Here is a 109313-nt window from a genome sequence, read left to right on the forward strand (position 1 = left end):
GCCTCTCGTATTCTTCATTTGTCTTGATGGTCGCTCCTACCGGCCCAAGCGAAGGATGCTTCGGCCGGCATAGTCCGCCTGGCTGCCGAGCTCTTCCTCGATGCGCAAGAGCTGATTGTACTTGGCGACCCGATCGGACCGGGCGAGCGAGCCGGTCTTGATCTGTCCGCAATTCGTCGCGACGGCGAGGTCGGCGATGGTGGAGTCCTCCGTCTCACCCGAGCGGTGCGACATGACGGCGGTGTAACCGGCCCGATGGGCGACGGAAACTGCATCGAGTGTCTCGGACAACGAGCCGATCTGGTTGACCTTGACGAGGATCGAGTTGGCAGCGCCCATCTCGATGCCCTTCTTCAAACGCCTGGAGTTCGTGACGAAGAGATCGTCGCCAACGAGCTGCACCTTTGATCCGATCGTTTTGGTGAGCTTCGTCCATCCATCCCAGTCGTCCTCATCGAGGCCGTCCTCGATCGAGATGATCGGATAGGCATCGGAGAGCTCCTTTAGGTAGCCTCCCATGTCGTCCGAGGAGAGCTTGCGGCCTTCGCCGGCCAGATCGTAGGTGCCGTCCTTGAAAAATTCGGTCGCGGCACAATCGAGCGCGATGAACATGTCATCACCGGCCTTGTAGCCGGCCTTCTCGACCGCCTTCATGATGAAATCGAGCGCTTCCTTCGGCGAGCCGAGGCTCGGAGCGAAACCGCCTTCGTCACCGACATTGGTGTTGTGGCCGGCGTCCTTCAGCATTTTCTTCAGGACGTGAAAGGTCTCGGCCCCCATTCGCAGTGCGTCAGAGAAACGCTCCGCGCCGACCGGCATGATCATAAATTCCTGGAAGTCGATCGGATTGTCCGCGTGGGCCCCGCCATTGATGATGTTCATCATTGGAACGGGAAGAACATGCGCCGAGGGACCGCCGACATAGCGATAAAGCGGCAGGCCGGCAGATTCGGCCGCGGCCTTGGCGATGGCGAGCGAGACGCCGAGAATGGCATTCGCGCCGATCCGGCTCTTGTTGTCGGTGCCGTCGAGATCGGAGAGCGCGGCGTCGACCATCAGCTGGTCCTCGGCCTCCATGCCTACGATCTCCTCGGCGATCTCGTTGTTGACCGCATAGACCGCCTTCTGGACACCCTTGCCCATGTAGCGCTCGTCGGCATCGCGCAGCTCAACCGCCTCGTAAGCCCCGGTCGACGCGCCGGACGGAACGGCCGCGCGGCCCATGGAGCCGTCTTCGAGAACCACGTCCACCTCGACGGTCGGGTTGCCCCGGCTATCGAGGATTTCACGGCCGATGATGTCGATGATGGCAGTCATGGGGATGCGTCCTCCCGAGTGGTGGCGACTTTCGTTAGTCGGCTTTTATGACAGGCGGTTGCGGCTGAACAGTCGGAACCGGCAAATTCAAAGGTCCGATTGGGTGGAAATCAAAACCCTTTAACCAGATCATCCAGTGCCTTGAGCCGTCCCAGCAGGTCCGGCATCCGGTCGAGCGGCACCATGTTCGGGCCGTCCGAAGGCGCGTGGTCCGGGTCATCATGTGTCTCTATGAAAAGTCCGGCGACTCCGACGGCAACCGCGGCCCGCGCCAGAGTTTCAACAAAGCGCCGCTCGCCACCAGAGGATCCGCCCTGGCCGCCCGGCTGCTGCACCGAATGGGTGGCGTCGAAGACGACCGGCGCACCGGTCTCGGCCATGATCGGCAACGCGCGGAAGTCCGAGACCAAGGTATTGTAGCCGAAGGAGACGCCCCGCTCGGTAAGGAGCACGTTCGGATTTCCGCTCTCGGTCACCTTGGCGAGGACGTTCTTCATGTCCCAGGGCGCGAGGAACTGGCCCTTCTTGATGTTGACGACGCAGCCGGTTTTCGCGGCAGCAATCAGCAGGTCGGTCTGTCGGCAGAGAAAGGCCGGTATCTGCAAGATGTCGCAGACCTTGCCGGCTTCCGCGGCCTGCTCTTCGGTGTGAATGTCGGTGAGCACCGGCAGCCGGAGCTGGTCGCGGATTTCCGCGAAGACGGGAAGCGCATCGGAGAGGCCTATGCCGCGACGGCCCTTGAGGCTCGTGCGGTTCGCCTTGTCGAAGCTCGCCTTGAAGACATAGCCGATCCCTAGATCCTCGGTGATCCGCTTCATCCGCTCGGCAATCATCATGGCATGGTCGCGACTCTCCATCTGGCAGGGGCCAGCGATCAGCGCAAAAGGCGAGGTGTTGGCAAAGTTCACCGTGGCGGCGGCGACCTGGTTGTGGATGAGATGCATGAGCTCGTTCAGCCGGTAAAGACGATGCGACCCGCCCCGTTCGGACAGGCGACGGCAAGATGCCCGTCTTCGTCCTCGAAGTCGATGGCGTGGCCGGCGAGCCGTGTGCGAAGCGCGTTGAGGTCCGATATCGTGATTGTCATCGCGCTGAGGGAAAACGAAGGCGCGTCTCCGCCACCGAACTCGACGAGGGTGACAGTGCTGTTCGGCAGATCGAAGCGGATTGTGCCGTCCTCGGTCTCCGCGCCCTCACCGCCGAAGACGGCGCAAAGATACGCCTCTGCGGCTTCGATATCGGTCGATGCGAACTCGAAGCCAGCGATGCTCTTCGCGCCGTTGGCATGGCGCATCAGACTTGCGCGATCGATCGCCAGCTGATGGCGCTGTTCGCAGAGGAACAGGCTGGGCGCACGCGGCCCGAAGTCCTTCACGAAAGCAAGGCGAAAGGCGAGCGTACCGGAGCTTGCGTCAGAAAGAGTTAGCGTGCGTTCGAAATCGACGGTCGCCTCTTCGGCAAGCCCGATGACGGCGAGACTTTCGCGGTCCGCCAGCGCATCTTCGGATTTGAGGGCAAGGGCGGAAAAGGCGGCCGGGTGCTTATCGCGGAAAGCTGCATCCCGGCGAACGAAGAGATTGCCGTCCCGATCCGCCGCCTCGCAGGCTTCCTCATCGAGACGCGCGAGCGGCTCGATGAAGAGACCATCCGCCAAATAGATACAAGCGTTGCCGGTGCCGAAGGGATGCTGCGCATCCGCAGCGACGGTGAAGCCGAGGCTCTCGAAAAACGCCCGTGCTTCTGAGAGCGCTGCGAACGGCATGACGACGTGATCGAGTTGGCGCATGGAAATCCCCTCCAGGTCTCCGGCGTCGAGATCAAACCAGCCGGCTTCGTTCGACCGCCGCCTGGATGAAGCTCGTGAAGAGAGGATGTGGCTCAAAGGGCCGCGACTTCAATTCCGGGTGGTACTGCACACCGATGAACCAAGGATGGTCCGGCAGTTCGATCGTCTCCGGTAGCAGCCCGTCGGGCGACATGCCGGCGAAGATCATTCCAGCGTCTTCGAGGCGTTCACGGTAGGCTCGGTTGACCTCGTAGCGGTGGCGATGGCGTTCGCTGATCTCGACGTCGCCGTAGATTTCGGCGATGCGCGAGCCTTGCCTTAGCTCCGCCTTGTAGGCGCCAAGGCGCATGGTTCCACCGAGATCGCCCTCCGCCGCGCGCTGTTCGAGCTCGTTGCCCTTCAGCCATTCGGTCATCAGACCGACAATGGGTTCGTCCGTTTCGCCGAACTCAGTAGACGAGGCCTTGGCAATGCCGGCCAGCGAACGAGCCGCCTCGATGACCGCCATCTGCATACCGAAGCAGATGCCGAAATAGGGAACATCGCGCTCACGCGCGAACTTAGCGGCCAGGATCTTGCCTTCAGAACCGCGCTCGCCGAAGCCCCCGGGGACGAGAATGCCGTTGACCCGTTCGAGATAGGGAGCCGGATCCTCCTTCTCGAAAACTTCGGAGGGAAGCCAATCGAGCTTGACGCGCACACGGTTGGCTATACCGCCATGCTGAAGCGCCTCGATGAGCGATTTGTAGGCGTCCTTCAGGTCGGTGTACTTGCCGACGATGGCGATCGTCACCTCGCCTTCAGGATTACGTATATTGTCGACGACCTGATGCCAGAGCTGAAGCTGCGGCTTGGGGGCAGGATCGATGCCAAAGGCAGCGAGAACTTCGCCGTCGAGGCCTTCGTTGTGATAGGCGATCGGCACGTCATAGATCGTCGCGACGTCAAGCGCCTGGATCACCGCCGTTGGACGGACATTGCAGAAGAGGCTCATCTTGCGGCGCTCTTCTGCCGGGATCGGACGGTCGGCGCGCACGAGAAGGATGTCCGGCTGGATGCCGATGGCGCGCAGTTCGCGCACGGAATGTTGGGTCGGCTTGGTCTTCAGTTCGCCGGCCGCCGGAATGAACGGCATCAGGGTGAGGTGGACATAGATCGCACCACCCCGCGGCAGATCGTTGCCGAGTTGGCGGATCGCCTCCATGAACGGCATCGCCTCAATGTCGCCGACGGTTCCGCCGATCTCGCAGAGGACGAAATCGTAGTCTTCGTTGCCCTCGAGCACGAACTCCTTGATCGCGTCGGTGACGTGCGGGATCACCTGTACCGTACCGCCGAGGTAATCGCCGCGTCGTTCCTTGGCGATGATGTCCTGGTAGATGCGCCCCGTGGTGACGTTGTCGGCCCTGTTCGCCGACCGGCCGGTAAAGCGCTCGTAATGGCCGAGGTCGAGATCGGTCTCGGCCCCATCATCGGTGACGAAGACCTCGCCGTGCTGGGTTGGGCTCATCGTGCCCGGATCGACATTGAGATAAGGGTCGAGCTTTCTGAGGCGCACGCGGTAGCCGCGCGCCTGAAGAAGTGCGCCGAGGGCTGCAGAAGCAATGCCCTTGCCGAGTGAGGAGACCACGCCGCCGGTGATGAAGATATATCGCGCCATGGGCCTTCCCGTTATCGCGAGACGCCTGACGATGCCAGACAAAAAACTGGACGATGCGCTTATTCACAAAGAAAGCGGGGCACCGTGGGCACCCCGCTCGATATTAACGGCTACAGCAGAACGCTTGTCGATCAGCCGATTGCTGGGAAGTCGAACTTCAGTTCTGCGGCTCTTCGTTCGAGAGCGGTTCCTCAGGCACCTGTTCGACGGCAGACTGGTCTTCGACCGGCGGAACGAAAGCTGGATCAGCAGCATTGGGCGCGGTTTCGCCCGGATTGGCCGGGATCTCGCCAGCCTCGGTGTCTGACGCCTCACCTTCAGGCTTGTCGCTCGCAGGCTCGCCCTCGCCTGACTGTTCAGGCTGGTCTAGCAGCAGACTGTTGTCTGCACCGGTCGCTGCCGCCGGCGACTCGTTTGTCGGCGCCTGCGTTTCGGGGGCAGCTGGAGCCGGCGTTGCTGTCTCAGAGGCATTGCCGCTAGAGGCATCGGGGATAAGCGATGGCGAGTCGGTCGCCCCGGTCTCGGCGGCATCAGAGCCCTCCCCGCCAGCGGCATTGTCAGCCGGCGCGGCTGTGCCTGCATCTCCAGTGGCGGCGCCGCTTGCGCCCTCGTCTTCACTCGGCAGTCCGCCAAGCTGGTCGAGAAGGCTGCCGCCATCCGTGGACTGACCCTGGTTCGATGGAAGCTGGTCGAGAATGTCTGTCGGCTGCGACCCATAGCGCGCAAGGATGCCGAGCGAGAGCGAGGTGATGAAGAAGCCTGCTGCGAGGATGCCCGTCGTTTTGGTCAGCGCGTTTGCCGCGCCGCGCGCCGACATCATACCACCGCCACCGCCACCGATGCCGAGGGCACCGCCTTCGGAGCGCTGGAGAAGCACCACCACGACGAGCGCGATGACGATCATCAGATGGATGACGATAAGGATGGTTTCCATGAATGATCCAGGACGCGCGAGACGATCTTACGTTGATTGCGCGCCTTCTAAAGACAATGGCTTGCTATTCCAAGCCCATTTCAAGGTCCGAGAAGTCGGGTTCGAAGGGATCGCGGCCATTGGGCCGCGCCGCGGCCTCGCATATCGCAATAAAATCTTCCGCCTTCAAGCTCGCCCCACCTACGAGCGCTCCATCGACGTTCTCAGTATGCAAGAGGTCGAAGGCGTTGTCGGGCTTCACCGACCCGCCGTAGAGGATGCGAATGGCCGAACCGGTGTCGCCACCGAAGCGCTCGGAGAGGGTCTTGCGAATAAAGCCGTGCGCCTCCGCGACGTCGTCCGAGGTTGCTGTGCGACCGGTACCGATCGCCCAGATCGGCTCGTAGGCCACGACAAGATTGTCCGCCGTGGCACCATCGGGGAGCGATCCGGCCAACTGCTCGCCGAGCCGATCGAGCGTCCGACCCTCGTCACGTTCTTCCTGGCTCTCGCCGATGCAGACGATTGCGGTCAGCTTGGCCCGCCAGGCCGCTTCCACCTTGGCGCGGACCATTTCGTCGCTCTCGCCATGGTCGGCACGGCGCTCGGAATGTCCGACGATCACATAGGTCGCACCAACATCCTTGAGCATTTCCGCAGCGACATCGCCAGTATGCGCGCCGCTCGCCTCGGCATGGCAGTCCTGGCCGCCGACCTTGGCCGCGTTGTGCAGGATGCCACGGCTCGCCGAGAGCATCGTCGCGGGCGGACAGACCACGACGTCTGTGCCTTCGGTACGACCGTCCTTGATGGCGTCGGCAATCCCCTTCAATTCGGTCAGGGATCGCAGCGTGCCGTTCATCTTCCAATTGCCGGCAATGAGTGGCGTCGTCATATTGAGCCCTTCCGGGAACGCTGAAGCACTTGTTTCGGCCTTGGAACTACCGCCTCGAAAGTCCGAAATCAATCGGCAGGCGGCGTCTTGCACCGGTCGCGCCTTGTTTCCTAATAAGAACGCAAGTACGCCGCCCGAAAGAATAGCGGCCGGATATTCAGGGGAGTGACATGCTCAATTCGCTGCGCAAAGCGACGACAGGCTGGACCGCCAAGATCCTGCTCGGTCTTTTGGTGATCAGTTTCGCCGTCTGGGGGATTGGCGACGTCTTTCGCTCGGGCAACCAGAACGCAGTCCTGAGCGTCGGTGAGACCGACGTGCCGCTCGCCGAATACGCTCTCACCTACAATCAGGCGAGTTCCGGCATCGCAAGGCAGCTCGGCCGACCGCTAACGCCGGAAGAAGCGGCGACCTTCGGGATCGACCAGGCGGTGCTATCGCAGCTGGTGTCGGGCGCTGTACTGACGGAACAGGCCCGGAATATCGGCCTCGGCATCTCCGACGAGCGCTTGGCGCGGCTCATCGCCGACGATCCGAGCTTCCAAGACGCTTCCGGCAATTTCTCGCGCGCCCAGTTCCGCAATCTCCTGAACCAGGCCCGTTTGCGCGAGTCCGACTATATTGAATTCCAGGAAGACGCGGCGATGCGCACTCAAATCGTCGACGCCGTCAGCAATGGGATCACACTTCCGAAGGCTTACGAGGAAGCGCTCGGACTGTTCAACGGCGAGCGGCGGAATGTCAGCTATATCTCCGTCGGACCGGGCGCGCTTGAAAGCGAGCCGGAGCCAAGTGACGAAGCGCTGCAGGCCTATTTCGAGGAGAACAAGCAGGATTACGCCGCGCCTGAATATCGCGGGCTTGCGGTCGCAAGGCTGACGCGTGAAACGATCGCCGACGAAAGCGCGATCACCGACGAACAGGTAGCGGCCGATTACGAGCAGTATCAAAGCCGTTATGGCGAGGCGGAGCGGCGCCAGGTCAGCCAAATCGTATTCGGCGACGAAGCGGCCGCCACCGAAGCCGCAGAGAAACTCGCTAACGGCGCGACCTTCGAGAACGTCGCCCGGGCCGCCGGCAAAAATCCGGCGGACACGGCGATCGGTCTCGTCACGCGCGAAGACATCCCGGATCCGAGCATCAGAGACGCAGCTTTCGCGCTCGAAAGCGGCCAGACCTCGGATGTGATCGACGGCCGGTTCGGACCGACGATCGTCCGGGTCTCGGAAATCCAGGAGGCGAGCGTCACACCGCTCGAGGAGGTCGCGGGCGATATCCGCCGCGACCTTGCTCTCAACAATGCGAGCGATACCCTGAACGCGGCCTATCAGACCTACGAGGACGCCCGCGCCAGCGGCGCGACATTCGAGGAGGCGACGCAAGAGGCAGGTCTGAAGGTCGAGACCTATGAGGCGGTCGACAGCCAGGGGCGCAATCCCAGTGGTGAGGCGATCGAGGGCATCTCCGGAAACGGCGATCTTCTCGAGGAAGCGTTTCAGACCGAACCCGGCTTCGACAACATTCCGATCACGACCGAGGACAACGGCTATCTGTTCTTCGACGTGACCGACATCCAGCCGGCGCGCGACCGCACGCTCGACGAAGTGCGTCAGCAGGTGGTTGACGACTGGACCCGCGACGAAACCCTGCGGCTCGTGGAAGAGCGGGCCGCGGCGCTCGCCGAGGAAGCGCGCGGCGGCAAATCTCTCGAAAACATTGCCGAGGAAAACGGTCTCGAAGTCGCGAGCGCGGTCGGGATCACGCGCCAGAGCGGCGCCGGTGAGATCGGAGCACAGGCGAGTCAGGCGGCCTTCGCGAGCGGCCAGGGATCGGTCGCCGCGGCGAAGGGGCGGGGCGAGTTGGAGCAGGTCGTTCTCAAGATAGACGAGGTGGCTCCGCCGGCCGCGCCGCTCGACAACGTGAACCGAACGCAGATCGGCCAGGTCCAGACCGGGCTCACCAACGATCTCGTGCAGAGCTACGTGACCCGGGTTCAGGGCGAATACCCGCTGCAGATCTATCCGAACGGGATCGAGAACGCCAAGAGCCTGATGCGATGAGCGAGCGGATCAAACCCTATCTCGCCAAGGTCGCCGGCGGGAAGGCACTGACGCGGTCCGAAGCGGAAGCCGCGTTCTCAATACTGATGTCCGGAGAGGCGACGCCCGCGCAGATCGGCGGCCTGCTGATGGCGCTTCGCGTGCGCGGCGAGAGCGTCGACGAGATCGCCGGCGCCGTCTCGGCGATGCGGGCGAATATGACGCGCGTCGAGGCGCCGGAGGGCACCGTCGACATCGTCGGCACGGGCGGTGACAATTCCGGCACGGTGAACATCTCGACAGCCTCGGCCTTCGTCATTGCAGGCTGCGGGGTGCCTGTGGCCAAGCACGGCAACCGGGCGCTCTCGTCCCGTTCCGGCGCGGCGGATGTGCTGACGGCACTCGGCGTCGACATCGACCTCAAGCCGGATCAGCTCTCGAAAGTCATCAAGGAAGCTGGCCTCGCTTTCCTCTTCGCACCGAACCACCATGCCGCGATGCGCCACGTTGGTCCGTCCCGCAAGGAGCTTGGGACGCGGACGATGTTCAACATTCTCGGGCCCATGACCAATCCAGCCGGAGTCACGCGCCTGCTTATCGGTGTCTTCGGTCCCGAATGGATCGAGCCAATGGCTAAGACCTTAAGGGAACTGGGAACCGAGGCGGCCTGGGTGGTCCATGGCGACGGCCTCGACGAGATGACGACGACTGGGGAGACGAAAGTTGCGGAGCTGAAGAACGGCGAAATCCAAACCTTTTCCGTCAACCCCGAGGATGTCGGGCTGAAGGTCGCGCATCTCTCCGACATCCGCGGTGGGGAAGCGGCCGACAACGCGCTGCGCCTCTCGGCCCTCCTCGATGGCAAAGCCGGTGCCTATCGCGATATCGTGTGCCTCAATTCCGGCGGCGCGCTGGTCGTCGCAGGTAAGGCGAGCGACCTCGGCGAAGGTGTGCGAATGGCGCAAGACGCGATCGACGGCGGCAGCGCGAAGGCCGCGCTCGACCGGCTGGTCAGCGTCACCCAGCGCCTCGGAAAGAACGCGGCATGAGCGACACCGAGACCGCCGTCGACATCCTGAACCGTATCGAAGCTTACAAGCGCGAGGAGATCGCGGCCGCGAAATCGCGCAAGAGTCTCGACGATCTAGAAAGCGAGATCGCGCAAGCAGAACCGCCGCGCGGCTTCGTCGAAGCGATCCGCAACCGGACCGAGAGCGGCGGATTGGCGCTGATCGCCGAGGTGAAGAAGGCGAGCCCATCCAAGGGCGTGATCCGCGATGATTTCGACCCGGTTGCGATTGCCGAGGCCTACGAGCGCGGTGGGGCGGCCTGTCTCTCGGTCCTCACCGACGAGCCGAGCTTCATGGGAAGCCCGGACTACCTGACGGCAGCGCGGGCCGCCACCCAGCTCCCGGCGCTGCGCAAGGACTTCATGTACGACACCTATCAGGTTGCCGAAGCGCGGGCTTGGGGCGCCGATGCGATCCTCGTCATCATGGCGGCGGTCGACGACGCGACCGCGCTTGCCCTTGAGGACGCCGCGATCGCCTACGGCATGGACGTGCTGGTGGAAGTGCACGACGAGGCCGAGACAGAACGTGCGCTCAAGCTGCGCTCGCCGCTGATCGGGATCAACAATCGCAATCTCCGCACGTTCGAGACCTCTCTCGCAACAGCCGAGACACTGGCGGCGATGGTTCCCGAGGATCGGACCATCGTCGGCGAAAGCGGTATCTTCACCCACGCCGACTGCCTGAGGCTGAGCGATCGCGGCATTCGCAGCTTCCTCGTCGGCGAAAGCCTTATGCGTCAGGCGGATGTCGAGGCGGCAACTCGCGTTCTTCTCGGCGGACAGCGCCCGGACATGCCCCATTGAGCGACGCAAACCGAAAGGCGGGGGACCGGCTGACCCATCTCGATGAGACCGGCTCGGCCTCGATGGTCGACGTCGGTGACAAGTCCGAAACCGTGCGTGTCGCGACGGCGGAAGGCTTCGTGCGCATGAAGCCGGAGACGCTAGCGCTGATCCGCGACGGGCAGGCGAAGAAGGGCGACGTCGTCGGGATCGCGCGGATAGCGGGCATCATGGCTGCCAAGCGGACGCACGAACTGATCCCGCTCTGCCATCCGCTGCTTCTGAACAAGATCGGCGTTGAGATCGAGATGGACAATGCGCTGCCCGGCTTGCGCCTGACGGCCATCGCCCGTGTCTCCGGCAAGACGGGCGTCGAGATGGAAGCGCTCACAGCCGTTTCGGTGGCCTGCCTCACCGTCTACGACATGGCGAAAGCGGTGGACCGTGAAATGGAGATCGGCGGCATCCGGCTTCTCACCAAATCCGGCGGCAAGTCGGGCGACTTCCAGGCCGGGGCTCGGGACGCATGAGCCTGCTTCCGGTCGAGGACGCCCATGCCCGCGTCCTCGCGGGCGCCGAACCGATCGCGCGGACGGAGACGGTTTCCTTGCGCGCCGCGCGGGGGCGCGTTCTGGCCGAAGACATTCTCGCTCGGCGGACCCAACCCGGCTTCGCCGCCTCGGCGATGGACGGATACGCCGTAAGGGCCGACGACGCGGCCCGTGGCGCGGTGCTTCAGGTCGTCGGGGAGGCCGCCGCCGGCCATGGCTGGACCGGATCGATCGCAACCGGCGAAGCACTGCGGATCTTCACCGGCGCGCCGCTCCCCGAAGGCGCCGACAGCGTCCTCATTCAAGAAGATGCGGAGCCGGCGGGAGACGACCGCATCCGCGTGAGTGAGGCACCCTCGCGTGGCGATCACATCCGGCGGGCGGGCGTCGACTTCTCTGAAGGCGACCGGCTCCTTTCTGCCGGAACGGTGCTTTCCGCCGGTGCCATCGCTTTGGCGGCAAGCGGCGGACATCCCGCATTAACGGTGCGTGCTCGGCCGAGGATCGCGATCCTCGCGACCGGCGACGAACTCGTGATGCCGGGCGAGACCGTCGGCCCACACCAGATCGTCGCCTCGAACACCTTCGGCATCGCGGCACTGGCCGAGGAAGCCGGCGGCGAGGCGATCCAATGCGGCATCGCTGGCGACGACGTTGCGGAAATCGCGGCGCGCTTCGACGAGGCGGTCGCTGAGGGGGCCGACGTCTTCGTGACGATCGGCGGGGCCTCCGTCGGCAAGCACGATCTCGTCGGCAAGGTGTTCGCCTCGCGGGATGTCGATCTCGATTTCTGGAAGGTGGCGATGCGGCCCGGCAAGCCGTTCATGGCCGGACGGAAGGGTTCGCTCCGGATCGCCGGCCTGCCCGGCAATCCCGCTTCCTCGCTCGTCGCGGCGACGCTCTTTCTCGCCCCGCTCATCCGCCGGCTTGCGGGGTTCCCCGACCGCCCGCTCTATCACGACGGCGTTTTTGCCGAGGCGATGCCGGAGAACGGCGCGCGGGCCAATTTCGTGCGAGCGGTCTTCGAGGGTTTTGAGGGAACACGGCCAAGGCTGAGGCCGCTCGGAAAGCAGGATTCCTCACTGCTTTCCGTATATGCGCGGGCCGACGCGCTTCTCATGCGGCCGGTCGATGCGCCGCCGGCGAAAGTCGGCGATCCGTGCCGTTACGTGGCGCTCGACTGAGCCTATTCCTCAGGCTCCGTCGAGAAGAGCAACGGATAGCCGTGCTCCTTGGCAAGGTCCGTCGCCTCGCTCGCTTTCGTCTCGGCGACATCCCGCGGATAGACGGAGACGACGCAAGAACCCTTTTGATGCGCCGTCATCATCACAGTCTCCGCCTGACTGTCGCTCAAGCGGAAGACCGCGCGCAGCACCATGACGACGAATTCGCGCGGCGTGTAGTCGTCGTTGAGGAGCAGGACCTTGTAGAGTTTCGGCCGTTCGACCTTCGGCTTCACCCGGGTCTTGCGTTCGACGGTGGTGTCGGCCATGGCAGGCTCCAGGAATTGCTCGTGCAGGCTTGCCGCTCCCCTACTGGTTCTCGGCCTTGCTTACAACGCTGCGTTCGGTCTTCTGCTCTCGCTTGAACTCGCAAACCGGGTATCTAGCTTGCGTACGCGCGCCTAAGCGCCATCGCATCGCCTCCCTATCCGGAAGGATCCTCCCCATGAAGAAACGCCCGCTCGGCCGCACCGGCCTCTCCGTGTCCGAAATCTGCCTGGGCACGATGACCTTCGGCAGCCAAAACACGGAAGCGGAGGCCCATGCCCAGCTCGACAGGGCCGTCGAATGCGGCGTCGACTTCGTCGATACGGCCGAGATGTATCCGACAACGCCGATGGCGAAGGAGACGATCGGCCGGACGGAAGAATATCTCGGCAGTTGGTTTTCCAAGCCGGGCAATCGGGAAAAGGTGATCCTCGCGACAAAGATCACCGGCGAAGGCAATATGAAGGTCCGCGACGGTGCGCGCATCAATCGCGAGACGATGACGGAGGCGGTCGAGGGCAGCCTAAAGCGGCTGAAGACCGATGTGATTGATCTCTACCAGCTGCACTGGCCGAACCGGGGCTCCTACCACTTCCGCAAGTCCTGGACCTTCGACCCGAGCCATCAGGACGGCGACCAAGCCAAGGACGAGATGGTGGAAATTCTTCAGACGTTCGCCGATTTCCAAAAGGCCGGCAAGCTGAAGCATTTCGGCCTGTCGAACGACACGGCCTGGGGCACGACGCGCTTCTGCACCCTTGCCGAGGCGCACGATCTGCCCCGCCCGGTCTCGATCCAGAACGAATACAGCCTGATGTGCCGCTATTTCGATCTCGATCTGGCGGAGACCTCGATCCACGAGGATGTCGGGCTCATGTGCTACACGCCGCTGGCGGCGGGGCTGTTGACGGGGAAGTATTCAGGCGGCTCCATCCCCGAGGGCTCGCGCGGCGCGATCAACACCGGGCTCGGCGGGCGGCTGACTTCGACGGGCTATGCGATCGAGGCCGCAGACGAATACGTCGCCGTCGCGAAGAAACACGGGCTCGATCCGGCGCAAATGGCCATCGCCTTCTGTCTGACGCGACCGTTCATGGCCTCGGTCATCATCGGCGCGACGACGATGAAGCAGCTCGACACGGCATTGGGGGCAGCGGATATCACCCTCAACGACGACGTGATGGATGACATCGCCGCCGTCTACAAGCGCTGGCCGATCCCGATGTGAGGGCGGGGAGCCTTCGGCCCCTCACCCGTTCTTCAGGACTTTGGCCAGTTCCCGTTGTTCCTCGTCGGACAGCGTCGGCGTCTTTGGCTGGTCCTTGCGGCGCCGGCGCATCGCGACGAACGCGTAACCTGCACCGGCGAAGAGCACGACGATCGGGGTGACCCAAAGGGCAACTGTGCCGGCCGAGACACGGGGCTGAAGCAGGACGAACTCGCCGTAGCGCGAAACGAGATAGTCGATGACCTCCTTGTTCGTATCGCCGGCAACGAGGCGCTCGCGCACGAGGACGCGCAGGTCCTTGGCAAGGCCGGCATTGGAATCGTCGATCGACTGGTTCTGGCAGACCATGCAGCGCAGGCCCGCGGAGAGTTGCCGTGCCCGTGCTTCTAGCGCGGGATCGTCGAGGACTTCGTCCGGTTCGACAGCATAGGCCGGCGACGGAGCGAAACCATCACCGGGGGCACTCATCAAGAGGGCGGTTGCCAGAGCGATCGCTACGACCAGTTTCGATTGCATCCTCACGCCTTCGCTCCCGATGCGTGCAGGCTCTTACGCGCAGCTGGCGCGCCGACGCGCAGCCGCCGGTCGGCCAGCGAAACCATGCCGCCGAACGCCATGAAGAGCGTGCCGATCCAGATGAGCGTCACCCAGGGTTTGTACCAGATGCGAACCACGGTCGCCCCGCCGTTCGCCGCGGAGTCCCCGAGTGAGATGTAGAGCTGGGAGAACCAGTTCGTGCGGATGCCGGCTTCCGTGGTCGGCATCTGCCGCGCCGTATAGAGGCGGCGGGCGCTCTCCATAGTGCCGAGGGCCCGGCCGGCGTCGAGCACGGTGAACGTGCCGACCTCCTCGGAAAAATTCGGCCCTTGTCGCTTACTCATGCCGTCGAAGCGGATTTCGTAGCCGCCGGCTTCGCGCGTTCCGCCGGGCTCCATCGACGTCACGATTTCGGTCTCGAAAGCCGAGACGCAGACGATGCCGATGACCGTGACGCCGAGACCGAAATGGGCGAGCGTCGTTCCGAAAGCTGAGCGCGGCAGCCCCTTCAGGCGGGCGAACCCTTTCGAAAGACCGGCTTTCCGGAAATTGGCCCGCTCGGCGAGATCGGTCAGGCTGCCGATCAGTAGCCACACGCCGAGACCCAGACCGAGCGACGCCAGCACTTCGGTGCCCTGCGTCAGGGCGATGGCGATGATCGCGGTCAGCAGCGCGGCGCCGACGGCCCAGTAAAGCCGTTGGGTCGCGCCCGCGATATCGCCGCGCTTCCAGGCGAGCAGCGGTCCGAAGGGCACAGCGAGCAGCAGCGGCACCATCAATGGCCCGAAGGTGAGATTGAAGAACGGAGCACCCACGGAGATCTTCTCGCCGGTCACCATCTCCAGCAGCAGCGGATAGAGCGTGCCGATCAGCACCGTCGCCGCCGCCGTGGTCAGGAATAGATTGTTGAGAACGAGCGCCCCTTCCCGGCTAACCGGCTGGAACAGGCCCCCGCTTTCGAGTGTGGAAGCCCGGAAGGCGAAAAGCGCCAGCGATCCGCCGATGAAGATGCAGAGGATCATCAGGATGAAGACGCCGCGTGACGGGTCGGTCGCGAAGGCGTGGACTGAGGTGAGGACGCCGGAGCGGACCAGGAAGGTGCCCAGCAGCGAGAGCGAGAAGGTGAGGATCGCAAGAAGGATAGTCCAGACCTTTAGCGCCGAGCGCTTCTCCATGACGACGGCCGAATGGAGAAGCGCCGTGCCCGATAGCCACGGCATGAAGCTCGCATTCTCGACCGGGTCCCAGAACCACCAGCCGCCCCAACCGAGCTCGTAGTAGGCCCAGTAGGAGCCCATCGAGATGCCGAGGGTCAGGAAGATCCAGGCCGTCAGCGTCCAGGGCCGCACCCAACGCGCCCAGGCGGCGTCGATCTTGCCGTCCATAAGGGCGGCGACGGCGAAGGAAAAGGCGATCGAAAAGCCGACATAGCCGAGATAGAGGAGCGGCGGATGGATCGCGAGGCCGACATCCTGCAGGATCGGATTGAGGTCCTGCCCCTCGAACGGCGCCGGGAAGAGCCGGGCGAACGGGTTCGAGGTGAAGAGGATGAAGGCGAGGAACGCCGTCAGGATCCAGGCCTGAACGGACAGGACGTTGGCCCTGAGGCTCGGCGGCAGGTCGCGACCGAAGCTCGCCACAAGAGCGCCGAAGAAGGCGAGGATCAGCACCCAAAGGAGCATCGAGCCCTCGTGGTTCCCCCAGACACCGGTGATCTTGTAGAGCATCGGCTTGGCCGAATGTGAGTTCTCGTAGACGTTGAGGACCGAGAAGTCCGAAGTCACGTAGGCGACCGTCAGCGCCGAGAAGGCGAAGGCGAGCAACAGGAAGACGCCGAGGCTGGAGGACTGGCCCACCTCCATCATCCGCGCGTCGCCGCGATAGGCGCCGAGCGCGGGAATGACGGACTGGATCAGCGAGGCCGCAAGCGCCAGAATGAGCGCGTAATGTCCAAGTTCGACGATCATGTTCCGGCTCCCTCGGTGGCCATGGGACGCGAACTCTCGTCATCCCACAGGCCGCGGGCCTTCAGATCGTCGACGACTTCCTTCGGCATGTAGTTCTCGTCATGCTTGGCAAGCACGGTGTCGGCGAGGAAGAGCCGGTCCGGCCCGAGCGTGCCTTCGGCGACAACGCCCTGGCCCTCGCGAAAGAGATTCGGCAGGATGCCGGTATAGGTCACCGGTACACTTTGGACGGTATCGGTAACGCGGAAGGTGACGGTCTCGCCCTGATCGCGCACGACGCTGCCGGTTTCGACCATGCCTCCAAGGCGGATACGCTGACCGGGTCCTGGCGTATTCTCCATAATGTCCGTTGGCGAATTGAAGTAGGCGACGGAGTCCGACATCGCGGTCAGCACGAGGCCGGCGGCGAGCGCGACCACTGCAAACATGCCGCCAATCGAGAGCAGGCGCTTACCTTTGCGGGTCATTTGTTTCCTCACTCACTCTCTTCGATCCCGAGCGAGCGGCCAAGCGCCGCGATCTGATCGCGCGCCTCCACGTCGTCCGAAAAGACGCCGAGCGCGGTATTCAGCGCCCGCGCCGCGTTCTCGTCCTGCCCGAGGACGGAATAGGACCGGATAAGTCTCTGCCAACCTTGCGCGTCATTCGGTTCGGCTTCAAGTCGATCGGCCAGTTGCGACACCATGCCTTCGATCATTTCCCGGCGCTCGCCGGCGTTCATTTCGGAAGCGGCGGCGATCTGTTCCGGGGCGGGTGACGGTCCCGATCCGTCTTCCGGTGGCAAGTTACGTGCCGGTTTTGGTTGCGGAATTTCCGCAAGCTCAGGCAAATTCGCCTTCTGGCGCGCATCGGTCAGCGCTTGGGTTGCAATCGCCAGCCATGGCGCGTCGGCCGGACTTTTCTCGATAAGCGAAGCCCAGGCTTCCGCCGCCTCGGAATTCTTGCCCTCTTGGCTTAGATCGAGCGCCACGAAGAAGCGGGCCGGCAGATAGTCCGGTTGCTCCTCGAGCGCCCGGTCGAAGTATTGTCGGGCTTCGTCGGTCACCTCGCCGTCCGCGGCCTGCGCCAGAGCCTCGCCGAGCCCGGCATTGCGCGAAACGCTCGGTCCGAGCAGGCGATTGGCGTTCCGAAAGGCTTCGACTGCATCGTCAGAGCGGCCCATCCTGAGATAAATCGGAGCGAGGACGTTCCAGCCTTGGCCGTCCTCGGGGTTGGTCTTCAGCCGCTCCTCAGCGCCGGCCACCAGCCGCATGATCTCGTTCGGCGCCCCGTTGTCGTTTCGCGGGGCGGGTTCCGAACGGCCCGCCAAGGGCAGATCAGGCAGGCCCGAGGCGCCGAAATACCGATAGGCCGAAAGCGATATGGCCGGCACGAGGAGAACGATCGCGAGACCTGCCGCAAGGCTCTTTCGACCGGCACCAGGAAGGCCGGCGCGCTTTGTCCGGCCGGCTTCGGCGGCGGCATTCGCCCTGAGCAGGCGACGCCCGATCTCGGCGCGCGCGGTTTCGGCCTCTTCGGCGGAAAGCGTGCCGCGCTCGACATCGCCGTCGAGCTCTTTCAGCTGCGAGCGATAGACTTCGACGTCGTGGGACGCGCGATCGGATGCGGGATCGATCGAGGCGGCAAAGACCGGATAGACGAGAATCACGACGACGCCGAGCGTCATGGCCGCTACGATGAACCAGAAGACCATTGAACCGACTTGAACCCGTCTTTCCTCTTGCGAGCGCGCCGCACGGACCGGCCGCGGCCCCAAACTTCAGAACCTCTCTAACAGATGGGTCCGGCCGCCCCAAGCAGAACCGGGTTTAAGAATTCGTCATGAATAGAGCGAAGACGGCATTTGGTCTCAGACCAAGATCCAGCTGCCGTCTTCGGCCCTGCAGGCGGTCCCAGTCAGCCCTTGGGTAATGCCACCATCAAGATACTGGGTGTAGCCACGGCAATCCTGCGAACCGACGCGATAGACCTGCGTCGGCACCACACGCCCCGAAGCACCGCTTGCGGACCAGGTAATCGCCTGCCCTGCTGGCGCGAATTGAAGCGCCTGATACTCGGCCTCGACCGCGCGCGCTTTAGCGCCGGTAGAGAGCTGCGCCGCGTAGGAACTGCGCCCGATGATGCCACCGTCGAGAGAAGCGGCCCCAGGCGAGGAAGGGCCGAGGCCAGAGCCCGTGCTCAGGCAGCCACCGAACGTAGAGGCAAGACAAGTGAACAAGAGAAAGGACAGGCTTCGATGGTGCATCGGTCAACAACTTCGAATTCGGCCGAGGAGGCGGAGCGCCACCCTTATCGCAGCGCGCGCCTTGGTTCTTTCGTCTTGCCTATCATGTCAAGCCGGCAGAGGCGCGCAAGTGCGGCAACACCACGATCACCGCCAAGCCGCCGAGTTTGGAATCTTCAAGGCGCACGCTGCCCTGATATTCCTTCGCCGTATCCGAAACGATGGCGAGGCCGAGGCCGCTTCCCGGCGTCGTCTCGTCGAAGCGCTGCCCGCGTTTGACGGCGCGCTTTCGTTCGCCCTCCGACAGCCCCGGTCCGTCGTCCTCGACGATCGTCTCGAAGGCACCCTCGCCCGCGATACGGCAGGCCAGCGACACGCGACCTTTCGCCCATTTCGACGCGTTTTCGAGAAGATTGCCGACGATTTCCTCGTAATCCTGCCGCTCGCCGGCGAAGACGAGGTCTGCCGCGCTCTTTCTGTCGAAGACGATGTCGAGCCCTGGATTGAGCTTGTCGATAACCCGTGCGAGCCGTTCCAGCACCGGCAAGACCGGCGTCCGATAGACGACGCTCTCGCTCTGGGCCGCGACACGGGCGCGATCGAGATAATGCTGCACCTGCTCGCGCATCCGCGCGCCCTGGTCCTTGACGATCCGGCCGCTCGAACCGCCGATCCGATCCGCTTCGTTCACCAGAACGGCGATCGGTGTCTTGAGGGAATGGGCCAGATTGCCGACCTGCGTGCGCGCACGTTCGACGATGCGCCGATTGTTCGCGACAAGGGCGTTCATCTCGTCGGCGAGCGGCGCGATCTCAACCGGGAACGTACCCTCCAGCTTCTCCGCATGACCGGCGCGCACCTTGGCGAGAGCTTGGCGTACGGTTCGCAGCGGCCTGAGGGCCAGAAGGATGACGCCGGCATTGATGATCACACTGCCGAGCCCGACGATTGCGAGATAGAGCGCCAGCCGGCGGTCGAAGGCCGAAATTTCCTGCTTGAGCTCGCTCTTGTTGCCCATCACGCGGAACCGGGCGGCCCGGTTCGAATCGTCTAGCACAACCTCCGTCTCGAGAATCTGCAATTCTTCGTCGTTGAGGCCGGGCTTCGAATAGGTCCGCTGGTAGTCGAATTCGAACGGTACCTGTTGCACCGGCTCGGACGGGATAGAAGAATAGCCAAGCGAAGACGAACTGAGCCGGCCCCGGAGGTCCTGGCTGACCGGCACGATCTCCCAATACCAGCCCGACTGGGGCTGGACATATTTCAGATCGCCGAGATTGGGGCTGCCGGAGAGATAGCCGGCATCGTTTATGCTGACGCTGTTGATGAGATTGAAGAGCTGCGCTTCCAGAAGCGCGGAAAATCCGTCTTCCGCCGCCTGCCGATAAAGCGCCGAGATCAGAATACCGACCGCCAGAAGAGCGGCGATCGTCCAAAGGCTCGACATTCCGACGACCCGGACGGCGAGCGAGCGCCCGAGGATCCGACCGAGCCGTCTTAGTCTGAGTTGTGCGGCACCCGGAGGCCGCGCCACTGCGCGCGAAGTGAGGGGGTTCTCTCGATCGTCTTCGCTGTCGGTGGCTGCGTCATTCATGCCTGAGGCGATATCCCTGGCCCCTGATCGTCTCGATCAGGTCGATGCCGATCTTCTTGCGCAGGCGACCGACGAACACCTCGATCGTATTCGAATCCCGATCGAAATCCTGATCGTAGAGGTGCTCGATCAGTTCGCTGCGCGAAACCACACTGTCCTGATGGTGCATCAGGTAATCGAGCAGCCGGTATTCGTGCGATGTCAGCTTCAGGGGCGTCCCGTCGACGCTGACACGCGCCGTCCGCGTGTCGAGGCGCAGCGGACCGCATTCGAGTTCGGACGTCGCATGCCCCGCCGCCCGGCGGATCAGAGCGCGCACCCGGGCCAGCACCTCTTCGATGTGGAACGGCTTCGTCACGTAGTCGTCGGCTCCCGCATCGATACCGGCGACCTTGTCGCTCCAGCGATCGCGGGCCGTCAGGATCAGGACCGGTACCTTCTTCTGGTCGCGGCGCCAGCGTTCCAGCACGCTGATCCCGTCCATCACCGGAAGCCCGACGTCAAGCACGATCGCGTCATAGGGCTCGGTATCGCCGAGGAAATGACCTTCCTCGCCATCGGCTGCCTCGTCGACGACATAGCCTCCTGCTTCGAGCGCCTCCCGCAACTGGCGGCGCAGATTGTCGTCATCCTCGACAACGAGAACCCGCATCTCAACTCCCTTTCAATTCGCTTCGCCTCTACGGGCGCACGGTCACAACGGTGCGGCGCGGCTTGCCGTCGCCCTGGGATGGAACAAGGACGGTGATGCGGCAGACGGTCGATCCCCCTTCGGAAGATTGACTGACGGACATCATGCGGCCACCGCTCCGCTGCTCCGCTTCGCGAACCTCGGCCTGGGAGCAGCTTTTTCTGTCACCGCCCCCCTGGCCTTGGCCGCCGTTGCCCTGACCACGCCCCTGGCCCTGCGCAAATGCGGTCCCATCCGCCGCGAACGCAAGCACGACGACAGCAATTAGCAGACGAGAGAGAAGGTTCGTTGCAGTCATCTTGTTAGCCGCTCGTTTCAGCCGGCCGCACCCGGCCGGACCGCATATCTATAGCTCACTCGGTGAACCCCGTCTGAATGATCGGCCGAAAGGATAAATTAACCATAAGTGATTGATTTCCATAACCTCGTCGGGTGCGAGAAATGGAGCATAACACGCTGATATTCCATCTGTCAGCGTAGCGTTTTTTCAGCCGCCAGACGTCCGTAGATCGCCACCAGCGCGCCGATCGCCGTCGCCGTGTCAAGAATGGCCGTCGTCAGCGCTTCCTGGGCGGGACCAGGGATCTGAAGTCCTGCAAGTCCGGCCATTGCCGCCGCCAGCGCGACCAGACCGCCCCAAACCGTGCGCGACTCGTACCACTTCTTTTCGTTCTGCATGGCATTCTCCTTTCGTTGTGAGGCAGGTCAGGCTTGTGGGCGCTGGAAGGTCCGGCTCGTGGCCTTGCCCGGGCCCCAGACCGGCGAGACCTGAGCAACACTTGCGGTGAGCCGCGCCGGCAATTCACCGAAGGTCTCCGTCTGAAGGTCCGCGCTAAGCTGGAAGTCAGGATCGGCGACGTCCAGTGTCAGAGAAGGCGATGGCGAACCGGTGACCGAGATCGTCAGGCGATAGAGTTCCCGCTCCTCCCCGAGCGGGACCTCTTCGGCCTCCCAGCTGTCGCCACCGATCCGGGTGCGGCGGATCCAGCCGAGCCGGCAGTCGCCGTTCGCCTCGAAGCCGGCACGAAGATGGACGGGCGCATAGGGCTCGACGGCTCTGAGGCCCATAACCGCTGTCGTCTCGATCACCGCCGGATCGTCGAGCGGGCGTCCCACCGGCGCGAACCTGATCTTCAGGCTCCGGCCGATCTCGCTTTCGTCGAGATCGAGCCTCCGCAACGCGTCGTTCAGCAGAACGAAACGCGTGCCTTCGAAGAACGGCACGGACGCGTCAGCCTCCGTACCCGCCTGGCCGCGCAGGAAGACGGCGAGATGGAAGGTGCCAGGCGCGATTTCCTCCGCGTCCTGGAACTGGAAGACTTCGACTCGGCCGTCCTCGGCGATCAGCGCGGCCGCATTCTCGCCGGCGAGCAGCCCGTCGCGGGTGACGTTCGAAAGCGTTCCGCGCGCGAGCCGTACGGTCATACTCGCGGTATGGTCGATCACGCCGAAGACGCCTGGGCGGAAATTCTCCGTAAGGCGTCCAAGGGTCGCCGGGATATCGACGACGGTGCGGTGCGTTAGGCGCCCCTCGCCGCTGCCGGCGAAGACGACGAACGGCATCCACGGCCTTGCGTGAAGCGCTACCGCCGCGCCGCCGGTCGCGCGGCCCGGCAAAACCGGCAGATCGACGAGAGCATGGAAAGGCCGTGACGCGACGACCGGTTTTGCCGGAACGACGACGCCTTCGGCGCTTCGTCCGACACCCGAGCCCACCGCCTCGCTCGGCACGAGCCGCCGCGCCTCGATCCGGCGCTCGTCGCCACTTTCGATGCGCACCGCGAGCCAGCGTCCCTCCCGGTCATCGAAGGTCAGCACATCGCCGGCCTCAATCGCCGCCTCGCTCGGCGCGAGCGCAAACCGCATCTCTTCGCGCGCCGGGCCATTCTCACCCATCAAGCGTGCCGCGTACCGCTCCGCGAGCTCGGAATTGAGCACCGCCGGAAAGGTCGAGACTCCTGTCCGCGGAATCAGAATTCCGTCCCGTGCGGCCGAGGAGGTTCCGGGCTGATAGGCTCGGTCCGGGTCGAGATAACGGATGGCGATCTCATCGGGCCGTTCGCCGGCCTCGCTGCGCCGCAGCTCGACAATCGGCCCCTCGCCATCCACGAGCGCCTTGATCCCGTGCTCGCCGCTTCTGCGGGACAGGGACGCAAACTTGAGGATGCCGTCCGAGCAGACGGCGACGCCGCCGATCAGCGAGAGGATGGTTTCGATCTCCTCGCGCGCCGTGCGCGGGCCGTCGACGATATAGCCGTCGAGCACCGCCTCGACGCCGGAGACATCGTATCCGGTAATGCCATGGTCCTCCAGGATCGCCTTGATCAGGGCGTCGGCCGGCGCATTGGCAAGGCGCCCGTTCAGCCAGTGGCCGAGGCGCCAATTGGTGCCGTCAGTCCAGAGATCGGTGCGCTGAGGAAACGCCGGGTAGGGCCGTGCGTCCCAGGTCCAGACATGGATCGCGCCCGGATCGACCATCGGCCCACCATAGAGCGGGGAGATCGGGTTCAGCGCAGCGCCGAGCGGTCCGATCTTCTCTTTCCAACCTAAGAGCGAGGCCTCCAGAAACCGTCGCTGGGCGAGGTCGTCGCGAAAGCCGCTGCTATGATAGGGCGTGAAGCTTTCGGACGATTTCGGATCGACGAATACGTTCGGCTGGTTGCCACCCCGATCGATCGCCGGGCAGCCGAGTTCGGTGAACCAGATCGGCTTCGACATCGGCACCCAGGACGTTGGCAACCCGGTCTCCACGCCACCGATCCGGTTTCGATGAGATTGCGACCACCAGCCGGCAATGTCCTTGTCCCGGTAGACGAACGGCTTGCCGGCAGCGCCGTCAGTGATCGGCGTCCTGATCCCGGCGCGCCGGTCCGAAGGTGTCGCATAGGACCAGTCGAACCATTCCCCGCTGTCGAGGTCCCCGGCGAGCGCGTCACGATCATACTGCGACGGCGTCTCTTCGCCCGGCTCTCCATCGCTGCGCCAGTCCGACAAAGGCAGGTAATTGTCGATCCCGACGACATCGATCGCATCCGAAGCCCAGAGCGGATCGAGATTGAAATGGACTTCGCCCGTTCCGTCCGCCGGCCTGTAGCAGGCATATTCGCTCCAGTCCGCCGCATAGGTCACGATGGCGCCGGGCATCATCGCCTTGATCTCGGCGGCGATCGCGATGAGCGCCTCGACGAACGGAAACCGGCCTTGATGATCTCGAATTCGCGTGAGCCCACGCATCTCCGAACCGATCACGAAAGCCGAGGCCCCGCCCCGCTCGGCGAGATGCGCCTGATGGAAGATCATCCGGCGATAGGACCACTCCTCCGGCCCGTGATAGCGCAGCCGGTCGTTTTCCCAGACGAAATCGTGACGCGAGGCCGTGCCGACGAAGCGCTCGATATCGGCCCGCGCCGTCGCCGTCCGGTCCGCGCTGCCCGAGACGATCTCGGCCCGATCGAGCGTCATCCGGCCGCGCCATGGAAACGCCGCCTGCCGCGAACCCCCATAGGGATCGGGAAGGTCGTTGTCCGGCGGCACGTCCATCAGCAGGAACGGATAGTATGTGACCGCAAGCCCCCTGTCCCGCAGATCCTCGATCGCGCGCACGACACCCTTGTCGCTCGGCGTCCCGCCATAGGCCGGCGCGCCGTCGATGCGCGAGACGAGCCGCGCCTCCGCACGATCGGTCTCGCCGACCCGCCAGGCCTCGTCTTCCTTGCGTTCGCGAATCTCGACACCGGGCCGGATTTCGCAATGACCGGCCCTGAGATCGTCGCCGAACCAGGCAACGACGAGGGCCGCGCGCGAAAGCTTCGGCAACAGCCGGTCCATCTCGTCGATCGAAGCGGTCCAGTCGCTCTCGCCGAAGGTCACGTTCCGGTTGAGAATGCGGTCTTCGCCCTCGCCGATCTCCTCGCGAACCGGTTCGGGGTCGAACCCGTGCTCCGTCGCGCCTGGAATGATCGTGATCGCCTCGATCCGGTTTTCCAGGTCGCCGACGGGCCGCATCACCTCACAGGAGATCTGCGGGATGCGATTGCCCCAACGCTCCAGAGGCAGCCTTTGGAAGACGAGATAGGCAAGGCCCCGATAGGCCGGCGCGTTGCCGGAGCCCTGCTTTGCCTCGATCAGCGGATCGCCGTCCTGGGTCTCCCGGCCACGATAGACTCGGATGTCGTATCGGGTCTGGTCGAGTTCCTCGCCGTCGGCCCAGATCCGGCGAATACCGGCGATCGGCCCTTCGCAAAGCCCCACCGCGAAATTGCCGAAATAGCTGTAGGTCGTCACCTCGACGCTCGGCGGACCGCCTTTGCCGCCCTGGCGTTCGGTCTCGATCTGCTCTTCGAATCGCGTAGCCCAGATCACCTGACCCGCCACACGCGCAGTTCCGTAGATGCGCGGAATTCCGCCGCCTTCGTCGGCCTGCATGAAGCGGACGGCGTCGAGGCGCGGGCCTTCCCGCTTCTCGGTCGTGCCGAACAGGCCGTTGTCGATCGCGGCGCCCGCGAGCCTGCCCGCCGCGCGGCCCAGGATCGCTCCGATCGGCCCACCGATCCCCCCGCCGATGAAGGAACCCGCCGTCTGCAGAAGAAGCGTCGCCATTGGCCGCTCACCTCACGTCTTCAGGAAACTGGAAAATGCCTGCGATGCGTCGCATCCAGGGCTCCGGCATCGCCGACCGCACGACCGCGCTGCCGTCATAGGCATGGATCAGCCGCCCGCCGCCGTCGACGATCCCGCAATGGCTCGCCGGCAACCGATTGCGCCAGCGAAAGAGCACCACCGAACCCGGTTCGGGCCGCCGGCATTCACTCGCGACCAGATGCCGCCCGGCGGCCTCGAGCAGCCGCTCGCCCGATCGATCGAGCACCCAGTCGACCGCATAGGGCGCCGGTCGCTCCGGCTCCTCACCGTAAAGATCGCGCCAAACGCCCCGAACCAGACCGAGACAATCGCAGCCCACGCTCTTTCGGCTTCCCTGATGTCGGTAGGGCGTTCCAAGCCAGGCCTCCGCCAAACGGACCACCCGCGCCGCGGGCGCCCCGTCCGCCGCGGTCGAAATCTCCGTCATGGCACCAGCGGCCGCCCGTCGTGACCGCCGACCTCCTTGGCAACTCCGAGCGCGGCATCGCCGCCCGGCAGATGCGGAAAGCCTCTAAAGCTCTCGGCATTCGCGAACCGGTCGCGGCAGGTCGCGAACCGCTTGTCGCAACCCTCGGCCACCTCGACGGCATCCCCAACGACAGGCAGAGTCTGCAACGGCTGCGTCAGCGCGAAGAGCACCTCGCCGCTTCCGGCCTCTTCGCCATAGGCGATCTCGGCCTTGAGACCTAAAGCCGGACCGCTTTGGAAAAGCAGATGGCCATGCCGATAGCGATCGAGCGGCATCGCAGCCGACAGCGCGACCGTCACCGACCGCTCCCCAAGCCCGGTAACGGTGCCGCTCCGCTTCAATCCCGCGTCCTCGAGATCGATTCCGCAGCGATGGTCGCCGAGCGAGGCGTCGCATTGCCGTCGGTAGAGCCGGCCGCGGACGCGGTCGAGATCGGCCATTCGCGAGCGCAGTTCCACCGTGAAGGCGAGATCGCCTCGCTTGATCTCGCCGATCGAAAGGACCTCCGTGCGCGCATGAGCGGCGACCGGATCGGTCCAGTCCACCAGGAACGTCTCCACGCGAGCGCCGTCATAGCGTCCCGCCGCGATGTCCGCCTCCTCGATGCGCGCCGAACTCAAGGCGCCCGCGACCTCCCGCGTCTCGCTCGCGAGCCCGAGCTCACTCTCCGCCTCGCTCGCGGTCAGCCCGGTCCGCGCCTCGAAGCGCGTACCGTCGAATTCGAGATCCGCGTCATGGTCCGAAAAACCGAGGACCACACCGTCCTCGCGCGTGATGCGCCAGCATTCGGCAAGTGTGGTCACCGGCCCCTTCAAGGCGGCTCTCAGAGCTGAAGGAAACTGCTTCATGGTCTGATCTCCACGAGCGGAATGGAGGGAATCTCGCCGGCCTCGAAGGCCGTCACGTTCGCCGAGAGCTGATCCATGTCGAACCGCACCGGCACGTCGAAGGCGAAACCGACCTGAACCAGCACGCCCGCAGCGGGCGCCGCATCGAAGACGACCGCGTCTCCGCCCTCGGACAGCTGGAAGCCGCTTGCGACCTCGTTTCCACCGAGGGCAACCAGCAGGCTTCCCGCGACCGCCTTGTCGATCGGTCGCCAATAGGTGTCCGCGCCATTCCCATAGGGCTTCAGAAGCGGAAATTTTCGCCGGCTCCCGTCACCCGAGCCCAACGCCGCATCGAAGGCGCTCGGCGTTTTGCCGAACGCACCCGAATGCCAGTCGAATGGATCGCGGAAGCGGAAGCCGACGAGCTTTCCGCGCCGCGCCTCGAAAAACGCGACCACCTCGGCCAGATCGGCCAGACTTCTGACCCCCGACCCCGCATCGTACCGGCGCACCGCATGAGCCGTACGCTGGTTGCGGTGCTCGAAACCCGTCGAGAGCCGAACGATCTCCACGCGCCGCTCCGGCCCGCCGCTGGCACCGAAAGCGACGCGGAGCGGAAAGCGCTCTTCGCTGAAGGCCGGGGCCGTCATCGCTCAAAGCCCCCGCTGGCCGCGGCCGGCCGCACGCGCCAGCATCGCGTGGATCTGCATCTCGGATTTCCGAAAGCTCTGGGCATCGGGTGTCGAGACGTTGAAGACGATCGTCCGTCCGCTCCCCGGGCCACCCGGCGCCGCCACCCCGAGCCGTCCGTCCGCGCCCCTTTGCAGCGGCAGGATCGCCTCCGCACCCGCCTCGCCCATGACGCCAAGCCCGCCGCCGCTCGAAAAGAACTGCGGGGCCGCGACGACGCCGCCCTTGGCGAACGGCGTGATCGATCCCGCGCCACCACCGCCAAGCACGCCGCCGATCGCGCTCGAAAACAGGTTCTCCAACGGTTTCAACGCCGCCTCGAGCGCGATGTCGGAAATTCGCTGCGCCAATCCCCGCATCACCTGGTCGAGCGACTTGCCACCGCTGACGGCTCCCTTCAACGCTCCGGTCAGCGCGGAGCCAAACTGGCTCGCCCGCCGGGAGAGATCGTCGAGCGCAGCCGTCAGCTCCGCCGTATCCGCGCTCATGTGAACGCGGATGGTTTCATCCTCTTCCATCGCCTGAATGTCCTAAAATTGGTCGGGAAAGCGCCGCATCAGTGCGTCGAGGTCGCCCGGCGTGGGCGCAAAGCCCCCGAGCTTCGGCTCGAAGGCGGAAAAGGCCGCCGCCAGTTCACGCGGCGTCAGTGCCCAGAATCGCTCGGCGCCGAGTTTCAGGACGCCGAAGCCGAAGCGGAGGGCGTCGTCCCAGGGAAAGGCCGCGACGGCCGGGCGGTCTCCCGTCGCGGCGTCCGGGGGTTTGAGCCGGCCTCCAACGCCCCCTCGCCCGATTCCCTGCCGCCGAACGCCGCCGTCAGCAGCTCGACCGCAATTCGCGCGGCGCCGGCAACGCCATCCTCGAACCGCATCGCCGAGACCTCGTCGGCAGAGACTGGCTCGCCGCTCCCTCGCAGCCCCGCCGCGATGATGATGGTCAGGTCGCGCGCGGAAAGGCGCCCCGTGTCGAACCGCGCCGCAAGCGCCGCAAGGTTGTCCGCCTCAAACGCCGCCTCCAGCTCGGCCAGCGCCCCCAGCGTCAGACAAAGGCGTCGTTCCGTCCCGTCGATGACCGCCGGAACCTCGCCGCGGCGGCGGTTCGCGAACATCGGATCAGAGGGCCGCAAAGCTGAGCACTCCGGCCGATTCCATCGCGATCTCGAACGTCACTTCGCCATTGTGCTCGCCGGAATATTCGAGGGCCGTCACTTGGAACGGCCCGGTCACGCGGCCGAAATTCGGGATCACCGCCTGGAATGCCTCGATCCGGCCTTCGAAGAACGCCGAGCGGAGCGCCGCGTCTGACCCCGCATCCTTGAAGATGCCGCTTCCCGAAAGCGACGCCCGCTGCACGCCCGCCCCGGCCAGGAGTTCGCGCCAACGACCGGCACTCTCGGTATCGGTCACGTCGACGCTCTCGGCGTTGAAGGCGAGTTTCCGCGCCCTCAGGCCGGCAATGGTGGCAAAACTCCCCTCGCCGGTCTCGTCCATCTTCAGAAGCAGATCCTTGCCCTTCTGCGCTGCCATGAGCGAAGTCCTTTCGAGCCGTTCGGACAACAAAAAAGCGGCCCTCACGAGCCGCTTTCGATTGATGTCGGATATTGGTTGGTAATGCGGGGCCGTCAGGCCAGCGGTTCGGTCACTGCACGGAACCGCAGGATCCCATGATAGGTGGTGCTGTCCGGTTCCTGACGCGCTTCGGCGAACTGGAGCCGCAGGTTCACCAGCTGGTGGCCCTCCAGCGGCAGGTTCGCATCATCGAGCTTCTTCGAAACCCGGTCCATGATCTCGTAGGTTTCCTGCTTGCCGCCGCCCTTGGCCCAGACATGCAGGGTGAGGATGTGTTCCGATCCGTCCTCGGTCCCGGTCGACCAGTCCATCACGGTGGTCCGTCCGAGTGTCAGATACGGAAACGCCGCCCGCTCCGGCCGACGATCGAAAACTTTCGGCCCGCCGAGCAGCCCCGTCAGCGCCGGGTCGCCGGTGAGCGCGTTGAAAATCGATCGCTGCAGTTCAGAACTTGGATGCGCCAAGGCTCTTACCTCCTTCGAGCAGTTCTCGCCGTGTCACACATTTTCATATGTTGTGATAATGGCGCACTTTCATCGCGCATGCGCGAAAAATTGCGATCATTTTTTTCACACTTTAGTAAGTCCATCACGATCCGGCCCTTCGCCGGACGGCCGCAACGCGAAATCCTTGGCCCGAAATCCCGATGTCGTTGGCAGGCCGAGTATCCAGTTCGAACCGAAAGCTTCGGCGTTGTCGCTCTTCCGACCATCTCTGCGCGAGGTTCGAGCCAATACTTTCGAAAGACGAGACCGCAGGCTCGCCACGTTGGTTCGGCATTCGAACTTCATTGCGCCTCCTCCCGGCACAGACAGAGCAGATAGCGCCCGCTTTCATCGGGATCGTAGACCGCCTCGATGAAGAGCCGCCGCTCGCCGATGCGAAACCGGCGTCCGCGCACAATGGTTTCGGCCGTGCGGCAAAGCACCCGAAGTCGGGTCTCCCCCTGCGCCTGGTCGAACCGCTCGAAGCGCCGTGCCGAGACGGGTTCGATATGAATTGAGACCGACCCGACCGCGACCCACTCGATCAGTGCGCCGCCCATCCCGTCCGGCGTCTCAGAAGGCCTCTCGAGCACCGCAAGTTCGCGCAGAAGGCCGGGATCGATGAACAACCGTTTTGCCGTCATCAGATCCGCACCGTCTTCAGCGACCGGACGAGACGCAACTCCGCGTTCGGCAGCACCGGGCGCGCCCCGCTGTCCACGGCGGTCCGCGTCTCCAACCAGCTCGCCGCCGCGACGAGGATCGCGTGTCTCGCACCAGCCGGCACCTCGTCCGGCAGAAGCCCCGCCGTCACGGTTGCCTGAACCCCGTTTGGGCTCGCCGCCCAGACGGAGGAGGACAGCTTGATAGCGCTTCCATCCGCCGATATCTCGGCATCGACGGCAGGATCGAAGTCGATCTCCGCCCCATCGAACCCGGTGCCGACCACGGCATCCACGCTCACCACCGGCCGCTTCGCCGCTCCGATCACGCCGTCCCTCGGTCGCTTCTCGACCACCAGGCGAAATTGCCGCCGCGACAGCGCCAGCCCGGTCGCCGCTTCGACGGCAGATGTCGCCGCCGCGACCAGGAGCCCGATCGTTTGGTCCTCGTCGTCACGCGCGATCCGGGCCCACTCCTTCAATTCGCTGACACTGACCGGCGCGGTTCCGCTGCCAAGATCAACCACGAGCACGGCTTGATCCTTTCGCTGTGAGAAAATCAATCGGTGCCGGCGGGGGAGGAACGCCGGCACCGCTTCGATGAGTCCTGAGGCGCGATCAGACCGAGAAGGTCAGCACCTTGCCCGCATCGAAGTCCTGAACTCCACCGCCCACGCGCTTCGTCGTGTAGAAGAGGACGTAGGGTTTGGCGGAATAGGGATCGCGCAGCACCCGCACGCCCTGGCGGTCAACTACGAGATAGAACCGCTTGAAGTCGGCGAAGACGATCGCGTTCGCCCCGGCCTCCGCGTCCGGCATGTCCTCCGCCTCGATCAGCGGGAAGCCCATCAGTGAGGCGCGGGCGCCGGCCGCCGAGGGCGGCTGCCAAAGATAGTTGCCGTCCGCGTCCTTCAGCTTGCGCACCATTGCCTGGGTCCGTCGGTTCATCATGAAGCTGGCGTTCTGGCGGTAGCCCGCCTTCAGTGCATAGACGAGGTCGATCAGCTTGTCGGCCGCCTCTCCGGCTGCGAACGCCCCGTCTGCTCCAGTGTTCAGGCTACCCACATTGCCCCAGCTCCAGGCATGTTCCGCCACCGTCGGATAGGTCATGAAGCCGCGAGGCTTGTTCACGCCGTCGCCGTTGACGAAAGCCTGGCTTTCCTGCGCGGCGAAGGCCTGCTCCACCTCCTCGCCGATCCAGCGGTCGAGATCGACTGCCGCATCGTCGAGCAGCGCGTTGGTCGCCGCCGGCATGGCGTAGAGTTCCATGGTCGGGAAGCTCAGTTCCGCCAGTTGCGGCGCGCTAGTCTCGGGACGGATTTCCGTCTCGCCCACCCATCCGGTCTGGGCGCCGGAAATCGCGAACGGCTTCTTCAGCACAGCCGCCGACACGGTCCGCACGGTCGCAGCCGCGCGCACCGGCGAGATCGCCGCCAGCCGGCGACCGATCTCCGTCTCCGTCTCGTCCGGCACCAGGAAGCCACCATCGCCCCCCGTCAGCTGCGACATCGCTTTCGCCTCGAGTTGCCGCAGACCGCTCTCGTCGCCGCCGCGGGCATAGGCCTCAAAGGCCTGTCTATGTTCGCTCGGAGCAGCATCCGCCTGCTTCTCGTCGAGGCCGATGCGCGGCCGCGTGCTCTTCAGCGTCAGCCGCTCCATGCGCCGCTGCTGCTCGTCGAGCGCCTTGGTCAGGCGATCGACCTTCTCCTCGGTCACAACGTCGGCGCTCATCCGCTTTTCGAGCTGCGCAAGACGCTCATCGTTCGCCTCGCGGAAATTCTCGAAAACGCTCATGAAGCGCTCGTGCGAGGCGTCCATCTCGCTGCCATGCGCTTTGATTTCAGGCGCGCTGATGCTCTCGTTCATTCTCACGAACTCCTCTTGCTTGTTCGATTGTTCAGGCTGAAACCGCGGCGCGGTCAGTTCGGCAGGGCCCGGGCAGACCCCACGGTCCCGAGCCGCCCGTTCGTTAGGGCGCCCGAGCGTCCTCCCTCGCCCGGCGCCCTCAGGCGCGCGCCCTCCTGCATCGGGAAGGAGACGAGCGAGATTTCCCATAGATCAATCGTCACCAGCCGCCTTCGATGCGGCGGACTCGCCCGGCGCGCGAGCTTGGTGCGGAAGCCGATCGATAGGCCGTCGAGGGCCCCCGCCGCGATCAGCGCCGCCGCCTCGCGGCCGGCCAATGCACCCGAGGCGATTTCCCCCTCGGCATAGAGCCCGTTTCGGTCCTCGCGGATCACGTTCCAGCGCCCCACCGGGCGCGCCGGATCATGGTGCCAGAGCATGCGGATGTTCCGCGCGCCTCTCGTCATGAGCGACGCCGCGAATGCGCCCGGCTCGATGATGTCGCCCGACAGGTCCGGCCGTCCGAAAAGGGCCGCATAGCCCATGATGACGACCCTCTGGTCCGCGGCGAACGCCGATGTCGACGGGCCCGCCATGGTCAAGTTCCCGACCACTCAGATTCTGTCTTGACAATTTGAACGATCTGTTGCACCTTTGCACCTGTCCTGAAATCTTGATGTCGTGGCAGTCGTTTGACAGCACCCTCTTCTCGAGCGGTGCTGTCTTTTTGTGTGCCGCAGGCCCTGAATCGGGTTGGAAGCTTGATTTCAGTCGTCGCGACCATAACCGACCGCTTGGCGCTTCTCGTCTCGGCCTAGAAAATCCGCTGCGCTCACGCGGGCCCAGAGCGCCTCCCGCTCGGCGGAGAGCCCCTCCACCGCATCGAGATCGATCCCGAGCTTCACCTCGGCGTCTCCGAGATGGCCGCCGAGCCAGGCGCCGATCGCGCCCGTCATCCGCTGGATCAGCGGCAGCACCGTCAGCCGGTAGAAGGCCCGGTTCGCCTCGGCATAATTCGCATAGGTCAAATCGCCGGGAATCCCGAGCAGCATCGGCGGCACGCCGAAGGCGAGCGCGATATCCCGCGCCGCTCCGTGCCTTGCCTCCATGAAGTCCATGTCCTTCGGTGTCAGGGCCATCGCCTTCCAATCGAGCCCGCCCTCCAGCAGCATTGGCCGGCCAGCAGTGCCGGCGCCTGAATAGCCGCTTTCCAGCTCCGCCTTCAGCCGATCGAACTGCTCGACCGACAGGTTGGACCCGTCGGCCGGCTGATAGACGAGCGCCCCGGATGGCCGCTGTAGCGCGCAAAAACGAATGGCGGGCCGCGCAAGATCGAATGGCAACAGTTTTGCGGCTGTTTTGACGCGCTTGTAAGCTGTCGGCAAATCGTGAAAGAGGCGCCGATGCGCAGCTGGCTCAAACAACCCCTCTCTTCGCTGACAGACTTCATCGCAGGCCATCGGAAGGTCCGGGTCGCCAGACGCCGCGCCGTCCGGATGGCGGCAGACGTTCTTCTCCTCGCCACGCAACCGCGGGGAGCGTGGTCGGAAGCCAAATGGCGACGGAACAAGGCCTACAAGGAGAACGACAAAGAGACCGCGCAGCACTGGGCCGCTGTCATGGACCGGATCGTCGAACTACACGGTCCGCAGGAAAGGGCCGACACGGCCACGCGGTATCTGGAGCCTTGAAAGACTATCCCGCCGACAGCCTCGGCCATCTGCGGGAGCTCGGCATGGGATTGAAGGCCTTCTGCCAGAACCGCGACTGCATCCACTCCATGCCGATCCTCGACGAGCTGATCGCGGCATTCGGGCCGAATGCGGCCTATATCAACCGGCGCTTCCCGCTTCGCTGCCGCAAGTGCGGCTCCCGCGATGTGATCACCATGGTCCAGTCGAACACGGCGACCGGAGCCAAGATGGTGCGTTGAGACCGGTTCGAATGCCGCTCGAAGCTCCTTCGAACATTCTTTAAAGACCAGCGGTCAGCCGCCGTAAGCACCCCCCGAATAGCGCGGCCAGTCGCGAGCGAAGCCGTGGCGGACGAGGTCGCCGGCAAGGTCGAGGTCGCCGACGAAGCACTGGGCGACGATGCGGTCGTAGCTCGTCGGTCGCGAGAGGCCGTCGCAGACCGAGCCTTCCCCCACTGGCAAACAGCGCACGGTTCTTCCTTCGACGAGCGCGCGCAGATGAGCCGTCGCCTCAAATCCTCCGGGTCGCGTCGCCTCCGGCGCGTCGATACCGCAGAGCCTGATCTCAGTGCCAGCGACGACGAGGCCGTCGCCGTCAATAACGGCATTGACCCTGCCCTCGATCGGGTCGGCGAAAGCAGGCGATACCAGCACGGACAGAACGAGGGCCAGGGCGATCAGGCCTCGTCGGCCCCATCCGCAGGTGCTTCTCGCCTGCCGTCGAACAGCATCTCGATCAATCATCGCGGACGTCTCCATGCGGCTGCATCATGATGGTCGGGAGCCTCCCGCTATCACGCTCTGCCAGTTCCCGAAACGATCAGTTCCCCGAAGGCCCGGCGTTTCTCGCGGGCCAGGGAATAGCTCGCCTCGACCGCCTCCATCGCGAAGTCGCTGAAGATCTCACGGACCTCGGGCCGGTCATTGATCGAGAGGATGAAGCGGCCCTTCAGGTCGCGCAGCTGCTCGGCCATCTCGGCGAAGTCTTCGCGGCCGAAGACGCCGACACCGTAGTCGTCTTCGCCGTCCCAGTAGGGCGGATCGAGATAGAACAGCATGCCCGGTCGGTCGTAGCGGCGGATGAAGTCGGCCCAGTCCAGTTCCTCGATGACGACACCGGCGAGGCGTTCGTGGATTGCCTGCAGCTGTGGCGCCAGCGTGAGCGGATTGAAGCTGGACGTCCGCGTCGGCGTGTAGCCGAAACTCCGTCCGACGATCTTGCCGCCGAAGGCGAGCCGCTGGAGGTAGAGGAAGCGCGCTGCGCGTTCGAGGTCGGTCAGCGTTTCCGGCCGTTCAGCCTTCAGCCGCTCGAACTCCCGGCGCGAGGCAACCTGATAGCGCAGCATCTCGATGAACGGGGTGTGGTGCCGCTGCAGGATCCGAAAGAAGTTGGCGACATCGCCACTCCGGTCGTTGATCGTCTCGGCCTTCGGCACTCGACGCCGGCGCAGGAAGATCCCGCCCATGCCGACGAAAACCTCGGCGTAAGCGATGTGCGGCACCGCCTCGATCCGTTGAATCAAACGCTTGGCAAGATTCCGCTTTCCTCCGCGATAGCCGGCAGCCGGCTGAACGGGTTCGACTTCCAGGAAGTCGGTCATAACAATTTCCTAAGACATTTCGTCCACCCTCCCCCGACCGGCTTCGGCCGGCGACGGCGGTGGCGTTGTCTTCTGTGGCGCCAGCGGGGACGACGTCGCAAACCACGCCCCCGCGCCGGGTTTGCCCGGCCCGTCGTCCTCAACTCACGTCTCGACCACCCTTTCGCCTCTCACCAAGCCAGCTCCGTCTCGATCGTCGTCGTCCAGCCCATGTCCGGGCCGGCCTCGTGGTAGACGGCCCTGATCTCCCAGTTCACCGCGTCGACGTCCGGCCCGTAGCCCTCCGCGACGGCCCGCGCGCCGGCGACGGCCGTCGCGTCTCCGGCAAACTGGAAGAAGCCCGTCGCGGTCTCCGCTTCAAGACGACGTGCGGTGCCTTCGGCCGCGGCCTTCGCGAAGTCGATCGACGGCGCGATGTGCGGCATCGCAAAACGCGCAATCCCGTTTCCAAGCGCCTTCAAAGTCTCTTCCGGCCGACCCTTGCCTGCGTCGAACCAGCCAGCTGCCACCTCGAACTGGCCAAAGCGCGGCTCCAGGTCGACCTGCCAGGCATAGTTCGGGTCGAACGGGATCCTCACATCCGGCAGGTCCGATCCGCTTGGAGAGGCAAAGGAGCCCTTGCGCCGTGCGGTCAAACGGCCGGCCTGCGGCTTGACGATCGCACCAAGCTCCTCGGCGATATCGGAGGCAAAGCCGATCGCAGACTGCTTCCAGCGCAGGAGATAGCCGCCAGCGAGCGGAATTGCCCTCAGCTCGTCGTCGATCGCCGTCGACAGCCCGGCGCGCCGGGCGAGCTCGTCGAGGACGTCGCCATAGGTCCGGTGTCCGGTCTCCGCGTCGAAATGCTCGGTATCGACCCGCTTCAGGGCATCGGTGAAGTCGGCCGATCGGCAGACGAGGTTCATCTCCTGCCCGCCTTCCGGATCGCCGGAATACTGTGTGCGCTGGTACTTGTAGGTGCCCGTGACAAGGGCGCCCCGAGGGTCCCAGCCGAGGGCGGCGGTGAACTCGGTGTCGACCGGCGGCGGCTGCAGATAGGGCTTCCGGCGCCGGAAACGGATCACCAGCTCGTCGGCCTCGCCGCCGTCGAGATCGGTGATCCTCACGCCCACGAACTCGTCCCCGAAGCGCTCGGCGAGATTGACGCCGGACGGGCCTTTGACGTCGATGAAGGGGACGCGGATCGTCATTGATCAGTCCCAGGGCCGGGTGACCGCCGGCGCCGCCCGTTCGACCACCTCGGGCAGGACGACATCCGCCCCGGCTGGGATGACGCCGGTCGGAAAGATCAGGGCGGCAAGGCCGACGTTCGCGTCGAGGATCGCCTCGACCGTCCCGCCGCGCTCGGTGCCGTAGACGCGCTTGGCCAGCCGGTCGATCCGGATGTCCTCGATCATGATCATGTCCGGTTCCCGAACATCACGAGATCGATCTCGACGTCGAGGATCCGGCCGACGCCGTCGTGCGGATGCAGCTTCGTCTCGTCGTAGGACAGGAACCGCACACCGATCTGGCCCATGTTCCGGCCGGCATAGTTCGCGCCAAGCCGGATGAAGTTGACCGGCCGGTTTTCCTTCAGGTGGATCTTCAGCCAGGCCAGCGCGTCGAGCCCGCCGACGAGATGGGGCGCCGTGCGGGCCCGGATGACGGCGCGCTCCTCGCCGACGCCGGTCGCCTGGTAGTCCATGCCGGTCCAGGTCGCAGCGCCCGGCCAGCGGCCTTCGGCTTCGGTCGAGAAGGATTCCGGGTTGAGGCCGATCACCTTCAGCGTCGCCTTGCCGATCCTGCAGTTCGGACGGACCGCCATCAGGCCACCCTCGCTTCGGTGTCGTGCATGGCGCGAGCCTGGGCTGCGGCGATGTCGCGGCGCTGCCGGCGGGCGGCCTTGGCGGCCATCACCTGCGGATCGACGCCATGATAGTGGTGGTTCGTCACCACTGGCTGGCCGTTGCCGCCAGTTCTCGCATCGACCGTGCCGCCACTGGCCTCTTCGGCGGCCGCGGGTTTCGGCATGGAGCTCTTCGCCTTCGGCGCCGGGCGCTTCGCATCGTCCTCGGGCCAGCCATCCTTCGCGAAGGTCTCGCGATCCGCCCCATGGGCCGCCGCGGCATCCATTTTCGCTGCAGCGTCGGGCTGGACGCCGCTGAGGCCCTGGCGGACCGCCTCGGCCTGCTTGCGGGTGAGCCGGCCATAGTCCCAGTGCAGCGACTCGCCGGACTTCAGCTGGTCCTTCGTGATCTCGTCAAGATGGATGCCGCCGCCGCTCATCTCGAGGCCGACAGAGCCCTTCCTGTTGGCGAGCCACCACTGCGCCAGCGGCGCCAGATCGTCACCCTCCAGGCGCTTGCCGTCCGGCCCGTAGATATAGGTGTCGGAAGCCCGGCCGCCGTGGCCGTGATCGTCGTGCCGGCGCGAGCCGGTCCGCCGCCTGCCGGCCTGACCGCCGGAATAGATCTCTCCGCGATAGCCGGGGCCGTAGACGGCGGCGATGCCCTCCTGGATCGACTGGTAGAGATTGTCTGTGATCGGCCGGTTCCGGGTCGCCCCCTGGTTGGCATAGTCGAGCTGGACTCCACCGAAGGCGGCTGCGCCAGCCGTCGCTCCAGCGCCGAACTCGCCCGCCGCCCTCCGGGCATTCGCGAGGCGCTGACCGCCCGAGCCGTCGCCGAAGCGGACATAGTCTTCGAGCGCGGCCGAGGCCTCCTCGACCGTGTTTGCCTCGCGGAACCGCTTCGACCGACGCCGTTCGTAAGGATCGTTCTGCATCTCATACGCGACGAAGGCGGCTTGCACCTTCCGGTCTCGCCAGTCCATGCCGCGCGATGACGCGAACTGCTGGAGGTTCGCGAGCCGGTTCCCGCGCCATTGAAGGAGGCCACCAGCCTGCTCACCGGCGTTCCAGGCATTCGGGTCGAAACCGCTTTCCTGCTCCATGTGACCCAGAAGCGCGAAGGCCTGCGGATCGGAGAAGTCGGCCGAAAGGACGTCGAAGATCTCACCCTTCGCCCCGCCAGGATTAGTCAAGGCGCCGCTCGAGGCCCCGAAGCGGGCATTGTCGTTCGCCGAAGGGCCTCTCCCTGGCGAGCCCATGCCGGCGAACCCGTCCATCTGCGGCGCGCCGGCATAGGCGCTGCGATAGGGCGCGCCGGACCCGCCGCGCCCTCCGCCGCCGAGCGACGCGTTGATGATCCGCCCGCCGCCGAAACCGTCGCTGCCGAAGGAGATCGGGGAGACGGTCTCGTCCTTGAGGCTCGAGAAACCCTCCTCGAGGGTCTTGTTGATCTCCTGGAGCCGCTCTTCGACCCCTTGCACCTGCCGGCGCAGGGCGTCGGCTTCGGCGCTTTCGCCTTCGGCCTCGCTCAGTTGCTCCCTCAGAACGCCAAGGCGCGCCTCGGCATCGTCGCGGTTGCGGCGAAGCAGGTCGCGTTCGGCCGGTTCCCGTACGGCCGCATCGGGCCCGACTTCCTCTCCGGATCCGTCTCCCTCACCTTTCAGGAAGTACCGGCCCACGAGCCCGAAGTCGCCACCGAAGAGCGGATTGAACTTGCGAAGGAGATCCCAAGCCCCGCTTGCTGGGCCCTCCTCCATCGTCTTGTCGGCCGACCCAGCGAGATCCTTCATCAGCGCCGTGTAAGCCTCAGACGCTCTCGCCCGGCCTGGCGAGACCGCCTCGCCGATCGTGAGCTGCGAGGCCTCGCGGTCCGCCTGGCGAGCCTCTTCCATCCCCTGCGGCATGGTCCGGTAGTATTCGTAGTCCCGTTCGACGGTTCCCGCCGACTCGGTGCGGATCTCGCGCTCGTACTTCGTTAGGAGATCGCGGTTCTGCATCAGGGGCCGCAGCGCTGCCATCACCTGCTGGTCACCGAACAGCTCGCCCATCCGGAAGGGATCGCCCCCGGTGACCTCGGTGGCAAGATCGAGCACGGTCAGCGCCGGATGCTCGCCCCGTTGCCGCCCAGCCTCGATCTCGCGGGGGAGATTCACGCGCCGCTTCTTGAAGTTGCCAACTGTTTCCGGTGAGAAGAGCTTCGCCAGGTAGTTCTGGAGATTGTTGGCCGCCTCGTCCTCGCTGCCGGCGCCCTTCGCGGCGATCTCGGCGAGCGCGACCAGTTCGGACAGTCCCTTCAGGCCCGTTCCTCCCGCCGCCGCATATTGGGAACCGAGGGACGGCAGGTTCTTCGCAAGGGCCTCCAGCTCGAACGAGCCGAGCTTCCCGCCCTTCGCCATGATGTCGTAGGCGGCGGGGAGCTCCTCGGCCTTGCCGCCCATGGTCCCGAGATAGGCCCGTCCGGCCCGGGCAATCGTCTCGGCGCTCGCTCCCGAACCGATCGCCGCCCTCAGGGTCGGCGGCAGAGCCGTGTTCTGCTCGGCGATCGTCATGCCGCCCGCGACGAAGGTCTGCCGCGCGTCGGAAATGCTCCCCTGCGATGCGCCGACGTCCCGGCCGAGCGCCTTGTTCGTCTCAACGAGTTCCTTGCGGGTACCGATCCCGTAGCGCTCCGCCGTCATGGCGGTCCGACCCGCCGCAGCGTCGACGTCGCGGAACTTCTGCTCGACCTGGCTGAGGCCGGCCAGGATCGCGGTCGGCGCGGCGAAGGCCATCAGGGCGTTGAAGGCGTTGCCGGCCCCCGTATTGAGAATACCGAGTTCCTGGTTCAGCCCGCCGAACCTCGTTCTCGCCATCGCGATGTCGCGGCTGAGCGAACCGATGCCGCCGACGCGCCCGAGACGCTCGGCCGAGGCGCGTAGCTGATCGATGTCGCGATCCGTCCGGTCGACCTCGATCCCCAGCCGGCGAAAGCGCTGTGCCATCTCGTCCGCGCCGCGGGACGCTCCGAAGCGATCGACCGCGCGTCGGAGCGTATCGACGTCGCGTCTGGTCGTTTCGGTGGTGCGGGACACCTCGCGCAGATCCCGGCCGAGCTTGTCCGCACCCCGGTTCGCGCCGAAGCGATCGGCCGCCTTCTCGATCTCCTGCAGGTCGCGCTTGATCCGCCGACCGTCGTCGTCGCGATAGTCGATCCCGAAGCGCATCGAGACATCGAAATCAGCCACGGCGGCGCTCCACTTTCTTGTCAGTCGCCCGCGTGGCCGCTACCGTCGAGCGTGTCGCCTGGAGGCATCCGACCCGATGAGACCGATACTCGCTCTTCTCCTGACCTTCGCCGTCGCGTCTCCGGGCCTCGCGCAGGCGCTCTCGCCTCGTACCGTCCATACTGGCGAACTGATGATGGGGAACGTTCCCGAGGCGACGCAGGTCGAGGTTTACTGCCACGTCGCCGAGATGGATGAAGCTCGCGGGCGTTGCGCGGTTCCGAACGACTTCGGCGAATTCGGAAGCTACTGGATCGATCTCGACTTCAGCGAGATGGTCGACGGGCCCGCCGGCTTCGTGGACTATGCCCGGGACAACTGCAGCGGCGCGGCGATCCGGCGCGAATGCCGGTTCCGGATGATCGGTCTCTACGAAGAGCGGCAGGCCGACGAGTGGATCGTGCTGAGCGAATTCGAACGTTACGAGTGAAACGGCCATAAACGCCTCAACCATGGTCTTCGGCCGCGATCAGCTCCGCCTCGGCAGACCAGACGAGAATCTCGTGCCAAGGCCTGGCGAGCCAGTAGGGCACCGGTGTCGCGGAAACCCGCGCGAGCTTCAGGACGAGCCGTCGGCAGGCTCGCGGGTCGACCCGGAGCCGCCGGCCTTCATGAAGCGGGGCAAAAAACCGTAGCCGATCTCCGCCAGCCGATCGCCGTCGCGGCCGGGAAGCGCCCGGCACACCGCGGCGGGCATGCCGCTCATCACAGCGTAAAAATCGTAAGGGTCGGCTGCATCCCGCTCGAAAAGAACGTCGGCGACCTCCTGGCCCGACAACGGCCGCACGAAGACTTCGCGGATCTCACGAAAGGGATGCCCAGAATCGTCCGAATGGCGCAGCCGGAACGGATGGTCGAGGGCGAACCCCTTGCCCGGACGTCCGTTGAGGAAGTCGAGCTCGGCGACCTCCTTCTTCGCTCGCGCGGCAGGTTTCTTTGCCTTGGCCGCAGGTTCGACTTCAGGCGCTTCGTCCCAGTCGCTGCGCATCTCCTCGGGCGGAAGGGGGATCTCCTCAATCCCGACCTTGCGCGCCTCGCCCGCAAGTTCGGCCGCCCCGTCAGGGCCGGTCTTGCGCTCTTCGTTCGTCACGTCCGACATGCTCGTCCCCCGGCGCCCGAAGCGCCCTCTTCAGTGCGCATTTTCGCGAGCGCGAAAGTCGTGCGACTTTCGCTGAAAATGCCCTCAAGCCGCGATCAGGCGGTTGCCCTCGCTCGAATAGTCGATCCCGTCGATCACCAGCGTCTGGTTTTCGACCGAGAACTTGTGGATCGTCTCGCCGTCGAAGATGTCGTGGTAGAACCAGACACCACCGCCTCCGTAGCGGGTCGCGTCCGCCCGCTTGCCGATTACGCGCGGATGGCGCACATCCATGATCAGCGCCTTGATGATGACGACGCGGCCCTTGTTCTGGCCCTTGGTGATGTCGCGCAGGCGCTCGTAATAGGTGAACGTCGTCCAGTCGCCGGCTTCGCGGCCGAAGCGGCTTTGGAGGTCGCGGTGCGAACCGTAGACGCCGAACTCGAAGGTCGGCGGTTCGATATCAGTCGGGAGCTCGAAGCCGAACCAGCCGAAGGCCATCCGCTCGCGTGCCATTCTGAGATCCGGCAGAGCAACGGCTTCGAGCCGTTTCTTGCAGTTGATCTCGCCGACATACCAGTTCGCGCCGTGAATGATGGAGTCCATAAGAACCTCTCAAATGCCGTTCGAGCGGCGTTCGAAGCCGCTTCTCAAGCGGCGACGTATTGGATGTTCGGGTTGCCGAGCCGTTCCAGGGCGGCGCGGATATTGTCCGACAGGATGTCGAAGGCTTCCGGCTGCGGCTCGGTGTAGATACCGAGATCGGTGAGGTCCGGCGTCTCCTCGAAGCGCAGCTTCACCCGCATTCCGCCCTTCCGGAGGAGATTGTTCGGGTTGAGCGAGCGGTCCCAGATGACCTGGCTGCCCTCGATGATCGCGCCGACCGCCTGACGCTCCTCCAGCGCCTCGTTTGCGGCCTGGAAGATCTGCGTGACCGCATGCGGCCCGATGTCCTCGGACAGGTAGAGACGCAGCGGACGCAGCATCGCCTTCTCGATCGCCCGACGGGTGCGGATGCGCTTGATCGAGCGGTAGCCGACCGTGGTCGGATCGGTCGCCGTCGTGAAGGGCGCCCAGAAGACGCGGCCCTCGATCACCGTGCCGACGCCGCGCTGCACGAGATAGTTGGCGTCGTGGCTGGTGTCGCCGTCACGGTAGGACACTGACTGCGAGAGATTGGTGAGCCCCTTGAGCGGCCGGTTCCAGGCCGCCTTGTAGGGATTGCCGACCTCCTTGTCGCGCCTGACGATCGCGGCGGCGACCGAAGGCGAGAGCGGCCTTGTCACCGTCTGGCCGTCGAGGAAGTAGCGGCCGTGCGGATACATGCCGATGACGTTGTAGAAGGTCGCCCAGTCGTCCGCCCATTCGGCCGCCGCATCGCGGCTCGTGTCCGGGGTGTCTCCAACCACCATGCAGTCGATGATCCGGTCTGAGATCGCGCTCAGGGCGGCGACGACCGGATTGGCGCCGGCGTCGATCCGCTGCGACATGAAGCCCGGTGCCTGGACGAGACCGGGTTCGAGATCGAACTCCGCCTTGCCTTCGAGCAGCGCCCAGGCGCCCGTCTTCGCGTTCGGATCACCGGCGATGAGGCCAATCTGGGTGTTGAGGATCTCGGAATGAGCGGCGCGCACGAAGAGGACGTCGGTGATGATCCCTTCGAGCGCATATTGCCGGATGGTGTCGTAGGCCATGCCGGGCCCGAGCTTGGCGAGGGTCTCCGGATCGTCCGTCGAGATCACCCGCGGCTCGTCGACCGGGAATGCCGCTTCGTCCTCGGCCGCGATGTTCGGCAGTGGCAGGCAGAGGCCGATGACGGTGGAATCGCGCGTGTCGATCGCGGCGACCGTGTCGCGCAGATTGGAAAAGACGCGGGTGCCGACATTGTCGGTGGTGGCGGCCATGGAACGCTCCGGATGCAAGAGGCGGCACGAGCCTGAAGGCTCGAGCGGGGACCTCAGGAGAAATCTCCGGCGACGCTAGACCGCGTGATGGCGGGCGGTCATGCTGACAGCTGTCAGCACCATCGAAAGGGTCAGAGGGCAGTCATCCGAACATGGACGCGACGATGAAGACCGTGACGATCAGGCCGATCACGACGGCGACGATCAACATGACCTCGCCCCAGCCCGGCTTCGGTCGGCTGCGGTTCGGGTTGTTGTCGTAACCGGACATCTGGCCCTCCGAATGCGTGACGCCGGGAAGCTACCGAAACGGCCGCGATTTATCGAGCCCCTTCCGTCGCCAGCGGAAGAAGATCCATCCGAACAGCGTCGTCCCGATCGCCATCAGAACGCCCCAGGCGCTTAAGCCCAGCGCGGCGACGCAGGCCCCGAGATCGACATTGGACGCAACGAAATCGACCAGCGAGCCACCGGCGTCGTAGGCCTCGTCGTGTGGCTTGCAGCACGCCTCGCCGATCTCGACGCCGAAGAGCCGGTCCGGCCAGAGGGTGCAATAATCGGTCAAGTTCCGGGACCATGAATATGGTCAGCCGTTGCCGAAATCTGCGCCAACACTCGCTCCAATGCGGTGTTCAAATCCGCCTCGGTCGCAATGTCGGAACTGCGAAGCCCTTCAGCGATACGGCGAAGTCTCGCGCAGTGACGTGAGACGACGCGATACTGGTTGGCGTAATCGATGACGCTCCCCGCATATTCCTCGATCGTTGTCTGGGCGCCAGTGTAGGCAACCTTATCCGCGTGCATGCCGGGAAGTATGGCGCGGTCAAGGTCGAGGGCAGCGACACCTTCAGCCAAGATCGCCAAAGCCTCCTTCTCCTGAGCATCCCAAGAGTCCCGCTCGCCTTCAGACCACTCCGATTTGATAGCGTCTGTGATCGCGTCGATCTTCCGGATTGCGAGACTGAAAGCAGCCTGACGCGCATCTACCATCGGATCGATAGCGTCGAGGATCACTTGGATATCGGCATACTCTCGCGCAGTAACCTCCGTCTCGTCGAGGTGCGTGACAACGAAGGAAAGCTCATCAATCATCTTTACGATGATGTCGTCAGAGCCAAGAACCGATCGTGCCGCGTTGATGATATCGAGAGTTTTCATCAGGCGCCCCGAAGGTCCTTGTAGACACGGTAGATCGCAGAGGCGCCGTTCACCGACGCCACGTTCCCTGAGTAAGTTGCGTAGAAATACGGGCGGAGATACCACCTGGTCGGTTCGCTTGGCCGCTTATAAGAAGCGTCCAGAAACGCCGACAGGTAGGCTATTCCGCGGAGCGCCTGGTCCGTAGATGAGCCGGGGTTCGAGTGGAGGACTGTGCTGTGCATACCGTTCACAGGTATGACGTAGTCTGTTCCGTCGAATACTTTGAGAACGATCGCTGATCCGCCATCGTCTCTGATGGCGCCGTTTACGTCAACGTACAGGTTGCAGCTGAACGTGACCTCCAAGAAGTCACCCTCTTCGCTGTCTATGTAGAACGGCTCAGTAGCATGAGCGGCATAGGCCGTATTCGTCGAGGTCGAGTTGCCGTTCAAGGCAACCCTCCCGGCGTCTATGACTTTCAAACCGTCGAGATCGAGGTTCGCGCGGGCGACAGCTTTGTCAGAAACGTCGTTGAGGTTTTGGCTCTTCGACATTTTTGCGTTGTGCAGCTTATTCAGCGTGTCGAAACTCGCGGGAACGCCGTCACGGATCGCCGAGGCGATTCTGTGCGGATCGTTCGTATCGGCAAGGTGTGCTGCCAGCGCGGAAGCCGCAGCCTTGTCGCCGATCGCCGTAAAGAGCGACGCGATCACGTCGTCCTGGTCGGCAAGCTTGTCCGCCACTTCGATGAGCGTGTCGTAGGCCGCCGGAGCGCCGGCCTTGAGTTCCGCGATCGCCGTATCGACGGCCGTCGCAATCCGCGTGCCGACCGTCCCTTCCCGTTGCGATAGAAGGATGAGCGCATCGCGAATGCGTCCCACATCGACCGACCGCGGGCTGTTGTCCGGATGCGGAAGCGGAACGCCTTCCGGCGTCTGGTCGAGGACCGGCATCGATCAGACCTCCGTCGCACGAAGTCGCAGCGCCCGCGCGCTCGGCCGCGCCGCCGGCGTGCCGGTCAGCCGGATTTGGACACGGGTCTCGGTGTCGCTGACGGCGCCTTCAAGGTACTCACGCTCGATCCAGCCGTCGCCGAGATCGGTCGAGTTGACCGCAGCTTGGGTGTCCCAGGCACCGTCGCCGCCGATATCGAGCGCGATCGACGATCCGCCCGGCGCGTTGGCTTCGAGCACCGTACGGACCTTCAGATTGCCGTAGGTCTGGTCGAGACTGGTCGCCTCCGAAACGTAGTTCGCCACTGTCTCCAGCGTCCCCCAGAGGATCTGGCAGGTCGGATAGACGATCGGCGACATCGTCGCCGTTCCGGTCAGCACCATCCGGATCGTCACTGACTCCGAGACGTATTCCGGCAGCGAGAGGCGCTCGTTCGGATCGAAGCTGATCACCTCGCCGCTGGCGCGGACGAGTTCGAGGGTCACGCGCGTTTCCGGCGTAGGCTCGTCGACGACGAGAAGGACGAGGATGTCGGAGACGTCCTCGACATTGAAGGTCCCGATGATGACCGTTCGCGTCGTCGACGTGAACCGCCAGGCGCGAAGTCGGAAGGTCAGGTCGGCTGCAGGTTTCGCAACCCAGGTCGACTCGTTCGAGGCCTCGAACATCACGCCGCCATAGGGATTGGAGCGGACCCATTCCTGGCGACGCTTGTCGTAGCCGCGAACGCCGTCCTCGTTCTGAGACCCCAGTTCGGCGTAGGCGACCGCATGATCGGCATCGTCGGTCAGAAGTGCGATGGCGCGCTCCTCGCCGGCGAGCTGCGGGATCGGCAGCGCGAAGTCGATCGCCGTCCAGTTCGCCTCCTGGACGAGGTTCGGATTGGAGAGCGCAAAGGCGTTCCCCTCGATAGCGCCCTCGGCCAGCGTCTCGTTGACAGGGTAGCCGTCCCGCATCGGTCTGAGATCGCAGATGACGCGATTGTCCGGGTCGCCTCGGTCCGTGAACTCGAACGACGCGCCGGCGAGGATCCGGTCCTCAGCGAGCTTGAAGCTCTGCGCCACGGGGTCGGTGTAGTAGAGCTCACGCGTGATCGACCGGGTTTGACGCACGACGATCGAGGTGATCTGGCCGGAGCCTTCGAACCTGGCCGTCGCATCCAGCCCGGCATTGCCGACGAAGCGCACCGCCTTCCGGCCGGTCCGGACATTGGCCGGGATGGTGAAGGTGCCGGTGATCGTCCCGCTCGCATCTGCGACGCCGCCGCCGGTGAACGGCACGGCGATGCGGTCGAACGTCACCTCAGTCAGCGTCTCACCGGGGGCCGCGAACTTGATCGTAAAGGTCACGGCGATCCGGCGAAGGAAGCGGGCAGCTTCGCTCGTGCGGTTGATCGAGTCGATGCGGGTCGCGATCGTTGTCCCGCGATCGGTCACGCGGCGGATGCGGCCGGGCACGAAGTGACCTGTCCGCAGGATCTGCCTCGTGACCTCCGTTTCCGTCGACCGGGTGACGTCGTGCCAGCGGTCGACCGCGGGGCGAAGCGTGACCTGTCCAGGCAGCGGATCGAAGGCCTGATACTTGTTGATCGGCTGTTTCGCCGTCCGGTAGGGCTGTTCGACGATCGTCTCGATGACGCCCGCCAGCATGATCGCCGACGTTCCGATGTCGACTTCCTGAGACGTGACGGTGATCGGCAGCTGGACGGTACCGTCGACGATCGCCGCGTTCTGGACGATGCCCTCGTCGCGCTGCTGGTCGGAGATGAAGTCGTCGACGAAAGAGCCGCGGCGGCTCGCCGGATCGCGGTCCTGCACGTCGAGCTTCAGCCTCAGCTGCGAGATGAGATCGGCATTGTCGACGACGAAGCGCAGCAGCGAGCGGACCTCGGCCTCGGTCATGCGGCGCTGTTCGTAGGGCGTGACGATAGCCGCGATGCCCCAGAGATGTTCGACGATGGCGAGCGGGGCGAGCGGTGCCGGAACCCGCGGCGGATAGGCCTGGTAGGCGCTCGACACGCCCTCGATCATCACCACGCCGCCGTCCCGGTCGATCGCGATCACGTCGCGCCGCTTCAGCTTCCATCGGTAGTTGATCGTGACCGGCAGGCCGGTGACGGCACCGGAGACCTGGAGCGACGTGCGGCCGATCTCGTCCGGCGCGACGACGGAGGTGTAGCGATAGGTGACGGTGTAGCTGTCGCCGGGGTTCGGCTCGGCCCCGGGAAGCGACCAGTCTACCTTGTCGGCCGTCAGCTTGTAGTCCGTGCCCTTCACATAGGTCGTGCCGCCCCGCACCACGGACTGGATGGAATAGACCGGGGTCGAGGTCATCGGGTCGGAGCCGCCGGCGAGCTGATGGGTCAGCGTCTCCGTCCGCTCCTTGACGACGGTCACCAGCTGGACGTCGGCGATCGGGCCGTGGCTGAGCGTGATGTCGGCCCCGTCCGCGACGAAGTTGTGGATCTCGCCGACGACGGATTTGAGGACCGGGTTCTCGGCCTGCCGGTGCCGCGTGTCGACCGAACGCGTGATGCGCCGGCCCGCCGCCCGGAGGACGCCGGCGCTGATCAGGTAGACCTGCTCGCCGGTCGCGGCGTCATAGCCGCCCGAAAGCGCGTCGAAGCCGTCGATGATGTGCGAGCCGTGCGTTTCCTCGACATGCCGCTCGACGGCCCGCTCGGCGAGATCGCCGAAGGGCGCGACGGGTTCGCTCGGCACGACGCCGTCGACGATCGTGAAGATCGGATAGAACGGATCGCCGTCCCGTGCCCAGACCGCATCGTAGCGTAGCCGGGCAGCAAGCTCCTTGCCGTGCGATTCCGTGTTCGGAACGATGCCCTTGAGGTCGACGTCCTCGACATCGGTGACAACCATCTCGCTCACCGCGATGCCGATCGCGACCGTTCCCACCATCGGCACGCCGGTGAGCGTCGCAGCGGCGACCTGGTGCATGTAACCGCCGGCCCAGATGAGGGACTCGCCGAGGGTGACCGTGCCCGCCGCGCTGTCGACGACGATCGTGCCGCCGTCGCGCAGCGAGACCGGCCCGAACGCCTGGTCGCCGATCGAGCGCTGCCTTTCATAGGCGATCTGCTGCGCTTCGTTCGCCTCGGCGCTCTCGACGAACTGGCGTCCGCGATGGAGCAGCTCGGCAAAGCGCCGCGCGATGTAGTCGGCGCCGGACCGCGGCTCGCCCTGCGGCGATGTCCCGTCGCGGCGGCGGTTGAAGTAGTTGGCGAGCGCGAAAGCCATCAGACCCTCAGAATGAAGTTGCGGGCGTAGGAGGTGCCGGTCTCGAAGTGCTGGGGCCGCGACCAGATCGCCTGCATCAGCGTGCCCGGCGAGACGATATCGCCCGCCTCGAGCACGGTCTTTCCGGGCGGCACGCCCTCGGCATATTCGGCCTTCGCGAAGATCCCGACCTCGCGGATCTCTTCGTTGTCGAACGTGCCGGCAGGCACGGAGACCCGCACACGCAGGTATCGGGTCGACTCGGGGCTAAGCGCATAGCGCCCGCCCTCGTCGGTGAGGATTGCGCCCGCCTCGTCCGGCTCCACGAAGTCGATGATCGTCGGCCGGACATGGACGGCGAGATCGAGGACGTCCCTCGCGTCGAGACCAGGCGCCGGCGGGTTCGCTCCCTCCCATGTACCGTCCCAGGCAGGATCGCCGCGCGAGAGGGCGGCGACGAAGGAGAGCGCCGCGATCGCCTCCGCCATCACCACCCGGCCGCCGGTCGTCAGAATCGTGTTGCTCATAGCGTCTCCCATGCGCCGGCCATCGCCTGCGGTTCGGCGGCCTCGGCCCAGCTCTCAGGCCAGGCGTCGGGCCAGTGATCGTCGGCGAAGGCGTACCCTTCGCCGGTGATTTGGATGTCGGCGCCGCCCTCGGTCAGCGCTGGCACGCGCCCGCCGAAGCGGTCGACGTCCATGCGCAGGCCTTCGCCCCGGTCGAGGAGCTGCGATGCCTCGATCTCGACCGAGCTTTCGAGCCCGTTCTCGAAGGCGGTTTCGCTTGAGCCGTCCCAACCGAAGGAGATGAGCGGGCCGCCCTCCCAAAGCGCCTCGCCGGAATAGCCGTCCATCAGCCCGCCGCCGGCGCGGTGCATGTCCATTCGGACGGGACGGTGATCCCGGCCGGGCGAGAACATGCGGAAGAGTTCGTCCTCGGACGCCTTCGACAGGCGGATGATGCCGCCCAACTGCCGGATCTGGTCGAGGTCAGAGGCCGGCGCCTCGAAACCGACCTGGAACTTCCACCAGTCGTGCCGCTGGTCGCTCGGTGCGACCTCGCCCTCGCTCTCGACCCAGCCGATACCGATTGCGATCCCGCCCGGTGTCCCGCGCACGCTCTGCCAGAGCGGTCCTTCGGAGAGCACCCGGCGATAGTCGCGCACATACGGCACGACGTCCTCCAGACCGTAGTCCCAGATGAACCAGGGCACCCAGTCGTCCGGCGCGGTCGTGAAGCCGATCTCCCTGATCTCGGCAGTAAGGGGCGCAAGGCGCTTCGCAGTCGCGAAGACCGCGGCCATCGTCTTTGTGATCGGTAGGCTGACGGAGGGAAGACGATCGCCGCTCATGACGGCAACCGGAACGAAGTGAGCGTCACGGTCCCGAGGCGGATCGCCTCGTTGAACTCGGCATAGGCGTTGACCCAGCCCTGCAGTTCGACCCGCTGGACGCCGGCAAGATGCAAATGCTTCTCGGCATAGGATCGCGTCAGGTCGAAGCCGAGCCTTTGATCGGCGGCAGCCTGGTCGATGAGGTTCAGCCGCGCCTGCTCGAGGATGCTCTCCGGCGTTTCCGGGTAGAGATAGACGTGGGCAGCGAGGTTCTTTGTCGTGATCACCGCCTGGACGATCTCGACCGTGACGTTGCGGCTGCGGAACAGGCGATCATTCAGCGAGGCGGTGAGACCCGCCTGAAGCTCGGCATCCATGTAGCCGCCGTTGTCGGACGTCAGGACCGAGACGATCAACGAGCGATCCGACGAGTTCCGCGTCTCGGCCGTGACCGCCACATCGCGGACGCGGCTGTCGAAGTTCCGCGCCCGGCTCTTGTAGTAGTCGTCGGGCCCGGCCGCGGACTTCGACTTGCGGGCGAGCCGGATGCGCTCCAGCAAAGCCGGATCGCTCTCGCCTGGAAGCCGCGGGTTCTCGCCGAGCCCGGCATTCGTCGCATGCCGTTCGAGATCGGTACCGCTCGCGAACGAGGGCAGAAGGATCACGCGAGCCGTGTCGTTCAGCATCGCGGTAAAGAACATGTCGCCGTCGGCGGCATGGCCGAGCGACACCTTCGCCGGGTCGGTCTCTTCGTTCTCGACGTCCCAGGTGAGGCCCGCCTCCGCCATCGCCGCCTTGAAGTCGGAGACGCGTAGCGCCTTGAGGGACGCATGATCGAGCTCCTGGACGACGACGGGACGCGGCAGGCCCTGCGTGGTGAAGCGGCTCATGCGGCAAACCTCCGCGCAAGCGCTTCGCGGGCGGCGAGCGGCGCGAGGTCGCCGAAGGGTTCGGCGATCGCGTAATTGCCGAGCCGGCCTTCCGGATAATAGGTGCCGTCGTGCCTGAGGCCGAGCCCGCCGATCCGGGTCAGCGAGACGAGCTGCAGGTTGGCGATCCGGTATTCCGGTTCGAAACTGTGGGTGGCCGTGACCAGATCGTCGTAGATGTCGAGAGCGAGATCGGGCGTGATGTCCTCCGCGAGGAAGGCGCGCAGATCATCACCGAAGTCGAGCAGCATGAAGCGCTGGCCCGGGCGGGTGGTCCAGAGAACGGCGAGCGACTGCGCGAGATGGGCCTTGCCAGTCAGCAATTTGCCCGTCACGCCGTCGACACCGGATCTGTATCGGACCTGTCTCGCCACGCCTTCGAACCCTCTTCAAACGCCCTTCGAAACCGCCTCACGCAGCTTCCTGATCGCCCTTGTCGGCCTCGGCCGGGTTCTTCGGATCGAGCCCCTTCGGCAGCGAACCGCCTGTCTTGATGAGAGCACCGGTCAAGAGGTCGGATCGCGCCTCGGCCTCGGTGAGGCGAAGCGTGTCGCCCGCCTTGACGCGCCTGCCGGCAACCTTCGGCCCAGCGCGTTCGGTCACCTCGTAGACCTCACGGCCGTCCTCGGATGCGGGTGCAGACTTTGCATCGGCGGCTTCGCCCTCGCCGGAGGCAGGTACCGGCACGGCCGCGCCGGGCGTCGGCGTCTTCGGCGGCTCGCCAACTTCCGCCTTCGTCACCGGCGTCTTTGTTTCGCCGGTCTTCTCCGGCTCGCCTGTCGTCTGTGGGGTCTTCGCCATGTCTGTGCTCCTCTCGCTCAGATCAGGATGTTCGCGTTGCCGTCTGCGGCGGTGTCGCCGGCGGAGTCCTTGCCGCCGACAAAATGGGCAGGCCGGGAGCCGCCCTTGGCTCGGAAGACGGTCGTCATCTTCAACTCGTCGGCCGACAGCTCGAAGCCCGTGCCGCCGAAGGTCACCGACAGAGTGTCGGGTCCGAACTGGATCCGCCCGGATCCGAGCTCGAGGACGCCCTCCTCGGCCGACTGGCTCGGCGGGGCGTTGTCGTCGTCATAGGTCGCCCAGTCGGCGAGCGAGGCGGTGCCGACAGTGCCGGAGGGCGAGCGCAGCCGCATCTGCTCGTTGTCGGCGGGGGTCGCATGGGTCTTGAGGCGACCGGCGCCCGGCTGCTGCCAGCTCGTCGGAGGTCCCTTGACCACGCGCCCGTCCGCGGACCGGCCGATGTCGAGGCGCAATGTCCGCGTCTGGAGATCCTGGCTGCCGGGGATCACCTTCCCCGGAATGTCGGCCATCGCGATCCGGCGGTTCACCCGCTCGATCTGCCGGCGGATGCGCCGGAACTCCGAGGCGACCGGGCTGAAGGGCAGTTCGGCCATCATGGCGTCTCCTCCCCTCCGCTGGCCTGTTCGTCGGCTTTGGCGATCATCGCCGCGATCTCGGTCTGCTCTGTCTCGTCGTCGTAGCCGACCTCGATGCGGGGCCCCGTCGCGCCGGGATCGGGCGCGCCTTCGGCCACCGTGACGCCGCCGCAATCGAAATATCCCTCGCCGACGTTCCAGAGCGCCTGATACCAGGAGACGGCATAGAGCGCGGCCCCTTCCGCCCAGGACTTCGCGGTGAACATCGGCACGAATTTCGGCGCGGGCTCGGGCAGCGGCCGGTCGATCTCTGTGAGGCCCCAGCTCGCCGTGGTCGGGTCGCGCAGGATATCGAGGATCCGGCTCCCGATCGCGTGGGCGACGGTGTCGCGCGAGACCCGCCGCCTGGTCGCGGTGTCGGCATGGTCCTCGGCGACGATATAGGCCGACCACTGGATGGTCTGCCGGGCCCGGCCGTCGATCTCGCGATCGTCCGAAAGTCCGGTCCAGCCGATCATCACGCCGGGCGCCGAAACGATCTCCTTGGCGACGACGTCGTTGATGTCGAGCTTGCCGTAATGGGGCACGATCTTCACGCCGGGAAGGAGGCTGGCAAGTGTCGCGACGATCCGTTCGCGGGTCGTGTCGAGCTTCGAGGCCTCGAACATCTGGGCAAGGGAGAGCGGCTGGATCGTCATCGCGCGCTCCAGGCTTTGTCGTCAAAGAGTCCCGAGAAGAAGTCGGTTATGAGATCGTCCATCTCGGCCCGGTTCTCGTCCGAAAGGCCGACGAACGGCCGCGCCGGGATCGTCACCTTGCGGGCGAAGACTGTTCCGTTCGCCCCCCGGAAGACGAGAGCCTTCGCGGTCTTCGGCCCGATCACGGCGCCCTCCTGGTGGACATGCGCGTGTTCCCAAGTCGCGCCCCATTCGGCACTCGTCTCGCTCGATGTCGAGGCGACGCTGTCGAGAAGGTTGCGGCCGGTCTGCTTGAGGATCGGCGTTCCGGCCCGGTTCGCCGGCCAGGGCGTGCCGTCTGGCGCGGTCTTCTCGGTGTCGATCCGCCGCCGCGTCTGGCTCTCGCCGAGTGCCGCGATCGAGGCGGTCAGTTCTCCGAAGTCCGGGTCGAGCAGCGGCTTGAGCCGCGCGATCGCCGTGTCGAAGTCCTCGGCCGTAACGGTGATCCGGATACCGTTCATTCTTCGGTCCCCGTCGAACTCTCTGTTCTCCGCGCCTCTTGCATCACAGATCCCTCGTCGTTCGCCGATCGAACACGCGTGACGGCGCGTCCATCAGCACCTCGTTGGCCGAGCGGTTCGGGTCGGCGGCGTCTTCCCCGCCGGGTTCGGACGCAAAGGAGAGCGAGGCTTTCCCGGCCGCGATCGCCTGCAGGCGCTTCACCGCTTCGTCGTGCCGCTTCTCGATCCGGTCGGAGGACCGCGCGAAGGAGATGGCGACCCGGTAGAGCACGATGTCGATCGCATCGATGCGCAGCGTGTCCCGGCTGTCGGCGTCGAGGCGTGACAGCTCGTCGACCGAGTAGCGCGCCCTCAGGATCGCACGGATCTGCGCCGAGGCATCGCCGATCGCCGCCTCGATGCGCTCGTCGTCGCGAAGGCCCGTCGTCTCGTCGGCGGCGAGCGTGATCAGCTCGGCCGGATGACGGGCTTCCAGATCGGCAAGAGTGACGAATGGCTGCAAGCGGATGGCCTCGCGCGGTGAAGAATGGCTGACCGGCGGGCTCAGCCCCTACCTTCGAAGGTTTCCATCGGGTGCTGGGGGCCTTGCGAGCCGTACCAGACCGGTCTCGGGTATCTCGGTGGCGCGGCCGGTTTGGGAGAGCGGCCGCGCCGGTGCCCCGCCGTTTGGCCGGGGCGTTCACGCCGGCGGACGTGACGAACGAAAAGCGCCGGCGATCGGGGTCCCCGACAGCGGCTTGCCGCTTAAAGGCGGGGCGTCGAAATGCTAAGCGGCCTCGATGTCGACCAGCCCGCCGTCGTCCCAGTCGCGTTCCGCGATCGCACCCTTGCCGGACTTGGAACGGAACTCGGCGCGGGTGAGCGGGATCGAGGCACCGGGTTCGTACAGCGCTTTGGAGCGCAGGATCCGCGTCGCGGCCGTGAAAATCTTCTCGGACTTGTCCTCGGACTGGGCCGAGAGAGACACCGTCCGCCCGCCCGCCATGACGCGGGTCGTCGCGGGCAGCGTGCCGCCATAGGCCTCGCCCGTCGTCCGGACACTTGCAGCAGCAGCCGGGTGACGGATGGGGTCGAGCCGCTCCTGGCGAAGCTCGGCCGAGCTCGTCCGGCCCGCGCTGTCCGTGTTCGTCTCGACCTTGTCGCGGACCAGTTCGGTCGCGCGCGCCTCGGTGACCTTGACCGGACCGCCTTCGGCCGGGGCGGGCCCGGGCGCTGCGGCCGCCTCGATCTTGCCGGCCTCCTCGATCCAGGCGCGCGACTGCTCCTCGCCGGTGCTGATGCCGGCGAGCTTCGCCAGATCCTCGACGGCGGCGAGCGCCGCGAAACTTCCAAGATCGGCGGCCGCGAGCTTGCTGGCCGTCGCAGTGCCGATCCCCTTGATCCTCGTCAGATCGTCCATGTTCAAATCCTTACTGAAGGGTCTTTCCGCCAGCTGGCGAAAGCGTCCGTTAGATGCCCGGTGCGACGACGTCCTGGAGAAGGAAGGAGACGCCCGGCGCGACGATCAGCTCCTTCACCCGCTCGCCCGAGCGGATGACTTCGCCGCCTTCGAGACCAACGTCCGGATCTTCCATCGTGCCGACGATCTTCGTCCCGTACTGGGCCGTGTAGGCGTGGGTGATCGTGCCGGACATCGGGTCGGCCGAGCCGTTGATGTGCTGAAACACCATGTCGTCGCCCCAGACGCGGCGGAGATCCGCCACCTGGCCCGGGCGGGAGGCGTCCATGTAGGCCGCCCCGACATGAACGCCGCGCGACAGTTCGAAGAGATCAGCGAACTGCTGCTTGGTGATCATGCCCTCGGTGGTCAGTCCGCCCTTGACCGCGTTGATCAGCTTCGGGTGCGAAGAGATCTTGTTCCAGGTGTTGAAGCCCATCGCGACCTGGTTGGGGCGGAAGACGAGGGTCGCGTTCAGCGCGTGCTTGATGACGCCGATCGGATCGGAATTGTCGTAGTCCGACAGCTGATCCGTGCCGGAGAGCGCGAGCTTCTGCTCGGTCGGATAGGAGGCCGGGTTCTGGACGAGGGTCGCGACGCGGATCTCGCGGTTGATCTGGTTGTAGTCTTCCAGACCGATGACAATGCGCTGGCGCGGATCGAAGTTGCCGAGGCCGGCCTCGCGCTGCTTGGCCGCCGCGTCGATGTCGGAGTTCGGGATCGGACCGTCGAGACCGAAGTCCTCGACGCGGGACTCGCGCTCCTCGCCGGTGAACTCGACGCGGTTGACCCGGCCCGTGCGGCCGACCCGGTTGTCGACGACCCGGAAGCTCTCGTCGATCGGATATTCGGTCCAGGAGAAGCGCTCAGCGGGCACCGGCACGCGCGGCAGGACCTTGTCGCCGATGAAGGTGAGGTCCGGATTGCGGTAGCCGATCGCGAACGCGGTCATACGGGCGTGAGTGACGAAGGGGCGCTTGGCCATGTCGGCAGGATCCTGTGAGATGAGATGGCTGTTCGGGCGCGCCGGCGGTGAGCCGCCGCGGGGCGCGCCTCACCGGAGAACCGTCAGACGGTCGCCGGCGTGACGAGGAGGCTCGGGGCGACATGGATCGGGGCGATGTCCCCGAGGACGGCTTCGCGGCGCATGAAGCCGACGATCCGCACCGTCTCGCCGGCGACGGGGACCGCCTTCACCGCACGCCCTTGCGCGTCTGCGGTCACGGGATCGTCGAAGTCGAGATCGCCGCCGCATGTGACCTCGTACCAGCCGGAGCAGACGACGTCGGCCATGTCGCCGGCCTCGCAGCCGACGCGCTCGGCAATACCGAAGCCCTGCTTTGCGCCGGCGGTCGAGACCTTTCCGGTCGCATCGCCGGTAACGATCAGATTGCCGGCGATCGCCGCGGCTGCCTCGAAGGAGCGGATGTCGAGATTGTTCGTGTAGCTCAATGCGAGGCCTCCTTCTCCAGCTCGGCCTCGACATGGTTGAAGGCCGAGAGATAGGTGATCGGGTTCCCCGCCGCGTGCTGGGCGGAGAGATACTCGTTGGCCTTCGCCGCGAGCACGACCGGGTCGATCTCGGCGGGCTCGCCGCCGGTGCCAGGATCCGGCTTCTTGCCGTCGAGGCCGGAGGCCGTAAGGTTCGCTGGTGTCGCGGCAAGCAGCGCCTTGACGTGTTCCAGCCCCTCGTCGCTCGCGCAGAGCGCCTCGTAGGTCTCGCGCTGGGCGGGGACGATGCGCTTTTCCTTCAAGGCCTGCTCCAGCACCGCGTCGACGCTCGCCTTGCGGCCCGCCGCCTGAAGCGTCTGCAGCTGCTTCGTCGTCGAGGCCAGATTGGCGAGGGTCTGGTCGTGGACCGCCTTGTCCACCTTGTCGCCGTCCTTGAGTTTCTGGACGGCCGCGAGGACGGCGGTTTCGGTCGCGTCCGAACCGAGACCGAGCGTCGCCGCAAGGGCTGCGTAATGGCTCATCGTGTGTTCCGTGTCGGGTTTGAGGGAAAGGTCTGCGTGTGCGAGCGCCGGCATCTTCGAAAGCGCCGGGGCCGTCACCAGCGCGACGGAATGGATCCAGCCGGCATTGCCGGCGGTGTCGCGCGGAAAGGAGGGGCTGATGTAGCGATGGGTGCGGGCGGCGAGCGCGGCCTTGCCGGTATCGAGCCAGTCGACCCGGCCGTAGAGCCCGTCGGCCCGCGCTTCCATCTCCTCGATCCAGCCGACCGCGTCGGACCGCTGGCCCTTCGCGCCGAGGAGGACGGTCGAGTGGTCGAAGTCGAGCGGGATCTTGGTGTCGTCGGCGGCGAACCTGGCGGCGAGCGCCTCGGGGTCGAAGACGTGCGTGGCGCCGTTGCGATCGGTCACCCGGCCGCGCGGCGCGATCTTGATCCAGTCCGGCGCCGGGCTCGCCGGCCCGCCGACCTGGGCGGCGAGCTGGACGAGGACGTCACCGGCGGAGACCGCGGCGGGAACGGGCGTCGAGGAGGATAGGGTCTGGGCGTTCGTCATGGGGCGACGATACGAAGACGCCTAGCTCGCCCGTCATGCTGACAGCTGTCAGCACCATGCGCCGATCGAATGCGGAGTCGCCGCGCGCTCGCACGATCGTCGCGGAGCCGGTCGGTCGGGTCAAGCCAGGATCAAAATTAAAGGGCTTTCAAAGGCCGTGGGCGCGATTCGTGTTGTCGTCGCGGGAACGATACCGCCCAGAGCCGTCAGCAGCGCTCTGTGGCCTTCTGTGGGAACGACCTCAGAAGAGGTCTGCCTGCGCCATGTCGGCGTGATCGAGACGGATCACTCCAAGCAGAAGCCAAGTCTTGGGATATCGAACCTTATTGCCCATGACGAAAGCCATCCCTTTCCTCGGATAGGTTTCGTTGTAGGTCGCACTTAGCCAACTGAGGGCTTCATCCTCGGAGCTGCGATTGCACTCGCGAAAGAACGCGGCATGCGTCTCCCAGTCGTTGTTGCCGAAATCGTGCTTGCCCGTGCCATCCTCAAACCGAAAGCGAAAGTCGTAAGGTGACGGTTTGATCTCGGCGAGCTTCTTGTCGAGGAGGGAACCTTGACGCGCTGCCTTTTCGAAGGCGGCCTTGGCCTGTTCAAGCTCTGCATTGGTCCTCTTAACCGCGACGAAGCGAGGATTCCGCGGCCGAATGAGCGTCAGCGATTGTCCCTGATCCGCTGCTTCCTGGATCGAGCTTGTGATCAGAGGGCTGAGTAGTCGCGCACGCTCACGCTCCTTCAGCGTACCTTCAACGACGAGACTGTCTTCTTGGACCGCGCAGCTTTCCTTCCGAGTGTCGCTTCTCGGCATCCGATAGCGAAATTGGAGCCAATTCCATCTCTTGAAAGTGGAGTCGCTTTCGAGATGACGGTACCGGACAGGAAAAAGACGCTTCCACTGACGGTCGGCGGTAACTCCCGCACAACAGACCGTTTCACCATACTTCTCGCTAGGCTGCGGCAACGCTTTCACGAGGACGACCACGCGTTCCTCTCTGTCCCGATCCAGATCCAACGGCCTCGCCTCCTACAAAAAGATGCTCAATACGAACATCTTCTCTATCTTGGAGTGTATTGGCAACGATCGCTCGATGGCATGTCAAGGGATCCCGCTCGAAGCACAGAAGGCAGACAGCAGCGCCATCGACCGACCTTTCGAGGCGATGCAATGCCTCTTGTGCCCGCGCTTCCGATAGATGCTGTCCGTAGATCGAGCGGAAGAGATCGAACTTCCCGGCCCGGGCGGCCTCGCGACCTGGCTTCGGATCTCCAAGCTCGACATGGTGAACGTAATCAATTCCCTCGGCGGCAAGACGCTCACGTAAGCGGTTCTTCGAAAATCCGGGCTTTCGGGATACAGCGACAGCTCGAACGTCTGCAAGAAGCGTGACACCAGCCTCCTTGAGGGTGTCTACGAACTCATCGATGTAAGCCCCCTCGTACCCGATTGTGCGAAGCACGTTCATGGTTGAGCCCTTTCGTTGCATGCTGTCACGGCACCCCCGAGTGCGGGACGCCTTCTTCCGTTGTCACGTGCGCTGCTTGAGTGGATCTTGTCGAACATTTTCAATGCGATCATATTGAGGCTCGACAGCAGTGCGTAAATCGGGCGCAGGCATCAGCTTTTTCGGGGTTGTTCCTTCCTCCGCCTCCTTCTCTACCGTTCCACCAGACCGGTCGCCTCGTCCGCCGTGAAGTCGGCGCGCAAAACCCATCCGGTCTGAGGCCAGGGTCAAGGATCTCGAACGCCACTTGGTTTATTCAGTCCCAGATGGAAGCGTTTTCAGGAGGGCTTCCTCGACTCTCATTTGGGTTCGTTCGATCTCCATGTCTCGAAGCGCCTCGATAATATCTGCGTCAGCATCTTGAGAGACGCCTTCATCTCTGCCTGAGATCCCTTCCTCGCTCAGAAATGCTGAGAGCGCGCAACGGTAGAGAGGTGCTGCCATTTTGAATAGGTTCGATCCGTCATCGGCAACTTCAAGCGTATCTATTGAGACGGGTTTGCCATGAAGGAAATCGTTTCGCGCATTGTATAGTTTCATATAAAGGGTGTGGTGTGCTCTCTCTTCTGAGAAAGAGCCGTGTTTCCAATCGACTTTATTAAGAAGCTTGAGCACCTTAAATTTGCTTCCCTTGCCCTCTTCAATCAAAATCTCACAGGCGCTGATCCAGAGCGCTATAACCCGCCCAATGTCGTAAATGTCGACTTCTGGGCCGCCGGGCATTCTTGCCGCTGCACGGGCCATGTTCAGCGAGCGGAAAAGTCGTCGATTGCGCTGCGTTTCTCCTTCGCCGGCGAAAGCGTCTTCCCATTTTCGCCGAAGCCCTCGGTACAGCGGCAGATCGAGGTGATGGATCTGCAGCGACAAAACGGAAAAAGCTGGACTGCACTGAGGATTTAACTCGCTCAGGTTATGTGTTCCCAACACTGATGCAGTCTGCACGAAGATAGTGTCATCGTACTGTCTTCCGAAGAACCACGGATAAAAGTCGAAGGCGTTGGAAAATCGAAATCCGGCACCTCCTGTATAGAGGAGATCTCTAACGTAACTTGCACAAACCGCGCTGATGCAGACAAGATCCCGAAATCCTGCCAACGCCTCTAACGTTCGAATGGTTTGAGGAGAATCTGAGCGATAGAGTAGCACTGTCGGCTCGAGCTCCATGCCAAACTCATCCCGAAATTTTCCAAGGAAATCACCAAACGCCGGATACGCATGTGCCAAGCCCTGAACTCTCTCATCGCAACACGACATGAGAGCGACTTGCGAAGTTTCTAGCGGTTGCTCCAAAGCGACGTTCGGAAGAAAGCGGATGGCGCTCCAGTCTTCATGCATTGCTATACAGCGTCCCCGGAGTTCTGACTGTTCGAATTGCCAGCCAATTGCCAAAATACGATATGCACTTCGCAGCGGTGCATAAATCGGGCGTAGGCTTCAGTCTATCCGGGGTTGGCCCCTTCCCCTCGCTGCCTCTTCCATCTCTTCACCATCGGCTCGATCTCTTCTGCGGCAAAGCCTGCGCGCAGGAGCCCATCCGTACCGAGCCCCGCGTCGAGGATCTCGAAGGCGACAGACCGATCCGGCCGCTGGTGAAGCGAGCGCACCCGTAAAAGGCCAGTCTCCGATCGCCTGACAACGGCCTTCCACCAGGTCTTGCCGATCCGCTTCACGACCGTTCGCTCGTTTGCCTCGTCTTCGCCAGGTTTCGGATCCTGAAAGGCGACGCCCGTAAAGAGCAGCTCGGGCAGCGTAATGAAATCAGTATAGCTGCCGTCGGGCGCCTTGATCCGCGCCGCCACCGCCGCCGAGTCGATCGAAACGATTGGCGAAACCGCATTCGTCGCGGCCGCGACCTCCGGCGCCACACCCGCCGGCATCCAGACCTTCTCGGGCAGCAACGGCGCGAGCCGCTGATAGGGATCGCTCCAGAGTTCCTTCGCCATCCGCCGAGCGTTGCCTGCCCCGCCCGGCACCTGTGCCAGCTCTTCGAGCCGCCTCGAAAGGGTGTCGAGCAGCGTTCGCGACCTGGCAAGACCCGGATTGGTCTGCCAGCCGGGGTCGATACCCACGGGCACCGATGTCACCTCGCCGGTGCGGCGATTTCTGAATTCGCGGCTGCCGAAGTCCGGCGCCTTGTTCGTGTAGCGGATGGCGCTTTCGTCGTCTGGATCGGGCTCGGTTCCCAAGAGCTGCTCGGCCTCGCGCCGGGTGATCTGCCGCACCGAGCACTTGCAGCCCCAGCCGTTCGGCGGGAAGTGGGTCGACCAGAACGGATGGTCGACCGGCAGGATGATGCCGACGAAGCGCAGGTGTTCCGCGCGCGGCTCGGCCGAGGCGGACCGGACATAGAGGAGATAGGGAAGCGCCCGCTTGGTGCGCTGGATGCGCTCCCACTGCCCGGCCGCGCGCGCGGTTCGCATGTTCGTCCAGAAGATCGTCTCCAGCCGGCGCCGCGAGGAGAAGTCGGCGAGCTTGTCGGGATCGGCCCCGGCCGGATCGCCGATGCGGCGCGGGCCCCACCATCCGAGCTTTGCCAATTCGTCCTGGATCTCGCCTCGCCAGGTCTCGAAGCTCTTGGACTCGGCGATCGCCGTCGAGATCGTTTTGCGGAACGTGCCGAGCAGCTCGGCGTCGACCGCCTTGGCGACGGTGAAGGCGTGGGCATGCTCCTCGCCAAAGACGTCGAGCCAGGAGAAGGCCGGCCGGTCGGCCTTCCCGTCGAAATAGGACGTGACGGCTTCGGGCGTCCGGAAGGCGCGGGCGATCTCGGCCATCGGGCGCTAGTCCTTATAAAGCACGGGCGAGTGTTACCATTCGGCGGCGCGTCGGGACCCGTGCGGCACTAATCATCGACGTCGCCGATACCGCGGGCGATCGCCGTCGATCGGGCGAGTGCGGCCGCGAGCCGGCGTGTGTCGGGACCTTCCGTTTCGAGGCGCTTCAAGACCCCTTCGAACGTCGTTTCCTCGGCAATGATCGCCCGCAGTGGCGTCAGGATCGGGTCGGCGATCGCCTCCCATTCCGACAGCGCTTCGGCGGCGAGCTGCTCGACCTCGTCGACGGCATCAACCGGCGCCGGCTTGGCCGCGAGGGTCGCGATCGCGCAGGACGAACAGCGGCAGCCGGTGGTGTGGACCGCAAGGCTGGTCGGTGGCACCGTTTCGCTCTCTCTCGCGACGCCCGCCGTGCCCGGCTTCACCTCGATCGCCGGTGCCTTTGCTTCCGGAACCAACAGCTCTTCGTCGTCCTCAGGCTCGCCGAGGCCGATCCGCTCGCGCATCTCGCGTTGGGAGACCTTCAGTCCGAGCGGCACCATCCGGGAGACGGCGTCGGTCAGGCCCTTGATGTCCTCAGGTTCGGCTACCGGGAAGGCGACGCGCGGATAGACCGCCTGCTCGCCGAAATTCATGATGACGAAGGGCCGGATCAGATCCCGGTTGATCGTCTGGGCCTGTTGCTTCGCATCAGCCTTCAGGATGTCGAGGCGCACGTCGTTGTGGACGTTGGCCTGGGCTTGCGACGAGCCGTCGTCGGACGTCATCGTCTGGCCGAGGATCAGTTTGGAGACCTGCTTGTCGCAATAGTCGAGCAGTCCGCCGAAGACGCTCTCGCCGTGCTGGCCCTCGACCTTGGCGAACTCGAACTCCATGCCCATCGGGATGATCGCGGCCGCATCGTTGGAAATGTCACGCACGGCCCTCAGAAGCGAGCGTTTGTCCTTGTCGGATGCATTCGCGTGATACTTGCCGACGCGCAGCGGCACGCCGTAGATCTCCGCGAAAGCCGCCCAGTCCTTCAGCGAGTAGCTCTGGATCAGGAACGCCCAGGCGGCGGGCCGCGCCATGCCGCGCCGGATGGTCAGGCCCATCTTGGTGCGCGGCTCGTGGACGATGAACTTCGCGGCTGGAAGTTCGAGCCCGTTGCGGATGTCGCTCATGTCCCGCAGGCGTAGCTCGGTCCGGGTTGCCTCGTCGAACTGGAAGAAGCGCGGATCGCGCCATTTGTATTCCACCGGCTGCAGCACCCGGTCCTGGTACTCCCATATCATCTCGGAAACGGAATAGCCCTTGCCGATCGCATCGGTCAGCGAGCCGCTCATCTCCTCGAATGCGTCGCCCTCGATGAGCGCGTTGACGGCATCGACGATCTTCGCCGGCACGGTCTCGTCGTGCTCGATCGACGGCGCGATCCCCTCGATCGCGAGACGCCGCGTCTGCAGCTGCGAGGCGTAGTGGAGGTATCGCTCCTCCATTTCCTCGGCGAGCGTCAGATATGAAAGGTTACGGCCCTGGGCCGATTCCTGCAGGATCGAAGCCAGGCGCCGCGGCCCAAGCCCGGAAATGATTGTCTCGCCGATCACCCGGCGCGGGCCGACCTCCTGCGGGGTCGCAAATTCCATCGACAGCGAGCCGGCGTCCGGCGAGCGGCCCCAGCGGTCCATGAAGCGGTGGATGGATGCCTTCACCATAACGTCCGTTCCCCGTCCGCCATCCGGTCCAGTCCGTCGCCGAACGCGAAGGAACTGGCGTCGGCCTCGTGCGCCGGCGTGTAGCCGTATTCGACATGATCGGCCTTGGCGGCCGCGATGGCGAGGCAGAGCGAGACCGCGAAGTCGCCGTGCCGCTGCCCCCCGTCCGCGCCTTTGGTGCGCGCATCGTTCGGCACCATCGGGATGCCGCGCACCATCTGGATCTGGCGGAGATCCGCCTTCAGGTCCGCGTCGGCCGCGAAGAGCACCGTCCGGTCCTCGATCGCCGCCTTCAGCGGCGGCATGTTCTCCAGATACCAGCCCTGGGAGAGCATCACCGGCTCGACCGCCAGCGCGCCGTAGCGCTGCATGGCGTATTCGGCGAGGAACTGGCCGTTACCGCGCGCATCGTGCCGGCCCGAGCCGAAGCGCGGCAGGCGATCGGCAACGTGGAAGAGGATCTGCTCCTGCTGGCGGAAGGGCACGTTCCGAAGCTCCAGCACGAAGGGCGCGCGCAGGGTGAGGTCACGCTCTTCGGCGAGCGGCGTCAGGATCGAGAGATCGCCCGAGCGGCCGAAGTCGAACCCGTAGGAATGCCGGCAGCGCCTATCGAGCTTCGCGAGCGCGGGGTCGACATGTTCGCCGAGCCAGTCGGCGACGAAGGTGAACCGGGTCGCGTCGTCCTTCAGCTCGAACCCCTGCGGACAGGAGAGCCGCAGCACGGGGATGGCTCGCGACATGCAGGCCTCGATCTGCGCCGAGGTCAGATAGACGCCCGAGCCCTGGGACGGGATGCAGTCGAGCTCCTCGGCCGCACCGTCGCCGTAGAAGGCGCGGATCTCCGCCCGGAACTGCGCCTCCGCTTCCGGAGACCATTCCCGGCCGCGGATCAGGCAGATGCGCTTGTAGAGCCCTTGGTTCAGCGCGTCGTCGAAGGTGCAGCGCACGACATTGCCGGGGCGCCGGCCCTCGCGGATCTCCTGGATCAGCTGGTTGAAGGGGTTGTCGACGCCGTTATGGGTTGAGATCACCAGCACCTTGCCGCCCCAGATGAGCAGCGCCATCGCCGCCTTGAGCAGTTCTTCGGCATCGTCGTGGAACGCGAACTCGTCGAGGATGACGAAGCCCTGGCGGCCGCGCAGAGAGCGCGGTTTGGAGGACAGTGCCGCGATCTCGAACCCGGAGGCGAAGGTGATGCGGAACGCCTGGATCGAGCGGTCCTCGCCCTTTTCGCCCTGTTCGGTGAAGAGGAACTCCTGAACGCCGGACGAGGCTTGGTTGAAGGCCTTCGCCCACATGGCGCAGGTGTCGATGAACTCCCGGGCCATGTCGAGATTGTAGCCGAGATAGAGGGTGTCCATGCCCCCGGCCGTGCGCTTCGCGCCGGAGGTCAGCACGGCCGCTGCCCCGACGCCCCAGGTCGCCCCGATCCGGCGCGACTTGTCCGTGACGGTCAGCGCAAAGGTCGAAACCGAAAAGACGAGCTCTTGCTGATAGGAAAGAAGCACGTCCGGCAGCCCGTCGATCTCCGCCGGCACGACCGCCATCGCCTCGCGCCGCAGCTCGGCCCATTCGGCTTCGGCTATTAATGCGGTCATTGACGCAACGCTTGGTTTTGTGAGGATATATGCTCGAATGCGTTTTTGAAGATTGAGCGATGACGAAGTACATGGTCGAACCGCCGCCTCGAGATGATCCTCCGCAGCCCAGCCAATCGACTTGGCAATGGATTGTGGCCTTTGTGAAAGAGTTTGAAGAGCATCCAGTTACAAAGATGATTGTGGCGGGTGCTTTCCTTTTTACTCTCGTCGCGACTTGGCTGAGCCTTCGCGCGACACAAGAACAAAGCCGGATCACTAACATACAGCTGGAAGATCTGAAATCCGAGCAGACGGCGAGGTATTGGCAACTTCTGACAACTCCCGCGTCTGGAAACAGCGGGAAGGTCGAAGCAATTGAAGAATTGGCTCGACGCGGTACCGAATTGGTTGGGCTGGACTTCTCCTGCAGTAGATTGGGAGGCGGAGACGCAACGACCGCGGCTTGCGAGAACGGCGTCTATTTGCGTGGTTTGACTCTGAGAACTGATAAGAAGAGCGAGGAAAGGCTCGCATTCCAAGCAAATGTAAGCGGCGCAGATCTGGGATCGTGCAGATTCGAAGCCGGTGTCAACATAGTGTTGAAAGCAAACCAAACGAACTTTGCGGGATGTGAGTGGAATGGAGCCACTGTTTCGCTTGTTGGGGAAGACGTTCAACTCGATACGATGAAAACCACCAAGAGCCAAGTGGAAGTGGCGGGCAAAGTAGTCTTCAATGACGCAGATCTCCAAGGAGGAAATGTCTTCAACATCGCGTCTGGCGGTAGCATCGAAACATACTACAACCGCCTCGATGGAAGCACGATAAAATTTGAGGCCTTTGACTACTTTCCAGAATCTATAATTGGCAATTTCCATTTTCTTGGTCTCAGTGATGCGACGTTCATCATAGAGACATCTGGCCTCAATTGGCTCGGCCACTTTAATTCGAAGCAACAGGCGGAAATCATGCGCCAACTTTTGAATTTCGATCAAGGTTGGTTTTGGAAAGGCTCTCCGCCCAAATTCTTGAATAATGCCGATGGCGAAACATACCCGATCGAGAAAGCAATCTCGACGTTCGAGTTGTTCGAGTGCGATAGGTCTGGCCTTCCAAAGGAGCCTTTGAGCGTCAATTTTCCACTGGGCATTAACTGGCAAGACATCCCGATGTCGCTCACAGCTAGCACGTCTTCTGGAGAAACATTCTCCATCGAGTGCCCTCTGTACCGATCTGATTGAGCTCACCCCACCACTCCCAAAATCCGCGCCTTGATCGCCTCCACCGTCTCGGCCGAAAATCCCTTCTCCCCCGCCACGACCTCGACCGCCTTCGCCGCCTCGTCGAGCTTCTTCCGAGTCTCGGCCTCGGCCGATCGCCGCGCATCGGCCGAGACTTTCTGGGTCGCGAGCGCCGACTTCAGCGCATTCGCCAGGAACATCACGCCTTGCGTGTCGACCTGCCCGGTTTCGAGGATCGAATAGACCGAGGACTTGATCATCTCGACGAGCATGATGGTGATGTCGTCGGCCTTGTCCGGCCCGAGCCTCTCCGTCACGGCCGTCGCGATGTCGCGGGTTTCCTGCAGCCGGCGCGTCGTGGCCGCAAGCCGGGTCGAATAGCGGTTGAACGCGCTCGGCGAGATCGGATCGCAGCCGATCTCCTCGAGCCTGCCGTTCATCTCGACCAGGATGTCGAGCTGTGTCCGCTCGCGCGACTGCAGTTCCGCGACCGCCCACTGGACGATGCCGTCGGCATCGGCGGGTAGAAGGTCGATCGAGGAAAGCCGTCCTCGCCTCACGCGGTCCGCCATGACGGTCAGCCCCGCGTCCGGCTCGGCCGGACGATGCCGGGAAGCACGCGGCGCTTCTCGACATGGTCTTCGCCCGCCTCGGTCAATTCGGCGATGATGACGGTCTCGACACGCCGCAGCTTCACCGCCTGGGCGTTCGTCTCCAGCCAGTCGAGCTGCTGGTGGAGATAGTCCCGCCCGCGATTGATCCCGAACGCCTGCAGTTCCTTGATCAGAACCCCGTCGTTGAGCCGCCCGTCCGGTTGCGCCGCCAGCGCCCGGAGGATCGTCAGTCGGGCGTTCTCGTCATAGTGGCTCGAATAGCCCGCGAAGATGTTCATTTGCCCCTCTCCGAAATTCTCAAGAGAAAGTCCTCCATGCGGGTGACCGAGCCGCCGATCGCCTTCATGCTCGCCTCCATCAGGTCGAACCGTCCCTCCATTCGCGCGATCGAGAGCTGGAGATCGTGGACCTCCTGCCGGGTCGCGCGATCGCCGACGTCCTTCTCGACGGCGGCGACGCGGCGATCCAGATTCTTGAGGTCGGTCGCGATCGCATCGACTCCCTCGCTGACCTTCACGATCGCCTTGGCGTCGACGAGCTTCGAACGGTCGCCGAAGGCAGTGAAACCGGTCCACTTCAGGATGAAGACGACGCCGAGGACGACGGTGATCACCAGTCCGGCCACGACGAGACCCAACAGCCCGTACTGCTCGAAGGAGCCGGTCAGGACTTTATCGTAAGACATCCGAGCCAGACTCCTGCGAGGGCGGACAGGCCAGCCCATGTCGCGTACATGTGCGTTCCCGTAGACGGCGTCCCGCTGACACCGAAGTTGAAGGCGACGACGGCCCAGAAACCTGCAGCGAGCGCCATCGCGACGAATCGGAACGTCGCCCGGCCGGGCACCTTCGGCGCGACGATCGCCACGAACTGGACGAACGCGGTCGCCCCCATGAGGAGCGCCCAGACATTCGCCGGCAGCGCCGAGAAACCCCGGAAGCTGCCGCGTTGAAGGACGTCCGGATGACGAAGAAGGAACAGCGCCCAGCCGCCGAGCCCGAAGACGCCGACATATTCCATCGACCGGGCCCAGTCCGGAAAGAGCCAGTTCAGGAAACGCCAGACCTGGTCTGCGAAGGAAGGCTGATGCTGCATGGTTCGATCAGGTCCTGGCCGATCTTGCCAGCTGAGCGTCGGCACGTTCCGTTTCGGGATCGACCAGCCAGCCTTCGAGCCGGCCCTCGATCATCTCGGAGAGCTTCGTCGTCGGCCTGCGATCGGCGTCGACCAGGCCGAAATGCCTGAGCGCGTCCGGCAGCTTGTCGATTGCGTAATCCGCGACCGTCTCGATCGCCTGGTTCTTCATGTTGACCGGTATGCCGCCGATCGCCCGGTCCTTGAGCCTCTCCGTGGCGAAGTCGATCCCGCGCTGAAGACCCTGATCGACGATTGGTCCGATCATGGCGTCGAGATCCCATCCGGTCTTTCGCTTGAGGAGCCGAAAGGCCCAGAACCGCAGAACCGCCCAGATCGCGGCCGCGACCGAGAGCGCGATCGGCAGGAGCACCTCGACCAGCGGCCCGAGATCGATTGCGCCGTCAGCAACCGTCTGTGCGAACGCGGCCGTCGTCGCTCCGATCGTCATGAGCACGACGAAAGCTGTGAAGAGAACGGCGAAGATCGCCGCGGAGATGAGGCCGAGGGCGAGCCGCATCAGGGGATCGCCGGCATTCCGGCGGACAGAGAGGTGCATGGAACGTCCTTTCGAAGATGGTTTGAAGGGGCTTTGAGATCAGGCTGGGTGGCCGAGGTCGCCGAGAGCGCCCTTGAGCTTGGCGACCGCCGCGAGGACGCCGGGATCGTCATCGTGTTCGGGAATCGCCTGGAACGGCGGCTTGCCGGCGAGCGCCAGTTCCATTTCCTCCCGGGTCTGTGGACCGACCTTGCCGTCCGCCACGATGCCGCGGGTCTTCTGGAAGTGGAGGGTCGCCAGCTCGACGGTGTGGTCGAAGGCATCGCCGTCCGGCATGCCCCAGGGATGCGCGATGCGGTCGCGCCAGATGTCGAGATCCCGGCGCCAGGCGGCGACGTCCGGACCACGTTCGCCGCGCTCCAGGATCTCGTCGGCCATCGCGTCGAGAACCGGCGCGGCTCTGCCGAGCAGACCCTTGTATTCGGCCGTCGCGTCGTAGGACGGGCAGGCCTTCGCGGCATGGTCCCGGTGGCCGGAAATCCTGAGGGCGCCGGTAAGGGCCGAAGTCCGGCGCAGCTCTTCGACCAGCGCCTCGGTCTGGGCCTTCGTTCTCGTGTCTTTCGCGGTCACGCCGTCCGCGGCGACCCCGCCGACATAGACGATACCGGCCGTTCTCGAATTCCGGCCTGCCACATGTGCCCCGATCTTTTCCATGGCACGGCCGGTCTCGACGCGGCCGTCGAGATGGATGACCCGGTGATAGCCGATGCCTGACCAGCCGCGGGCGCGGTGCCAGGCGTCGATCTCTTTGACGGAGACCGCGCGCCCCTCGGGGGTTGCCGTGCAATGCACGATGATTTCGTCGATCGGGCGCATGTAAGGCTCGCTGAACGGGGATGATGCGAGCACTATCGCCGGTTGGGAGGCCACACATGATGCTGACAGGTGTCAGCACGATCAGGAGAAGAGATCGCCCTGCCGGTCGTCCGCGGCCTTCATCCGGCGCCGGATCCGGTAGGCGGTGCGTTCGGTGAGACCGGCCGCGCGGGCAGCATCCGCCGCCGAGCCGCCATTTGCAATACATTTTGCAGCACGCCGGCGCGCATCGCGCAACGATCCGGTCGCGCCGAGCGGCAGCAAAACTTGCTGGCCGACCGGGTTGCCCTGTTCGTCCATGTGGGAGAAATGCGCGCAGATCCGGTTCGCCGCCTCGCGGCCGACGAGCCGGGGCAGCCAGTGACCGTCCGATGCGTCGCCCGGGATGTAGCGCCGCGTCCCGCCATGTGCGGCCGCAAGCTTCATCGCCGCTTCCTCGCCGGCGACCTCGGCAATCTCCTCCAGAAGCGCCGGCAACGTCATGCCGCCACCCCGTCCTCTTTTGGCTGCCAGGGCGACCAGATCGAATGGCCGAACCGCTCGACGTCGCGGGTATAGTGCAGCTCGGCGCGGGACGGCGGAATCCAGACGGTCGGCTTGGGCGGAAGCAAGAGCCCGCTCGACGCGCTCCGCTCCCAGACCAGCCAGCAATAGGCGGTGAAGGTATCGCCCTCCGGATCCCACCGCTTCCTGTGAAGAGGCACCCGCTCGACGAACTGGGCGTGGATCCGCGGCGGATGCGGCCGGTAGACCTGCCGGTACCGGGCCATCCCGTCGAGCTTCACGGTCGGGATGAACATGGCGACGCCATGCCGGGCCCGGCCGATCGCCCGGGCCATGAAGTCGACGATCTTCGCGCCGAAGGGCGGATTGGTCACGATCCAGTCCGGCCGTTCGATCGCCGTCCAGGAAACTTCGTCGAGGAAGTCCCGGACGTCGCCGTAGCCATAGCCGAAGACATCGCTCGCCCGGACCTCGCTGAAGAACTCCTCCAGCGCATAGGCCATGTGCCCTTCGCCGCAGGCCGGTTCTTCGCAGGTCATCCCGAGAAAGCGGCGGCGCCCGAGAATGTGGTGGAAGAGCGCGCGGGTCGCCCAGGGCGGCGTCGGGAAATAGTCGAGCGAATCGGGCGGCTCGAGGCGCGGCCCGCCGACGACCCGATTGATCGACCCGGCGGCGCTCACTTCGTTCGTCTCCGGTTTGGCAAAAGCGGACCACGCGGCAGGACCGTCACGACGGTCACCTGGCGGGGCGAGTGTTGAAAGAGCAGTCTGACCTTTTCGACCTGAACCGCGATCGCGCCGATTTCGGCTGCCGGTCGCGCGGTATCGGCGAGATGCTGCCTGACGGCCGAGACGTCGAGCCCATGCTCGCGCTCCAGATACCGAAGCACGGCATGATCGCTGACGCGCACATGGGTCCGCCGTCGCTTCACTGAGCCGCCGCCCTTTTAAGGAACGCAAGACCCTCTTCCGTCAGGGTCCAGATCTCGTCCTCGACTTCGAATCCTTCGAGGACGTCGTCGTGGAGATCGACATCATCGACATCGATGCGACGGATCAAGCCGGCGCGATCGAGCGCTTTGAGATGCGCGATCGGGAACTCGTCATCGACGTCGTCGATGGTGAAACGGTTCAAGGCAGCAGCTGCGGCTCGCAAATCCTGGCCCACATGCGAGAAAGTGTTGTTTGCCATCACCCGGCCCTCCGTGTCTGCATCGAACGCAGCCTGAGGCGCTTGCCGAAGGCGTTCATCACCCGCTGCCATTCGGCATTCGACGGCGGCCGCTCCGGCGTTACGGTTCGCTTGAGGATCTCCGAGATTGCCGCCCAGAAGGCCGGCGTAATCATCTGGCCGGTGAGCTTTCGCCATTGCGCCTGGGCGATGTGATAGCCGTGCTGGCGCGCGACCTCGTAGGTACGCCGGGAGACCGTCCAGACGACGCCTTCGCGTTCGCACCAGGACTTCAGCGCTTCGATGACAGCCTTGGCGTCGTCCGGATCGCGGATCCATTCGGTCCGCTCGATCCCGCACTGGCGCTTGGCGAAGGCGAGCAAGGCCGCATCGTCACGGTTGGCCACGGCGCCGAGATTCCATAGCGCGATCCAGAGCGCCTGCAGCTTCCGCGCATAGTCCCCTTCGAGGGGCTTTCGAAGGCCGTTCGAACCGGGTTTGAAGCCAGCGCGGCGCATGGCGCCCAGGACCCGGTCGCACTCCGCCGAGGTTAGGTCCTTCGCGCTCCGCTGCCCGGTCTCGCGCTGCAGGAGGTCGCGATAGGTATCGTCGTCGAGCCCAAGCTGCTTTTTGCCGACGTGGATAGCCGCGAGCGCACTCATAGGCAGCTATCCAAAACAGTCGAAACTTTTCGTATGTTAGGGGTTCGCAGGCCGTAGAAGGAGCGACTTGTGGGTCTGGAGTAACGAGTTTGAGCGAACTGATTGCGGATTGCCCCCGCTGTAAAGCAACACGGGCAACATTCGATGTAAGAGCGGATCACCACATACGAGTCGTGGATGGATGGTCGAGTGTCTTCGAGGCCTTCTGCATTTGCAGAGCATGTTTGAAAGGCACTATCTTCGTTTTGAAACAGAAAAGCACCAAATCCGCCCTGATCCTGGAGAAAGTGGGGATTGCGGGTCTGGTCGGGTCGGCAAAACGCGTTGTTTGAGTCGCAAGATACATTCGTATTCGAGACATCTCTGCCGAAGATCCACGTCCTTACCTTGCGAAAAATATCGCGCGTGTATCCAAGGAAGGAGCGGCCTCGGTAGCGACTGATTGCTGGACTGCGGCCGGCGCGATGCTCAGAACTGGGATAGATCTGGCTACTTTGGGTCTTCCGCCGGCGGAAGACATCGATAACGGGCCGATTGCTCCTCAGCGACGCTTGCGCCATCGTTGGTTCTTCGAGAGCGGAGGTTTGCCGAAAGATCCCAAGGATCTCTCCGCTTGTATTCAAGAAGCCGGGAATGACGGCGTACATCGAGCATATCTCGAGTAAAACGACACCGAAGATCTTCTCGATACTACCCGCGCACTCTTTGACCTCCTCTATACACAGCCGAAGCGCCCGCAGCTGGCAGCCCAAAGAAGGGCGCACATGCGGAAACCTCAGGAATAGCGGACCGCAAGAAATAGAGTAAAAGCTAGCCAGTTCGGGCTGTATGTTGTTCATTCTGCTATCCTTCTGGATCGCCGAGATCGGTCGCGCTGGGATCGACGGCACGCGGCGGATCGTAGGGGAGCACCTGCGCAACCCGGATCGGATACCCTGCGCACTTCGACTCGCTCTCCAGCCAGTCGGCGACCTGTTGGGCGGAGGTCCCGGGCCCGACGCGCAGGACGGCGGTAATGACCATCTCCGTCATGGCGTCACGATCTCCTTTGCCTTGGCGAGGTCGATGGTGACGGCCTGCCATTCGCCGTCCGGCGCGTCTCTCTCGTAGAAGCGGACATACTCCTTCGACCCGACCACGCGGACGGCCTCGGTGATCGCCCGCATGGCCTCCTGCCAGAGCGGATCGTCGATACGCAGCCGCCGCAACCGGAAGAGCTCGGCGCGGTTCACCTGGCCTTCCTTGTCGACGTCGAAGGCCTTCTTCACGAACGCCTCGATCTCCGCCGATGAATCGGCCGTGAGCTTCGTCAGGTATTCGTCGACGAGCTTCTTTGCGGTTTGCAGCTGCGCGCCGAACTCGATGAGATCGGCCTGCTGGACCTGGACCTTCATCAGTCCGTCGAAGGTCATGAAGGTCGCATTGCCCTTCGCGCCGCCACGCTTGGCGCCGTATTCCTGATCGAGGATCGCCTGGAACGCGCCGAGATCCTCCATCGTGTGGCCCTTGAAGCGCGCGATCTGGGCGGACAGCTCCCTGGCGAAGCCGATGATCTTCCGCACGGTCTCGTCTTCGAGCCGATCGTCCGGCCGCACCATGTCGAGGGGGACGAGATTGCCCTTGGAGTCCGGCAGATAGACCTTGCCGTTCACCTCCTGGGCGCCGGGCGGCAGGGGCTTGTCCTCGACCGCTTCCGGCCGTTCGAGAGTATCCGCGGCCATTATGCGAAGTCCTTTCGTGAGGTGTGGCGGGCGACCTTCGGCCGATCGCCATCGTCGAGCACGGCGTCGATCAGACCCGCGCAGGCGACGGTCTCGACGATCAGTGCCGCAAAATCCTCGACGGTGAGGTCCCGCAGCGCCGCCTGGCATCGCAGCGTCTCCTTGGCGGCGGGCGCGATATCGCCCATCGCATCGCTCCAGGCGTGCTCTTCGAGCCGCTTTCGATGCTTCCGCCGCGTCTTCGCCTGGGTGAGAAGCGAATGCACCTGGTGTGTCGGCAGGGCTGTCCTGTCCGCGATCTGATGACAGGACAGACCGTTGAGATGCAGCGTCAGAACGGCTTCGGTCTGGCTTCGGAAGCCGGTGCAGGAGGAGGAGTGCGTGCGCATCACGGCCTCCGTCCGGCCGCGGCGCGCGCCGCGACCAGCTGGGTCATCGCCGCATCGATCGACCGTTGGAGGGTGACCCCATCGAGTCCACCGCGCGCAGCGAGGCGGCGCAGTTCGTTGATCTGCAGCTCGGCACGGCCGAGCCAGTCGGCCGTCGTCAGGGAGGGCCTCTCCTGGCGCTCCTGTTCTTCGAGAAGCTCTTGCATCGTGCCGACGCTCTTCGCCATCTCGCAGATGTCGGGCATGCCGAGCGTCAAGATGCCGTCGGCGACACCGTCCAGCTTTCGCTTGTGGCAGCGCATCAGCTCCAGGAGCGGCTGCTCCAGACGGGATGGTTTCGCGGCGCGGGTCATCGTCTTAGTCATTGCTGTTTCCTTTGGTTTGGGCCGGTGTGTGACGGGAATGGGGGCAGCCACCGCGGCAGGCGTGGTAGAGCTGCGCGCGCATGGCGCTGGTGGAGCGGAAGGGCTCGACCTGTTCGGTCAGGCAGCGGTCGCGGCCGATCTGGCCGAGGATCGGACAGTCGACGACGCTGCCCATGAGCGCGCCACGGACACGCTCCTCGATACCGGGCAGGTCGCCGCGATAGGTCTTCGAGATGATCTGACTGACGGTCGAAGACGCCCGGTCGATCTTCTGCGCGGCCCCCTTGAGGCCGTGCATGTCGGCAAGGGTCGCAAGTTCCTCGACCCAGTCCGGGACCTCGCCCCATCGCTCGGCCGCCCTCGTGCGAAACGCATGCTCGTCGCGATGCTGAAGCCGGCTCATGAGCGCGCCTCCCGACTGTCGCCGATGCCGACCGTCGCCTTGGCGTTGGCGTCGTAGACGACGTTGGCGGTCAGAATCCGGGGTGCGCGCGGTCCAAGCTTCTTTGCGAGCTTCAGGCGTTTCGGCCCGCGGTGATGTGTGCGGCCGAGATCCTCGATCACGCCGGCGCGCTTCAGATAGGCGCAATAGGTGCGCAGGCTGGTGACTTTGATTTCATCGCCCGCGGCCGAGGCGTAGCCGGCGAGTTCGGGGATCGTGAACTCCTTGAGCATCCGCATCGTGCGCCAGATGCGCTGGTTCTGCCGCTCCGGCATCAACGTGCCGTCACGTGAGATCCGGGGAGCCTCGACGCTCTTTCGGACGACTTCGAACAGGTGAGGATCGTTTCCATGACGCCCGGCCTCGGGCGCAGCTTTACCAACCCGCTTGACGAAGCCTGCCTTTTCCAGTCGCGCCACGTAGTTGTGGACGACGTTCGGCCGGTCGCCTGCGAAGAGGGCAACGTCCGTGATCGTCCAGGTGCCCTGTCCGTCGAGCAGTTGGACGATCATCCAGGTCCTCTGTTCGGATGGCGGCAGTTCGAAGATCGCCTTCACGCGGGTGTGCTTGGTGCCGGGGGTCATGCGGCCCCCCAGGCGCGCGGCGCCGGAGCCTTGACCCCGACGATCGCCTCGATGCCGCCGAAGATCTTCAGGTCGACCGTGTCGACGCCTTCGCCGGCAGCGCACTCTTCGGCCTTGGCCAGATTGACGACCAGGCGCCGTGTGTTGCCGCGGGTCTTCTCCAGCATGGCAGTCGCAAGGTCCGCGGAGATTCCGATCCCCGGGCAGACCGATTTCATCAGCTGCCGGAAGTCTTCCTCGTCGCAGGGGATTGCTGCGACCCAGTCGAGCATGCGGTTGTGGACGCGCTCGTGACCTTCGAGCTGCTTTGGGAGCGTCTCCTCGCCAATCAGGATGATCGGGGCGAGCGACTTGTCGTGCAGCTCCCGGATCACGTCGACGAAGCGCTTGTGTGCGACGTGATGCGCCTCGTCGATGATCAGAGGCCGCTGGCGATCCATCGCGAGGAGCTCGACGGCCTCCTCGATCATGTCGGTCGCGGTTCCCCGCGGCTTGACCACCCCGATCTCGCGCAGGATGGAAATGAGCAGGCTGCGCGCGGTGGTCAGCTGGCCGCATTCCACATAGGCCGCCCGGTACTGGTTCGCGCCGAAGATCGCCGACTTCGTCTTGCCGAGACCGGAAGCACCATGAAAACATGCGAGCCCGGGCAGTCCGGCATGTCGGTCGACCACCTTCGATATGAGGGCCGAGAACAGCGCGACGTTCTTCAACGCTGCCGGCCTATTGACGTAGAGGCTGTCCGCCATCATTCTCTCCTTGCTAAGCGGCGGTTTTCGAACCGCTCTTCTCTTCAGACCCGGCCCTCGTGCCGGGTCTTTTTTTCGCTCGCTACTGGGCGAGGTACTCGTCGCCGAAGGCCTCGTGGACCTTCTGCTGACCCTTGAATTCGCTGGTTGTCTCGTACCGGCCGAGCAGGATGGCATCCTGCGGATCGACGACTTCGCCCGCCTCGATGCGGCGCCGGATCCCGACCATGCGGACGTATTTCGCCTTCGCGCTTTCAGGCAGCGCCCGGACGCTTGTCGGCAGATGAGCGATCCGGTCGGCCTCGATCTCGGCTTCGCGGGCCCTCGTCCGCTCCTCCCCCTTGCCGAGGAGCGCCGCCTCTTCCGCAGCTTCCATTCGCTCGACGAGACGCCGCTGCGCCTCGACCAGCTTCGGATCGGAGGGACGCTTCGCCAGCCGGTTCGCCATCTCGTCGAAGGCGGCGCGTGCCGCTTCGATCTGCGGCGTCGAATGGGTCTCGGACCGCTTCGGAAGCGCGACGACGTTTTCGGGAATGCGGGCCTCGCGGACGCCGAGAATGCGCTCGTGATAGGCGCCGCCCTTCTTGATCCGCCGGATCTCGGCCTTGATGGCGGCGGCGCCTTCGGCCGTGATCTCGTTCTGCATGGCTTTCAGGGCTCGCGCGGCAGCGGCCGGATCGACGCCCGAGAGTGCCGGACAGATTCCCACTCCGAGGAAGTCGTGGCCGTTCGGCGCAAAGGCGTAGACGAGGCCGAGATCGTCGGAATCCATTCGGGCAAGGATCGCGGTGCCCGGCAGGATCGACGGCGTCATGTAATAGCTTCCGTCGATCCGGATGCCGCGCGCCGTCACCGTGCGAAGACCGCCGCCGCTCGCCACGGTCATCAGAAGGACGTCGAGAGCACGCTCGTCGACGTGGCGAACCGGCCGCGTCGACCGCTGCGCGGCCTGATGAGGAGAGATCCCGAGGGTGCCGTGCGTCCGATGCTCCTGGGTCCGGACCCACCGGTCGATCTCGCCTTGCAGCTCGTCCCGCGTCAGTTCGACCGCGAACGCTTCCTGATCGGATGTACCAAGGCGCTCGGCGAAACTCCTTCGGGCTTCGATCGCCGAGCGATCCGAAACATTGTGCCCGACGAAGCCGGGCAGCATCGTCGCGCAGTCGTGCTGGAAGGTTCTGATCGCCCGCTCGACATGGCCTTTCTGCTGCGGCGTGTACGCGGCCGACAGTTCGATCCCGATCCCGAGGGACTCGAAAAGTCGCTTGATTTCCTTCGCGACGAAATCGGAACCGTTGTCCGTCTTCACGAGATCGGGGACGCCCCAGGCGAGAATGGCCTTGCGCATCATTAGGGCGACGGCCGAGGCGCGCGGCGTCTTGGAGACGTGCATGATCTTGCGCCGCGTCGCGATGTCCTCGCACATGTAGATGTGGTTGCGACCGTCCTTGCAAAGCGCGTCGGTCGGCGAGGCGTCGATCTGCCAGAGCTGGTTCGGCTCGCGGATGTGAGAAAGCGCACCGGTCCCGCGCGGTGCCGCATGCGACCGGAACTTGTCCGGGTTCTGGACCCGCAGGAGGGTCACCCGCTCGGAGCTTCGAAGCCCTTTCAGATAGTGTTGGAACGTCCGGATTGGCGGGAGCGGAACGGTCTTTTCCGATCCTTTCGAGGCGACGATGAGGGTCCGACCATATTCCGATTCGACGACGTCCCGGATGTGCTCGGCCGAGAAATGCAGATTGTCCGCAAGAAGGGCGAGGATCGTGATTCGGACGGCACCGCCGTTTGCGGTGTCGAGAACGCCTTTGCCCTTGCGGTTCGCGCCGCGATCGAACCCTTGGGTCGCTCCGCTGTCGCGCTTCTGTTTGCGCCAGCGTTCGAGGCTCCGGCCGGACAGCCGGCTGATTCGGTCGCGGACCCAGTCCTCGATCTGCAGCTCGCCACCGTTGAACCGTTGGACGAAGAGGTGGATGCTCGCCTGGTTGTTGAGCCGGCAGCTCTTCCGGAAGCGATCGAACGCGTTGACGATGGCAAGGCGCGCGTCCCGCTCTTCGCTGGCCCGCGCAGACAGGCTCGGGGCTCTCGTCGCTGTTTCCGCTTCGACGTGATTGCGATCGTCGACCTGACCGATCTGCAGATGCCGTCGCTTGTACGCGACGAGGGCGAGGGTCGGCAGCAGACGAAGGTGATATTCCATGCCGCCGCCCCGCCCCGTGCGCCTGCGGGCGAAAGCCGGATGGTCGACCCAGTCCTCACGCTCGGCGAGCAGCTGGACGGCTCTCTCGGTCTGAGGCAGTTGCGGCAACGATTCGGCGGCGATCTCGCGTGCGGTCAGCCATTCCTTCATAGCCGCCCTCCGATCGCCGCTTTGCGGGTTGACCGAAGGACCGCTTCGTTCGCCTTCACCCATCGCAGGGTTTCGAGAGCCGCACGAAGATGCTCCTGCTGAAGGAGCTGCTGGTCTCGCGTGAAGGGAGATCGTCCGGCAACGACATTCTGGACGGCGGCGATCTGCGAGGCGAGAGAAACCTTCATGACCGCGCCCTGCGCTTTGCAGAGAGGGTGGCCCGCCGGGACTGCAACAGCTCGATCTGGTTCTCGACCTGAACCTCCTCGATCAGATCGACATATCGAGCCTCCACCACGGCAAAGCCGAACATCGAAGGAATGAAGCCGAGCGCTTCGTAGCTCTTGGTCTCGCCGATCAGCGCCACGAATGCGTCCAGTGGGATTCTGTTGCCCTCCGCGGCCTCCGACGCCCACTTCTCGATCGTATCCTCCGAGACCGGGCGGCCGAGGCGTTCGGAAAGCGACACGGACAGCATCGCCCGGGTAATCCCGAAGTCCTCTCGAGCGTCCTGTGTCGCTCGGCTGACAATTCGGGCGATTTTCGACGAAAGGGGCCCCTTCCCGACGATCACTTCGTCGTAGCCGACGGCGACCGACTCGATGTCGGCGAAGAGGTCGCGGGTATGGAGATCACGCGGACGCCGGGCCATCGGTCAGGCGACCTTCTTGGCGGCCGTCTTGACGAGCCAGGCTTCGATTTCGGATCGATTGAGCGCGTAGAACTTCTCGCGATCGGAAGGCTTCAGCCGGACGAATCGCTCGTAGATGCGCTCGTGGGCGGGGACCGGATTGGTGGCGACCGTCTGGTCGAGGAGCGCGATCGCCTCGGTCACGGTGACCGCCTGAGGTGCCTCCGCGATGAGCAGATCGCACACGGCTCTCTGCCGAACCGGCGTCAGGTCGGCGAGGAGAAGCAGCTCCCGCTGGTTCTTAGCCACCGGATGGAGCGCGATCGCCGACCGCACGGCGCCTTCGATCCTCGCGATCTTCAGTGCGAGGAAGACCGAACGTCGGGACAGGGAAAGTGCCCGCTGCGCTGCCTCGGAGAAACTGAGTGCAAACATTGCACTCTGTTCTTCCTCTTTCTCCGCCAGATCCGGTGCTGGCACCTTGCGCCCGCGCTTTCCGGTCTCTTTGGCGGTGTCGAAAAGGCTCTTCCAGGTTGCAACGAAATGCGCGCGATCGAGCGCCGTCAGATCGCCGCGCAGCATCGTGGCCTTGATCTCTTCGAGCCGGTATGCCGCTGCGTCCTTTAGAGCGTCGCCCTCGACGACCTCGGCGCGGACTTCGGTCCTGCCGAGCTTGAGGAGCGCTGCGATCCGTCGTGCCCCCTTGATCAGCTTGAAGCCATTGCCGGTCCCGACGACGCGAATCGGCTCCATCTGGCCATAAGCGACGATGTCGTCTGCAAGGGTGTCGACCCAGTCGGGGTCGAGCGTACGCAATCGGTCTGCGGTGTCGATCGAGGATATGTCTATCTGGACGCTCATGCACTCAGTCTTTGTCTGGAGGAGTCGAAAAGGTCGGGTTGAATGGACGCCGTGCGCAGGCAGAGCCGGGCCGTCGTCTTCATCTGATTACGGGCGCGCTCGCAGACGGTTCGGACGTGATGGGCCCGGGCGCGCGGATCGACGGCGAGTTCAGGCTCGGGCATCGCGAGCACCGCAGCCGGGTGCCGGCGGGCGAATGCGACGCAGGAACGGATGAACTCGCTCGCCGTCATGTCTTGCTCTTCAGTCCGCGAATCGCGGCGATCGAACAGACGAAGATCATCAGGGCGGGCAGGAAGCGCGCGATGGCAGCGAGATCGAAGAGCACCGACGAAACGGTCATGCGGAGACCCGCGCACTGTCGGAGCGATCGGCTCGGTTTTTCCGAGACGGGCCGCCAGGCTTTGCGTTAGGCTTGGCATGGCTCGAACGCGAGCGGACGAACATGTCCTTCGGAAAGAGCGTGTCGAACGGAATGCCGAGCGCCGCTGCGATGGCGTCGGCGCCTTTTCGGTTCATGCCCATCAGGGCGAGCCGGCAGGCGCTCTCGGGAAGGTCCGCGTCACGTGCGATTCCGCTCAAGGACAGGCCTCGACGATGCACTTCCGCCTTGATGGTGTGGCGGTCCCATTCGGCGGGGGGTTTCGTCGCCGCTCTGTTCATTCGGGTTCCTCGGTTGACGGCCGGCTGGCAGGCCGGCCTTCTTTCGGGGTGTGTTCAACGGTTGGTGTTACGGATATTCGTATAATTGTACTCGATATTCAAGTGTAAATATTCGAATTCCTCGTTTCGGAGTTCGAAGACGAAGGACTCGCTCCCGGATGCGCCTCGATGGCCTGCGTATGGGGGATCTTGCAGTCCCGACGAGCGCTTCTCCGAACTCCGAAGGCGTTTCGGAGTTCGTATATGAGTACGTTCTCGGATCGACTTCTCGAATTAATCGGCGAAGGCAGTCGAAATGCGTTCGCTCGTCGCGTAGGAATCCACGAAGCAAGCTTGCGTCAGTATCTTGGGGGGACTCTGCCGCGCATGGATGCGCTGGTGAAGATTTCCGAAGCCACGGGCGTTTCGATGGACTGGCTATGCACCGGGAGCGGTGCACGGGAGCACTTAACGTCTCTGACGCTTTCCCGGGACGAACCGATCATGGTCGACGAGGGACGTGTCGCCATCGTGCCGCGAATCGGCACCCGCGCTGACGCCGGTCCCGGCGCCCTCGTTCAGATCGAGGACGACGATGTCAGTTATTTCGGATTCCGCAGTGCCTGGCTTCGCGCTCAAGGGGTCGAGCCGAAGGCAGTGCGCCTCCTCGACATCCATGGCGATTCGATGCTCCCGACCTTCAAGGACGGAGACACGGCACTGGTCGACACCGGCATCAATCGCGTGGTCGACAGTCGTATCTATGCGATTGTTTTCGCAGGACTTCTCATCGTCAAGCGCGTGATCCTGAAGCGCGACGGATCTCTGATCCTCAGGAGCGACAACCGTGACGTCTACGAGGATGAGATGGTCCCGTCGGGCGAGGTTTCGGATCTCCACGTCGCCGGACGGGTCTTCTGGGCTGGAGGCTCGATCTAGTTCCTGAGGACCAGGTGTTCTGCGGAAGTCTCGAAGGCTTCGGCGGTTTCCGTCAGATCGTCGAGGAGCGCGGGATCGGGTTTCTCGCAGAGAAAGCCGCCAGCCTCGCCGATCCGGCCGATCAGCGGCATGACGCGATAGCCGCCGGCTTCCGCCATCGGCGGTCCGTCGATGATGTGGAAGCTGTAGTCCGGATGATGCGCCCGCATATGGGCGCTCAGCCGGCTCTTGTCGGCATCCGAGAAAGGCCGGCCGAGCGGCGGGAAGACGAGGAATTCGCTTGCGGATCTGCTCCCGCCGCGAAACGCATCATGTTTCAAGTCTCAAACTCCAAATGGTCGCGCCGCATGTTCTCTTTATGTTCTTTTTTGCGACCAGGAGTCAACGCACCGCTCTTCGCCATCCGATCTTGCGCGCCCTCCGCCTCGTCGATGCGGATCTTGCCATTTGATCTTGCGCAGCCTTTTTGCGGAGCGGCTTTCGCGAACGCTCCTCAAAGCCCTGCCACCCCGGGCTTTTCCCACCGAATTCCGCCTAATTTCGGATAATTCCGGCCTCTGCCATCCGTTCTTGCGGGTTACAGCCGCGCCGAGTTCTTCAGCAGCGCCGCATTCCAGTTCGCCGCCGCATTGTGCAGATCGAGGGCGGCCTGCGCCGCCGAGAGCGGGGCCAGCCCCACCTGATCCGACAACGGATGGAACAGCCGCAGATGGAGGAGCGCAGAGGGCCGGTCGCCCTCGCCATCCGCCGCGATTCGGCGCACCGTCGAGCCGACCCGATATTCGTAGGCCTCCGGCCAGCCGTCAGCCGCGGCGATCGTCCGCACCCGGTCCGGCCGCAGCGCATAGAGCGCTGTCAGGTCCCCCGCAGCCTCCGCGACTTCCAGATAGGCGTTCCCGGCCAGCAGAAGGTGACCGCACAGCATTTCGAAGAGGCTTGCCCGATCCTGCGCCGCGTTCGGTCGTCGCAACCGGTCCAGCACCGGATGGTCGTCGAACTCACGCCCGTCCTTCTGCAGAACGAGCGGAATCGCGCTCGCGGCCTCCGAGATCAGCCGCACGGACCGATACACTACCGGGTTCGCCATGAAACCGATCCGCGCCAATGCCTCGTAATTTCGCGCACCTCGATGTTCGCCGGCCGGCCCGGTCAGGAGGAACGCGCCGGTGCTGAGACCCAGCCCCGTCGATTTCGCTTCCTCTGCCTGGGACGCCGTCGTTTCGGCACGCGTCTTGGCACCGCCGCCGAAGAGGGCGGCAAGCGTCGAAGTCAGCCCCATCAGCCTTCTCCCCTGTTCGAAGATGTCGTTACAGATTGCGAACCCGAGGGTTCGTCTCGTCGCCGCTCAGAGCCGTGACAGCCCAGACCAGCGCATCCAGCCGATCGGGAGACCGCCCGTCACTCAGCCCGTCCGGGCCGAAATCGGCCATCTCGTCTTCGAGCTCCGGAAAGACGCCGACATGGCGCACCCGACCCTGCTCGTAGAGAGCCGCCACCGGCTCGGCCCGCGTCCATTTCCCGCGCGTTGCCCGAACCGCCCGATAGGGAACGTTCGGCGCGACCGTCCGCAGCACCGCCTCCACCATGTCGCCGCCCTGGTTCACCTCCGCGACGATCCGGTCGGCCTCCAGCCTCTCGAGCAGCGCAACCGCACATCGCGCCCACTTTTCCGGCCTCACCGCGCGCCGGCTCTCGTCGGCCAGGACGTAGATCGCCCCCTCGCCATCCTTTCCGGCGGCGACGATCCCGCAGGCATCACTCCGCTTCGTCGACGTAGCCGGCGGATCCACCGCGACCACGATCCGCTTCAGCGGCGGCGCATTGGTGACCCGCGAGCGCTCCACCAACGCTCTCTCGAACAGCCCGTCCTTGCGATCGTCCAGAAGCTCGCCGTCCAGTTCCTGACGCCCAAACCGCGTCCCGTCGTAGCGCCGCGCCATCGCCTCCAGAAAGCCGGGCGCCAGGTTTTCCACGTTCTCCGCCGTGCGCATCCGCGTCACCGCGGTCTGCGGATCGGCCATCAGCCGTTTCAGGATAGGCACGTTGCGCGGCGTCGTCGTGAACAGCGCCCGCGGCCTCTCACCGAGCCGCAGCGCCAGCATCAGATTGTCGAAACTCTCCTCCGGCTTCACCCATTTGCCCAGCTCGTCGCCCCAGGCTGCGTCGAACTGATAGCCGCGGATCGAATCCGGGTCCTCCGACGAGAAGATCTGCGCGGTCGCCCCGTTCGCGAAGACGAGCCGTCGTCTCGTCACCTCGAACACCGGCCTCTCATTGCCGACGATCGCCTTCAGGCCGCTTTCGCCCTCGATCATCACCTCGCGCGCATCGGCCAGGGTCTCCGCGACAAGCGCGATCCGCCGATGCGGCAGGCTGGCGAACGGAGAAAGCCCCAGTGCCAATCCCGTGATCCATTCGGCCCCCGCCCTCGTCTTGCCGGAGCCACGTCCCCCGATCAGCAGCCACTGCCGCCAGGCCTCGCGCGGCGGCAATTGTTCGGATCGCGCCACGCGCCACCATTCCGGCATGACCCGTCGGATGACTCCAAGCGGCAGTTTCCGGGCCTCTTGATGCACTGCGGCCGCGTATTGTCTTTCGCGCTCTTGCGGAACGTTCGACCAGGCTGCTTCGCTGAGAAGCTCGTCATCAGTCATCCGGAAGCGCCACCGGTCCCCGACATATCGGCATTCCCCGCACCGATGAGTCCAGGATCGCAGCCATCCGGACCTATCCCCGCCATCGATCCGGAAGCCGTAGCGCCAATCTCCCGACGCTTCCGATCGAGGATCCGCAACCGTTTCACTAGCTCCCTCGAGAGCCGCTCGGTCTCCGCGGGATCCTCCCAAAGGCTTGCCGCTTCCGCCGCCTCGGCCCGTTTCAGTTCCATCAGCTTTTCCAACGTCCGGGTTATCTGCGCAATCGTGTCAATGCGCTCCTTGCCGGACAGTACCCTGCCCGACTGCGCCTTACCCTGCGAACCGGCATCACCAGAGTTAGGATCGTTGTCCTTCTCAGTCGTTTCGACAGCCGCGACCTCCGCAAGCAGCAACGTCATCAGCCGCTCCGCAACCGAACTGTTTCGCTTCGACGCGCCCCTGCCCTCGCGTGCCGCACCCATCCGCCTCACGCCTCGACATCCCCGCAATTTGAAAGATAAGCGAGCCGGAAACGCAAAAAGGCGAAGCACCCCGCTCCGCCTTTCCCAATTCTCCGACTGTGCCCTTTACCTATTCGAGGACCGTGACGGTGTCAAGGATTATTTTCATAATTCTTCGAAGGCCTGTTTCCTTCCCCCGGATTTTGATCCGGCCACTCCACGACATGCTCCTCAAACTCATCGAGCTCCATGCCCTCTTCGCTAACCGTCCGTCCCCGCACCGAGACGCCGGCCTGGTGCACCGTTTCGTGGCTTCCCGAAAGGAGATGATGCCACCAATAGAGATCCCGCCGCTCGTCCACCAAGCGGTAGGCGCAGCTCGGAGGCAGCCAAGTGATTTCTCGCACCGTCCTTGGGTTCAGCCCAACACAATCCGGCACGGTCTCCTGCCGGTTTTCGTAGTCGCTGCACCGACAGGCCTCGCCGTCGAGCAAACTGCAGGCGACGTTCGTCCAAACAATCTCGCCCGTATCGTAGTCCTCCAACTTGTTGAGGCAGCAACGCCCGCATCCGTCGCAGAGCGCCTCCCACTCCTCGTCGGTCATCTCTTCGAGGGTCTTCGCCCGCCAGAACGGCTTGTTGCCGGAATCACGCATGGCCGAATTCTCTGAATTTGTGTCGCAACTTTTTACGTCCTTGATTATAAAGTAGTAGGACGCCCGAAACTTTTGAAAGGGGCCGCACGCGCTTGCGGCGTTCCGTCCAGCACTTCGATTAACGGCGGCATCGACACGTGGCAGACAAATCCGAAGCCAAACGTTCACACAAGAGCCCTTCGCGGCTGATCGAGGTCGACGCCTGGATCGACTCCTCGATTTTTAGGCTTTGGCATGGTTTCTCTCGCTTCTGGGAAACCGTCACCATCCAGTCTCGCCGTTTGCGCGCCCGCGGTTTCACCCGTGTTGTCTCGGAGATCGTCGGCGAAGGTTTCACGCTCGGCGTTGCCGGCGTCATCCTTCTCCTTGTCCTAGCTCAGCCCGCGATGGAGATGACAGCCGAAGGGCTGCCGGAAGAGGCCGACTTCTCCGTCACCTTTCTCGATCGCAAGGGTAATGAAATCGGTCAGCGCGGCATACTGCGCGCTGCCGCCGTTCCCATCGACGAACTGCCAGACCAATTCATAAAGGCGGTGCTCGCTACTGAAGACCGGCGCTTCTTCGAGCATTGGGGCATTGATTTCTTCGGCCTCGCTCGCGCGATGGGCGAGAATGCCCGTGCCGGCGGCGTCGTTCAGGGCGGTTCGACGCTCACCCAGCAGCTCGCGAAAAATGTCTTTCTCACGCCGGAACAGTCCCTCGAGCGAAAGATCAACGAGGCCTTTCTCTCGGTATGGCTCGAGTCGAATCTGACGAAGCGCGAGATTCTCTCGATGTATCTCGACCGGGCTTACATGGGCGGAGGCACCTTCGGTGCGGCTGCCGCGGCCGAATTCTATTTCGACAAGTCGATCCGCGACGTGAACCTCGCCGAATCGGCGATGCTCGCCGGTCTTTTCAAGGCGCCTGCAAAATATGCCCCGCATATCAATCTGCCGGCCGCCCGCGCCCGCGCCAACGAGGTTCTCACCAACATCGTCCAGGCCGACTTCATGACCGAGGGCCAGGTCGTCGCCTCGCGTCGCCAGCCGGCCGAAGCGGTCGACCGCTCCCAGCGCCAATCGCCTGACTATTTCCTCGATTTCGCTTTCGAAGAAGCTCAGCGCCTCGTTCGGGAGAACAAACTCGGCACCCGCAATCTCGTGGCGCGCACAACGATAGACCTGAAGCTCCAGGCTCTCGCCGACGAGACCATCGACTATCACATGCGCCAATTCGGCAAGAGCTACGATGTCGAGGAAGCCGCAATGGCGGTTCTCTCCGACGACGGTGGCGTCCGTGCGATGGTTGGTGGTCGAGACTACGGTAAATCTCAGTTCAACCGGGCCGCCAACGCGCTGCGTCAGCCGGGCTCCTCCTTCAAGGTCTACGTCTACGCAACGGCCATGGAGCAGGGCATGCAGCCCGATGACACGATCGTGGATAGCCCTCTTCGCATCGGGAACTGGGCGCCGCAAAACTATGGTCGCTCCTTCGCCGGCCGGGTGACGCTGCAGAACGCTCTCGCCCGCTCGCTCAATATCCCGGCCGTCCGCCTTTACCAAAAGGTTGGCTTCGACAATACGGTCAAGCTCGCGCAGGAAATGGGCATCGAATCCGAACTCCGCGGTGACAAGACCATGGCGCTAGGTACCTCCGAGGTCACCGTCCTGGATCAGGCAACCGCCTACACCACCTTCGCTAATGGCGGCAACACTCCAAGACGCCACGCGATCACCCAACTCTACGATGCCGAGGGACGTATCCTCTGGGACGTACGCCGCGACCTTCCGGAACGTCGGATGATCCTTTCGGAACAGGCCACCAAAAATATGAACGATATGCTCGTCGGTGTGACCGAGCAGGGCACCGCGCGACGGGCACAGCTTTCTATGACCCGTGCGGCGGGCAAGACTGGAACGACCCAGGACTACCGGGACGGCTGGTTCGTTGGCTTCACCGGCAATTACGTCGCCGCCGTGTGGTACGGCAATGACAGCTTCCGCCCCACCAAACGGGTCAGCGGCGGCACACTTCCAGCCATGACCTGGCAGCGCTTTATGGAGGCGGCGCACCAGAACATTGAACTCAAGCCGATCCCGTACATCGAAGATCCGTTCCCCGACGGGAAACGTGACGTGGCCGAACCTACGGACAACCCGCTTATCGCCTCCGGCCAGACCGGCCTGACTGTCGACGCGGAAGAAGTCCTCACGAAAATCAGCGAGCGGTTCGAGGCGCTGAAGCCGATGACCAATGACCGCGTCGCTTCGGCGTCTGGTGGAGCAACGCCCGTCGCAGCGGCAACTACCACGTCGCAGTCTGTCGAGAACTAGACCGCGACATCGGATCGAGATGCATGTAATCAGCCGTAATGCGTTTTCTCCTCGCCTCACTACTCGCAATTGCGATTGCTCTGGGTCTCGGCGGCTGGACGGCCAAGCTCGCGATCGACGGTGGTACGAACTTTGATGCCGTCGAACTTGGTCCGTGGACTGCGAGCCCACTAGCGGGCACCCGCGCGGCTGATCCGTATGCAAAGGCCCGCCTAGCGAAGCTCGCGCAGTTGACCCTCGGTGGCGGCGAAGGCATCGTCTTCCATGCCGAAGAGGACGATCAGGGTCGAAGATTACTCCTGCAATGTTCCTACCGGCTCGAAGGAGGCACGCCGGCCGCCCGATTCTTTACCCTCTCGGCCCATTCGGATGCCGGTCGCGTCGACCTCCCACAGGCCGGTCGCCCCGGTTGGCTCACTTCCAATTCGCTCCTTCGAAAAGAGGACAACAGCTTCGAAATCGCCGTCGGCCCCGAACCACGCTCTGGCAATTGGCTTGCGACGAACTTGACGGGCCCCTACCGTCTGACCTTCGCCCTTTATGACACACCGGCAAGCGCGATCACGGGAGCGGCCGGCCTTACCATGCCTTCGATTCAGCGCGAAGGATGCCGCGATGATGGGTAGGTTCATTCTCGCTATACTGATCGGGCTCGTGGGCGCCGGCCTCGTCCATATCGCGGTGGTCTTTATGATACCACGTGTCTCAGACAACAGCGCATGGAGCCGGCTCTCTTCGCTCGGCGAATATTTCCAGGTCGTTCGGATTGCCCCTTTGCGAGATTCGAGTTCGTCGGCTTCTGAGCCGCCGTCCGAAACCCCTCGCGAGCGCTTCGCCTTCGCCGATCCCGCCTTCATCGTTGCAAGTTGCCGTTTCGAACTCGGTGATGGACCCGTCGAGATTACTGCCAACGGCACGATCGATAACTTCTGGTCCGCCTCGATCTATGACAGCCAAGGGGGCAACATCTATTCGATCAACGACCGCGCGGCGATCGACGGCATCGTCAATCTGGTCGTGGGCACACCCCAGCAGATCGAGGAGGTCCGCGCGACGACCCTTCTGGAAGACAGCCCTGCGCTGCCTGTCATCGTCGACGTCCTTCGCGGTTATGTTACTGTCCGCGTCCTGATCGACGAAGAGAGCAAGCGCGCCGCGGCTGACAGCTTCCTGCGCTCGGTTACCTGCCTGCCGATCGACATCAGACCCACCGCAGCGGCTTCCGGCGTAGAACGCGATAGCTAGACTGTCGCTCGTCTCCCCGACGAAAGCCGATCTTGCGCCGGCGCCCTGCCATCGCAGGGTGCCCTTGAAACACACCGCGTTTCCAGGCTTTCTCACGCAATCGATAAAAATTTAATCACCGCGTTAACCATGCCGTTTAACGGCGCGGCAAGACTTCTTACGGCAATCTCAACTCTATCGAAACCTTCGGGAAACCATCGGAGCGTCGAATGCGCAGCCAACTGCCAGACCTTTACCGGTCCCTTGAGAAGGGTGGTTCGGCGAAGGGTTACGACGCCATCGCAATGGCGGCGAGCCTTAACTTTATCGCGATTCCGATCCCCTCGCAGCGCCAAAGCGATGCCTTCGCCCACCTTCTCGAACCGCTCTGGTCCCATCTCGCGCGCGACACCCGCATCCACCTCGCAGCGCAACTGTCGGAGCACCACATGCTTCCGAAGTCCGTCGCCGACCTGATCGGGGGCGATAAGGCGTCCGAGACGTGTGATCAGGACGACGAAACATCGTCGCCCGAAGCGGCGGACACACCCTCACCCATCTCGATCCGCGATCTCGAAGTCCTCGCCGACCGCCGAACCCCATGCATGGACCCCACCCGCACCGCGACATCCGCCGCCGACGCCCGTGCGACGCTCCGCGCCCTTGTCGCCCGCCCGGCCGCTGCGAGACCGGCGCCGCGACCGATCATCCAGATCGCCCAGAGCCGCGACCGCATCGCCCTCTGCGCCCATCTCGCCGATAATCTCGAGCTTTCGCGATCGGAAGCCGAGGCGCTCCTCGATCCCGACAATCTGCCGGACCTCGCCATGGCGCTGAAAGCACTCGGCCTCGGCACCTCGGACGCGATGACCGTTCTTATGTTCATCGACCAGACCGTCGCTTCGGACATGGCCGTCTTCGCCATCGCGAAGAACCACTACAAGCGCCTGACGCCGGAAGCAGCGGCGGCCCATTTCGGCCAGGACGCCCGACAATCAATGCCGACGCCCAGCTTGCAGCCGACCTCCGCTGATCTCCTGACTCCGATTCGCTCGACCGGGCGCCGAAGGTCGGAATTCGGCCGCCGCGGCGACAACCAGAACCGCCGCGCCGGAACCCGGACCTGATCGCGAGTCGGCTGCGAAACTTGGCGTCCGGTTCCCCGATGCGTATCTGAAGGCGAGCATTCCAGCGCCTGATCGGATACCGCCATGCCCCTCGATACCGTCACCCCGTTCACGCCGCTCGCCTCGACGCTGGGCGGCATCCTCATCGGCCTTTCGGCCGTCATGGTCATGGCGCTCTTCGGACGGATTGCCGGCATCTCCGGCATCACCACCGGCGCTCTGCCCTTGCGCCGGGAGGACTGGGACTGGCGCCTCGCCTTCGTCCTCGGCCTCGTCGCCGCGCCGATCGTCGCTCTTCTCGTCACCGGCGAATCGATCCGGCAGACCGTTCCCGACGATCTTCCCATGATGGCCGTCGCCGGTCTCCTCGTCGGTGCCGGCACCGTCCTCGGCTCCGGCTGCACCTCGGGCCACGGCGTCTGCGGGCTTGCTCGCCTCTCCTCCCGCTCGCTGGTCGCGGTCCTCACCTTCATGGCCTTTGCCGGCGTCACCGTCATCGTTCTGCGTCACGCGATCTGAGGAGAAACCACCATGCGTCTCGTTCTCGGCTTCGCCTCCGGTCTCCTCTTTGGCCTCGGCCTTATCCTCGCCGGCATGTCGAACCCAGCAAAGGTTCTCAACTTCCTCGACGTCTTCGGCACGTTCGATCCCTCGCTCGCCTTCGTTATGGGCGGCGCGGCAGTGACCACATTTATCGGATATCGCCTCGCTTGGCGGCGCAAGGCGCCGTTCATCCTGTCCGACTTCCAAATCCCGACCCGCAACGATGTCGACGCGCCGCTCCTCACCGGCGCGGCCCTCTTCGGCATCGGCTGGGGCATAGGCGGCTTCTGTCCGGGCCCGGCTTGGACCGCGCTTGCGCTGGCGGCGCCTGGCACGCTCGTCTTCCTACCGGCCATGCTCGCCGGCATGGCGATCGCGACCATCCTGAAGAACCGGAAACCGGCTCTCGCCTGATCTACCGAACGATGGTCAGCGTCTTCGCCGCCCGCGTGATCGCCGTGTAGAGCCAACGCTCCCGCGTCTCGCGGAACGCCCAGCCCTCGTCGAACAACATCACGTCGTCCCATTGTGAGCCCTGTGCCTTGTGGACGGTCAGCGCATAGCCGTAGTCGAAGTCGTCGAATCGCTTTTTCGTTGCCCAGGGAACGTCGGCCTCAGCATCCTCGAAGGCCGCCTTCAGTAGCCGGATCTTCGCCGCACCCTTGTCGATGTCGTCGTCGTCCGGCTTCACGATAAGATTGATCCCGGGCTTCACGGACTCCTTCGACGCCGTCATCACCTGCCAGAGCGAGCCGTTCAACAGGCCCTTTTGCGGATCGTTGCGGAGGCAGACCAGCTTGTCGCCCACCTGCGGCAATTCGTGGGTAAACCCCTTCAGTTCCCGCAGCCGTCGATTGTACGCCCGGCGCGTCTTGTTGGTGCCGACCAGCACTTGATCGACCGCCAGCACCTTGGCCTGGTCCACGTCGCGCTTGCCGATCACTTGCACGGTTCCGTAGTCGCCATGCATGATCTGCCTACCCTCGCGCACGTCGAGCGCAAGCTTGACGATCGGATTGTCCCGCGCCTGGCGGTGAATATCCGTCAGTAGAAAATCCGGCTCGGCATCGGTAAAAAACCCACCACCGGAGACAGGTGGTAGCTGGCCCGGATCGCCCAGCACCAGGATCGGCGTCCCGAAACTCATCAGATCCTGCCCCAACGCCTCGTCCACCATCGAGCATTCGTCGATGACGACGAGCTTCGCCTTGGCGACCGGGCTCTGCCGGTTCAGCGAAAAGGTCGGCGAAACCCGGCTCGTGCCGGTCTCCTCGTCCTCCACCTGCTCCTCGCCCTTCGGCCGGTAAATCAGCGAATGGATCGTCCGCGCACTCTTCGCTCCCTTGGACCGCAGCACCTGCGCCGCCTTGCCAGTAAACGCCGCGAATTGAACCGCGCCGTCGACACCCTCGGCAAAATGCCGCGCCAGCGTCGTCTTGCCGGTTCCGGCGTAGCCGAACAGCCGGAACACCGGGCTGTCGCCGTTCTCCAGCCAATCGGCGACAGCCTTGAGCGCCGCATCCTGCTGAGGTGAAAATTCCAAGGAGAGCAGCCCGCCACGATTCTCGTTTCGTTCGCTTCCCGCAATAGCCGCCACGTCCTCGCGGCGCAATCTTTGTAGGCGAACCAGACGCTCGTTCGCATTTCCCGTTTGACGCGGCACAACCATCAAGTATCGTCGGCCTCATGAAACGGCATTTCCCCTTCACCGCGATCGTCGGCCAGGCCGAACTCACCACGGCGCTTAAGCTCGCTGCGATTGATCCCGCCATTGGCGGCGTCCTCGCCTTCGGCGATCGGGGAACGGGCAAGTCTACCGCCTTGCGTGGCCTTGCCGCCGTACTGCCACGCCTCACCGCCAACGACTGCGCCTATCGCTGCGACCCCGGGCGAGAAGACCGCCTCTGCCCGGACTGCCGCGCGAAACTCGAAGCAGGCGAGAAACCGGACACGCGAGACGTCCCCGTCCCGGTCGTCGACCTCCCGCTCGGCTCCTCCGAGGATCGCATCGTCGGCGGCCTCGATCTCGAACACGCCCTCCTCACCGGCGAGCGCCGCTTCGAACCCGGCCTCCTCGCCAAGGCCAATCGCGGCTTTCTCTATATCGACGAGATCAACCTTCTCGAGGATCACCTCGTCGATCTCCTCCTCGACGTCGCAGCTTCCGGCGAGAACGTCGTCGAGCGCGAGGGCCTCAGCGTCCGCCATCCGGCGCAGTTCGTCCTCATCGGCAGCGGCAACCCGGAAGAAGGCGAACTCAGGCCCCAGCTCCTTGATCGCTTCGGCCTCTCCGTCACTGTCACTACGCCACAGGACGTCAAGACCCGCATCGCCGTCGTGAAGGCCCGCGACCGCTTCGAGCGTGATTCGGCAGCGTTCCTCGCAGAGGCCGCCGAAGCCGAAGGCGCCCTTCGGGACAAACTCGAGACTGGGCGCCGTAACCTCGAAGACGTAAACGTCTCCGACCGCATCCTCGAACAGGCCGCCCAACTCTGCATCTCGCTCCAGACTGACGGTTTGCGCGCCGAGCTCACCCTCGTCCGCGCCGCCCGCGCGCTCGCCAGCCTTAACGGTGAGACCGACGTCACCTTCCAACATCTCGCCGAACTCGCGCCCTTCGCGCTCGCCCATCGCCTGCGCCGCAATCCACTGGAAGAAGCCGGCTCTGGCGTCCGCATCGAACGCGCCCTCGCCGAGCTTGACGCGGCTTGATGGACGACCGCTTCAAACAGCGCGCACGCCTCTTACCCCCTCACCGAGCGGCGATCGCGATCCTCCATGCCCGCCCGGAAATCGGCCTTGTCGTCCGTGCCCAACCGGGCCCGCTCCGCGACAATTTTCTCGCCGAACTGCGCCGATCGAGCCCGTGGTCTCACGCTAGAACCATCGCCCAGCGCGACATCCGTCAGCTCTCCGAGAAGCGCTCGCGCGTGTCCGCCCTCGCCGTCCTCGATGACGAAACACCGGCGGACAACCCCGATCATCCCCTCATTCTCACCGGCGCCGATCGCTACGGCGCTTCGGAAGCAGCCCACCTGCTGCCGCAACTCGACGCCGCCCGCCCCATCATCGCTCTCGACGAAGGCCTCGGCGACGAGACCCTCCCCGACGCCCTCTTGGACCGCCTCGGCATTTGGCTGGACCTGACCCTGCCAGACCCCGATGCGAATGACCTCGATCCCGGCATCGACCCCGTCACCCCAACCGGCCCCCTCAATACCCGCGCGATTTCCGTTCCCGAAAGCGCCATCGCCACCCTCTGCGAGGCCGCGTCCGCCTTCGGTATTCCGAGCCTCCGCGCCCCCCTCCTCGCCCTCGACGCCGCCCGCGCCTCCGCCGCGATCATGGGCGCCCGCGAGATCGCCGATGAGGACGTCCTCCTCGCCTGCCGTCTGGTCCTCGCCCCGCGCGCCCGTCAGGCGCCCAGCTTCGACGAACAGCCGCCGGAAGAGGACAGCGAGAGCGAAGACCACCCAGACGCCTCAAACGACGACACCCCGCCCCAGGACCACGACGAACCGGACCAGTCCGATTCCGAAAAGTCTGAAACTAATCAGGAAGCATCCTCTCAGAGCGGTCAGGACACCGATGTCCAGTCGGAAGACGTCGCCATCCCGCTCGATATCCTCAAACGCCTCGCCGCGATGGTCCGCAATCACCACACCGCCGGCAAGACCGCCCGAAAGGGCGCGACCGCGAGATCCGGCGGCGCCCGCGGCCGCCCCCTCGGCAGCCGCGCCGGCGATCCCCGTCACAGTTCGCTCGATATCTCCGCAACGCTGACGGCCGCCCTACCCTGGCAGCGCTTCCGCCGACAGCGTTTCCCCCGCCTCACAGATCGCCCTGTCATTCTCACGCCGAGCGACATTCGCATCCGCCGCCTCCAGGCCAAGCGCGAAACCGCGACGATCTTCGTCGTCGACGCCTCCGGCTCCGCCGCCCTCGCGCGCCTAGCAGAAGCCAAGGGCGCGATCGAGCGTATCCTAGCCGAATGCTATCGCCGCCGCGATCGCGTCGCGATGGTCGCCTTCCGCGGCACTTCAGCCGAGACCCTTCTGCCGGAAACGAAATCCCTCACCCGCGCCCGCCGTGCCCTCGCGGGCCTCAGCGCCGGCGGCGGCACGCCGCTCGCCTCCGGCATCGCGCTTGCCGGCGATCTCGCCCGCCAGTGCGAGCGCCAGGAACGCACCCCCCTCATCGTCTTCCTCACCGACGGCAAAGCCAATATCACTCTCGACGGCATGGCCGGCCGCTCCTCGGCCCGCGAGGACGTCAACACGCAGGCCACCGTCCTCCGCTCGCAAGGCTACGCCAGCCTCGTCATCGACTTCTCGCTCCGCCCCGGCCCCCATGCCCACGACCTCGCGGATATGCTCGGCGGCCGCTACCTTGCTCTTCCGAATGGCGACGCCTCTAGCCTCGCGGACGCCGTCGCCCGCGATCCCAGCAAGTCCGCCCGCCCATGAGAACCGGCGCCGGACGTCCCCCGGCCGACTGGCCGCTCAGCGAACACAGCCGCTCCGTCGACGCCGGCGGCATAAGATGGCACTTCCAGATCATGGGCGAAGGCCCGGCCATCATGCTCATCCACGGCACCGGCGCCTCCACGCATTCTTTCCGCGACCTTGCGCCGATCCTCGCCGAAAACCATCAGGTACTCATGGCGGATTGCCCCGGCCTCGGCTTCACCGATCGCCCATCGCGATCACTCACCCTGCAGACCATGGCCGCCATGCATGCCGAGCTTCTGCAGAAGCTCGGCGTCAATCCAGCCGTGATTGTCGGCCATTCCGCCGGCGCGGTGATCGCCATCGAGATGGCGCTCGACGGCCGCGTCGCGCCGCAACACCTCGTCTCCCTCAACGGCGCGCTCCTGCCCTTTCCGGGCCTCGCCGGTCGCCTTTTCCCGAAGATCGCGAAGGTCGTATACCGCAACCCCATCGTGCCGCGCTTCTTCGCCTATCGTGCAAAAAGCGAGAATGCCGTCTCCGGCCTCCTCGACGGCACCGGCTCCGCCCTCACTCCAGGAGGGAAATCCCTCTACGCCCGCCTTTTCCAGGACCGCCACCACGTCGCCGGCACGCTTTCCATGATGAGCCACTGGGATCTGGACCGCTTCTCTGCCCGGCTCGACCGCCTCGAAACCCCGCTCCTCCTTGTCACCGGTGATCGCGACAAGGCGATTCCCGTTTCTGTCAGCCACCGCGTCGCCGCCCAAGTGAAGAACGGAAAGGTCGTTGTTTTGAATGGACTCGGCCACCTTGCCCACGAAGAAGCTCCCGGGCTGATCGCCGAACTGATCTTCGAAGTGGTAGGAACGAGTTGACACCCCGCCGCAGGCGGCGACGATAAGCCTTCGGGCCAAGCCGGTCTTCAACAGGCAGGAGGAGTCGCATCATGCATCGTTTCTTCGTGTTTTTGGCCCTCGCTGCAGTAACCTTCGTGCCTTTCGATGCCGCCGCGCAATCGGGCACGACGTCGACCGAACCGAGGACCGCGGTCGACGCTTGCCTGTCCCGAACCTCACAAGATGCACAAGGCAGTTGCATCGGCGCCTACGCCGACGCGTGCATGGACACCTCAGAAGGCCAGACGACCTTGGGCATGACCAACTGCGTCAGGGCCGAATCTGATGCATGGGATGCGATCCTCAACGAGAACTACCAGGCGAGCATGACCGAGGCGAAAGCCGTGGATGCGGATCGCAGCGTATCAAGCTCGACAGACAGTGAGGCCGCCGCGAGTCTTAGAGCTGCCCAACGCGCCTGGATCACTTTCCGCGACGCCGAATGCGCCCGCATCTTCGAGCTCTACAAGGACGGCAGCATACGCCTCCCGTTAACAGCCGGATGTGTGAACCGGCTCACGGCGGAGCGCGCGCTCGAGCTCCGGTCGACTGCGCAGTAGGATTCTGATCCATGCGCAAGTACGTGCGCTCCCGGCCGCGCATGTCTCTACTCTCTAGAAGAATCGGCGGGGCATCTTGTAGGGCAGCATCGTCTGAACCACCCAGTTCCTGAACCGGTCGAGGTCGAGGCTTTCGTGCATGGCGACCGTCCGCTGGCCGAACAATGTCGTATGCACCAGTGACCGCGCGTAGAACGGCGAATCCTCCAGCGTTTTTTTCACCTCCGTCACGCTCGGCGCTTCGGTACGCGTCGTCCGCTTCATCCGCCAGAAGCTCGTCTTCAGTTTCTTCAGCGCCGGCGGCTCGAAATCGGTTACGTCCGCCCTCGGATCGAACTTGATCGCAAGGCTCAGTTGCTCCCCGTCCCGCTCGATCAGGTCGTAGAGCACGGCCGCCCCGCCCGGCACGCAGGCGCGGCTCCAGTTCCAGCTGGAGAACCTGTCCTCCAGCGGCTCGGCCCCCGTATTGAAGTCGAGATAGCCGTGCCCACGCCAGGAAAGGCCCGGATCGGAAAAAGCCGCCTCCACCCGCGCGCATGGGGCGATCGGCCACCAGCAATGCCTCCCGCCACGGTCGAGCGGCATCGGCCGGTTCTGCAGCGCTTCGGGGTAGAGCCGCACCGTCCCCCTAACACGTTTCGGGATCAGCGGCGTGATCTCGTCGATCGTCACGGTCAGGCAGTCGCCGTCCCATTCCATCGCACTCGGGCCGACGGACAGCACCGAGGCATCGCGCGTCAGGTCCTTCTCGCCGCGTTCGGTCATCGCCCAGCGCCGCGCCCCGCGTCCGTAGAGCGCGCAATTGATCGAGACATGGTTCTGCGGCCGACCGCGCCCGGAAATCTTGTAATAGGGCGAGAAGACGCTGCCGACGAAGCCGATGATCGTCAGGCCGAACGCGCCGTCATCCGAGATCGCGTCGCAATACCACCAGGCGTAGCCCCCCGGCCCAACCGGCTGGTCGAAGCGAGGTCCTTCACGATGGCCTGTACCGCGAGGGTTCCCGAGAGCGAAGCCATCGGCACGCCGGCGCCCGGATGGGCGCTCCCGCCGCAGAGATAGAGGCCCGGTATCTTCGAGCGCGCGGCGGGCCTCTGGAACGACGCGGTCGACCCATGAGAGACCTGCCCGTAAAGCGCTCCGCCCGTCCCCGGGAAGAGAGCCGAGTACTCCGAGGGCGTCGAAAGGCTGATCCCGCCCCCCTCCAAATCGAGCGTCAAACCCGAGGCCCGGAGCCTCCCCATAGCCGCGTTGATGCATCGTCCGACCTCCTTGGGATCGATAGATTCGAGATCGTCGCCAAGCGCGGGCGCATTGACGATAAGAAACAGCCGCTCGGTTGCGCCCAGCCCTTCCGCGCAGTCGTCGCGGTCCTCGGCGCACACGTAGACATTGGGATCGCTCGGCAGCCGGCGCGCTTGGAAAATCTCGTTGAACTCGCGCATCGGATCAGGCGCGAAGAACACGGTATGGTGCGACAGCGGGAAGCCCGAAACCTTCGCCTTCACCGCGATCCCGAGCGCCGAAAGCGAACGCTCACGAGGCGTCGCAGCCTTGCCGAACGCATGGGCGACAATACCCCCGAAAAGCCCGCGCGCGATGGCATCGGCATCGCAATTCGCCACCACGAGATCCGCCGCGATCACCTCGCCGGAGCCAAGCCGCACGCCGACGGCCCGGCCGTTTTCAACGAGAATCTCTTCGACGTCCGCGCCATACCGGAACGCCGCACCCTGCCGCTTCGCAAGCCCTTCCACCGCCACCGCAAGCCGCGACATTCCACCCGCGACACGCCACACCCCTTGCGCCTCCACGGCAGCGATCAGCCGCAAGGTCGAGGGCGCTTCATAGGGCGATGAGCCCACATAAGTCGTGTAGCGCGCGAACAGATGGCGCAGGCGCGGATCCGAGAACTCCTTAGTCAAAATGTCCCAGACGCTCTTGTTCGCGCCGAGCTTGGCAATCCGCATTGCCCCACTGAAGCCTGCCCGCATCGTCAGTTCGATCGGACTGTCCGGCCGCTCGACGCTCATGAAGATCGGGTCGAGCAGGTCGAGCACATCGTCCGACCGGGCCATGAAGCTCTCGAATTCCCGCGCCGAACGCCGCCCAGCGAACGTCTCCACCGCCACGATCGATTGCTTCCTGTCGGAGAAAAGATCGAGCATCGACCCATCGGCGAAGACATGCCGCGCGATGGTCGCGGAGCGAACGATCTCCACTTGGTCGTCCAGCCGCTCACCACAATCGGCGAACAACGCATCGAACACATGGCACTTGGTGAACACCGTCGGCCCGGCATCGATCTCGCTGCCCGCGACCTTAACCCGCCGCATCTTGCCGCCCGCATGGCCCGCCCGCTCGCACACCGTCACGTTAAAGCCGCCGGCCGCGAGCCGTGCCGCAGCGGTCAGTCCGCCAATTCCAGCGCCGATGACGACGACATCCATGGACGATCCCCGAAAGGTCGAGAGAAGTGTCAACTGAATTTGACACCTCGCCGCCCCCATGTCCAATTCAATTCAGGTCGGCCCAGCCGAACCCACGGTGCGGATTACGAGCGGAGGCAGGACTTGAACGGATCGAAAGCGCCCTTCGCCGTTCGATGGCGGGATCGCCGCAACCGCATCCTGCTCGATCAGCGCTTTCACAAGCTGGCTATGAAATTCGGTATCGGCCGCTTCTTCGCCCGCCGCTCGGCGCAAAAGCTGTTCGACCTGACCGCCGGCTTCATCTACTCGCAGGTCCTCGCCGCAGGCATCCGCGCGGGGCTCTTCGAACATCTCGCCAAGGGCCCAACCAGCCCGGCCGAAACGGCACGGGCAATCGGCCTCCCGGACGACGGGACTCGTCGCCTCCTCGCGGCCTCCGCCTCTCTCGATCTCGCGGACAAGCTATCCGACGGCCGCTTCATGCTGGGGCCCCAAGGGGCCGCGCTCCTCGCCAATCCCGGCATTGCCGCAATGGTCCGACACCACGACGCGATCTATGCCGATCTCGCTGATCCGCTAAAGGCCCTTGAAACGCGCGGCGGCGGAGAGCTCGCCAAGCTTTGGGATTACAAGGGCCCCGATCAGGATCGACCGACCGGCGAGACCGAGCGATACACCGCCCTGATGACCGCCAGCCAAGATCTCGTCGCCGCAGAAACCCTCCGCGTCTTCAACATCTCCGGCTACACGCGCATCCTCGACATCGGCGGCGGCAGCGGTCGCTTTCTCACCCATGTGGCGACCCGAAACGCGAACGCCGAACTCCACCTTCTCGATCGCAAGACCGTCGCCGACCTCGCCCGCGAGGCACTCCGATCGCATCCGGCCTCCCACCGCTTCACGGTCCATGGGGGCAATTTCCTTGACGCGCCGCTTCCCGACGGATGCGATCTGATCACCCTAGTCCGCATCCTCCACGACCACGATGACGACATTGTCCTCGCATTGCTTGACAGGATCTCCCACGCGCTCCGTCCCAGCCGCGGCACCCTATTGATATCCGAGCCGATGGCCGACGAACGCGCCCGCTCGCGCATTGGTGATGCGTATTTCAACATCTACCTTCACGCCATGGGCACAGGCCGTCCCCGTACGCCGAGCGAACTGACACGATTCCTTGAACGAACCGGCTTTAGCCGGATCCGCCACCTTTCGACCGGCATGCCGATTGCAACCTCGGCTTTGGTCGCTGAGACACGCTGAACCTAGGGGCGGGCCGTCTTACCCAATTGACATTTGAGAGTGTCCAGTTAACTTGACACATATTAAGGGAGCTATCTCAGGATGCGCCGCACCAACGCCATCATCTTCAAGCAGCCGAACGCTATCGACATCAGTGCAACCGCGCTGAAGCCGGTCGAGGCGGGCGAGGTGCTGATCGAGGTAGAGGCGTCCGGCATTTCCACCGGAACCGAACGGCTGCTCTTCTCTGGCGAGATGCCACCCTTCCCGGGCATGGGCTATCCCCTAGTTCCCGGCTACGAGGCCGTTGGACGGGTCGTTGCCAGTGAGGCAGAGACCGGACCCACCATTGGAACCCGCGTCTTCGTACCCGGCTCACATGGCTTCACCGATGCGCACGGGCTCTTCGGTGCCCAAGCCGGCCATCTCGTCGCGCGGTCGGACAAGCTCGTGCCGATGCCCGACGGTCTTGGCATCGAAACAACGCTCTTCGCCCTCGCGGCGACCGCTCATCGCGCCGTCATGCGGGGAAGCGCCCTGCCCGATCTCATCGTCGGCCACGGCGTCCTCGGCCGGCTCGCCGCCCGCATCGCCGCCGCCAAGGGCAAGGCACCGACGGTCTGGGAAGCCAATCCGCGCCGTCGCAGCGGCGCCCGCGGCTATGACATCGTCGATCCTTTGGAGGACAATCGCTGCGACTACGCCCCAATCCTCGATGTGAGCGGCGACTCCAGCATCATCGACAGCCTCGTCGCGCGCTCGGCGAAAGGCGGCGAAATCGTTCTCGCCGGCTTCTACAAGCAGCCGCTTGCTTTCACCTTCCCCCCGGCCTTCATGCGCGAGACGTCGATCCGTATTGCGGCTGAATGGTCGCGCGCGGACATGGATGCGGTCGTCGGCATGGCCGCGAGCGGCACGCTGTCCTTGAGCGGTCTCGTCACCCATACAGCCCGGCCGGCAGACGCCGCCGAGGCCTATCGCACGGCGTTCGAAGACGCCGACTGCCTGAAAATGATCATCGAATGGGAGAGAGGCGCATGAGCGCACTCGCAAGAACCGAAGCTAAATCGGGTCAGGCCGAGATGCATTCCGCCCTCCGGGCCGAAGCGCAGGAACCGATCGACACGCCGTCAAGCGGCCCGATCACCAAGGAAACGCAGATTATCGCGATCTACGGCAAGGGCGGCATCGGCAAGTCGTTCACCCTTGCCAACCTCTCCTACATGCTCGCCCAGCAGGGCAAGCGCGTCCTCCTCATCGGCTGCGATCCGAAGTCCGACACCACGTCCCTTCTCTTCGGCGGCAAGGCCTGCCCGACGATCATCGAGACGTCATCCAAGAAAAAGGCGGCCGGCGAGGAGGTGGACATCTCAGACGTCTGCTTCAAGCGCGACGGCGTCTTCGCCATGGAACTCGGCGGTCCGGAGGTCGGGCGCGGCTGCGGCGGACGCGGCATCATCCACGGCTTCGAACTCCTCGAAAAGCTCGGCTTCCACGACTGGGGCTTCGACTACGTCCTCCTCGACTTTCTGGGCGACGTCGTCTGCGGCGGCTTCGGCCTGCCGATCGCCCGCGACATGTGCCAGAAGGTCATCGTCGTCGGCTCGAACGATCTCCAGTCCCTCTACGTCGCCAACAATGTCTGCTCGGCGGTTGAGTATTTCCGCAAGCTCGGCGGCAATGTGGGCGTTGCCGGCATGGTCGTGAACAAGGACGACGGCACAGGCGAGGCCGCAGCCTTCGCGAAAGCCGTCGGCATCCCTGTTCTCTCGGCGATTCCCGCCGACGAGGACATCCGCAAGAAGAGCGCGAACTATCAGATCGTCGGCAAACCCGGCGGCCAGTGGGCCTCCCTCTTCGAGGAACTTGCCGCTGGCGTCGCCGACGCCCCGCCCCTTCACCCGACCCCGCTCGATCAGGACGGCCTCCTTGGCCTCTTCGACGACGAGGAAACGGGTCGCGACTACGTCCTACAGCCGGCGAGCCAGGAGGACATGATGGGCCGGCCAATCAAGCCGAAACCGAGTCTCGAAATCGTCTACGACAACGCATGAGGCCGTAGACATGGATTTCGAACCTCGCGCAATCGATAGAGACGAAAGCCCAGGCCGGACCGAGGCTTTCGGCGACACCGAGCCGGTCACTCAGGCGAAGGACGGCGATGCCGGCTGCCACGCCGGTAAGGCCGAGATGCTCGCCGCGGCGAAGAAGGCTGGTGCCAGCGACGCGCTCGACCAGTACGCGAAAGACTATCCGACGGGCCCCCACGACCAGCCCCAATCCATGTGCCCAGCCTTCGGCTCGCTCCGCGTCGGCCTGCGGATGCGCCGAACTGCCACTGTGCTCTGCGGCTCGGCCTGCTGTGTCTACGGCCTCACATTCACCTCTCACTTCTACGGCGCGCGCCGTACCGTGGGATACGTACCGTTCAGCTCAGAGACGCTCGTCACCGGTAAACTATTCGAGGATATACGCGACGCGGTCCACGATCTCGCCGACCCGGAACTCTACGACGCGATCGTCGTCACCAATCTCTGCGTTCCCACCGCCTCCGGCGTGCCATTGCGCCTCCTTCCGCAAACTATAGACGGCGTGCGCGTCATCGGCATCGACGTGCCGGGATTCGGCGTGCCGACCCATGCGGAAGCAAAAGACATCCTTGCGGGGGCCATGCTGAAGCGCGCTCGGGAAGAGGCTGAAGCGGGGCCTGTTTCGCGGCCCAATCGTAGGGAGACCGACAAGCCCGAGATCGCCCTTCTCGGAGAGATGTTCCCCGCCGATCCGATGATCATCGGTCAGCTTTTGGAGCCCATGGGCCTTGCCGCCGGACCGGTCGTTCCGACCCGCGAATGGCGCGAGCTCTACGGCGCGCTCGACTGCGCGGCCACCGCGGCCATTCATCCCTTCTACACTGCCAGTATACGGGAATTCGAGACCGCCGGCCGGCCGGTCGTAGGATCTGCACCGGTCGGTGCCGAGGGCACGGCAGAATGGCTTTCTCGAATCGGCGAAGCCGCCGCCGTCCCGGCGAGCAAGGTCGCGGCTGCCCAGAACGCAATCCTCCCAGCGATCCGGGGTGCGCTCGCCGGGTCTCGTATCGATGGGCGCATCACGCTGTCCGGCTACGAGGGCTCCGAACTCTTGGTGGCCCGCCTTCTCGTCGAAAGCGGCGCGGATCTGCGCTATGTCGGCACCGCTTGCCCGAAGACAAAATGGTCCGATTACGATCGCGAATGGCTCGAGGCGAAAGGTATCCACGTCAAGTTCCGCGCTTCGCTGGAAGACGATCTAGCTGCCTTCGAAGAGTTCAAGCCCGATCTCGCCATCGGCACGACGCCGGTCGTCCAGAAGGCTAAGGAGAGCGGCACACCCTCTCTCTACTTCACCAATCTCATCTCGGCCCGCCCGTTGATGGGACCGGCCGGTGCGGGCTCACTCGCCGAGGTCATCAACACCGCTATCGGCTCGAAGGCGCGCTTTGATACGATGAAGGCATTTTTCGAAGGCGTCGGCTCCGGCCACAACACCGGCGTCTGGCCGACGCCTCCGGAGAAGAAAAAGCCGGTCTCGCACCGCGACGACGTGCCGATCCGCGCGAAATCGAAATCCGACGCCGTTCTGGACAGCGTCGCATCGAGCGAGGGAGGCATCTGATGCTCGTCCTCGATCACGATCGCGCGGGCGGCTACTGGGGTGCTGTTTACGTCTTAACCGCCATCAAGGGCCTGCAGGTCGTCATTGACGGCCCGGTCGGCTGCGAAAACCTCCCCGTCACCTCGGTGCTCCACTACACCGACGCGCTGCCGCCGCACGAACTGCCGATCGTCGTCACCGGCCTTGCGGAGGAAAATCTCGGCCAGACCGGCACTGAGGGCGCGATGAAGCGTGCCCACTCCAAGCTCGATCCGAAGCAGCCTTCGGTCGTCGTCACTGGATCGATCGCCGAGATGATCGGCGGCGGCGTGACGCCGGAAGGCACCAATCTCAAGCGCTTCCTGCCCCGCACGATCGACGAGGATCAGTGGCAGGCCGCCGACCGTTCGCTGAAATGGCTCTACACCGAATACGGGCCGAAGAAGCGTAAGACGAAGGAGAAGACGGCGGACGCTAAGCCGAAGGTCAATATCCTTGGCGCGGCCTACGGCATGTTCAACATGCCCTCCGATCTCGCCGAGATCCGCCGCCTCGTCGAGGGCATCGGGGCCGAGATCAACCTCGTCTACCCGCTCGGCAGCCACCTGAAGGACACCGCCAGACTCGACGATGCGGACGTCAACATCTGCATGTATCGCGAGTTCGGGCGTCAACTCTGCGAGACGCTCGAAAAGCCCTATCTCCAGGCGCCGATCGGCCTCCATTCGACGACGGCTTTCCTGCGCGCGCTCGGCGAACTGACCGGGCTCGACCCGGAACCCTTCATCGAACGCGAGAAGCACACGACCATCAAGCCGCTCTGGGATCTCTGGCGCTCGGTCACCCAGGATTTCTTCGGCACGGCGAGCTTCGGCATCGTCGCGAACGAGACCCATGCCCGCGGTATCCGCCTCTTCCTCGAAGACGAGATGGGCCTCCCCTGCAAGTTCGCAGTGCCCCGCAAGGCCGGCGCGAAGACCCTAAACGACGAGGTGCGAGCCAAGATCAGGGACACCAAGCCCTTGATCATTTTCGGCAGCTACAACGAGCGCATGTATCTCGCCGAGTCCGGCGGGCGCAGCGCCTTCATCCCGGCCTCCTTCCCCGGCGCCGCGATTCGGCGCGCCACCGGCACGCCGTTCATGGGCTATGCCGGAGCGACCTACCTCGTCCAGGAAGTCTGCAATTCGCTCTTCGACGCGCTGTTCTTCATTCTGCCGCTCGGCACGGAAATGGACGCGATTCCCGCAACGCCCGCCCGCGAGAAGTCCAGCGTCGGCTGGTCCCGCGCGGCATCCGCGGCCCTCGAACGTGCCATGGCGCGCGAGCCGATCCTTACCCGCATCTCCGCCGCCAAGCGCTGGCGCGACGATGCCGAGCGCCGCGCCCTTAATGAGGAAGCGATCGCCGTCGAGGTGAAGCACCTCGATGCGACCCTTCTCCGCGAAGATGAGGCCGCGGAATGATCCGGCCTTACCCTTCCCGTTTCGCCCGTCCCAAAGCCTAGGAGGATATCCGATGAGCCTGATGACCCGACATGCGCCCTCGCTCTTTTCGTTGGAGCGGCGCGAATACCGGCTGATCTACGCACTTAGCTTTCCGCTCTTCTTCGCGGTAGCGCTCCTATCGCGCCTCCTGCCGGCCTCGCTGAGGCCGCTACCCTTCGAGCGTGGCCGTTTCTTTGCGGTCCTCTCCGATGCGCGCCAGACGGCGCATTCGGTGCTGCCGTTCGCATTCATGCGCTGACGCTCGTGACCAGCTTCCCTCGCCGAGTCTTCGTGTTGGACGTGGCGACGTGAAGGCATCCGAAACAACGGAGAAAGGTAATGTCAAACACAACAACCACCGGGACGGACTCAGGCACGCTTACCGGCCTGACCGAGAGGGAAGCGAACGAGTTCAACTCGCTCTTCATGAAGTCCTTCGCCGGTTTCACCGGAGTCGCCGTGCTCGCCCACATCCTCGTCTGGATCTGGCGTCCGTGGCTCCAGACGCCTGAAGTCTCGGCGAGCCTCGATCTGGCTCAGCCGCTGACGTCGATGTTCACCTGAAGGAGACGCATCAAATGGGTCAAATCTGGTTACTCTTCGATCCGCGCCGTGCGCTGATTGGCCTCTTCACCTTCCTTCTGGTGTTGGCGCTTCTCATTCACTTCATCCTGCTGTCGACGGCTCGCTACAACTGGCTGGCCAACCCTGCGGCTGAAGGCGGTGGGGAGCAGGCAAGCTCGCTCGTCATCGATCGCAGGATCGTCTGACGAGCAGTTGTGAGTCCACCGGGGGCGACGTCGACCCGCCGGCCCCGGGTTTCAAACAAAGAAGAATGTCACCGCTTGAGGGAGGCAGACGCCATGGCGATGCTGTCGTTTGAACGTAAATACAGGGTCCGTGGCGGCACGCTGGTCGGCGGCGATTTGTTCGACTTCTGGGTCGGCCCCTTCTATGTCGGCTTCTTCGGGGTCACGACGCTATTCTTCTCGCTGCTCGGGTCCCTCCTGATATTCTACGACATCAGCCAAGGGACCGAGACGAACATCTTCGCGATGTCGGTCAACCCTCCGTCGATAGAATATGGACTTGGTCTCGCTCCCCTGGACGAGGGCGGAATTTGGCAGATCGTGACGATTTGTGCCGTAGGCGCATTCACGTCATGGGCACTTCGTGAAGTGGAAATCTGCCGCAAGCTCGGGATCGGCTGGCACGTCCCTATCGCTTTCGCCGTGGCGATCTTCGCTTATGTTTCGCTCGTCGTCATTCGTCCGCTCCTCCTTGGCGCATGGGGACACGGCTTTCCTTACGGAATTATGAGCCATCTCGACTGGGTGTCGAACGTCGGCTACCAATTCCTGCACTTCCACTACAATCCGGCCCACATGCTTGCGGTGACGTTCTTCTTCACCACAACGATGTTCCTCGGCCTCCACGCCGGTGTCATCCTCGGTGCCGTCAACCCGCCCAAGGGCGAACCGGTGAAATACGGTGAGACGGAAAACGCCTACTTCCGTGATTTCATCGCTTATTCCGTCGGCCCTTACGGCATTCACCGACTGGGTCTCTTCTTCGCCCTCAACGCGGGGTTCTGGAGTGCGGTCTGTATCATCATCTCAGGGCCCTTCTGGGACCGGGGCTGGCCGTATTTCTACGACTTCTTCCTCCAGACTCCTGCCGCTATCGGCAACATCTCCTACTGAGGGGTGAAACATGGCCTACTATTCTTCGATATACTTTCGCTCCCAGGTCCGCGGACCTTTTGACCCGGGCGTTCCTCTTCCGAAGAGCAATCTTCCACGCTACCAGGGCGCCAAGGCATTCAGCTACTGGCTCGGCAAGATCGGCGACCCGCAACTTGGACCCATTTACCTTGGCTGGTCCGGCGCGCTTTCGCTCGCTTTCGGCATAATCGCGATCGAGATCATCGGCCTCAACATGTGGGCTTCAGTTGACTGGGACCCTTATGCGTTTGTGCGCAACATAGCGTTTCTCTCCCTCGATCCGCCGCCGGCGAAATATGGACTGAACCCACTTGTTCCTCTTGGCGACGGCGGCTGGTGGATCCTTGCTGGTTTCTTCCTCACCATCTCCATTCTCTTGTGGTGGGTTCGAAGCTATACGCGAGCTCGAGCGCTTGGCCTTGGAACCCACACGTCTTGGGCCTTCGCCTCGGCAATCTTCCTTTACCTCTCCCTCGGCCTTTTCCGTCCGATCCTCATGGGCTCGTGGTCCGAAGCCGTACCGTTTGGAATTATAACCCATCTCAACTGGACCGCGTCAGTCTCGGTGCTTTACGGAAACTGGTACTACAACCCATTCCACATGCTCTCGATCGTTTTCCTCTATGGTTCTACATTGCTGTTCGCCATGCATGGTGGAACGATCCTGGCAGTCGCCCGCTTCGGCGGCGAACGTGAGGCTGAGGAAATCGTCGATCGCGGTACGGCAGCGGAACGCGCGGGTCTCTTCTGGCGCTGGACGATGGGCTTCAACGCCTCTTACGAATCAATTCACCGTTGGGCTTGGTGGTTCGCAGTCCTCACCACGTTCACCGGTGCGATCGGCGTCCTCCTGACCGGCACCGTTGTCGACAACTGGTATCTGTGGGGCGTTAAGCACGGCATCGCACCGAGCTATCCCTCGGTTTATCCCGATTTCCCGATACCTAGCGGCGCAACTCCGGGGGCAGGACAATGAACAACGAACGCAAGAAACGGATCGCGCCGAGATACCGTGTCGCTCCCATCATCACGGGCGTGTTCGCTCTGGCCCTTGGTCTCATAATTCTGACTGTTCCACCGTGGGTCATCCCGCCGATCGAGGCGATCGAAACAGGGCCTGCCGCTATCGAAATGGTTCAGTTCAAAGATGGCAATCGCCAGCCCGACTATCTCCTTCCGGAAGCCCCGCCACCCGCGGAGCCGTACGAAGGCGAGTTGAAGGCCAGTGAAGCCTACGAGAACGTCGAAGTGCTTGGCGATCTTACCGAGGGCGAGTTCACCCGCTTGATGCTGGCCATCACCGAATGGGTCTCGCCAGAACAGGGTTGCGAATATTGCCACAACGTCGAGGAGGGTTTTGCCTCCGACAGCGTCTACACCAAGATCGTCGCTCGAAACATGCTGCAGATGACCCGGAACATCAACACGAACTGGCCCGAGCACGTCGCTCCTGCTGGCGTCACCTGCTACACCTGCCACCGTGGTCAGAACGTCCCTGCGCAGAGCTGGTACGATCAGGAGGAGCCGGACGGAAGTCAGTTTCTTGGGAAACCGCGGCCATGGTATCTTGAGGCGAAGACGATCCGCCAGTTCTTCCCGTCCGTTCCCTATGCGGCCTACCTGCAAGAAGATCCGGCGCCAGGAAACATCCAATCGCAGGATCCGCTCGTGAGCGACACCGGAGAGGCCGAGGTCGCACTCGAGCAGACAGCGGAGAACCTTTACCTCTTCATGATGCAGCAATCGAACGCACTCGGCGTGAACTGCACCTACTGCCACAATTCCCGCGCCTTCTATGACTGGTCCCAATCGACCCCGTTCCGCTGGATCGGTTACTGGGGCATTCGCATGGCGCGCGAAATCAACGTGAATTACATCCAACCGTTGACCGACGTGTTTCCCCCCGAGCGGCTCGGTCCGCTTGGCGATCCGGCCAAAGTTCATTGTGGCACGTGCCACCGCGGCGAAACGAAACCGCTCCAAGGCTACGAACTGATGCACTCCTTCACAGCTGGCCTCAGCGAGAATGGCGAGGTTCCGGATCCCGGTCCAAAGGAAGCCATTCTCCTTGGCGAGGCGGTCCCCGTGGCTCAGACCGGCCCGGAAACCGATGCTCAGCCTGAGCCAGAACCTGCTCCGGTCAGCGAGTCAGCGATCGAGCGGTCGGTCGCTCCCGAAGATGATGGCGAAGCTGCCGAAGACCAGTCTGGGGACGGAGTGCAATACGAGTCGCAGGAGGAACCTGGCCAGGAGGTCGACGCTCCGGCAATCGAAGAAGCGACCGAACCATTGCCAGAGGAGTCGTCTAGCGAGTCCGCACCGCCGGTCGACGTTCCGACCGGAGCGGACGCACCGTCGGGCGCGGATCCCCAGCAATTGAACCCCGGTACGTCTATGCAGGAGGGCACCTCGACGAACGATGCCCCTTCCGCCGGCGATCCTGGGACCGGGGCCCCGAGCGAAGGCGACGGTGATGCGACACCTGGGGTGTCTGGATCGGATGCAGGCTCCGCGACGCCGCCCGAGAATGAAGGTAGCACGGCGGTCGAAGCCGGCGCTGCGGCAGGCGCCTCGACGGACGGCTCGCAAGAAGCCAG

126 protein-coding genes and 1 pseudogene (1 of these 127 running past the window's edge) are annotated in these 109313 nt (G+C 64.4%); 32 read left to right on the forward strand and 95 right to left on the reverse strand.

What is annotated here, in order from left to right; all coding sequences use genetic code 11:
- Positions 1–36: 36 nt before the first annotated feature.
- The 6 genes from eno to tpiA form a co-directional block, all read right to left on the reverse strand.
- On the reverse strand, positions 37–1317 hold the full coding sequence (gene eno, locus FP2506_RS10035) for a phosphopyruvate hydratase (RefSeq protein WP_007067356.1): 1281 nt from the start codon (positions 1315–1317) through the stop codon (positions 37–39).
- Positions 1318–1427: 110 nt separating this feature from the next.
- The gene (gene kdsA / locus FP2506_RS10040) at positions 1428–2261 is read right to left on the reverse strand and encodes a 3-deoxy-8-phosphooctulonate synthase (protein ID WP_007067357.1); all 834 of its coding nucleotides are present in this window, start codon (positions 2259–2261) and stop codon (positions 1428–1430) included.
- An 8-nt stretch (positions 2262–2269) separates the two neighbouring features.
- On the reverse strand, positions 2270–3103 hold the full coding sequence (locus tag FP2506_RS17995; protein ID WP_007067358.1) for a VOC family protein: 834 nt from the start codon (positions 3101–3103) through the stop codon (positions 2270–2272).
- Between the two features lie 31 nt (positions 3104–3134).
- The gene (locus FP2506_RS10050; protein ID WP_007067359.1) at positions 3135–4763 is read right to left on the reverse strand and encodes a CTP synthase; all 1629 of its coding nucleotides are present in this window, start codon (positions 4761–4763) and stop codon (positions 3135–3137) included.
- 157 nt (positions 4764–4920) lie between these two features.
- Positions 4921–5697 carry a preprotein translocase subunit SecG gene (gene secG / locus FP2506_RS10055; RefSeq protein ID WP_007067360.1) on the reverse strand — a complete coding sequence of 259 codons (777 nt, stop codon included), beginning with the start codon at positions 5695–5697 and terminating at the stop codon, positions 4921–4923.
- Between the two features lie 64 nt (positions 5698–5761).
- Positions 5762–6571: a triose-phosphate isomerase gene (gene tpiA, locus FP2506_RS10060; protein ID WP_007067361.1), complete on the reverse strand. Its 810-nt coding sequence runs from the start codon at positions 6569–6571 to the stop codon at positions 5762–5764.
- 170 nt (positions 6572–6741) lie between these two features.
- On the opposite strand from tpiA, the gene FP2506_RS10065 reads away from it, so the two are divergent.
- From FP2506_RS10065 to FP2506_RS10085, 5 genes are read left to right on the forward strand one after another with little or no spacing between them, the layout of a single operon-like run.
- On the forward strand, positions 6742–8631 hold the full coding sequence (locus FP2506_RS10065; RefSeq protein ID WP_007067362.1) for a SurA N-terminal domain-containing protein: 1890 nt from the start codon (positions 6742–6744) through the stop codon (positions 8629–8631).
- The gene (gene trpD / locus FP2506_RS10070; RefSeq protein WP_007067363.1) at positions 8628–9659 is read left to right on the forward strand and encodes an anthranilate phosphoribosyltransferase; all 1032 of its coding nucleotides are present in this window, start codon (positions 8628–8630) and stop codon (positions 9657–9659) included. The genes FP2506_RS10065 and trpD overlap by 4 nt, the downstream gene beginning before the upstream one ends.
- Positions 9656–10486, forward strand: coding sequence for an indole-3-glycerol phosphate synthase TrpC (gene trpC, locus FP2506_RS10075; protein ID WP_007067364.1), 831 nt, complete (start codon positions 9656–9658; stop codon positions 10484–10486). The genes trpD and trpC overlap by 4 nt, the downstream gene beginning before the upstream one ends.
- Complete coding sequence (gene moaC, locus FP2506_RS10080; protein ID WP_007067365.1) at positions 10483–10995, forward strand: cyclic pyranopterin monophosphate synthase MoaC; 513 nt, start codon at positions 10483–10485, stop codon at positions 10993–10995. The genes trpC and moaC overlap by 4 nt, the downstream gene beginning before the upstream one ends.
- Positions 10992–12200, forward strand: a complete 1209-nt coding sequence (locus FP2506_RS10085; protein WP_007067366.1) for a molybdopterin molybdotransferase MoeA — start codon at positions 10992–10994, stop codon at positions 12198–12200. Before moaC ends, FP2506_RS10085 begins: the two co-directional genes overlap by 4 nt.
- A gap of 2 nt (positions 12201–12202) precedes the next feature.
- Here the strand turns inward: FP2506_RS10085 and clpS are convergent, their stop codons facing one another.
- Positions 12203–12508, reverse strand: coding sequence for an ATP-dependent Clp protease adapter ClpS (gene clpS, locus FP2506_RS10090; RefSeq protein ID WP_007067367.1), 306 nt, complete (start codon positions 12506–12508; stop codon positions 12203–12205).
- A 176-nt stretch (positions 12509–12684) separates the two neighbouring features.
- Between clpS and FP2506_RS10095 the strand changes: the two genes are divergently transcribed.
- The gene (locus FP2506_RS10095) at positions 12685–13734 is read left to right on the forward strand and encodes an aldo/keto reductase (RefSeq protein WP_007067369.1); all 1050 of its coding nucleotides are present in this window, start codon (positions 12685–12687) and stop codon (positions 13732–13734) included.
- A 21-nt stretch (positions 13735–13755) separates the two neighbouring features.
- On the opposite strand, the gene FP2506_RS10100 is transcribed toward FP2506_RS10095, so the two are convergent.
- From FP2506_RS10100 to FP2506_RS10210, 23 genes and pseudogenes are all read right to left on the reverse strand, one after another.
- Positions 13756–14250: a cytochrome c-type biogenesis protein gene (locus FP2506_RS10100; RefSeq protein WP_007067370.1), complete on the reverse strand. Its 495-nt coding sequence runs from the start codon at positions 14248–14250 to the stop codon at positions 13756–13758.
- Between the two features lie 2 nt (positions 14251–14252).
- The gene (locus tag FP2506_RS10105) at positions 14253–16238 is read right to left on the reverse strand and encodes a heme lyase CcmF/NrfE family subunit (protein ID WP_007067371.1); all 1986 of its coding nucleotides are present in this window, start codon (positions 16236–16238) and stop codon (positions 14253–14255) included.
- On the reverse strand, positions 16235–16705 hold the full coding sequence (ccmE, locus tag FP2506_RS10110; RefSeq protein WP_007067372.1) for a cytochrome c maturation protein CcmE: 471 nt from the start codon (positions 16703–16705) through the stop codon (positions 16235–16237). Before ccmE ends, FP2506_RS10105 begins: the two co-directional genes overlap by 4 nt.
- Before the next feature lie 8 nt (positions 16706–16713).
- Positions 16714–17931, reverse strand: coding sequence for a c-type cytochrome biogenesis protein CcmI (gene ccmI / locus FP2506_RS10115; RefSeq protein WP_007067373.1), 1218 nt, complete (start codon positions 17929–17931; stop codon positions 16714–16716).
- A gap of 156 nt (positions 17932–18087) precedes the next feature.
- Positions 18088–18456, reverse strand: coding sequence for a hypothetical protein (locus FP2506_RS10120; protein WP_187289040.1), 369 nt, complete (start codon positions 18454–18456; stop codon positions 18088–18090).
- A gap of 109 nt (positions 18457–18565) precedes the next feature.
- The gene (locus FP2506_RS10125; protein WP_007067375.1) at positions 18566–20056 is read right to left on the reverse strand and encodes an ATP-binding protein; all 1491 of its coding nucleotides are present in this window, start codon (positions 20054–20056) and stop codon (positions 18566–18568) included.
- Complete coding sequence (locus tag FP2506_RS10130; protein WP_007067376.1) at positions 20049–20708, reverse strand: response regulator transcription factor; 660 nt, start codon at positions 20706–20708, stop codon at positions 20049–20051. Before FP2506_RS10130 ends, FP2506_RS10125 begins: the two co-directional genes overlap by 8 nt.
- A gap of 28 nt (positions 20709–20736) precedes the next feature.
- Positions 20737–21045 (reverse strand): hypothetical protein, encoded by a 309-nt coding sequence (locus FP2506_RS10135; protein WP_007067377.1) that lies wholly within the window; start codon positions 21043–21045, stop codon positions 20737–20739.
- Between the two features lie 173 nt (positions 21046–21218).
- Positions 21219–21425, reverse strand: a complete 207-nt coding sequence (locus FP2506_RS10140; RefSeq protein ID WP_007067378.1) for a hypothetical protein — start codon at positions 21423–21425, stop codon at positions 21219–21221.
- A 27-nt stretch (positions 21426–21452) separates the two neighbouring features.
- On the reverse strand, positions 21453–25346 hold the full coding sequence (locus FP2506_RS10145) for a baseplate multidomain protein megatron (protein WP_007067379.1): 3894 nt from the start codon (positions 25344–25346) through the stop codon (positions 21453–21455).
- Between the two features lie 7 nt (positions 25347–25353).
- Positions 25354–25815 carry an NlpC/P60 family protein gene (locus FP2506_RS10150; RefSeq protein ID WP_007067380.1) on the reverse strand — a complete coding sequence of 154 codons (462 nt, stop codon included), beginning with the start codon at positions 25813–25815 and terminating at the stop codon, positions 25354–25356.
- Positions 25812–26705, reverse strand: a complete 894-nt coding sequence (locus FP2506_RS10155) for a DUF2163 domain-containing protein (RefSeq protein WP_007067381.1) — start codon at positions 26703–26705, stop codon at positions 25812–25814. Before FP2506_RS10155 ends, FP2506_RS10150 begins: the two co-directional genes overlap by 4 nt.
- Entirely contained in the window at positions 26702–27337 is a 636-nt protein-coding gene (locus tag FP2506_RS10160) for a DUF2460 domain-containing protein (protein ID WP_007067382.1), read from the reverse strand. The genes FP2506_RS10155 and FP2506_RS10160 overlap by 4 nt, the downstream gene beginning before the upstream one ends.
- Before the next feature lie 3 nt (positions 27338–27340).
- Positions 27341–27895, reverse strand: coding sequence for a phage tail tape measure protein (locus FP2506_RS10165; protein ID WP_007067383.1), 555 nt, complete (start codon positions 27893–27895; stop codon positions 27341–27343).
- A 12-nt stretch (positions 27896–27907) separates the two neighbouring features.
- Positions 27908–28168, reverse strand: coding sequence for a phage tail assembly chaperone (locus FP2506_RS19435; RefSeq protein WP_148227679.1), 261 nt, complete (start codon positions 28166–28168; stop codon positions 27908–27910).
- On the reverse strand, positions 28051–28482 hold the full coding sequence (locus FP2506_RS10170) for a gene transfer agent family protein (RefSeq protein ID WP_007067384.1): 432 nt from the start codon (positions 28480–28482) through the stop codon (positions 28051–28053). Before FP2506_RS10170 ends, FP2506_RS19435 begins: the two co-directional genes overlap by 118 nt.
- Positions 28483–28486: 4 nt before the next feature.
- Positions 28487–28900: a phage major tail protein, TP901-1 family gene (locus tag FP2506_RS10175; RefSeq protein ID WP_007067385.1), complete on the reverse strand. Its 414-nt coding sequence runs from the start codon at positions 28898–28900 to the stop codon at positions 28487–28489.
- A 95-nt stretch (positions 28901–28995) separates the two neighbouring features.
- Positions 28996–29406, reverse strand: a complete 411-nt coding sequence (locus tag FP2506_RS10180; RefSeq protein ID WP_007067386.1) for a DUF3168 domain-containing protein — start codon at positions 29404–29406, stop codon at positions 28996–28998.
- Positions 29407–29729: 323 nt separating this feature from the next.
- Positions 29730–30071, reverse strand: coding sequence for a phage head closure protein (locus FP2506_RS10190; RefSeq protein WP_007067387.1), 342 nt, complete (start codon positions 30069–30071; stop codon positions 29730–29732).
- Positions 30071–30622: a head-tail connector protein gene (locus FP2506_RS10195; RefSeq protein WP_187289041.1), complete on the reverse strand. Its 552-nt coding sequence runs from the start codon at positions 30620–30622 to the stop codon at positions 30071–30073. Before FP2506_RS10195 ends, FP2506_RS10190 begins: the two co-directional genes overlap by 1 nt.
- Positions 30623–30707: 85 nt before the next feature.
- Positions 30708–31955, reverse strand: a complete 1248-nt coding sequence (locus FP2506_RS10200) for a phage major capsid protein (RefSeq protein ID WP_007067389.1) — start codon at positions 31953–31955, stop codon at positions 30708–30710.
- A gap of 53 nt (positions 31956–32008) precedes the next feature.
- Positions 32009–32530, reverse strand: a complete 522-nt coding sequence (locus FP2506_RS10205; protein WP_007067390.1) for an HK97 family phage prohead protease — start codon at positions 32528–32530, stop codon at positions 32009–32011.
- Positions 32531–32701: 171 nt separating this feature from the next.
- Positions 32702–33361: pseudogene (locus FP2506_RS10210) on the reverse strand (phage portal protein); the annotation flags it as partial.
- Between FP2506_RS10210 and FP2506_RS10215 the strand changes: the two are divergent.
- Both FP2506_RS10215 and FP2506_RS10220 read left to right on the forward strand, forming a co-directional pair.
- Positions 33338–33625, forward strand: a complete 288-nt coding sequence (locus FP2506_RS10215; RefSeq protein WP_007067392.1) for a hypothetical protein — start codon at positions 33338–33340, stop codon at positions 33623–33625. The pseudogene FP2506_RS10210 and the gene FP2506_RS10215 sit on opposite strands and share 24 nt — an antisense overlap.
- A complete protein-coding gene (locus FP2506_RS10220) occupies positions 33622–33867 on the forward strand; it encodes a hypothetical protein (RefSeq protein ID WP_007067393.1) in 246 nt (81 codons plus the stop codon). The genes FP2506_RS10215 and FP2506_RS10220 overlap by 4 nt, the downstream gene beginning before the upstream one ends.
- A 54-nt stretch (positions 33868–33921) precedes the next feature.
- Here the strand turns inward: FP2506_RS10220 and FP2506_RS10225 are convergent, their stop codons facing one another.
- The 6 genes from FP2506_RS10225 to FP2506_RS10250 form a co-directional block, all read right to left on the reverse strand.
- Complete coding sequence (locus tag FP2506_RS10225) at positions 33922–34371, reverse strand: thermonuclease family protein (protein WP_187289042.1); 450 nt, start codon at positions 34369–34371, stop codon at positions 33922–33924.
- Positions 34372–34421: 50 nt separating this feature from the next.
- A complete protein-coding gene (locus FP2506_RS10230; RefSeq protein ID WP_007067395.1) occupies positions 34422–35228 on the reverse strand; it encodes a DNA adenine methylase in 807 nt (268 codons plus the stop codon).
- 170 nt (positions 35229–35398) lie between these two features.
- Positions 35399–36418, reverse strand: coding sequence for a phage late control D family protein (locus tag FP2506_RS10235; RefSeq protein ID WP_007067396.1), 1020 nt, complete (start codon positions 36416–36418; stop codon positions 35399–35401).
- 3 nt (positions 36419–36421) lie between these two features.
- Positions 36422–36631: a tail protein X gene (locus tag FP2506_RS10240; RefSeq protein WP_007067397.1), complete on the reverse strand. Its 210-nt coding sequence runs from the start codon at positions 36629–36631 to the stop codon at positions 36422–36424.
- Entirely contained in the window at positions 36628–37035 is a 408-nt protein-coding gene (locus FP2506_RS10245; protein ID WP_007067398.1) for a hypothetical protein, read from the reverse strand. Before FP2506_RS10245 ends, FP2506_RS10240 begins: the two co-directional genes overlap by 4 nt.
- Entirely contained in the window at positions 37035–40283 is a 3249-nt protein-coding gene (locus FP2506_RS10250; protein WP_040489087.1) for a phage tail tip lysozyme, read from the reverse strand. Before FP2506_RS10250 ends, FP2506_RS10245 begins: the two co-directional genes overlap by 1 nt.
- 76 nt (positions 40284–40359) lie before the next feature.
- Between FP2506_RS10250 and FP2506_RS10255 the strand changes: the two genes are divergently transcribed.
- Complete coding sequence (locus FP2506_RS10255; protein ID WP_007067400.1) at positions 40360–40752, forward strand: hypothetical protein; 393 nt, start codon at positions 40360–40362, stop codon at positions 40750–40752.
- A 129-nt stretch (positions 40753–40881) separates the two neighbouring features.
- Here FP2506_RS10255 and FP2506_RS10260 read toward each other — a convergent pair whose 3' ends face one another.
- The 27 genes from FP2506_RS10260 to FP2506_RS10380 all read right to left on the reverse strand — a co-directional run bounded on the left by FP2506_RS10260 (position 40882) and on the right by FP2506_RS10380 (position 64977).
- Positions 40882–41421, reverse strand: a complete 540-nt coding sequence (locus FP2506_RS10260) for a hypothetical protein (protein WP_007067402.1) — start codon at positions 41419–41421, stop codon at positions 40882–40884.
- Positions 41422–41505: 84 nt separating this feature from the next.
- Entirely contained in the window at positions 41506–42006 is a 501-nt protein-coding gene (locus FP2506_RS10265; RefSeq protein ID WP_007067403.1) for a phage major tail tube protein, read from the reverse strand.
- Positions 42007–42050: 44 nt separating this feature from the next.
- A complete protein-coding gene (locus tag FP2506_RS10270; protein ID WP_007067404.1) occupies positions 42051–43304 on the reverse strand; it encodes a phage tail sheath protein in 1254 nt (417 codons plus the stop codon).
- 142 nt (positions 43305–43446) lie between these two features.
- Positions 43447–43575 carry a hypothetical protein gene (locus tag FP2506_RS19355; RefSeq protein ID WP_007067405.1) on the reverse strand — a complete coding sequence of 43 codons (129 nt, stop codon included), beginning with the start codon at positions 43573–43575 and terminating at the stop codon, positions 43447–43449.
- Positions 43576–43605: 30 nt separating this feature from the next.
- Entirely contained in the window at positions 43606–43869 is a 264-nt protein-coding gene (locus FP2506_RS10275; protein ID WP_007067406.1) for a hypothetical protein, read from the reverse strand.
- Positions 43866–44462, reverse strand: coding sequence for a hypothetical protein (locus FP2506_RS10280; protein ID WP_007067407.1), 597 nt, complete (start codon positions 44460–44462; stop codon positions 43866–43868). Before FP2506_RS10280 ends, FP2506_RS10275 begins: the two co-directional genes overlap by 4 nt.
- Positions 44462–45397, reverse strand: coding sequence for a hypothetical protein (locus tag FP2506_RS10285; protein WP_007067408.1), 936 nt, complete (start codon positions 45395–45397; stop codon positions 44462–44464). The genes FP2506_RS10280 and FP2506_RS10285 overlap by 1 nt, the downstream gene beginning before the upstream one ends.
- A 3-nt stretch (positions 45398–45400) precedes the next feature.
- Positions 45401–48652 (reverse strand): DUF4815 domain-containing protein, encoded by a 3252-nt coding sequence (locus FP2506_RS10290; RefSeq protein ID WP_007067409.1) that lies wholly within the window; start codon positions 48650–48652, stop codon positions 45401–45403.
- A complete protein-coding gene (locus FP2506_RS10295) occupies positions 48652–49158 on the reverse strand; it encodes a hypothetical protein (protein WP_007067410.1) in 507 nt (168 codons plus the stop codon). The genes FP2506_RS10290 and FP2506_RS10295 overlap by 1 nt, the downstream gene beginning before the upstream one ends.
- A complete protein-coding gene (locus tag FP2506_RS10300; RefSeq protein ID WP_007067411.1) occupies positions 49155–49982 on the reverse strand; it encodes a phage tail protein in 828 nt (275 codons plus the stop codon). Before FP2506_RS10300 ends, FP2506_RS10295 begins: the two co-directional genes overlap by 4 nt.
- Positions 49979–50854 carry a baseplate J/gp47 family protein gene (locus tag FP2506_RS10305; RefSeq protein ID WP_007067412.1) on the reverse strand — a complete coding sequence of 292 codons (876 nt, stop codon included), beginning with the start codon at positions 50852–50854 and terminating at the stop codon, positions 49979–49981. Before FP2506_RS10305 ends, FP2506_RS10300 begins: the two co-directional genes overlap by 4 nt.
- Positions 50851–51267, reverse strand: coding sequence for a GPW/gp25 family protein (locus FP2506_RS10310; protein WP_007067413.1), 417 nt, complete (start codon positions 51265–51267; stop codon positions 50851–50853). Before FP2506_RS10310 ends, FP2506_RS10305 begins: the two co-directional genes overlap by 4 nt.
- A gap of 37 nt (positions 51268–51304) precedes the next feature.
- On the reverse strand, positions 51305–51694 hold the full coding sequence (locus FP2506_RS10315) for a hypothetical protein (protein ID WP_007067414.1): 390 nt from the start codon (positions 51692–51694) through the stop codon (positions 51305–51307).
- A 17-nt stretch (positions 51695–51711) separates the two neighbouring features.
- On the reverse strand, positions 51712–52290 hold the full coding sequence (locus tag FP2506_RS10320) for a phage baseplate protein (protein WP_148227533.1): 579 nt from the start codon (positions 52288–52290) through the stop codon (positions 51712–51714).
- Positions 52287–52967, reverse strand: coding sequence for a hypothetical protein (locus FP2506_RS10325; protein ID WP_007067416.1), 681 nt, complete (start codon positions 52965–52967; stop codon positions 52287–52289). Before FP2506_RS10325 ends, FP2506_RS10320 begins: the two co-directional genes overlap by 4 nt.
- A complete protein-coding gene (locus FP2506_RS10330; protein ID WP_007067417.1) occupies positions 52964–53467 on the reverse strand; it encodes a phage virion morphogenesis protein in 504 nt (167 codons plus the stop codon). The genes FP2506_RS10325 and FP2506_RS10330 overlap by 4 nt, the downstream gene beginning before the upstream one ends.
- 43 nt (positions 53468–53510) lie before the next feature.
- Positions 53511–53969 carry a phage protein Gp36 family protein gene (locus tag FP2506_RS10335; RefSeq protein ID WP_007067418.1) on the reverse strand — a complete coding sequence of 153 codons (459 nt, stop codon included), beginning with the start codon at positions 53967–53969 and terminating at the stop codon, positions 53511–53513.
- Positions 53970–54233: 264 nt separating this feature from the next.
- On the reverse strand, positions 54234–54866 hold the full coding sequence (locus FP2506_RS10340; protein ID WP_007067419.1) for a helix-hairpin-helix domain-containing protein: 633 nt from the start codon (positions 54864–54866) through the stop codon (positions 54234–54236).
- A 49-nt stretch (positions 54867–54915) separates the two neighbouring features.
- Positions 54916–55890 carry a hypothetical protein gene (locus FP2506_RS10345; protein ID WP_040489090.1) on the reverse strand — a complete coding sequence of 325 codons (975 nt, stop codon included), beginning with the start codon at positions 55888–55890 and terminating at the stop codon, positions 54916–54918.
- 83 nt (positions 55891–55973) lie between these two features.
- On the reverse strand, positions 55974–56357 hold the full coding sequence (locus tag FP2506_RS10350) for a DUF2190 family protein (RefSeq protein WP_007067421.1): 384 nt from the start codon (positions 56355–56357) through the stop codon (positions 55974–55976).
- Positions 56354–57409, reverse strand: coding sequence for a phage protease (locus FP2506_RS10355; RefSeq protein ID WP_007067422.1), 1056 nt, complete (start codon positions 57407–57409; stop codon positions 56354–56356). Before FP2506_RS10355 ends, FP2506_RS10350 begins: the two co-directional genes overlap by 4 nt.
- Before the next feature lie 241 nt (positions 57410–57650).
- On the reverse strand, positions 57651–58217 hold the full coding sequence (locus FP2506_RS10360; protein WP_007067423.1) for a hypothetical protein: 567 nt from the start codon (positions 58215–58217) through the stop codon (positions 57651–57653).
- 139 nt (positions 58218–58356) lie between these two features.
- Positions 58357–58893, reverse strand: a complete 537-nt coding sequence (locus tag FP2506_RS18360; protein WP_202814189.1) for a DUF488 family protein, N3 subclade — start codon at positions 58891–58893, stop codon at positions 58357–58359.
- 270 nt (positions 58894–59163) lie between these two features.
- Complete coding sequence (locus tag FP2506_RS10365; RefSeq protein WP_007067426.1) at positions 59164–60246, reverse strand: hypothetical protein; 1083 nt, start codon at positions 60244–60246, stop codon at positions 59164–59166.
- 104 nt (positions 60247–60350) lie between these two features.
- Positions 60351–61685, reverse strand: a complete 1335-nt coding sequence (locus FP2506_RS10370; protein WP_007067427.1) for a phage head morphogenesis protein — start codon at positions 61683–61685, stop codon at positions 60351–60353.
- A gap of 68 nt (positions 61686–61753) precedes the next feature.
- Positions 61754–63379, reverse strand: a complete 1626-nt coding sequence (locus FP2506_RS10375; RefSeq protein ID WP_007067428.1) for a DUF935 domain-containing protein — start codon at positions 63377–63379, stop codon at positions 61754–61756.
- On the reverse strand, positions 63373–64977 hold the full coding sequence (locus FP2506_RS10380; protein WP_007067429.1) for a hypothetical protein: 1605 nt from the start codon (positions 64975–64977) through the stop codon (positions 63373–63375). The genes FP2506_RS10375 and FP2506_RS10380 overlap by 7 nt, the downstream gene beginning before the upstream one ends.
- Positions 64978–65036: 59 nt before the next feature.
- Here FP2506_RS10380 and FP2506_RS10385 point away from each other — a divergent pair, with 59 nt between their 5' ends.
- Entirely contained in the window at positions 65037–66200 is a 1164-nt protein-coding gene (locus tag FP2506_RS10385; protein ID WP_007067430.1) for a hypothetical protein, read from the forward strand.
- A 2-nt stretch (positions 66201–66202) separates the two neighbouring features.
- Here the strand turns inward: FP2506_RS10385 and FP2506_RS10390 are convergent, their stop codons facing one another.
- The 24 genes from FP2506_RS10390 to FP2506_RS10505 form a co-directional block, all read right to left on the reverse strand.
- Positions 66203–66772 (reverse strand): DUF3486 family protein, encoded by a 570-nt coding sequence (locus FP2506_RS10390; RefSeq protein ID WP_007067431.1) that lies wholly within the window; start codon positions 66770–66772, stop codon positions 66203–66205.
- A 5-nt stretch (positions 66773–66777) separates the two neighbouring features.
- Positions 66778–67092, reverse strand: coding sequence for a VpaChn25_0724 family phage protein (locus FP2506_RS10395; RefSeq protein ID WP_007067432.1), 315 nt, complete (start codon positions 67090–67092; stop codon positions 66778–66780).
- Complete coding sequence (locus tag FP2506_RS10400; RefSeq protein WP_148227535.1) at positions 67089–67499, reverse strand: DUF2730 family protein; 411 nt, start codon at positions 67497–67499, stop codon at positions 67089–67091. The genes FP2506_RS10395 and FP2506_RS10400 overlap by 4 nt, the downstream gene beginning before the upstream one ends.
- Positions 67478–67909, reverse strand: coding sequence for a hypothetical protein (locus FP2506_RS10405; RefSeq protein WP_007067434.1), 432 nt, complete (start codon positions 67907–67909; stop codon positions 67478–67480). The genes FP2506_RS10400 and FP2506_RS10405 overlap by 22 nt, the downstream gene beginning before the upstream one ends.
- A gap of 7 nt (positions 67910–67916) precedes the next feature.
- Positions 67917–68507, reverse strand: a complete 591-nt coding sequence (locus FP2506_RS10410) for a hypothetical protein (protein ID WP_007067435.1) — start codon at positions 68505–68507, stop codon at positions 67917–67919.
- A 39-nt stretch (positions 68508–68546) separates the two neighbouring features.
- Positions 68547–69323: an N-acetylmuramoyl-L-alanine amidase gene (locus FP2506_RS18000; protein WP_007067436.1), complete on the reverse strand. Its 777-nt coding sequence runs from the start codon at positions 69321–69323 to the stop codon at positions 68547–68549.
- 81 nt (positions 69324–69404) lie between these two features.
- Positions 69405–69806 carry a helix-turn-helix domain-containing protein gene (locus tag FP2506_RS10420; protein ID WP_007067437.1) on the reverse strand — a complete coding sequence of 134 codons (402 nt, stop codon included), beginning with the start codon at positions 69804–69806 and terminating at the stop codon, positions 69405–69407.
- Positions 69803–70507 (reverse strand): hypothetical protein, encoded by a 705-nt coding sequence (locus FP2506_RS10425; protein WP_007067438.1) that lies wholly within the window; start codon positions 70505–70507, stop codon positions 69803–69805. The genes FP2506_RS10420 and FP2506_RS10425 overlap by 4 nt, the downstream gene beginning before the upstream one ends.
- A complete protein-coding gene (locus FP2506_RS10430) occupies positions 70504–70758 on the reverse strand; it encodes a hypothetical protein (protein ID WP_244404161.1) in 255 nt (84 codons plus the stop codon). Before FP2506_RS10430 ends, FP2506_RS10425 begins: the two co-directional genes overlap by 4 nt.
- Positions 70755–71018 carry a hypothetical protein gene (locus tag FP2506_RS10435; RefSeq protein WP_007067440.1) on the reverse strand — a complete coding sequence of 88 codons (264 nt, stop codon included), beginning with the start codon at positions 71016–71018 and terminating at the stop codon, positions 70755–70757. The genes FP2506_RS10430 and FP2506_RS10435 overlap by 4 nt, the downstream gene beginning before the upstream one ends.
- Complete coding sequence (locus FP2506_RS10440) at positions 71018–71659, reverse strand: gp16 family protein (RefSeq protein WP_007067441.1); 642 nt, start codon at positions 71657–71659, stop codon at positions 71018–71020. Before FP2506_RS10440 ends, FP2506_RS10435 begins: the two co-directional genes overlap by 1 nt.
- Positions 71660–72502: 843 nt before the next feature.
- Positions 72503–72691: a hypothetical protein gene (locus tag FP2506_RS10445; RefSeq protein ID WP_007067442.1), complete on the reverse strand. Its 189-nt coding sequence runs from the start codon at positions 72689–72691 to the stop codon at positions 72503–72505.
- A complete protein-coding gene (locus FP2506_RS10450; RefSeq protein WP_007067443.1) occupies positions 72688–73380 on the reverse strand; it encodes a DUF3164 family protein in 693 nt (230 codons plus the stop codon). Before FP2506_RS10450 ends, FP2506_RS10445 begins: the two co-directional genes overlap by 4 nt.
- Positions 73380–73769, reverse strand: coding sequence for a hypothetical protein (locus FP2506_RS10455; RefSeq protein WP_007067444.1), 390 nt, complete (start codon positions 73767–73769; stop codon positions 73380–73382). The genes FP2506_RS10450 and FP2506_RS10455 overlap by 1 nt, the downstream gene beginning before the upstream one ends.
- Positions 73769–74134, reverse strand: coding sequence for a hypothetical protein (locus tag FP2506_RS10460; RefSeq protein WP_040489093.1), 366 nt, complete (start codon positions 74132–74134; stop codon positions 73769–73771). The genes FP2506_RS10455 and FP2506_RS10460 overlap by 1 nt, the downstream gene beginning before the upstream one ends.
- Positions 74127–74537: a hypothetical protein gene (locus FP2506_RS10465; RefSeq protein WP_007067446.1), complete on the reverse strand. Its 411-nt coding sequence runs from the start codon at positions 74535–74537 to the stop codon at positions 74127–74129. The genes FP2506_RS10460 and FP2506_RS10465 overlap by 8 nt, the downstream gene beginning before the upstream one ends.
- The gene (locus FP2506_RS10470) at positions 74534–75160 is read right to left on the reverse strand and encodes a hypothetical protein (protein WP_007067447.1); all 627 of its coding nucleotides are present in this window, start codon (positions 75158–75160) and stop codon (positions 74534–74536) included. Before FP2506_RS10470 ends, FP2506_RS10465 begins: the two co-directional genes overlap by 4 nt.
- Complete coding sequence (locus tag FP2506_RS10475) at positions 75157–75912, reverse strand: AAA family ATPase (RefSeq protein WP_007067448.1); 756 nt, start codon at positions 75910–75912, stop codon at positions 75157–75159. Before FP2506_RS10475 ends, FP2506_RS10470 begins: the two co-directional genes overlap by 4 nt.
- Before the next feature lie 79 nt (positions 75913–75991).
- Positions 75992–78256: an integrase catalytic domain-containing protein gene (locus FP2506_RS10480; RefSeq protein WP_007067449.1), complete on the reverse strand. Its 2265-nt coding sequence runs from the start codon at positions 78254–78256 to the stop codon at positions 75992–75994.
- Complete coding sequence (locus FP2506_RS10485; protein WP_007067450.1) at positions 78253–78444, reverse strand: hypothetical protein; 192 nt, start codon at positions 78442–78444, stop codon at positions 78253–78255. Before FP2506_RS10485 ends, FP2506_RS10480 begins: the two co-directional genes overlap by 4 nt.
- On the reverse strand, positions 78441–78908 hold the full coding sequence (locus FP2506_RS10490) for a hypothetical protein (RefSeq protein ID WP_007067451.1): 468 nt from the start codon (positions 78906–78908) through the stop codon (positions 78441–78443). The genes FP2506_RS10485 and FP2506_RS10490 overlap by 4 nt, the downstream gene beginning before the upstream one ends.
- Positions 78909–78911: 3 nt before the next feature.
- The gene (locus FP2506_RS10495) at positions 78912–79748 is read right to left on the reverse strand and encodes a ParB/RepB/Spo0J family partition protein (protein ID WP_007067452.1); all 837 of its coding nucleotides are present in this window, start codon (positions 79746–79748) and stop codon (positions 78912–78914) included.
- Positions 79745–79981 carry a hypothetical protein gene (locus FP2506_RS10500; protein ID WP_007067453.1) on the reverse strand — a complete coding sequence of 79 codons (237 nt, stop codon included), beginning with the start codon at positions 79979–79981 and terminating at the stop codon, positions 79745–79747. The genes FP2506_RS10495 and FP2506_RS10500 overlap by 4 nt, the downstream gene beginning before the upstream one ends.
- 106 nt (positions 79982–80087) lie before the next feature.
- Complete coding sequence (locus FP2506_RS10505) at positions 80088–80411, reverse strand: helix-turn-helix domain-containing protein (protein WP_007067455.1); 324 nt, start codon at positions 80409–80411, stop codon at positions 80088–80090.
- 243 nt (positions 80412–80654) lie between these two features.
- Here FP2506_RS10505 and FP2506_RS10510 point away from each other — a divergent pair, with 243 nt between their 5' ends.
- Positions 80655–81329, forward strand: a complete 675-nt coding sequence (locus tag FP2506_RS10510) for a LexA family transcriptional regulator (protein ID WP_081448315.1) — start codon at positions 80655–80657, stop codon at positions 81327–81329.
- Here FP2506_RS10510 and FP2506_RS10515 read toward each other — a convergent pair.
- From FP2506_RS10515 to FP2506_RS10535, 5 genes are all read right to left on the reverse strand, one after another.
- Entirely contained in the window at positions 81326–81649 is a 324-nt protein-coding gene (locus FP2506_RS10515; protein ID WP_007067457.1) for a hypothetical protein, read from the reverse strand. The genes FP2506_RS10510 and FP2506_RS10515 overlap by 4 nt on opposite strands.
- Positions 81650–81906: 257 nt before the next feature.
- Complete coding sequence (locus tag FP2506_RS10520; RefSeq protein ID WP_007067459.1) at positions 81907–82608, reverse strand: phage portal protein; 702 nt, start codon at positions 82606–82608, stop codon at positions 81907–81909.
- Positions 82609–82636: 28 nt separating this feature from the next.
- Complete coding sequence (locus FP2506_RS10525; protein WP_040489742.1) at positions 82637–83857, reverse strand: DNA-packaging protein; 1221 nt, start codon at positions 83855–83857, stop codon at positions 82637–82639.
- A gap of 122 nt (positions 83858–83979) precedes the next feature.
- Positions 83980–84384 carry a hypothetical protein gene (locus FP2506_RS10530; protein WP_148227537.1) on the reverse strand — a complete coding sequence of 135 codons (405 nt, stop codon included), beginning with the start codon at positions 84382–84384 and terminating at the stop codon, positions 83980–83982.
- Between the two features lie 194 nt (positions 84385–84578).
- Positions 84579–85082 carry a YcgN family cysteine cluster protein gene (locus FP2506_RS10535; protein ID WP_007067462.1) on the reverse strand — a complete coding sequence of 168 codons (504 nt, stop codon included), beginning with the start codon at positions 85080–85082 and terminating at the stop codon, positions 84579–84581.
- A 137-nt stretch (positions 85083–85219) separates the two neighbouring features.
- Here FP2506_RS10535 and FP2506_RS10540 point away from each other — a divergent pair, with 137 nt between their 5' ends.
- The 6 genes from FP2506_RS10540 (at position 85220) to FP2506_RS10565 (ending at position 90705) form a co-directional block, all read left to right on the forward strand.
- The gene (locus FP2506_RS10540; RefSeq protein WP_007067463.1) at positions 85220–87397 is read left to right on the forward strand and encodes a transglycosylase domain-containing protein; all 2178 of its coding nucleotides are present in this window, start codon (positions 85220–85222) and stop codon (positions 87395–87397) included.
- 38 nt (positions 87398–87435) lie between these two features.
- Positions 87436–88023: a DUF1214 domain-containing protein gene (locus tag FP2506_RS10545; protein WP_007067464.1), complete on the forward strand. Its 588-nt coding sequence runs from the start codon at positions 87436–87438 to the stop codon at positions 88021–88023.
- Complete coding sequence (locus FP2506_RS10550; RefSeq protein WP_148227538.1) at positions 88013–88642, forward strand: DUF1254 domain-containing protein; 630 nt, start codon at positions 88013–88015, stop codon at positions 88640–88642. The genes FP2506_RS10545 and FP2506_RS10550 overlap by 11 nt, the downstream gene beginning before the upstream one ends.
- 209 nt (positions 88643–88851) lie before the next feature.
- The gene (locus tag FP2506_RS10555; RefSeq protein ID WP_007067466.1) at positions 88852–89748 is read left to right on the forward strand and encodes a hypothetical protein; all 897 of its coding nucleotides are present in this window, start codon (positions 88852–88854) and stop codon (positions 89746–89748) included.
- 84 nt (positions 89749–89832) lie between these two features.
- Complete coding sequence (locus FP2506_RS10560) at positions 89833–90267, forward strand: YeeE/YedE family protein (protein WP_007067467.1); 435 nt, start codon at positions 89833–89835, stop codon at positions 90265–90267.
- Between the two features lie 12 nt (positions 90268–90279).
- Positions 90280–90705, forward strand: coding sequence for a DUF6691 family protein (locus tag FP2506_RS10565; protein ID WP_007067468.1), 426 nt, complete (start codon positions 90280–90282; stop codon positions 90703–90705).
- Between the two features lies 1 nt (position 90706).
- Here the strand turns inward: FP2506_RS10565 and FP2506_RS10570 are convergent, their stop codons facing one another.
- The gene (locus FP2506_RS10570; protein WP_007067469.1) at positions 90707–91834 is read right to left on the reverse strand and encodes an ATP-dependent DNA helicase; all 1128 of its coding nucleotides are present in this window, start codon (positions 91832–91834) and stop codon (positions 90707–90709) included.
- 143 nt (positions 91835–91977) lie between these two features.
- Here FP2506_RS10570 and FP2506_RS10575 point away from each other — a divergent pair, with 143 nt between their 5' ends.
- From FP2506_RS10575 to FP2506_RS10590, 4 genes are all read left to right on the forward strand, one after another.
- Positions 91978–93003 (forward strand): magnesium chelatase ATPase subunit I, encoded by a 1026-nt coding sequence (locus tag FP2506_RS10575; RefSeq protein ID WP_007067470.1) that lies wholly within the window; start codon positions 91978–91980, stop codon positions 93001–93003.
- The gene (locus FP2506_RS10580) at positions 93003–94757 is read left to right on the forward strand and encodes a VWA domain-containing protein (RefSeq protein ID WP_007067471.1); all 1755 of its coding nucleotides are present in this window, start codon (positions 93003–93005) and stop codon (positions 94755–94757) included. Before FP2506_RS10575 ends, FP2506_RS10580 begins: the two co-directional genes overlap by 1 nt.
- Positions 94754–95617 carry an alpha/beta fold hydrolase BchO gene (bchO, locus tag FP2506_RS10585; protein ID WP_007067472.1) on the forward strand — a complete coding sequence of 288 codons (864 nt, stop codon included), beginning with the start codon at positions 94754–94756 and terminating at the stop codon, positions 95615–95617. The genes FP2506_RS10580 and bchO overlap by 4 nt, the downstream gene beginning before the upstream one ends.
- Before the next feature lie 71 nt (positions 95618–95688).
- Positions 95689–96198, forward strand: a complete 510-nt coding sequence (locus FP2506_RS10590) for a lysozyme inhibitor LprI family protein (protein WP_007067473.1) — start codon at positions 95689–95691, stop codon at positions 96196–96198.
- 54 nt (positions 96199–96252) lie between these two features.
- On the opposite strand, the gene FP2506_RS10595 is transcribed toward FP2506_RS10590, so the two are convergent.
- A complete protein-coding gene (locus tag FP2506_RS10595) occupies positions 96253–96963 on the reverse strand; it encodes a hypothetical protein (protein WP_007067474.1) in 711 nt (236 codons plus the stop codon).
- A 122-nt stretch (positions 96964–97085) separates the two neighbouring features.
- Positions 97086–98681 carry a 1-hydroxycarotenoid 3,4-desaturase CrtD gene (crtD, locus tag FP2506_RS10600; protein WP_341871888.1) on the reverse strand — a complete coding sequence of 532 codons (1596 nt, stop codon included), beginning with the start codon at positions 98679–98681 and terminating at the stop codon, positions 97086–97088.
- A gap of 90 nt (positions 98682–98771) precedes the next feature.
- Between crtD and FP2506_RS18365 the strand changes: the two genes are divergently transcribed.
- The 11 genes from FP2506_RS18365 to pufC all read left to right on the forward strand — a co-directional run.
- A complete protein-coding gene (locus tag FP2506_RS18365) occupies positions 98772–99893 on the forward strand; it encodes a methyltransferase (protein ID WP_007067476.1) in 1122 nt (373 codons plus the stop codon).
- An 81-nt stretch (positions 99894–99974) separates the two neighbouring features.
- Complete coding sequence (gene bchC, locus FP2506_RS10610; protein ID WP_007067477.1) at positions 99975–100913, forward strand: chlorophyll synthesis pathway protein BchC; 939 nt, start codon at positions 99975–99977, stop codon at positions 100911–100913.
- Positions 100910–101926 (forward strand): chlorophyllide a reductase iron protein subunit X, encoded by a 1017-nt coding sequence (locus tag FP2506_RS10615; RefSeq protein ID WP_007067478.1) that lies wholly within the window; start codon positions 100910–100912, stop codon positions 101924–101926. Before bchC ends, FP2506_RS10615 begins: the two co-directional genes overlap by 4 nt.
- A 10-nt stretch (positions 101927–101936) precedes the next feature.
- Positions 101937–103526, forward strand: coding sequence for a chlorophyllide a reductase subunit Y (gene bchY / locus FP2506_RS10620; RefSeq protein ID WP_007067479.1), 1590 nt, complete (start codon positions 101937–101939; stop codon positions 103524–103526).
- A complete protein-coding gene (gene bchZ / locus FP2506_RS10625; RefSeq protein WP_007067480.1) occupies positions 103526–104971 on the forward strand; it encodes a chlorophyllide a reductase subunit Z in 1446 nt (481 codons plus the stop codon). The genes bchY and bchZ overlap by 1 nt, the downstream gene beginning before the upstream one ends.
- A 52-nt stretch (positions 104972–105023) precedes the next feature.
- Positions 105024–105251 carry a hypothetical protein gene (locus tag FP2506_RS10630; RefSeq protein WP_007067481.1) on the forward strand — a complete coding sequence of 76 codons (228 nt, stop codon included), beginning with the start codon at positions 105024–105026 and terminating at the stop codon, positions 105249–105251.
- 80 nt (positions 105252–105331) lie between these two features.
- Positions 105332–105556: a light-harvesting antenna LH1, beta subunit gene (pufB, locus tag FP2506_RS10635; RefSeq protein ID WP_007067482.1), complete on the forward strand. Its 225-nt coding sequence runs from the start codon at positions 105332–105334 to the stop codon at positions 105554–105556.
- Between the two features lie 14 nt (positions 105557–105570).
- On the forward strand, positions 105571–105762 hold the full coding sequence (gene pufA, locus FP2506_RS10640; protein WP_007067483.1) for a light-harvesting antenna LH1, alpha subunit: 192 nt from the start codon (positions 105571–105573) through the stop codon (positions 105760–105762).
- A 93-nt stretch (positions 105763–105855) separates the two neighbouring features.
- Positions 105856–106695 carry a photosynthetic reaction center subunit L gene (gene pufL, locus FP2506_RS10645; protein ID WP_007067484.1) on the forward strand — a complete coding sequence of 280 codons (840 nt, stop codon included), beginning with the start codon at positions 105856–105858 and terminating at the stop codon, positions 106693–106695.
- A 10-nt stretch (positions 106696–106705) separates the two neighbouring features.
- Positions 106706–107692 (forward strand): photosynthetic reaction center subunit M, encoded by a 987-nt coding sequence (pufM, locus tag FP2506_RS10650; RefSeq protein ID WP_007067485.1) that lies wholly within the window; start codon positions 106706–106708, stop codon positions 107690–107692.
- Positions 107689–109313: the 5' portion of a photosynthetic reaction center cytochrome PufC gene (gene pufC / locus FP2506_RS18005; protein WP_007067486.1), read on the forward strand. Its footprint extends 139 nt past the window's final position; 1625 of the gene's 1764 nt are visible here — the first part of the coding sequence; it begins with the start codon at positions 107689–107691; its stop codon lies off the right edge, out of view. The genes pufM and pufC overlap by 4 nt, the downstream gene beginning before the upstream one ends.

The sequence above is a fragment of the Fulvimarina pelagi HTCC2506 genome (genome assembly GCF_000153705.1).
GTDB lineage: Bacteria > Pseudomonadota > Alphaproteobacteria > Rhizobiales > Rhizobiaceae > Fulvimarina > Fulvimarina pelagi.

Excerpts from the sequence above, each read along its gene's own strand:
- FP2506_RS10105 (WP_007067371.1), bottom strand. The coding sequence starts at position 16,238 with ATGATCGTCGAACTTGGACATTACGCGCTCATTCTGGCGCTTGCGGCC.
- FP2506_RS10495 (WP_007067452.1), bottom strand. The coding sequence starts at position 79,748 with ATGAGCGTCCAGATAGACATATCCTCGATCGACACCGCAGACCGATTG.
- FP2506_RS10465 (WP_007067446.1), bottom strand. The coding sequence starts at position 74,537 with ATGAGCCGGCTTCAGCATCGCGACGAGCATGCGTTTCGCACGAGGGCG.
- FP2506_RS10555 (WP_007067466.1), top strand. The coding sequence starts at position 88,852 with ATGCGCAGCCAACTGCCAGACCTTTACCGGTCCCTTGAGAAGGGTGGT.
- kdsA (WP_007067357.1), bottom strand. The coding sequence starts at position 2,261 with ATGCATCTCATCCACAACCAGGTCGCCGCCGCCACGGTGAACTTTGCC.
- FP2506_RS10295 (WP_007067410.1), bottom strand. The coding sequence starts at position 49,158 with ATGAGCAACACGATTCTGACGACCGGCGGCCGGGTGGTGATGGCGGAG.
- FP2506_RS10575 (WP_007067470.1), top strand. The coding sequence starts at position 91,978 with ATGAAACGGCATTTCCCCTTCACCGCGATCGTCGGCCAGGCCGAACTC.
- bchC (WP_007067477.1), top strand. The coding sequence starts at position 99,975 with ATGCGCCGCACCAACGCCATCATCTTCAAGCAGCCGAACGCTATCGAC.
- trpC (WP_007067364.1), top strand. The coding sequence starts at position 9,656 with ATGAGCGACACCGAGACCGCCGTCGACATCCTGAACCGTATCGAAGCT.
- FP2506_RS10170 (WP_007067384.1), bottom strand. The coding sequence starts at position 28,482 with ATGTTCGCGAACCGCCGCCGCGGCGAGGTTCCGGCGGTCATCGACGGG.
- FP2506_RS10520 (WP_007067459.1), bottom strand. The coding sequence starts at position 82,608 with ATGGGGCTGACTTCGACGCTTGCCGCCCTCTTCGGCGGCGGTGCCAAG.
- FP2506_RS10130 (WP_007067376.1), bottom strand. The coding sequence starts at position 20,708 with ATGCGGGTTCTCGTTGTCGAGGATGACGACAATCTGCGCCGCCAGTTG.
- FP2506_RS10280 (WP_007067407.1), bottom strand. The coding sequence starts at position 44,462 with ATGAAAACTCTCGATATCATCAACGCGGCACGATCGGTTCTTGGCTCT.
- FP2506_RS10290 (WP_007067409.1), bottom strand. The coding sequence starts at position 48,652 with ATGGCTTTCGCGCTCGCCAACTACTTCAACCGCCGCCGCGACGGGACA.
- bchY (WP_007067479.1), top strand. The coding sequence starts at position 101,937 with ATGGATTTCGAACCTCGCGCAATCGATAGAGACGAAAGCCCAGGCCGG.
- pufL (WP_007067484.1), top strand. The coding sequence starts at position 105,856 with ATGGCGATGCTGTCGTTTGAACGTAAATACAGGGTCCGTGGCGGCACG.
- FP2506_RS10470 (WP_007067447.1), bottom strand. The coding sequence starts at position 75,160 with ATGACCCCCGGCACCAAGCACACCCGCGTGAAGGCGATCTTCGAACTG.
- FP2506_RS10550 (WP_148227538.1), top strand. The coding sequence starts at position 88,013 with ATGATGGGTAGGTTCATTCTCGCTATACTGATCGGGCTCGTGGGCGCC.
- FP2506_RS10450 (WP_007067443.1), bottom strand. The coding sequence starts at position 73,380 with ATGGCCGCGGATACTCTCGAACGGCCGGAAGCGGTCGAGGACAAGCCC.
- FP2506_RS10490 (WP_007067451.1), bottom strand. The coding sequence starts at position 78,908 with ATGGCCCGGCGTCCGCGTGATCTCCATACCCGCGACCTCTTCGCCGAC.
- FP2506_RS10365 (WP_007067426.1), bottom strand. The coding sequence starts at position 60,246 with ATGCATGAAGACTGGAGCGCCATCCGCTTTCTTCCGAACGTCGCTTTG.
- FP2506_RS10615 (WP_007067478.1), top strand. The coding sequence starts at position 100,910 with ATGAGCGCACTCGCAAGAACCGAAGCTAAATCGGGTCAGGCCGAGATG.
- FP2506_RS10285 (WP_007067408.1), bottom strand. The coding sequence starts at position 45,397 with ATGCCGGTCCTCGACCAGACGCCGGAAGGCGTTCCGCTTCCGCATCCG.
- eno (WP_007067356.1), bottom strand. The coding sequence starts at position 1,317 with ATGACTGCCATCATCGACATCATCGGCCGTGAAATCCTCGATAGCCGG.
- FP2506_RS10455 (WP_007067444.1), bottom strand. The coding sequence starts at position 73,769 with ATGCGCACGCACTCCTCCTCCTGCACCGGCTTCCGAAGCCAGACCGAA.
- FP2506_RS18360 (WP_202814189.1), bottom strand. The coding sequence starts at position 58,893 with ATGCAACGAAAGGGCTCAACCATGAACGTGCTTCGCACAATCGGGTAC.
- FP2506_RS10390 (WP_007067431.1), bottom strand. The coding sequence starts at position 66,772 with ATGGCGGACCGCGTGAGGCGAGGACGGCTTTCCTCGATCGACCTTCTA.
- FP2506_RS10380 (WP_007067429.1), bottom strand. The coding sequence starts at position 64,977 with ATGACCGCATTAATAGCCGAAGCCGAATGGGCCGAGCTGCGGCGCGAG.
- FP2506_RS10460 (WP_040489093.1), bottom strand. The coding sequence starts at position 74,134 with ATGACTAAGACGATGACCCGCGCCGCGAAACCATCCCGTCTGGAGCAG.
- FP2506_RS19355 (WP_007067405.1), bottom strand. The coding sequence starts at position 43,575 with ATGTCCGGTTACGACAACAACCCGAACCGCAGCCGACCGAAGCCGGGC.
- FP2506_RS10445 (WP_007067442.1), bottom strand. The coding sequence starts at position 72,691 with ATGACGGAGATGGTCATTACCGCCGTCCTGCGCGTCGGGCCCGGGACC.
- FP2506_RS10500 (WP_007067453.1), bottom strand. The coding sequence starts at position 79,981 with ATGACGGCGAGCGAGTTCATCCGTTCCTGCGTCGCATTCGCCCGCCGG.
- FP2506_RS10580 (WP_007067471.1), top strand. The coding sequence starts at position 93,003 with ATGGACGACCGCTTCAAACAGCGCGCACGCCTCTTACCCCCTCACCGA.
- FP2506_RS10245 (WP_007067398.1), bottom strand. The coding sequence starts at position 37,035 with ATGGCGGTCCGTCCGAACTGCAGGATCGGCAAGGCGACGCTGAAGGTG.
- FP2506_RS10205 (WP_007067390.1), bottom strand. The coding sequence starts at position 32,530 with ATGGCGGGCCCGTCGACATCGGCGTTCGCCGCGGACCAGAGGGTCGTC.
- FP2506_RS10505 (WP_007067455.1), bottom strand. The coding sequence starts at position 80,411 with ATGAACAGAGCGGCGACGAAACCCCCCGCCGAATGGGACCGCCACACC.
- FP2506_RS10140 (WP_007067378.1), bottom strand. The coding sequence starts at position 21,425 with ATGCAGAACGAAAAGAAGTGGTACGAGTCGCGCACGGTTTGGGGCGGT.
- FP2506_RS10435 (WP_007067440.1), bottom strand. The coding sequence starts at position 71,018 with ATGGCAAACAACACTTTCTCGCATGTGGGCCAGGATTTGCGAGCCGCA.
- FP2506_RS10630 (WP_007067481.1), top strand. The coding sequence starts at position 105,024 with ATGAGCCTGATGACCCGACATGCGCCCTCGCTCTTTTCGTTGGAGCGG.
- FP2506_RS10305 (WP_007067412.1), bottom strand. The coding sequence starts at position 50,854 with ATGAGCCGCTTCACCACGCAGGGCCTGCCGCGTCCCGTCGTCGTCCAG.
- FP2506_RS10175 (WP_007067385.1), bottom strand. The coding sequence starts at position 28,900 with ATGGCAGCGCAGAAGGGCAAGGATCTGCTTCTGAAGATGGACGAGACC.
- FP2506_RS10270 (WP_007067404.1), bottom strand. The coding sequence starts at position 43,304 with ATGGCCGCCACCACCGACAATGTCGGCACCCGCGTCTTTTCCAATCTG.
- FP2506_RS10370 (WP_007067427.1), bottom strand. The coding sequence starts at position 61,685 with ATGGCCGAGATCGCCCGCGCCTTCCGGACGCCCGAAGCCGTCACGTCC.
- FP2506_RS10360 (WP_007067423.1), bottom strand. The coding sequence starts at position 58,217 with ATGCCGAGAAGCGACACTCGGAAGGAAAGCTGCGCGGTCCAAGAAGAC.
- bchO (WP_007067472.1), top strand. The coding sequence starts at position 94,754 with ATGAGAACCGGCGCCGGACGTCCCCCGGCCGACTGGCCGCTCAGCGAA.
- FP2506_RS10155 (WP_007067381.1), bottom strand. The coding sequence starts at position 26,705 with ATGAAGCAGTTTCCTTCAGCTCTGAGAGCCGCCTTGAAGGGGCCGGTG.
- FP2506_RS10235 (WP_007067396.1), bottom strand. The coding sequence starts at position 36,418 with ATGACGATCCGCGTCCCCTTCATCGACGTCAAAGGCCCGTCCGGCGTC.
- FP2506_RS10385 (WP_007067430.1), top strand. The coding sequence starts at position 65,037 with ATGACGAAGTACATGGTCGAACCGCCGCCTCGAGATGATCCTCCGCAG.
- bchZ (WP_007067480.1), top strand. The coding sequence starts at position 103,526 with ATGCTCGTCCTCGATCACGATCGCGCGGGCGGCTACTGGGGTGCTGTT.
- FP2506_RS17995 (WP_007067358.1), bottom strand. The coding sequence starts at position 3,103 with ATGCGCCAACTCGATCACGTCGTCATGCCGTTCGCAGCGCTCTCAGAA.
- FP2506_RS10565 (WP_007067468.1), top strand. The coding sequence starts at position 90,280 with ATGCGTCTCGTTCTCGGCTTCGCCTCCGGTCTCCTCTTTGGCCTCGGC.
- FP2506_RS10475 (WP_007067448.1), bottom strand. The coding sequence starts at position 75,912 with ATGATGGCGGACAGCCTCTACGTCAATAGGCCGGCAGCGTTGAAGAAC.
- FP2506_RS10255 (WP_007067400.1), top strand. The coding sequence starts at position 40,360 with ATGAGACCGATACTCGCTCTTCTCCTGACCTTCGCCGTCGCGTCTCCG.
- pufB (WP_007067482.1), top strand. The coding sequence starts at position 105,332 with ATGTCAAACACAACAACCACCGGGACGGACTCAGGCACGCTTACCGGC.
- ccmE (WP_007067372.1), bottom strand. The coding sequence starts at position 16,705 with ATGACCCGCAAAGGTAAGCGCCTGCTCTCGATTGGCGGCATGTTTGCA.
- FP2506_RS10165 (WP_007067383.1), bottom strand. The coding sequence starts at position 27,895 with ATGGAAGAGGATGAAACCATCCGCGTTCACATGAGCGCGGATACGGCG.
- FP2506_RS10420 (WP_007067437.1), bottom strand. The coding sequence starts at position 69,806 with ATGACGTTGCCGGCGCTTCTGGAGGAGATTGCCGAGGTCGCCGGCGAG.
- trpD (WP_007067363.1), top strand. The coding sequence starts at position 8,628 with ATGAGCGAGCGGATCAAACCCTATCTCGCCAAGGTCGCCGGCGGGAAG.
- FP2506_RS10345 (WP_040489090.1), bottom strand. The coding sequence starts at position 55,890 with ATGGCCAAGCGCCCCTTCGTCACTCACGCCCGTATGACCGCGTTCGCG.
- secG (WP_007067360.1), bottom strand. The coding sequence starts at position 5,697 with ATGGAAACCATCCTTATCGTCATCCATCTGATGATCGTCATCGCGCTC.
- FP2506_RS10395 (WP_007067432.1), bottom strand. The coding sequence starts at position 67,092 with ATGAACATCTTCGCGGGCTATTCGAGCCACTATGACGAGAACGCCCGA.
- pufA (WP_007067483.1), top strand. The coding sequence starts at position 105,571 with ATGGGTCAAATCTGGTTACTCTTCGATCCGCGCCGTGCGCTGATTGGC.
- FP2506_RS10595 (WP_007067474.1), bottom strand. The coding sequence starts at position 96,963 with ATGACCGAACGCGGCGAGAAGGACCTGACGCGCGATGCCTCGGTGCTG.
- FP2506_RS10100 (WP_007067370.1), bottom strand. The coding sequence starts at position 14,250 with ATGCAATCGAAACTGGTCGTAGCGATCGCTCTGGCAACCGCCCTCTTG.
- FP2506_RS10355 (WP_007067422.1), bottom strand. The coding sequence starts at position 57,409 with ATGACGAACGCCCAGACCCTATCCTCCTCGACGCCCGTTCCCGCCGCG.
- FP2506_RS10485 (WP_007067450.1), bottom strand. The coding sequence starts at position 78,444 with ATGAAGGTTTCTCTCGCCTCGCAGATCGCCGCCGTCCAGAATGTCGTT.
- FP2506_RS10085 (WP_007067366.1), top strand. The coding sequence starts at position 10,992 with ATGAGCCTGCTTCCGGTCGAGGACGCCCATGCCCGCGTCCTCGCGGGC.
- FP2506_RS18000 (WP_007067436.1), bottom strand. The coding sequence starts at position 69,323 with ATGCGCCCGATCGACGAAATCATCGTGCATTGCACGGCAACCCCCGAG.
- pufM (WP_007067485.1), top strand. The coding sequence starts at position 106,706 with ATGGCCTACTATTCTTCGATATACTTTCGCTCCCAGGTCCGCGGACCT.
- FP2506_RS10050 (WP_007067359.1), bottom strand. The coding sequence starts at position 4,763 with ATGGCGCGATATATCTTCATCACCGGCGGCGTGGTCTCCTCACTCGGC.
- FP2506_RS10340 (WP_007067419.1), bottom strand. The coding sequence starts at position 54,866 with ATGGACGATCTGACGAGGATCAAGGGGATCGGCACTGCGACGGCCAGC.
- FP2506_RS10325 (WP_007067416.1), bottom strand. The coding sequence starts at position 52,967 with ATGACGATCCAGCCGCTCTCCCTTGCCCAGATGTTCGAGGCCTCGAAG.
- FP2506_RS10200 (WP_007067389.1), bottom strand. The coding sequence starts at position 31,955 with ATGAACGAGAGCATCAGCGCGCCTGAAATCAAAGCGCATGGCAGCGAG.
- FP2506_RS10230 (WP_007067395.1), bottom strand. The coding sequence starts at position 35,228 with ATGACCGACTTCCTGGAAGTCGAACCCGTTCAGCCGGCTGCCGGCTAT.
- FP2506_RS10440 (WP_007067441.1), bottom strand. The coding sequence starts at position 71,659 with ATGAGTGCGCTCGCGGCTATCCACGTCGGCAAAAAGCAGCTTGGGCTC.
- FP2506_RS10480 (WP_007067449.1), bottom strand. The coding sequence starts at position 78,256 with ATGAAGGAATGGCTGACCGCACGCGAGATCGCCGCCGAATCGTTGCCG.
- FP2506_RS10410 (WP_007067435.1), bottom strand. The coding sequence starts at position 68,507 with ATGCACCTCTCTGTCCGCCGGAATGCCGGCGATCCCCTGATGCGGCTC.
- FP2506_RS10160 (WP_007067382.1), bottom strand. The coding sequence starts at position 27,337 with ATGACGGCCCCGGCCTTCAGCGAAGAGCGCTTTCCGCTCCGCGTCGCT.
- FP2506_RS10405 (WP_007067434.1), bottom strand. The coding sequence starts at position 67,909 with ATGCAGCATCAGCCTTCCTTCGCAGACCAGGTCTGGCGTTTCCTGAAC.
- FP2506_RS10560 (WP_007067467.1), top strand. The coding sequence starts at position 89,833 with ATGCCCCTCGATACCGTCACCCCGTTCACGCCGCTCGCCTCGACGCTG.
- FP2506_RS10095 (WP_007067369.1), top strand. The coding sequence starts at position 12,685 with ATGAAGAAACGCCCGCTCGGCCGCACCGGCCTCTCCGTGTCCGAAATC.
- ccmI (WP_007067373.1), bottom strand. The coding sequence starts at position 17,931 with ATGGTCTTCTGGTTCATCGTAGCGGCCATGACGCTCGGCGTCGTCGTG.
- FP2506_RS10225 (WP_187289042.1), bottom strand. The coding sequence starts at position 34,371 with ATGATTGATCGAGATGCTGTTCGACGGCAGGCGAGAAGCACCTGCGGA.
- FP2506_RS10375 (WP_007067428.1), bottom strand. The coding sequence starts at position 63,379 with ATGGTGAAGGCATCCATCCACCGCTTCATGGACCGCTGGGGCCGCTCG.
- FP2506_RS10525 (WP_040489742.1), bottom strand. The coding sequence starts at position 83,857 with ATGCCGGAATGGTGGCGCGTGGCGCGATCCGAACAATTGCCGCCGCGC.
- FP2506_RS10265 (WP_007067403.1), bottom strand. The coding sequence starts at position 42,006 with ATGGACTCCATCATTCACGGCGCGAACTGGTATGTCGGCGAGATCAAC.
- clpS (WP_007067367.1), bottom strand. The coding sequence starts at position 12,508 with ATGGCCGACACCACCGTCGAACGCAAGACCCGGGTGAAGCCGAAGGTC.
- FP2506_RS10535 (WP_007067462.1), bottom strand. The coding sequence starts at position 85,082 with ATGCGTGATTCCGGCAACAAGCCGTTCTGGCGGGCGAAGACCCTCGAA.
- tpiA (WP_007067361.1), bottom strand. The coding sequence starts at position 6,571 with ATGACGACGCCACTCATTGCCGGCAATTGGAAGATGAACGGCACGCTG.
- FP2506_RS10545 (WP_007067464.1), top strand. The coding sequence starts at position 87,436 with ATGCGTTTTCTCCTCGCCTCACTACTCGCAATTGCGATTGCTCTGGGT.
- FP2506_RS10145 (WP_007067379.1), bottom strand. The coding sequence starts at position 25,346 with ATGGCGACGCTTCTTCTGCAGACGGCGGGTTCCTTCATCGGCGGGGGG.
- FP2506_RS10510 (WP_081448315.1), top strand. The coding sequence starts at position 80,655 with ATGAGTACGTTCTCGGATCGACTTCTCGAATTAATCGGCGAAGGCAGT.
- FP2506_RS10240 (WP_007067397.1), bottom strand. The coding sequence starts at position 36,631 with ATGATCATGATCGAGGACATCCGGATCGACCGGCTGGCCAAGCGCGTC.
- FP2506_RS10590 (WP_007067473.1), top strand. The coding sequence starts at position 95,689 with ATGCATCGTTTCTTCGTGTTTTTGGCCCTCGCTGCAGTAACCTTCGTG.
- FP2506_RS10125 (WP_007067375.1), bottom strand. The coding sequence starts at position 20,056 with ATGAATGACGCAGCCACCGACAGCGAAGACGATCGAGAGAACCCCCTC.
- FP2506_RS10190 (WP_007067387.1), bottom strand. The coding sequence starts at position 30,071 with ATGACGGCAAAACGGTTGTTCATCGATCCCGGCCTTCTGCGCGAACTT.
- FP2506_RS10400 (WP_148227535.1), bottom strand. The coding sequence starts at position 67,499 with ATGTCTTACGATAAAGTCCTGACCGGCTCCTTCGAGCAGTACGGGCTG.
- FP2506_RS10065 (WP_007067362.1), top strand. The coding sequence starts at position 6,742 with ATGCTCAATTCGCTGCGCAAAGCGACGACAGGCTGGACCGCCAAGATC.
- FP2506_RS10315 (WP_007067414.1), bottom strand. The coding sequence starts at position 51,694 with ATGGCGAAGACCCCACAGACGACAGGCGAGCCGGAGAAGACCGGCGAA.
- FP2506_RS10530 (WP_148227537.1), bottom strand. The coding sequence starts at position 84,384 with ATGACGTTGCTGCTTGCGGAGGTCGCGGCTGTCGAAACGACTGAGAAG.
- FP2506_RS10260 (WP_007067402.1), bottom strand. The coding sequence starts at position 41,421 with ATGTCGGACGTGACGAACGAAGAGCGCAAGACCGGCCCTGACGGGGCG.
- FP2506_RS10330 (WP_007067417.1), bottom strand. The coding sequence starts at position 53,467 with ATGAACGGTATCCGGATCACCGTTACGGCCGAGGACTTCGACACGGCG.
- FP2506_RS10215 (WP_007067392.1), top strand. The coding sequence starts at position 33,338 with ATGCGCAGCTGGCTCAAACAACCCCTCTCTTCGCTGACAGACTTCATC.
- FP2506_RS10150 (WP_007067380.1), bottom strand. The coding sequence starts at position 25,815 with ATGACGGAGATTTCGACCGCGGCGGACGGGGCGCCCGCGGCGCGGGTG.
- FP2506_RS10300 (WP_007067411.1), bottom strand. The coding sequence starts at position 49,982 with ATGAGCGGCGATCGTCTTCCCTCCGTCAGCCTACCGATCACAAAGACG.
- FP2506_RS10135 (WP_007067377.1), bottom strand. The coding sequence starts at position 21,045 with ATGACTGCAACGAACCTTCTCTCTCGTCTGCTAATTGCTGTCGTCGTG.
- FP2506_RS10320 (WP_148227533.1), bottom strand. The coding sequence starts at position 52,290 with ATGATGGCCGAACTGCCCTTCAGCCCGGTCGCCTCGGAGTTCCGGCGC.